Below are 113,320 nucleotides of genomic sequence, written 5' to 3'. Positions count from 1 at the left end.
TCCCAAACCTACGGAATGCATTAATTGATTGGCTTTTGCAACAGATGGTACATTCACAATATTGGTCTTTGTTGTAACATTTGTAAGTAACCGCATTGATGTGTCAACTAAATCTTCAAAGCTATCTGATTCAACTGCTGCATGAATATCAATCGACCCTAAATTACATGACACATCTAACCCATATTCGTTAGGCTGATCTTGATCAGTGATAATACTTTTTTGTTGTAATTGTAGGATTTCCGTACAGAGGTTAGACATTTGTACTCGTCCAATACCTTTGAGTGGATGTACTTCATTGACATTATCATCAAATATTTCAAAAGGATATCCTGATTCAAATTGTGCTTTTTTTACTTCAGTGTATAAATTACGTGCATTTAAACGTTTAATTTTTCGAATTCTAGGGTTATCTAATAACTCATAGTACATATCAGTAATACTGATTTCAGACATACGCTTACCATATTCCTTATGGATGTCATATGGGCTAAATAGAACAATATCCTTATCCTTTTTCATTAACTCAAAGAAAATGCTTGGTATAATGATTCCTGTTGATAATGTCGCTAGGCGAATTTTATCATCTGCATTAGGTTTCTTTGATGAAATAAAGTTTTCAATGTCTGCATGGAAAATATTCAGATAAACTACTCCTGAGCCATTTCGTTGTCCCATTTGGTTGGAATAACTAAATGAGTTTTCTAAAAGTTTAGCTACTGGAATAACACCACTTGCTCTATTCAGAATCTCCTTGATAGGATCACCTAATGGTCGAAGGTCAGTTAGATTAACTCCAACCCCACCACCTAATCGTGATAGTTCTAAACAATAACCAATATTTTCAGCAATGCTATTCATAGAATCATCCATAGATAATTTAAAGCAGCTTACTAATTCACCACGTGCTTTCTTACCACTATTTAAAGCAGTTGGTGTTGCAGGCTGATAGGCTTCCATCATCACCCTTACCGACTTCTCTGCAAGTTGCTCATCACCTTGAGAAAGATATAATGCAATTATAGAAATTCTATCCTCATATTTTTCTAAGATTTCTTCTCCATCACGACTCTTCATTGCATAACTCTCATAGAATTTGCTTGCACTCATAAATGAAGGAAAACGGAAATTATATGAATATGCAATCTTATAGATTTTCTTAATGAAATCAAATGAATACATGTCTAAGAATTCTTTTTCATAATAACCTTCTGATACAAGGTATTTAAGTTTTTCTTCTAGATCAATAAAGTATCGTAACTTAACATTCACATACTCTAAGAAGTACTTCTTAGTTGCTTCTTTATCTTTTTCTGATACTAATCTTCCAGTTCGTTCATATGTATTTAAAACCTCATTATTCAACTTTAGGTACTCTTTCAAATTATCACTCACCTTGTATTAATTTTTTATATTTCTCAACAATCAAATCGTAATCATGTTGAAATCCTCTTAATTCGACCTTATGTATTATTGGAACATTATATTGATCACTAATTTTTTGTGCTGATTCACAGAACATTTTCTTTCCAAAGTTACTGTTTCCACTTGCTATTACACCTTTGCAAAATTCGTGATTCAGTTGAAGGAAGGTATCTACCTTTTCAGGAACTTCCCCCAACTTATCTGTGTATGTGAATATTATGTATGGTTCCTTAACTATTAAACTTTCGTTGATTTCGAATGATGGTATATTCAGTTTACTTACTATGTATCTGACATTACCTGTTCTACTTGCGTAAATAATCATTGTTCAATAATTTCTTGAATTTCTTTAATATCAGTGTAAAAAACATCATTCACTTCTAAGATAGGCATTGAAGAAAAACCTTTTGTCACTAGTTCATTACGTACCTCTTCATGTTCATCTAAATTAACAATATCTACTTTCTTTCCAGATTCATTAATCCATACTTTTGCCAACATGCATTTTGGGCAAATATTTTTTGTATACAATTTCATTACAAAACCTCTTTCATTAAATTTAATTTATGTATTTATTAATAATTAAGTAATATCTGCTCCACAATTTCTTTTGTAGTCATCTTACCTGTATCAAATTTTACTACTTCTAAATGTTCAACCTTATGTAATGCTTCTTCATATTTACCTTTAGCATATTTCAATTTCTCTAATGATACATAATCATCACCACGAGAATTAAATCGATTCTCTAATACTTCATCGTCTGCATATAAGTAAATAATTGTTGCTTCATCTTTCATTTCTCGTTCAATAAATCTGCGCTGCTCATCAGATAGCATTGCAAAGTCATCATACATCTCTGCATACACTTCATTACAATAAGAAAACCTATCAAATATTACATTATCCATCTTAGTAAACTCTAAAAACTTATTAAACAATTCATCTTGTGTACATTTTGAATCTTGGAAACTTGATCCTTTCACTACTTTAAGCTCTGTAATGTCAGAAAGCATTTCAACTAGGCTTGTCTTGCCACTACAATCAGTTCCTACAACAATATAATTTATTTTAATCACCACAATCCTTATGTATTTGTATATGTATTATTTCCGTATGTTATCTCAGTTAGTTCTCTAGGCTTGTATTTCCTATTCTTCTGTTTATTAATAATTCCTCTTACTTCACCTAATGTATTATTAAAAATACTTATGTTTGGAAGCTTAGGTTTTAACTTGTCATTCGCACTTTTCATGACATCCAACATATCCTTAGCTTTCCTACGTTCATTCCTAACGATATGTAATTTACGATATGCTTCATAGCCTTTATTGGCAGGTAATGTTTCAAACTCAATATGGTGTAATAAGTCTTCTTGTTCACGTTGTTTCTGATCAACCAATTGTGATAAATATTCAACCTCTTTAGGTAGATTATCTAAGAAGTCTCTAACAAATGCTAAATCTTTTTCAAACTGAATGACTTCTTTTAGAGTATCTTTGGTCAAATTAATCACCTAACTCTCGTTTAAGGTATTCTTCAAAAGTAATTCCTTTCTCTTCACGAATCTTGCAATTTACGAATTTATATCCGTAGTATTCTAATACTGAATCGTTGATTTTCAACTTCTCATCTCCCTTACTTGTTGTATGATCTTATTATATCATCTGGTTCAATAATTACAAGTAATATTTATGTATTTATTTAATTAATTTTAGTAACCGTCCATATATGCTACTTCAAAATATAATCCATATTCATCTTCACCATAAATAAATTGGAGATCAGAGTATTTACTAATCTTTTCACTAATGTAATTCTTTGTGAACATGAAAATTGTTTCTAAATATCTTGAATCAAATGGAGAACAATATACTTTATGATATAGTTCAATTTCAAATTTAAACGATTCATCACGCATTGTATTTGCGTCCATATAATATCTAATGGCAGTTTTATTGTTGTAAGCAAATTCATCTTTAATGTGCTGATATAAATGTTTGTAAAATGGTTTCTTAAAGCATAAATCCTTTAATTTAACTTTTAATTTCCTCATCTTCTTAATCCACTTGATTCGTTTTCTAAACTTCAATAATTATTCACCTTCCTTAATAGTTAGTAGGGGGCAGAATAACTACCCACCCACTCATTATTTTATGTATTAATTTGGTTCTTTTAAAACTCTGATTTGAATATTATGTCTTCCTAAATTAATAGCTTCTTGTGTAGAGGATACCAATATATCTGCTTTGTAATTTTTTATAGCCCCTCCTGTATCAAGTGAAATAGCCTTGAACGTTTCATACGGAGTTTTGACTTCTACAATTGTCCCCAACTTAATTACCTTTGGATCGGTTGCAATAATTCTTAATCCATTGTAATAAATCGTATTAGACACATCGTATCCTGTTGCAGTTACGCCCGTACAGCCTTCTGAACAATAAGCTGTGTAATAGCTTGCATTAAACGTCATCCAATTTCCTGTAGAGTTAGTATCTCCTCTACTTATTACTTCTTCTTGTTGTTGCTTCTTTAACTCTTCAATTCGTTTCTGTTCAGCTATCTTTTTTGCTTCTTCAATTTTTGCTAACCTAATTTTCTCTAACCTTTCCAAACGTTGACGCTCTAATTCTTCTAACCTTTTTCTTTCCTCTTCTTTCAAGCGTTCATATTCTTTTTTAATATTGTCATAAGGTGGTATAAATCGGTAAGCAGCTAACCTTTTCTCAACTTCATCAGAAGTGTATTTATGTACATTACTACTCTCTTCCTTATGATTCTCTTGTATAGCTTTAGATGCAAATACTCCCCAACCAAGGGTGCATACGATAATAGTTGGAACTGTCACAGACTTTTTAAACTTTTTCATTTATTCGCTTATTCTCTACAAACACTTCTCATTCGAATCTCATATGACAATTATATAATTGTGCGATTCTCTTGCAGAAATAAACTTCCCTACTTTCTAATTTTATGTATTTTCACTTATAACTAATTTAATTTTTCATGGATTGTAATAAATGTATTATCATTAGTAATTTTAGATGAAATGACATACCCACTCTTCAATAGTAAATTTTGTATAGTTTCAGCATCATACTCATCAATAATTTCTAGTGTGAATTGTCCTAGCATATTTTCAACTTCTTTTTCTAAAGTAGCATAACAAATGTCATCATTATTAATAACAAGAACATCTCCATTTTCCGATAATTCATATCCATTATCATATAGTATCTTTGTAAATGACTTTGTATATACATTTTCTGAACCAAAGATAATCTTAGAAGGTAAATCTGATTTAAAACGTGAATAGAGTTCTTCTGGAATATTTTCATGATAATTATAATACTTTACTGAAACATTCTTGATTTCTACTTTTACATTGGACAAGTCATCTGCTGTTAAAATTGTCATTACTGTCATACGATCATTCCTTTCTTGTATATCCATTTCTTAAAATATGGTTTTTATTAAATCGTACATCCGATTGGTTTAAAAGGTTTATAATTCTCTTTTATTTTCTTTAATAATCGAACATTAATTTCTAAGGTTTTATATTCATTGACTTTTAGATTTTCCTCAATTCTATTCTCCAAAATTCCTTCTAGACGAGTTAACTCTGTATATTCTTTACTGAATTTGATAATACCAGAAGGTTCAATGCTCTTAATAGTATTTAAAATGTGTTCAATTTCTTTACTGGATGTATCTTTGTTCACTTTTGTTAGAAGTTGTAAAGGGATTGATTTAATATTAAAGTCTTTCTTAAGTTCTACAGGGTTTTCACTTTCAACTTTAGCAATGCAATTTGACCAGTGTTTATTTAAAATATCAGCTACCTTATTTGACGAATTCAAAAATTTATCCGCATCAGCTTTGTTTAAAATATATTCGCCTTTGACCAAAATTGCTTTATCCCATTTGTATTTATTTGGATCAATACTAACTTTAAATTCCTTTGCTTCATCGCTAGTCCATTCTTTGATTAATTTACGAGCAACTTGTCCATTCACATCTAATGCTGATTTAACGATTTCTACTAACTCCATCTCTTGCTTGATTTCGCTTACTGTTTTCATAATTAATTACCATCCTTTTTTATTTTTTATGTATTTTTATAAAAGCAAACTATTATTTAGTCTTCTAATAACTCTTTCAAATAATACACTAGTCTCAATGCTTCTAAAATTAGATTAACTAAATCCAGATACAAATTTAAAGCTGTGATTGGTACTTCATTATCTTCTACTCCTCGTTGAGCAATCTGGTTGAAATCATAAATTGTAAACCCTAAGAAGATCATTACTCCTAATCCTGATACAATTACCATAATTAAATTGCTGAATCCAATAAAAATTGCAATGAATGAGAAAATAACTAATCCTATTAAGGCTACAAATAAAATCATTCCCCATCCTTTTAAATCCTTTTGCAACTTGTATCCAAACAAACCTAGCAGCGCAAATGTAACAGTACATGTACCAATAACCAAAACTACAATTTCTAAACCTAATTCACCAACATAAAATCCTATCGAACTGTACAGTGTAATACCAATCAAGAATGAAACCAGATAAGCTAGAATACTACTCGCCATTTTACTTTTAGCTGTGAACCACATTCCAATTACCAATAAGATCGTAATAATAGCTATTGGTAAGATGTATTGTACTGGAATGAACTGACCTAGAAACATCCCTACTCCAGTTAGCACCCACATTACTCCAAACATTTTTAAAACTTTATCTAGATTTTTATTCAAATAACCCACTCCTATGTATTTACTTTTATAAAATCAAAATATTATTTAATTATTTTCAAACTTTAAATACCCTAATGCATCCGAATATTCATCCATACACTTGATTGAGCAAAACACTTCTTCGTTTTCGCTTTCATATGTACTACTACAGTTCAAACATTGACATAAACACATGCGATCACCCCTTTTCGATAATATTGTCATTTTATCTAAATTTCATATTAGGAATATGATAATAAAGTAATATTTTCACCATATTCCTAATATATTTACTAATTATTTTTCAATCAATTCTAATTCAAAGCTATTTCCGTCCTTATCCACATGAATGCTAAATACATGAGTGTATTCGTTAATATCAACGTTACTAAATTCAAATTCTAAACCAGATGTTAATACTGAATTATTGATTACTACTTTAAAATCATGAGATGGATCTCCAAGGTTATTGTATAAGATACCTTCAGCAATCAACTTAAACTGCTTCGCATTTTCATGGTTATATAGTGGTTTAAATTTAATTTTAGTTGATTTAGGAGTTAATTCTTTTTCGAAGTCAGTTAAGGTTTCAGTATTGTTAACTTCTCCAATAGCTTTTATCATATCGATATTAAAGTCTGTAATATTAATTGCGAAATACGATGCTTGATCACTATGTACTAATATACCTTTTGTAGCAGTGTCTAACTTTGTGATAAATTTACCTTTATCATCAAACACTTTTAAATCCATTACATCCATTAAGAAATTCTTCATATTAATTGTTCTCCTCTAGCGTAAGTCGCCACCTATTTTATTTTTCAACAATAACCATAACGCCAATGAATTGATTATCAGGCAGTAATTTACTCACATCTTCATCTACCAATTCAAGATATTGATTCATATTTACCTCATCACGATTGAAAATCCCTGTCTCACATTTAATATTAACTTTTACGCTTTCCATCCACTTTTCCTCCTACTTTCTTCTAATTGTATTTTTGTACTTAGGCTTACGATTTTCGGTAAGCTTTTCAAACTTACCTTTCCATGTACTGATCACACGTTTAAGATGTTTAATTTGCTTGTTTTTGTTAACGAGTTGTTTCTTGAGGTGAAAGTTTTCTGCTTCCACCTTTTTATAATGTTCCCATACATTCTGTTCGGTTAATGTTTTCCCATCTTGCATAAGACTCAACTCCAATTATGTATTTGAATTACAATAGTGAACCATCAATTAATAATAATCCTTCTGTTTCTTCTTCAAAATATTTAACAGTTTCCTCAAAGTTTTCATCTACTTCTTTTGGAGCTAGTCCATATTTAACAAATGCGTCATACTTGTTTAAAAGGTCTGGTGTTCCTTCATTTTTTATTTGCTCTACACTTTCTCCTGCTACATTTTCAACATATATCTCCATTGATTTTTGGGCAGTTTTAGCCTTGATTAATGCGTAATACTCATGTTTATTGAATTCGTAATATTTCATCTCTGTCATTTTAATTCTCCTTTTTATGTATTTAATAATACTAATCTTTTATTGATAGAAACAAATCATCAAATGACTTCTTCATTAGATCAATTTGATTTTTTAACGTTACATAACGTGCTTCAATCGTACAATCTCTATCTTGATGAGAACAACTATATCCTGCACCCTTGCTATAATAAATAAGTTCTACCATTTCATCATAAATATCAGATGCTGAATCCTTCATTGTTTTTAGATAATTTAGTAAGTCTTCATCGTCTGTATAACTTAAATAAACATTGTCCATTATAATCTCTCCTTTTAATAATAGTGTGATTTTATTGAAAAAAGTTTGTGAAATTAATTTAGGAATGTTATTATCTCAACGTTTGTATGGTGTCAAATTTCACAAACTTTCTCATTTGTCTATCTATGTAAAATTAGATTAAAATATTTCAAACTCTTTATCTGACGATGCAAATTTCATAGCTAATTCAAATTTTTGACTACTCATATCTTTGTCGATGTACAATTTACTAAATCTCATACCTCGATCTCTCTCATTAAAATCGCATACTACATAATAGTTATGTTTATCAGTCCTAATGATTTCACTGTGTAATTTAGAGGATTGATATATGATCTCTTCATCATTAGATTTGATTAATTCATACAATAACTCTTCACCTTTTCGACTATCAGTAAGTATCATAATTTTAGGGTTATGAGTTTCATATATCTTATTTAACAAGGTATTTAACTGTGGAATAATTGAATTTACTCGTGAGACAGTAGTTGTTAAATGATTTACTTCTAAATATAGTTTGCTAGATAGTAATTGAGGTATAGAATTCGTTTCTAAAATGTCTAAAATATTCTCAATAAACTTCTTCTGCTTTAATATGTTTTTAATTACATCTTCGTTTTTAAAGTCATCATGCGTATACTGTAGCTGATTTAATAATGTTTCATATGAATGAGATAATGCTTTTACTCCTTTAAAATCCATTCGACTATTTAACTGATCATTCATTTCCTTAATAATTAAATCCATGTTATTTAATGTTTTCATACTCATTTATTATTCTCCTCTGATGTTTGGTCATCACCCAATATTTTTCACATGGCTGTTGCTACGAAATAATATGTATTTTAATCAAATGTGTGTTTTATTTAACACCTGTTTTAGCAAATTCCTGAACAGTATCCACATACTCATTCATTTTTTCGCTCAGATTCATCTCGTTTAGGTTTACATTTAAGTAAGTAAGTTCTTTCTTAATTTTATTCTTTGAGGTTGTTTTATTAGTGTACTTTAATGCAGTCTCTAAGAAGTTGATTCGATTAATAATATGATGCTTAATAGCTTTTTTGACACTTTTTAACGATATACCAATTAATTCTCCACTTTTACTTGTTAATTCTCCGATTGACTTAGCTTCTTTTAACATAGTTAACTCCTCCATTTTCAATAATATTTAATTTTTATCAAACTTTTATGTATTTTGTTATTTATCATCTTTCTTCTTACGGTTACTAATACCTAAGAAATGATTCACTCGTTTTTGAGCCAAATCAATGTAGAATTGACGATCTAAATAATCAGGAACAGTTTTCCCTTCCATAGATTCATTATCAATGAAACATTTCTCAGATGTGTTAGGGAATTTAGCAGGATTTTCTCCTTTTTTCTGTTTAAATAGTCCACCATCTTCTTCTCTTAATGAAGCAAATACTCGGAAAGTTTTATCTTGTAATAGATAACCTTCATCTACTAACATTACCTTCTTATTCATTTTACCTGTAACTTCGTTTAATACTTTAACAGCTTCGAACTTACAATTCTTCCTTGCGTAATCATAAGCGTTTGTCATCTTAACTACTCGTTGGAAGTCGTGCAATTTATTACATTCATTTATTGTTTCTTCAACTGGTTTATTTTTTAAGAAATAATTAGTTACTGCGAAATTAACGATAGGTAAGTCATAATCAATTTCTGATAATTGTTTTACATAAGCACCCTTAGCTTTCCATCTAGGTTTACCTTTTTCGGTGTATAATTCACCTTCAGGTACTACGATATAATTGTTAACGTCCTTTTGTACTACTCTCACATACTCTTCTAACTCTAAAATTAATCTAGTGCGCTGCTCCCATTCTTTTTGAGCTTCAATAATTTTAGCTAAATCATCTTCTGATTCACATACAAAGAATACACCATCTGTATTTAAATTGAACAATGTACAATAAGGTTCTATACGCTCAATAAAATCAGTTAATAGAATTTGACCTGCTACACATACAGAACGCATCATACGTTTATCGTATAAATTGTTATATTGATCTCCAAACGTTCCGTACACTGTATTTATTGCCAATTTCAAAGCTTCTTGTAATGGATTTCCTGCTTTCTTTAATATAATTCGTTCATCACGAATATATCTAAATTTAGCATCTGATTCACAAGCTCTACTCATTAGTCCATATTCTAATATTAAAGCAGGATAGAGTGACGCTACATCCAGTGAATAAATTTTTCCTTCATACATATAGTTTTTAATCGCACCGTGTAATCCACCTAAAGCATACACAGTAGGTACACCTGCAATCTCAAATTCAACCTCAATTTTAGGTTTTCCTTTTTCAAACTTAGTCGGAACAAATGTACCATTTTTAATTGAGTCGAAGAACTCCTTTACTTGGGGATATTTTTCTAATCTATATGTATCTGGATAAATGAAATCAAATTCATCATCTTTATAATCTTGCTTCTCTGCTTCTAAAATATGAGCTGTTAATTGAGCTGAAGTTTTGGAAATATGTTCTATTGATAAATCAAACATATCCAATAATCCAACATGAGCGTTAAATGCGGATATACGTTTGTGGTATACTTTGATTGTTTCCAACACATCGTGAGTACAGTATTCTTCTACTTCATCTTCTTCCTCTTGAGTCAAAGGTCTATCAATATCAAATGGTACGTCTGATTCTTTAATTCGACTACCCATAAAAGCTTCTAATTGTTTCAATCCATGGAAACCAGTAGCTATATCGAAAATATTCATAGATATAGACTTATGATTCCTGATAACATAACTACCTTTCTTATCCTCCTCGATGATTTGTTTAGTAATATATCCTGCATCCTGTCCTAAAAGAAGACCTTTCATAATCCACTGATCGTAACCTCGAATATTATATCCAACAAATACATCATCTTTATAAGCATTGTAGAACCATTTTAACTTAGCATAATCATTTTTGATGGTAAACTTCTTCATAGAACTTAATTCTATAAATACAACCATCCAATAAGGTTGTCCTGTTTTTGGATGAATACTATTTGAGAATACTTCGAAGTCCATGAATATTAACTTCTTTCCTTCTAGTACTTTACTCAACCATTCACTCCTCCCTTAAACTCCTTTTATTAAAATTCCAATTCATCCGATTCTTCAAATTTTCGATTAACTTTAAATGTCTTATTGTCAGGTGTCCATAAGCTATAGTAATTACATAATTCTTGTGAATAAAAGGGTGCATTAGGATTTGTAATAGAATAGTCACACCAATGACACAACGGAGTTGCTTTAGGTACATATATACCTGTTTTTTCTGCTTCAAAAATTGAATCTAAAATCTTGTTTAACTTTTTCAATCCTCTTTTATGATAACCTTTTGTACACGCTAACTGTTTTTCTCCAAGAAGAATCATATCGTACATAAATTCAACTGGTGTTTTTCCGTAGATGTTTTCACATGCTAAAGCGTAAATAAACATTTGCAAAGGAGTGGTTAAGTCCTTGTCTTCATACAACTTATTAGAAGACTTGTAATCTACTACTCGTAATTCTCCTTTATCATTAATGTCAATGCGATCAATAAACCCATTAAGAATCACTCTTCCTTCGAACTCAAAATTAAAGTTAACCTCTACAGCTAAAGGTTTCCATCCTTCACCTATTGAATCGTTTTCAAGGTAATGTAAAAATGTTTCCATCTTGTCTTCATAACTTAGGTTACTCTTCGCATTGACTTCAAAAAATGATTGTTGTCCAAACTTTTCTTTGATTAAATTTAAGCCAATAATGAACTTACCTTTATCCTTATCTGTATCTTCAGCGATACCTTCTAGATAAATCTCCTTTAAGTATGTATAATCATTCACCTTATTCTCGATTATATTTCTATATTTAATTTCTAATATTTTATGTAATAAGTTCCCTAAATCTAAATGGATAGCATCAGATTGTGCATAATTGCCATCTTCATATTTATGTTTATATTTCATTGGACATTGAACAAAGGTGTCCAATTTACTGTAACTAAATTTTGGTAGGGTACTCAAATAACCTCTCCTATCTATATTTTGTATTTATTATTTTTATATAAGTTGTCCCATACTTCTTTCCCTTTATCTGTAGGAGAATCTTTATGTTCTAAATTGTTTTCAAGATCAATAATTCCATATTTCATTCTTCCTGTTAATTTTGATGCTTCTTTTTTTACGTACTCAGCATTCTTATCTTTATCATATGCAAATATGTATTTTATATCTAACCCTAAATCTTTAAGTAACTTAATCTGCATAGGAGACAATGAATCTCCTTCAATTGATACTACGTTGGGATAGTTCCATTGCGTTAAAAACATTGTAGTTTTCCCACCCTCAACAATTATTACTTCTTTTAAGCGTAATATATGTGGTAATGCTCTATGTAAGTTGAATAACTCTATCGATTTGTTACATGGTATTAAATAAAGATATTTGTATTTATCTTCGATTTCTTTGTTTTTACCACAATACCGACCCTTTATTCCTATCATTTCTCCATGTTTATTATGTACAGGGAATGTAATACGCTCTGTATTCACATCAATCCCTATTTGAAAACATTTTTGAGTACTTATACTTAATCCTTCTTTATACCAACCATAATAAGGTACTGTCTGATAGTCATTTATGTATTCGTTTGATAGTAATACGTTTGAACCATTATCTTCTCTATCTTTTTTTGAAGCTTTTTTAAGCCAGTCATTATACCCTTTAACAGGTGTTTGTATATCAGAAGTAACTTTATAAAACTCATCAATAAATTCTGGATAATTTAATTTATTACAAATCCAAAATTTACTTTTTGATAAAGTTTCCTTCCTCTCTTGTTCAGTTTCAGAACCAAAAATAATGTAACTTACTAAGTCGAATATACTTCCTGTTATACCCTTGGATCTTATATTTACTGACAATGACTCAATGTTCTTAATCTGAACACTTCTAGGATTATCTCCTTCAGGAAGACCAGCTACATATAGTATGCCGTGTTGCTCTGTCATTATATTCCAACAGTCTAGATGTTCTAAAAGTTCTTCTATTCGATCTTCGTTGTATATCCTCGCTTCTATTTGTCGTAATTCAGACATCCCTCCACCTACTTATATCCCAATTAATTTCCGTATCGAGGAACTTTAACTAAAGCCACTTCTTTGAATGAGTTTATTTCATAGTTTACTTCATAAATAATCTGTTCTTCTTCGCTGCCAAATCTGTTCTTAGCTAAAAATAATACAAGATATTTTTTGTCTTTATTTAATTTATACGGTTCTCTATACCATTCTCCAGTTAGCTCGTCTTTCTTATAGGTATATGGCTTAAGAGCAAATTTTCCTTTTCCATCTTCATCGCCGTATTCATCATCAAATAGTAAGCGTCCCATCATAACAACAGCTGCTACTTCATTAATCTCCATACTCTTACCTGTACTATCTAAGTCAAGGAATCGTGTTTCTTTACCTAGCTTCAATTGTACTGTAGCTAAAGTACCCACATTGTAATTATCTTCTTTAATCAATTCGTGTAGCTCTTGTGCGGAGTTAGAAAAAGCTTCCCAACGTGCCATATCATTTTGTGAACGATCAGGCTTAAATGTATCTATTATTAATTTTGAATATCCTTTAGGACGATACAATTCAACCCTATTATGTATGTCTTGCATACGGAATTTCTTTAACTCTAATGTTTTAATTAGTCCTTGACCATTATCTCTAGCCCACTTAGATGCATTGCGTAGCTTTTCAAACATTTCTGGTGAGAAATTACCACTGTTCATTTTCTCACGATTAATAGGTTTCTTTAAAACTTTAGTTGAAATAGTTGCTAATAGTAACTGTCTCCATTTTTTAACACTCTCCTCATTGATTGCTAGTATAGCTTTCTCTTTATTTTCAAATAAACTAAGAATAAACTTCTCCATAGCAATGGAACTTTTACCAACTCCAGAGGACAATACTAAGTAGTAAAGTGAACCGTTCTTCCATCCTTTAATTTTCCTGTTTAATATAGGGGCATCATGCAAAGGAATACCCATAGCTTCACCTTTATCTAGATCTTCAATAGTTTCTTCTAAATTATCTACAAGATCATGTTCGATTACATCACCAGAATTGACTTGTGCAAATACTTCTTTAGTTTTTACTTGTATGTATAATTGAACTTGTTTTAATGTAATTTTACATAGCTTATTTATCAAAGCTTTATCATTAACATTAATTAATGCTTCATCTTGTAACTTCCTTAAACTTTCATATTTTTGTATTTCACTGAAATGATACTCGTCATTTTGTGAATCATCTTTGCAAGCGTTCATAAGTTCTGAAATGGTTTCGTAACCACCAAATATATTGTATGAATCAATATAACTTTTTTTCCCTACTTCTTTTGGCTGCGAAACAATATATGTATAAACTGTTTTATCATCAAAATTCCTGATCCCGTTATTGTACATTTCAAATCCTAATGTAAAGTAAAAATACCATACACTCTCAGTAAATGTTTCTCTTGTTATCTTATGCGTCTTGTACTTTTGATACAGATTTGGATTACTCCATAAATATCCACAAAGTAAAGATTCATGTAAAAATGAAGGTTCTACAAATTCTTTAGCATAATTCAATTATTCTCAACTCCTACAGAATATCTGATATATCCATTTCATCTACTCTCTTTACTTCTTTCTTTTTAACATCAATCTCAATTGATTCTGTTGATACTTTACTCTTGAAAGTATCTGTCTTTTCTTTTTGTATATTCATAGTATTGATATCATTAACACTTTTGGTGACTATTCCAAATATGTATGAAAATTCGTTCCATTTTTCTTTAAAGTGCATCTTACGTATTACATCATCAATTGTATTTGCGTTATATCGATAGGTTTGTAGCATCAATTCATAAGGCACACCTGACTTGTATTTCTTTACTTTTTTGTTGGCGATCTTAATCGTCCCATTTCGTAAGTCCTGTATTTTCTCCATCATTCTTTCATCTAAAGATATAAGACCGTGTAAATCTCGTATATAAATGTATAAATCGTTCAATTTAGTTGCTTCAATCTTCTTATACTCTTTGTCATTTAGAAACAATTCATGGCACTTTGAATGAAAATACTTTCTAAACATTTTTGGTGATCCGTTCTTATTAAATTTACCTGTTGGCTTCTCATCACAATGCATTCGTTCTTTCTCACCAATATCTTTACACCAGTGACATTTCGGCATTTATTTCACCTCTTTTTATAATAAAAGGGTAGAAAATTAATCCTACCCTTAATTATCGTTAATTACTTACTGACAATTTTTGTTACAATACCTAACGCAATCTTTAAGTTTTCTAGATTACCTTTCTCTTGCATATAGTTTTTAACCTTAAAGACTTTCTCAAACTCTACACTTGCCTCTACCTTCTGGTCTTTGCTCATAGTCGAAATGACTTCTTCAATTTGAGAAAATACTTCGTCTGGATCATTTTCTAATTTTTCAGCCATTTCTTTAACTTTTTCTTCACGTTCTTCTTGTTCTTCTTTCTTTAATTCAGCAACCGTTTGAGTTGTCTTTTTTAACTGTCCTTTAACTGCTTCTTCAAATACGTTCAAGAATGTTTCAGCACCATACTCCACTTTTTCAGGAAGATTTGTGAATCGTCCACCTGCAATTTCGATATATTCGGATGGTCGGAAATACATCATTGTTTTTGTTTCATGGAAGTTTGAAGCTTTTTCACGATTCTTTTTATCAGTTAAATTCTCCTCTAACTCATTACCATGTTTATCTAATACGGATGTCTCATTATGTAAGCAGCAAATTAAACTTGCTTGAGACTCAAACACTTTACGTCCAGTGTTGTTCATCATTAGTTGGATTGAATTGTATTTCATTCCATCGTATAAAGTGGTTTCTTTCTCTTTAGCCCACGCTAAATGGAATAAGCCATATCCTGCATTTTTTAATGTATCAAAGGGTTTCTTTAATTCCTCATATAAAACAGTCCATCCATTTTCTTTAGTGTTATCTGAGATGTCTTGAAGAGATACAAAGGTTTTAGCATATTTTTTCCCTCGATCATACAGAATCCAAGCTGTACATGCATCTATTGCTCGGTCAGCAGTGTCAGTACCGATTAGCTTTGTAATACGTCCTTCTTTGGCTTCTTTTACTAAGTCTGGTACGACAGACTTTTTAAAGAACTCCCAAACTTTCCATAGAGTATCATCAGTACCCTCTTTATGTAACGGTACAATATTGTCAATTTCCCATGTTTCATATCCGTCTTCAAATGCCATCAATAGGACATCATCTGGTGTAAGATAGTGAAGCTCAGTAACTTCTTTCCATAAACGTGTTTTACCTGCCTTATATGTACCTGCTACTAATGTTGTAATGCTTTGTAATTCTACCTTTGGTTTGTTGTTTTTTACTTTGTTACGGAATCCTGCCATAAAAATAAACCTCTCCATTTCAATTATGTATTTTTACATTTAATCTAAATTACTTTATAAAAATCACTATATTTATCTATGTATTCGAATTTTTTATTATACACGTCATATTTACTACTTTTACCTATACATAAAGTAACCACTCTCAGATGGTGTGACGGAATGATTAAGAACTTTTCTATGTTATCTTGCTCATCTAATGCGACTGTGATGTAGATGTCACATGAACCATACTTTTTATTGATTCCAAAAGTATGCACTCTGTCTTTTCCTCTTAACATATGAGGTCTTGCGACTTTAACATCTACTTTCACGACATTGTTTATCAACAAATCAAATGGATGTCCAGTACTCATCTTTTCTATTTTAAAACCTTTATCTTTTAAAATAGATATTGCTATTTGCTCATAATCTTGACCTAATTGAGTTTCGCTTTCTTTAATACTTAGGTTCAATTCCTCAGCAAATTGACGAAATCCTCCGTGCCTAGAAATATAATTATGTAACACGTAATCATTAAACACACTTCTAATTTCATTGCCACTTGGCATTCTATTTAGTTTTAATTCATTTACTACCTCAATTATAAGAGACTTTGCTTCATCTCGACTTAACTTGACTATGTTCTTTTTACTTTGGAGTCCTAATTTATTCGCCCAATGAGGATATCCTCCGTTTTTACTGATTAAACTGTCTAATTTAGGTATTTTTAATGATCGAATCTCATAAGATGTCGGCATCCTATCAAGCATCAAAGATTCCATTACTTTCTTAATTCCTTCTTTAATTTTAAATTCTTCATTATTAATTTTTTCTATAAACGCCACCTCCCTTCCGTAATTGAATTTTTACAACTTCTTAGAAAGGTAACATATCCTCTTCTACTTCAACTGTATTATTAGCAAATGGATCTTCATTATTAGTTACATTTAAAGTAATCTCATCTTCAGTTAGTAATTCACGAGCGAAAGTACCTTGAATATAGCGCAGCACCTCTAATCCTTTTTTCGTACCAGATGAAGCTTGTTCATAACTAGTAACTTTTTCACTTACATCCTCGAACGGATTATCTTCTTCAACTTTTTCAGCTACTTCTACCATAGTGAATTCTGCACGATTATTATCAATACCTTCTACTACTAAGAAATCTAGTTTATTTAGTCGTCCAAATGCTGTTGCAAAAGGAGTTTTACCTTCTTCTGCTTCTTTATAGTAAACTACTAATTCAACATCTCGTGGAACTGATTTATCTTTACCATAATCTAAGTAAACACCATTAATTTTTGTGTCGAGCGTTGTTTCATCTTGATATGTAGATTTAATTCCTAGTTGCATTTCAAAAGAATTAATTTCTTTGAAGTTCTCATCTTTAAAATCACGCACATACGGTACATAGTTATAACCTCGACTACCATCAGCTTTAGGCAATCCAACTTGACTGTCTACATTATTTTTAATTGTAATACGTTCACCTTCTACTGTAGTTGAAGTATAGACTTGCTCTACTCGTTGACCTTCTGCATCGTCAGTGACTTTAGTTAAGTACAATTTTCCACCTTCAGGATTCAACCATCCTACACGAACAGTAGCTATTCCTTCTTTATTGGCTTTACCCATCCCTAAATAATTTCCACCTTCAGCAGAATCATATGCTCGGAAAGTATCGCCCTCTGTTAAACCTTTGATTGTAACTTCACCGTTTTTAAGAGGAACAACATGTTCAATAGTTCGTTTAATATTATTGATGACTTGTCCTTCGTCGTTAGTAAATGAGCTAAATTCATATTTCCCCTTTACTTCTACCCACATATCTTTTTCGACTATTTTTCCAAGGCGCTCTGTTTTATCCCAATCAGTTTCAATCAAGTGATATGTTTCATTTGGATATTTAGATTTATCTAGACGATCATTCCAATCAAGTTTAGCTGTTTTCTTATCAGATGAACTATATGCATATGCATATCCCATTTCCATCCCTGCTAACTCAACTTTAAGTTCATTTTTGAACGCTGTCTCCACAATGAACTGTAACACTCGACGGTCTTTATTAGTTTGAGTTTTATTTGTGTCGAAGATTTCAACATCATACCAACTATCCGTATCTTTATCTTTCTTTTGTACAGGTTTGACTTTTCCTACGAAATGGAAGTTATTTGAGAATTCTTTACCTCCGTGGGTTTTGTTAATTTTGATTTCGCCTTTGTTCTTTTTAGCCATTAAATAAATCTCTCCATTTCAAATTATGTATTTTTATATTTAATTTATCGACCCAATCACAATATACCTAACCAAAATCTAAATAATATTAGGAATTTATTGAGAACATTTTAGATTTGAGAACATGTGTTATTTTATATAGTACCTAACTTCAGGTAAATTTTAATTATTTACATCCTTCATGGCTCGATAGTTTAACTAGCTTATGTATCATATCTTACTTATCTTCAATAAGACAATCCTTTTCTTCTAAACCTTCACGTTTAAAATAATACTTACTCCTTTTATTCATCCAAGGAGGAGGTTTAACTTCTTTCCATTGCTCTTTATTCAAGATGCTATTTTTAACTACTTTCACTACTTGTTTTTCATACTCTCTTAATCCAACATATTCATTACCTTGATCAATGGCTTTAGCAATCTCTGACAATATAAATGCATCAGTAACATTATCGCTTGGATGTTTATATCCCCATCTTCTTTCTATTGGTACTACCATTGTCTTTTTAGAAGAGTTGCCATTTCCAGTTGCAAATTTCTTTAATCCTTTTGGGGCTACATCATAATAAGCGAATCCTGATTTATGAAGATTTTCTCTTATTACCCAACCTACTCCAAATTGATAATCAATTCCTTGACCTAGTGAGTTATAACTAAAGTTTTCGATACAAATAATATCAGTTTTTATGTTTAACTTTTTAATTATTTCCTCGGCAATGTAAATCATTCTTTCAGGATCTTTCTTATATGTATAGAATAAATCAGTTTCAACTATAATCTTACCTGTTTCATCTTGTATGAAGAATCCTGTCATTGATGATGGGTCAATTCCAACATAACGCTTCGTCAATCAGCATCACCGTCATTAACTTCATCTTCGTAAATTTCAATACCTTTTATCTTTTTGCGTCCTCGACCACTTGTTGATTCACCTAAATCAATAACAATTTTATCTATTATGTATTCATACATTTCATTTGCAACCTTATCAATATGGTCACATGCTTTATCTAACGCTGTGATAAATTTATCAACATTCGATATATCCTCGGCAGTTAACCCTTCTCTAAATTCTTCATCTAATAAACGATGCGTCAATGTCTTAAAGTTTCCGAAGTGTTTCTCGTTACCGTATGCGTACTCCTCAATCAAAGGAGCATTTTTACCTTTTCCACCACGCTTCTGATACTTAAAGCTAAGTGTTTTATTATAACGATCAAAGCTGATTCTATGCTGCAATGTTAACTGTACTTGATTGGACTCTAATGGAGGTTCAATCATTATATCACCTTGCTTTCTATGTATTTTCTTTACTAACATTATCATTCCTCATAAAATGCATTTCTAGTAGTAACTTTTTGATTGTCTTACTACACCATACCAAATTCTCACGTTTAAGTTCTTGTTGTTCATTTAGATAATCTAGCTCATCTAAGATTCTTTGTTCATCCTCATACGTTAGTCGCTTAACCAATTTATCACCTCTTTATCTATGTTATGTATTTATTATATCATTACTATTTTAAATTTCAAGTATAATTTATGTATTTATTTATATAAATTTTATAATTCAGATTTAGCTAATTCTAATTCCTTTTGTAATTGCTCAATTTGTGTCTCTAGGTTATTAACTTTTTCTACATTCTTCTTATGTAACAATTCCTTCTCGTATTCAGTCATCCATTTTTCTTCTAATACCCATAAATCACGTTCATAACCTTGAAACTCATGATTAATAACATTGGATTCTTTAATTATTGAGATTCTCGGTGCATAGAAGTCACATCCATTTCCACAACAATCATGTTCTGTATTGTAGAGTTCATCAGTTGGACTGCATTCACAATAACTACCTGACATGTTACCCAACTCTAAATGGATTTTGTAAACTATTCCTAATGAATTATTATGTATTTCAAACGTTCCAATTAACCAACCATTATCACTTTCCACAAATTCAACATCGTCTAAGCAGGTATAATGATTTAACAGTTCTTTCATTTCTGAATATGATTCTAGCTGCAACAACGTTTCATAGTATGGAATCAGCAATCCCTTAGTGTCCTGATCTTGGTTTAAAATGAATTCCTTTAAATCATTATAAAATTTATGCATTTATCTTCCTCCAATTTTTATAAAATGTGATTATTATTTAGAAATAAATTAATGTAGGTTCAGTATCTTCTTCATATCGACTATATCCAACAAAACCACTTGTTTTGGAATAGCCTTTAATCCAATCTAGGAATAGCTCAATTTCATTTTCATAATTTTTTAGATTACATTTTATAACTAAGAAATATGAATTGATAATTGAGTCATATTGTAAAGCACTATTACTAAATCCATCAAAATAATAACTCCATGAATTTAACATATACCTCCATCGATTTGAAACTTTAAATAATTTATGATCTGGAGGAGTTACGTGATCTTCGTCACGGTATCGATTCATCATAAACTTTAATGTATTGATAACCTCACTTGGCACATCTTCGTTCAATTCAATTGATAAAACTAACTCAGTATACATTCCCATTCTTCATTTCTCCATTCTTTTTATGTATTTTTATAAAACTGAAATTTTATTTAAACTTTAACCCACTTCAATACTTTAACTTCTTTTAACTCAACCTCATCACATTCCACCTCATCTTCATATTCCCAAGGACGTTCATCTTGCATTTCAGTAGCTCCTTCACTGTAATAAGTTTCATAAAACTTGTTGTCATGTTTGAAGACAATTCGATGATGAATACTCCATCGTGACATATCTGTAACTTCATCAAGTAAGGCATTACTTGGTAAGTCTAATTCATTTTTAAGATAATCCTTATGTAATTTAATTGTTGTCATCAAGAATCACTCCAGTTCCTTTGCAGCATTCACACTCAGTTAATGGTTCATTAATTTTTGTAATAAGTTCATTTAAATATGTATCAATATTAACGAGTAAGTCTTCGTAACTAGCACCTTCAAATGGTGTAACTACTGTATAACTTTGATATGATGAAGGAGCTACTTCAAATACTGTAACTTCTCTACTACGTTGGTAACGAGTTTCATATTTAGGCTTTCTACGTTTATACATTGAATTAATATCTACTTGATATTGTCGTGGCTCATACAATTCAATTTTCTTCTTTACTGTAAAACAGAAATCATAGTCACTTGTAATAGCTGCATATTTAGAATTAATGTTGTTCTTCACAAAGTCACGTATGATTTTATATGATTGTTCATGTGTAAGCTTACATGGCTTTAATGGCAATAATTTCGGATGAGTTTGAATTTGATCTAATAAGTTGTATTTAAGAGTAAATTGAGGTTGCTTCATTTCAAATTCTCCATCTACTTCTTCAATAACATTAATTTCAAATTCAACAATTTCTAAACCTTCTTCTACTTCATCATACTTATATGTATATAGCCCACGTACTTCATCAAAATTATCATCAAAATCAGAACAATTAACTACTTTTGGTGTAAGCTCACTTTCTGGATAACCTTCTTTTAATTCATATCGTTGGTTAATTTTTGTTTTTGGTTTAACCTTTTCTATTTTCGTAGGAATTGAATTAATCTTAAACCAATTTTTATCATATGTATTTTCTAGTTTATTACCATCAAATAATAAATCTGAAATCTTTGTATAAAAGTATCCTTCATTGTTGATGTTGTCAGAGATGTAGCTGTTACTATTACTTTTAATCATAATTAACTTTAATTTATTAACTGGACTTTGCAACCATTACCACTCCTTACTTTATGTATGTTTATATTTAATTTCATAAAAGCAGAATATTACTTAAAAAATCTCTAATTCTTTAAGGACTTTCTTGAGTAAGTCAGATTCTCCATCGGCAATCAATAATACGGATTCAATCATTTCCATGTCACAGGTAATCCCTAATGAGTCTAATTGATCTGAAATAGCTTGTAACTGATTATGATCGATCACCCAACCCCCACTACTTAATGATTTATCTTCATTTTCATAATTTAATTCAATCACTATCATCTCTCCTTTATTTATCTAATTATCATTCAAAATGTCCATTTCGTTTCATAACATCTACAATCTCATCAATATAAGGTTCATCTGTATTGATTACTATGTATGAGTTAAACGGTTTCTTACCATCCTTTTCACGTCCATGTTCAATATTTCCTAACATTCTATCTAACATAATTGCTAAATCTTGCTTCTCACCAATACTTAAATACTTTTCAACATCACGCTCATTAATTACTGTATAACGTCTTTCTTTTCCTTCTAAAACTGTTCCCTTAAATGCTTGTTCAACCATACTATTTACTCCTCCTTATTTTTCAATAATACGTGTATTTTATTAATATTTAATTGGATATTGTTCAAGTGTATTGTCAATAATATTTTTCATTGCTTTGATATTTAATAGTAGTCTATTGTCAATATCATCATTATTAATTTTAGTGGCTACATTTGCATTAACTTCATCTTCAAACACAGATAAGTTTAAATTTGTTTCATCTTCTTTTAAATCAAACGTTACTCCTACAACCTTTATTTCAGAAGCTCCGTCATACTCGTCATATAAAGAATTAATATGCTCTTTAGATAATTTATGCAAAAGCCCTTTTAAGTTATTAAATCCGCTATATTCAAAAATTACATCGTCTTCATATTCACAATCATAAATTACTTCATATTCAATTTTTCCTTTTAAAGATTTAAAATGTTTATTTACTATCATTTTTATTCTCCCTTTTATGTAATTTTTTAAGTAATATCGTATACTATTATTTAATTTTATTTAATTATTGCAGAGAAAAGTTGTATTCATTACTTCCATCTTTATAATAAACAATCACCTTATTATGATTTAAAAGAATGTTATCTGCTTCTGCTCTGCTTAAATTATCATTCTCTATTTCAGCATTACGATCTTTTACTACGATAAATTTATCTCCTCCTGAAACCTCTGTAATTGCAATATGCGCCTGTCTGTATGTTTGTGTTAACATTTCAACCATTTTAACTCCTCCATTTTTTTTAATTTTTTATAAAAGTGAATTATTATTTAAGCTGCATTCCTACTGAAATCAGCACTTCTTTTACATTATGTTCATTAAGTGAATTTTCATAGAACGATAATACTGACTTGATATTCTCTACTGTATTTTTATATTTCTTTAATTTTTCCAGTTCATCATAATCGACAATAACTGTATATTGTTTTGGTAACTGCTCTGTGAATAATCCGACTTCATTTCCTAATTCATAGATTGATAAACAATCCTCTCTGAACCCTGACCTTAGTGCGATATAGTTTTTATTTTTATTTATGTATGTAATTGTATCTACGTTATCGAAACCTTTCTTTGCTTCTTCTAAAAATTCTAATGCTTCTGGTGTTATTTGATTCATATTATTGACACTCCTTTTCATAATACTTATTTTTTATTCAACTACCTTTATGACTCCCAAGTTCCTTCCACCAAATCCGAGCGAATTCACTCCTCCACATTCTGATAGTATATAATCCAATCCACCATCTACAATAATGGATGCCCAAGAAATTTTATAATAACCTTTTTCATCTAATCGTACTCTAATTGGCAACTCTTCTAAATTAATGACACCAAAATCTTCTACCTCGACTAAATTTGAAGTTACTTGTGACTTGTAATAAGGTTTTATCATTATTTTATTACTCCCTAATCGTATTATTTGAAAATGCTCAATGCGAAATGCTAACATAACTGTGATATAAGTTGTAAAGGATTGATTATGTATGACTGAAAAACTTAATACAAATACAGTTAATTGTGATGAACACCTTGCATTGAAAAACCTATTCAATGAGATTTCCGATGATGAATTAGAAATTGCTAAGAAATATATTGAAGCATTAGAACATCTTAATAAGAAGTCTGAGAATAAACCTAAAGGATGATCTCATCCTTTTTTTATTTCTTATAATATAATTCTTTTATTAAATCCCCTAAGAAACAATTTCCCCACTACTGTAATGGTATATGTATTCACGAACATGTTCTCTAAACATCGTAACCGTGTAATGTACTGTTCTTGCGCTAACCCCAATCAATGGCGCTACTTCATTTGTTGTAGTCTCTCTAATCATTAATGGGATCAAGTATGGATGATATTTATCAATAACCCATGTTTTTGCGTATTCAATTGCATTATGTAAGTATATGTAATCTTTTTTATGTAAAACATCTTTATTTGTTACGTCTAAAATATCTATTAACCTACTACCTTCATTATCTAGAACATTCGCATCCAGATATGAAAATGTATAATTTGAAGTATCTCTTTTCTTTCTTGTTGCTGCGTTTATACTTTTAATTACTTCATTTCTCATTATTGCATAACAGTATGTAGAAAATTTACAATTCTTTGTTGTAGCGTATGTTTGTGCAGCCTTTGAGAAGGCGTAATTACAATCACTCTCTATATCTTCTTTGGTGATTACTTTTGAACTCTTAAAAAGCTTTTTGACCTCAAATATTAATCCACTATTTCGTATGTAAAGTTCATCAAATGCTAACTCATCATTATCATTTATATATAATTCAACTAATTCCTCATTTGTTAGTTTTTCCATTTAATTTCCCTCTATGTATAATATCTCTCTTTATTATTAAGCAATCTACCTTCACTTGGTGATCTTACACTCAATACACCATCAACTTTCAACAAATCATATTTTTCTTTATATGTATCGATAAACAAAACATTAAGTACAGGTGATTTATATGTAATCGAACCTAATTCATTTAACTTTTCAAGAACTCTATTATCTCTATATGTAACTATAAATTGTTGAGTTGATTTCCTGTTGAAGTGCTTTTTCTTACTCCAATCTTTCGCCATTTAATTCACTCCTTTATATTGTATATAACTAAGTCTCTCTTACAAGAGTACCTATTCAGAATAAGCACTCTTGCTAAAAAATTGACTTTTTATTTCTGTTTCCAAATACCTTCATTGATCACTTCAGCTTCATTTTCAATATGAAATGACTCATTTGCTATACTAAGATTTATTTCAGCCATCTCCTGATACCCTATTTCCATTTGCTTGAGCCATGCTTCTTTTAGCTTGTCCTGTATTCTGGAATCTTCACTTAGCTGTTTTATTTCTTCAATCATTCCACCCATCTCCATTCATTATTATGTATTTATTAAATTAATCACCGACAATTTGCTACATAACAACTTCACTACTGATTGAGAATGGATTTACATTCCTTTATTTCTACTAGAATATGTATATCTTACTATATTAAGTTTAAATAATCAATAGTTTTATGTATTTATTTAATTAATAATTATAAAAACTTTTTCTTCATTGGTTTCACACTTCAATACAACTGTATCAAAGTTACCCTGATCAATATATGGTTTTAATTTTTCCAACATACTCGTCCATTGCAATTCATCATCTGGATTAAAGTTATTAGGAAGTCCAATATTCATAAGATCAGCCATTTCACCGTTTCTAGCTATGTCTTCTGCTCGTGATAATTCTATCGAATAAGTAATAGATCTATTCACTTTATCGATATACTCTAATTTCACCCATTTCATCCCCTCTCTCTTAAATAATATTCCACTATTATTCAATCTTCTTTGTACTCTGGATGTTCTTCTAACCATTCAAGATATCTTGGTAAATCATAAGAATTATAACCTTCTATGCTTGCTTCCATAAATGACTCTGCAACTTTTTTCAATTTTAATAAATCATTCTTAGTCATACATATTTTAATAGAAGTTTTTACATTCTCTGATTTATCTCTCCATCTATTCATTATCATCTTTGGTTCAGAGATAGTCATATAGTAGTAATCAAATGTTTGATATTCTGTTTCAAAATGTTGTTTGACTATACATCTTTCTACTTCAAATACATACCCATACTCCATCTCGAAATGATCTTCATGTTTAACTCTTTTATAATAATCCTTAGCATGGAATCCAAATTCTACACCTCTTTCATTCTCTAACATGAATCCTTTATCTGATAATAAATAATCAATTGTATTAGCCAATGAATTAATTTTAGGGAAATCGTGAGTGTGACTATGCATTACTAGATTCCCTTTATATAGAATATCTATGTTGTAATAAAAATACATTATTTCATTATCTTTATTTACTAATCTTCCCTCTCTAAATGGTTGGATTGATGGCTTTGAGTATGTAATTATTAAATCATCTTTAATAAATGTACTTCTTATTGTTTTTTCTCTCATCATAATTACTCATCTCCTTTTTTAATAATAGAGTGGTTTTATTGAAGTATTATTATGTTATGCTTTAATTACTTTACCTTTGTAATAATTAAAGTCCTTAAAAGTATCTCGATATTTTCTAGATAACTCACGATCACCATTGGTTAATAAAGTTTCTAATTTTTGAGCATTACCTTCAACTGTGAAGTTAGCAAATTCTTCAAATGTCATTGTTGTAGACGCTAATACCTCATCTTTTTTATCAATAATTGTATATACACATCCACAATCTGATCCTACGAATACATATCGTAATCCAACATGGCGTACTACATAATCAAATTCATCATTTGGAAATCGAATAATATCTCCTAGTTTTAAATCGTGTAGTTTGTGTTTATTGTTTCTCATAATAATATCTCCTTTTTTTATAGGTGTTTATTTTATTTAAATTTAATAGCAGTATTATAATCAAACCAATTAATTGAGTTTAATCTACTTAGATTATGCGCCTTGTTTCTTCTACCATGCTTGAAACTTATGATCTTCCTGTATTTTCTTATTATCTTTTCTTTTATCAATAGATTAAATTGTGTATACACCTTTGAAGTCTTTTTGCTTAATTGATGCGGAATTCCTTTACAATCAGTAAATATTGTAATTTCATCTTGTTCTATTCCTAATTCATTTACCCTTTTAACCAATAAACATAAAGCTAATTTTTCCAAAGCATAATTACAGTTGAGGTTCACTCTTGCTGTGAATTGATCCTTTATAGTATCACCTTCTAAGATAATGTATGATATATAACCAACATCACCCCTAACTGATGCATCTGACCAAGCTTCATACATCTTATCGCCTCTTTATGTATGTATTATTTTACTCCTTCTTTTGAGCAGCCTTACCACGTTTAACTTTACTTGCTGATTTCATGTCTCTACTTTTACTTCCGTATGGAGTACGATCTGGATTACCTAAATAACCAAATCTCTTCCGTTTAAAATCTAACTTTTCTGCAACACCTATTATTTTGTCAAATTTAAGCTTGTCCTTCGCATATTGTAAAGCAGCTTCTTTGCTTTCTGTCTTTACATTCATGTTATATTCATTCCCATTTAAAATTAACGTAACTATGTATTGATTCATTATGTATAATCTCCATTTTTAATTTAATAATATCTATATATTATGTTATTATGTATTTATTTAATATCTAACTTCTTTTACTACACATTCACTTATCATGTACTTGGTATAACAAATTGAATCACAATATAAATTAGCATCATCTATGAGGTATTCATCTTCTCTGGTTAACTCATTTGAACAATCCTTATTCGCACAACAACCAATCACATTAATATCGTGATGTTTATTCAGTTTCTTCACCCTCTCCAACAATTCTGTTTTCTTTTAGAGGATTATACTCTCTCTGCATTTCGAAATACTTAAAACCTGCACCAACTTTTAGGTCAACTAACTGCTTAACTAACCAATCACATTCAGCAACCCATGTAAGCATGTTATCATTATTACTAAACATTGATCCCTCGTCATAGTTGTTGATAATCTTATCAAAAGTATTTCGTAAATTTACAATATCCTTATTCATTTTAATCTCACCTTTATGTATATGTATTTTTAGATTACTACTCTTCTAAGTTTTGTTTCCATCATCTTTCTACATTCTGTATCAGCAATTTTAATTCTATAATGCTTTCTGTTCTTCCACATAATATTTGATTTTGTTACCTTAAGTAAATGTGCTATGTATCGATAATCCTCATTACTAAACTTTCCATGTTTTACTCCAAATACTGTAACTAATGAATCAGTATAGATTGTCACCCCTTCCCAATCTTTCTTTAAAACCATTTGTAACGCCTTAATAATGGTTGTTGCTTCAGCTTTTGTAGAAGAATCAAAACCTATAAAAGTTCTTCGCTTGATTTTATTATTTCCTTTCATTACAAAATAGTGATGAGTTGATACACCGTCTTTGTAACTACTGTCTGTATAAATTTTTAACATATGATTACTCACCTTCCTTATTTAAAATTTTAATCCATTAACACTCAATATATGTATTTTGATCTAACTTCGAATTACTTAATAAATCATTTATGTATAATATCCAATCGTTTGCAGCCTTTATTGAATTGTATGTTTTTTCATAAACATAACCACTTTCATCTCTAATTTTGTATCCCTCTCCACAAATATTGGAGATAACGAAGAGATTATTTTTAACAGATGTACATAACATTTTAAAACCACCTTTATGTATTTATTTTAATTATATATTTATTGATGTGATATTGGCGCTCTGTACCATTACCACATCAGTTTTTCACAAAGACAACATAATAAGTCTCACCCCTTGATTTTCCTTAACACCTCATAACTTGGATAGTTAACATTTAAGTATTTTTTTATCTCATCTATGTTAGATGCACCATCAGTTTCAATTGTAGTTAAATCTTCTGTATTATACAAAAAAATATTACTATGCATCAATATTAAAGTATAATCTCCTTTTCCATCAATTCTTATCATATCTGTCATGTCAAACAACTTATTATTAGATAGATAGTATTTTACTTCTGGTGTCCGTTTAAGAATACTAATTACATCTCCATCTTCAGTTATTTCTGCGATTTCAACAAAATGAAAATCTGTACAGTCAGAGATTAACTTATTCCCTTTTACATTTGTCACGCTTAGTCCATTAGTAGGTATTAAACCATCATAAAGTGCTAATAACTCTTCTGGGCTATTGTTCTGAATTACTACATCAGATTGAATCTTTGCTACTATTGTCATAATCATATACTCCCCCTTTTGGCTTATACATAGTATAAATAGTTACTTTATTAATACAATTTTACCAATTGTCTAAAATAATGTCAATCTAAAAATGAAAACATTTGTTCGTATTTTTGTTCGATATTTTTTAAGAACATTTAAATAGTTATTTTCTTTCTCATAATTTATATCCTCTTAAAAAGCATCGAATACCATTAATATATTTATATATTTATATGTATAAGAGAGCTGAATGATAATTTCATTCAGTCTTTCTATTCTTTATATCTTAACCTCAAAATGCCCATATTCATCTTGCATGAAATCAAAATCCATTGTTTCTCTGATTCGTTGAAGCTGAGGATATTCTTTATTATTAGAAATTATAGTACTCAAATTATATTTTTTTACTAACTCTTCTACAATGTTTAAATCAAAAACACGTTCACCTTTTCTATTCATCCATTCATTTGCATAATACATCATTCCAGAAATTTCAATAGTTGTTGCAGTTACGTTACTGTCCTCGAATGTATCCTTAATTCGCTGCATAATGATTGTACTGATCATAGATGCTGTAATACGAACATCATTGTCTTTCCCTAGTCTATTCTTCCTGAAAATATATTCGCCATCAACTAATCTTGCCATTTTCCCACTAGGACTTTTTATTTCTGTAGTATTATAAGTTTTAATTAATAAATCATAAAGTTCTTTAGATACTTCAATTTGTCTACTATCTAAGTTTATTTCATCTGAAAGTACATTTAAAAAATATTTATCATCTTTTGTAGTAATGTCATCCATTCTCAAGTTTCTTATTTCAGAGAATGATGATCCTACAATACCTTCAAACAGTAAAAGCACAATAGCCTTATCCCTGTTGTTATCCAGTAACTCAATTTTATTAAGGAGTTCTTCTCTTGTGTAATAATGCTTACCTGCATTCCAAACATAAGTAGAAACATACTCATCATTAATTACATCAACAATTGGATGTGTTGGAGAAGCACTATGACCATTATCAATAGCCCATGTTATATAGTTCTTTATAGTATTAATAAATATAATTGCTGATCTTTTTGTTTGTCTTTTAGCCTGTCTAAATAATAAATCTAACATGGAATTATCCATATCATATAAATCTGTTTCATGTTTTCTTTCAAATGATTCAGTACGATTAAAAATTGAGTAATAAGTTTTCTTAGATGAATCAGATAAATTTAATGTTTCAAGAAATGATTTCTTGTATTCCTCGTTATACATAATCACTTCACACCTTTCTTATACATATCTGTAAATATCTTTATCAATGCTTTTCGATCTTTAGCATTCAATTTCATTTTTCCAATAATTATTTTACTTAATTTAGATTCTGATTTATGGAATTCATTTATATCTATAATATCTTCTATTTTTTCAAATGGAATTTCATTATCTTTCATTAATTTAATTAAATATAGATGCCCTTCAAATACATCCGCATCAAAAAGTAGACTATAGTCACTTACTATATAGTTTTTATAAATACCAAATAGATACACTAAATATTCATTTATAGCCTTTGCAAGCCTTCTTGCATCCAAAATACTATCTAATTTAAAAATACTGTTTATCTGTGTGTTAATTATCTTATAAGTCGTAAAGTCACTACCTTTTATAGATGACTTAGCATCACTTGCAGATGTTATTCTATTCTTTAGTTGTCCTTCTGCTTTTAAAATATTCACTACTTCATTTGAATATGATTTATTATCTAATTCTTCTACTCGACTTCTTGATAAAGGAGTATGTTTATCTAGATCAACTTGATATCTTTTAACTTCTGCATCTGATTTATTAGAGATTGTTATTGGGAAAGAACCTTTAATATTAGAGTCTTTATTATAAGCACTGTAATTACCTAATAATCTATGCATCCCATCTACAATATCTAAAACCGTACCTTCATTTATTTTTAGAGTATGATTTTTATCATCGTAAACAAGTTCTACCCCTTCTAGAGCAGTCATTTGATGTGCATTAAGTGTAATTGTAGTTGGTCTTAACACACCTTTTAAAATCTCATTTCTAATCTGTGTAATTTTACTTTGATAAATAATAGGCTTCTCTATTTCTACCCCAAAACGAACAACTTTCTTCATACCACGTTGAACATTGGCGTTGTAATCTAATTTTCCTGATTTATATAATCTAGCTAATTCTTTTCTTGTTAGGGTTGCATTATAATAACCGTCACCTAAGTCAGTTACATTATGAATTGTCATTGGGAAATCGATAATATCTGTTGATGAAGATCCTACAAATTGATATCCGCCAATTTCTTTTTGTTCACGATCAGTAAACCATTCATTCATCCATTCACTCTGGTTCATTCCTAATTTAACGACTAATTGCTGCCCAAATAATGCAATCTCTTCAAATTCTAATTTACTTACATTATTAACATTATTAAATAAGGAATAAATCTTAGCACTTTCAATACCATGTTTGCTATTTAGGTGTTCGACAATTAAATCTACTTCATCTTTATCTACATTGGATGAGAAAGCATTTATTAAACTTTTAACTTCGATCTCTAATTGTTCATTATCTTTACCTAATTTCATTAATTTCCCTCCCTTAATTACAAGAGATATTTTATCATCTAGTAATTAATTTTTCATTAAATATTACATATTATTTTTCTTATTTTTTATTTTATTATTTAAAAGTAAAAGCATTTCTGGTCTCATTTCACTTAATGCTTCTAAGAGGAGTTCATGTGATACTGTTTTATAAATATCTTCATCGGTACTCATTTTTGCTGAAATAATACCTGTAACATTTAAATTAGTTAATCTTAAATACCTCATTGTTGTATTAACATTACTGTGTCTAGCTTTCTTTTTTGCTGAATCTATGCAGTTTCCATTATTAAGATAGCACATTGTTACAGCTAGTTTTTTAAATGAGTGGAAACTGTAGTCTATCCCTGTTTTATTTAATAATTTATTTCCTCTTTCCATCATACCTACTAATTGTTTATATGTTAGAGTAAATAATTTTTTATCATTTCCAATTGTTTTTAATTGTAAGAGTTCATTGTATAACTCTTTACTTATCTTATCAATCCATTCTTGATTACCTTTACCCTTGTTAAAACCATAGGATTTTAGAATAACTCCATCTTCAACCTCTATAAAATTTGACCATTCAACTGACAACAACTCACTTGCTCTCATACCTGTTTCAGCAGCTAAGTTTATTATTAATGATTTTTCTAATCCTTGATCTTCTTTTCCAAAGTAATCTGCATATTCCATTGCTAAATCAAAAGGAATCATTTCTATTTCTTCACTTGTATCAGGTAATGATTTTATCACTGTTAAATCATTTAAATCGTATTTAATTACTTTCCTACCTCTTAAGTGCTCAATAAGAGATTTGATTGCTGACTGACGATTATTTATAGTTTGATTTGAATATTTTCTTTTTCCCTCCTCTTTTTCAAGGTAAAACAGATCATCAAAATATTCAAATAAAACATCTGAGTTTAATCCATTTTCAATATCACTTACTGTTATATATTTATAATCACTTTTAAACAATATATCCTTAAATATCCTATTCAATGCTGAACGATAAGTTTTTTCTGTATTTATTGATTTTTTACCCTTAAATTTTAAAAAATCTTCAATGTGAGAACCTATATAATTATCTATATATGTTGTCGTTGCATAATCACTCATTGTCATTAATTACAACTCCTTCTCATGTTATATGTATTAATATAATTATACATAATTAATTCTACAATATCAACTATTTTATGTATTTATTTTATTTATAACATGAGAAGGATATTTTCATTTAAAGCTCATTATTAATCCTCATTTGGATATACAATTACTGTCTAAAAAGTCTTGAATTTCTTTTGCTTGTTGTAAATACATCACTGCGACATCTTTAGGTTGAATTATCGCTTCACATTCTAGCCAATTTTTCAAATCAATAAGCCACATTTCCACTTTAAATATATCCTTCTCGTTATTTATGGGTTTCAGGAATAATGTCTCCTTTCGTAAAAGTTAAATATTATGTAATTATTAATAATGATTTTCTGGATTCATTCCTTTGTACTTAAGACGAAGGTAGTTCAGATTAGCAATACATAGATTAATACTTTGATCAATTTTATTTAGCTCATTATCTGTCAACAAGACATCCTTAACCATGCAGTAAAGCTCATGGAGTTTTTCGGACTCTCTTTTAAATTCGAAAGCGTAATAAACCGATTCATAAACAAATGCCTCCATAGGAATTTCTTCATTAGTAGAGATATTTAATTTGTAATCCTTGCTAACAGTCCTTATCGTTCCGTCACTAGTGACAATTTTAGGAATGCTGTTTTCAACAATGAACTTAGCATTCCATTCACCATTTCTACATCTGAATTCAGTACCATTTTTTAATTTTGATACATAAACCTCTACACCACTATAACTGTTCTTGCCCATATCATCACACTCCTTTTACTTTTCATAATACTTACCTTTTATCTAATCATTGATTGATAATTTAATTTCGTATGCTTTTGCAAATTCAGTAATACCTGCGACAAATCCACTTGAATATCGTTCTTGTTCTATTTCACAAATATCTAACGTTCCTTTCTTTTTAGCGTTATAGCATTTAGAAATTTCAATATGACTTTTGAAATGATCAATAACTTTTTCTTTTTTTGTTTTCTCCACTTCGTATCCAAAATAAACTGCTCTTATTAAAGTGTCCAAATCCAAATATCGTTTATTTAAACATCCATTATTCTTGATCCCACGCTCTTCCCATCCGTTTCTTGCTGAAGTAGCAACTATATCAGCAGGATTATCATAGACTAATCTGTTCTCCAGAGCCTCAGCAACTTCTTTGGTTACTTTCACTTTCTCCTTCATATAAATTCTCCTTATGTATTTAATATTTAGTTTTTATTTAATTCCTATGAAACTATCTATTGATTTATTTTTATTACATACACTACATCCTAAAACAATACCTTCTTTCATAACTTCTACATTATAGCTGTTTCCACAATATTCTCCGCAAAGTTTTGGAGATACTCGCTCTTCTTGTACCTCAAAGCTGTATAGACTGTACCCACATTTCAAATACATTTCTCGTGACTTAATGCCAGGTTCATCAAATTTACTAGCTTCAAACCAGTTATTAGTTGAACTTCCACTCATTGATAAATAATTTCCTTCTTCATTTTTTAATACATACCCAATCATGATGCCATAACCTCCATTATGTATATTTTAACAATAATTTAACGCTTCACTTTCAAGATCAAAATTACGTTCCTTATCGCACTTTTTACATCTAATTCTATACTGTTTTACTATGTCAACATCGACTCCTGTATAAACATCTATATAAAATCTACCTAAATAAGTCCATTCATGAACACATTCAGCTTGTTTTATTTCTTTTTCACGCTGGATTTCTCTTAACTCTCGTCTATGTGAAAATTCACCTATCCATTTAAACAAAACTTAATCACCTACAATCAAAGATTCCTATTATAAAATTCTATTCTCTAACATGTATTTAGCAGCTTCTTTACAGTCATCAGTTATGAATTCAATTTCAAATGATTCTGGTAAGAAAGGAGCTGTTTGTGGAGAATCAACTTCATATGCAAATTCACCTTCAATATGCATGTGTAAGTATGGGCTGTCGTACCATTCTTCATCTTCTTCATCATAGTAAAGTTCTAAGCTGTCATCGCTATATTTATACTTTCTTAAATCATTAGGTGCTTCTAAATACCAATTTGAACCGTCCTCATTAAATCTTTCATATAACGTAACCCAAATAAACTCAGTATCGCCATTATGATACGTTACGTTAAAATAAGCTCCGTGTTTCTTAATTGTTGATGCAAAATACTCTTCTTTTTCTTTTATTGAGTTAATTTTAATCAAAATAAATTACCTCCGTTTATTTGTACTCCTTATAAATACATTAAGTTATTGTGGATACTATGTATTATGCAAATTAAATATAATTGTCTTACATAAAAACACATCAACTTTTAATAATATATCTCTTTCATTTAAATCTAATATCTCGTTCTACATCACTTTTACCATATAAAGTACCATATGATGTTCTGAACCAAAGACCATCTTCATTCTCCTCCTCTAATTCATAACGGAAGAAATGTCCCATATCTTCAATTTCACTTACACGTACAGGTAACCACCAATCACTCCAACCTCCACCCATACTTCGTCTTAAAAATACTTCTTGATGTAGTTGTAATAACGGTTCTTCTTTACCTTTGCTTTCACATTTCTCAGCTTTTCTAAGATCATTATATTTTTCATTACAAATCTCACATTCATAACTAGTGACTGTTTTTACCATCGATTGATCTCCTTTCTTAAGTAATGCTATTTACTCCACTCTATTTCTTCATAACTGTGATATTCCCTAAAAACTTCATCAAAAGCTAAAAAACTAACAGTTACTACCTCGTTATCTACTTCATATGGTGCTGATTCTAAGAATACTTTTTGTTCACCAAAATCAACATCGGTCACTAAGTACTCTGTTCCGTAATATTGGACAGAAAGTGTATGTTTTTCTGAAGGTATTGAATACAATTGATAAAACTTATTCATCAATTCTACTTCTTTCTGCTCAATCTCATACTTTTTCTCTTGAAGATCTTTAAGTTCTTTGTTAATTACATCTATTGTAACCATCACAACCATCTCTCCTTTAAATAATACATCTGTTTTAAGTAATTTTTATTTTCCTATTATTCACTTCTTCCATTTCATTTCTTATTTTTTTAATTTCATTATTATATGAATAGATAATCTCTTCAATCTGTTCATTATACTTTTGAACGGCTTCTTCATATGTATAAAAGATATTTACACTAACTCCTGTATAGCTTCTGTATCCTGTATTATCATATGGAGCATGAATTTCTTTCATCACTTTGCCATTCTTAACTTTTCTAAAATGATAATTCGAATAATAAACACGTTTATTCTTAGGTAATTCTGAGTTACATGTAACTTCTACCAATGTAGGCGGTACATGTCTTACATATCCTCCTGATTTACCTCTACGATAATCTGTGATCCATATTTGCTTTCCAATAACCGTTTCGTTCTCTAATAAAAATTGATTAAAATTCATTGTCCATCACCTCGTGTTTTTTCATCCATTCAATATATTCACAATCACATGAAGGCGTATCTTCTGAGACTTGAACATAACCTATCCCAATATCAACCATATCACCTTGACAGTATTCTTTATTGCAATGAGGACACTTTTTAATAATGATCTCTCCTATTCTGTATTTTTATAATAGACGGCTATTATTGAACTCTTATGTATTAAATAAATCCTTTATTGCATCTAAATTTTTATCATCTAAATATCTATCAATTAAATTGTATTTATGGAACTCCATGATTTCCTCTAAAATTAAATTTGTTTCTTTTGAAATAGGAATCTTTTCATCTTCAGTCATATATCCAGTCACCAGAAAATTTAATGCTTCTGGGATTCCTTTGAATGCTGCAACCTGATAAAGATGATATTTAAAAATACCACCATTTGCAGATTCAAATGTTATTTCTTCATGACTATTTAATATTTTCTTGTTTAATAAGTCGTATTCGATAACAACGGCATCATTAGTTAATAAAGTATGTATAACGTTTCTAACCTTGGTTTGTATATCTCCATTTTGGAAGTGAATATATAGAATACGGTTTAAATCATCTAATTCCTGTTTATCAGCATTAAATCTGAAATCCGTCATAATAAATCATCTCCTCTTATTTGATAAATTGTGTTGCCAAATTCAAAATAAATAAATTTATCTCATCCTTATCTTTAAAAGTACTTCCTAATAATTTTCTTGTTTTTGCTCCATTATGTTCAATGTTGATCCATAAGGACATTCCATGCTTATATTCTTTAGTGTCGAAAGAGACATTTTTAATCATTATTCATTCTCCTTTTCTAATAAAATGCGACTATTATTTAATCCTTCCAAGTCTCTCTAGCACGTTTTAAATTATCTATCACCAATGAGTGTCCATATTCATCCGTCATTATTAATCTCCGTAAATAATTTAACTCTGAATAAGATAACAGAACTTCAATCTTTTCTACTTTTTCACTTTCACAAAATTCAATTGCATCATTCAGTCTACCTAATGCTGTATCCATTGATTTCATCTCCTGTTTTTATGTATTTTATAAAATGAAATTATTATTTAAATCACCATATCGATTTTGTACTTTTATAATTATTTAAGATGAACTGTCTAACTGACTCATCGATATCTTTAAAATAATACACTTCATCAAATTCAATTGCCGTTCCTAATATTCTACCGTTTTCCATTGGAATGATTACAATACCGTTTATATCTCTATTCATACTTCTACAGTAATTTTCTAGTGAAATTATTGCAGATAACTCTCCTTTATTTCCGTTATTATACGTATCTTTATACACAATTGCAGCGACAATATGATTCTTTTTATTATCTGATTTAACAACTTTCCGATTAAATAGGTTCTTAATTACATCCACACAAATTTCATCCTTTCATAAAAGCGTTCTTTTAGAGAAATTTACTTTTCACACCATACACATTATATGAAAACGTATACTCTCCAGAGTTCAACTTCTCTTCATTACTCATCTTAGTTGTCAATTTTGGTTTTTCTCCGAATGCATCTTCGTAACGTTGAATGAATTCATTTATTCTTTTCTCCTGAATACCTTCCAAATTAACCTCTTCAATGACTATTTTCACAAATTTACCTTTTAACTCATCATTAATTTCATGTAGAAGCTCTTTATTCAAATAACCTCGTATCAGTTGTTTATTCATAATAAATCATTTCCTCTCATAAAATCGTTATATTATTTAAGCACCGTCATTTCAATTTTCACTACTTCTACGATTTCAAATTCAGAATGATATTGATGTACATTTCCATTCTCTTTAAATAATCCTTCTACGCCAAACTTTTTAAACTTTAAATAATCTTCGTACCACCAATCCACGTCTTCTTTATCCGTAGTAAAGGCTAAATCAATTCGTTTAGTTGGATAAATCGTAACATGACTGCCTTGACCGAAATCTAAATTCGCTAACTGTCCATTATCTAATAAGAAACCATATACAATTGTTTTCATAAATAAATCATCTCCTTTTTCGGTAATATCAACTTTTCATTTAATTAACTAAATTCTCCTTCATACCATTCATATCCATCAATTATTGAATAACCTCTAGAATGAAGATAATTATTGTTCATAAATTCAATATGGCTCTTTTCACCGTTCCATTTAATTAATTCATTCTCTAAGTCATCCCAAGTGAACTGCTCACCGTATTCATTGACAATATTCCATTCTTTTTTATTTTGTTCATACCACTTCTTCATTCCAGAAACTCCGTGGTATTCTTCTTGAATTTCAAATAAAGGTTTCCATCCTGCTGACCGTTTCCCAATATGTATTTCTTTAGACTTTTTACCATTTGAGTAGCGAATATCCTCTAGTTTATCTAAGAGTTGATCTTCGTCACATCCATATTCGATTAATTTTGTTTTAAACGTACTTATAAGCTCATCTAATCCTTCGTTATACTGTCTTGAATATTGTATACTTTTCTTGTTTTCAAAATAATAATTTGTCCCCATCTTCCAATAACTCCTTTTATAAAATCGAATTATTATTTAATACCACAGAACTTATAACATGCCATAACTTGATCTAAATTTAAATCAAAATCCTCCATAGCATCTTCAACAGTTCCGTAGTATACAATGTCCTCTGGTCGAATTCTAGTACCCTTAACTACGTAACTACCTCCATGAATATTTTCTTTATATTCAATATATTCCACGCATTCATCTCTCCTCTAAAATTTAAACGATAAGTACACTATCATCATATTCATTAACTTCAGTAACAACTTCAGAACCTGTAAACACTCTGTCGCTAGGTACTTCTACGACCTTACTTTTATCCTCTATTTTCTCTAAAATTTCAATCAAATCTTTTACTGTCATAGCCTTCTTAGCCATTTTTAATTCCCTCCATTTTTTATATAAAATACGAATATTATTCAATTAATCTTATTACAGTTAATGGTTTACTTTTCAAATCAAAAGCCTCAGTCATTGTTAATATAAATGATTCACCTTCAGTTTGAGTAATTACTTCACTCCATTTTATTTAATACCATCTACCTTTTCGCCTACCTTCAATTGGAAGATCGTCTAATATAATTATTCCATATTCTTCAGTATCAACAACTTTAGCTACATGTTCATGTTTATAAAAAGAATTTATCAAATTATACACCTCCTATCTTTACTTTTTCATACTAGCATAGCGATCAAATAGCCCATTATCTGTATTCTTAGAGGGGATAAGTTCTTATTTCCAAGGTGGAGAAGTGATGCGTGACAACACCTCTTCATAAAGAGTAATGAACACCTTCACTTTATTTGGAAACTTTTGCTAAAAAGTGGTTTATAGTGGTGGGCTACTGGACTACCATGGAATAGCGAGACAGGCAAAACTTTAAACGGAGCAGTAGCGGAGGAAGCGATTCGGCGCTCGCCTACAGGAAAGCAAGTAGCCTGCAACGGAAATTCATTTTCATCTTTTATATAAATGCTATTGATTGCTTTGTTTATCAACACTATGTAGAGATGTCGTTTTATTACTCAAAAAGCAGGTCACAATCAGTGTGACCTGCTTAGCTAGGCGTATAGGTTAATGTGTAATAGATGGTTTTCTCCATTTACTAAATGTCGAATCCATATTAAAGGATATGGTGTTCTCATTAATGGACAAGCCTGAGATACTTGTATTACAAAGTTCATCCAAACTATCTGAATGATTGTTTTTATTTGATGCATTGGCCGCCATTGCCAGCCCTCTCGCATTAATAATTGTGTCATGTGGCGTTACATACACTATAGGGGAATCTATATTTAATCCAAAAGTGAAAGGATTGACTAATGACATAGTAGAAATACTTTCGTTTGATATTCTAATAATGCCATATTGCTCAATATAATAATCTCGTTTTTGTTGAAATGTATCCTCAAATCCAGGAATATCACTAATATATTTTGAATAGAGTGAAATATTTTTATAGGCAGATAGTGTATCTTGATAGGCTTTTACTTCAGATTGAATAATGATTTGTTCAATTCGTTGTTGATCCTTGCTAGGCTGTTTAATTGTAATTTCTTCAGCTGAGACAGAGATATTACATGAAAAAGTAGCCGTAAGTATGAAAACAGTTTCATTCAATTTTAAGTCACTCCCAGTACAAAAAGATTTCATGTTCATCAATCTATCCTGACTTTATAAATATATTTTATTGCTAATCTAAGCGTAACATCTGTTAGAGCGCCATTTCAATGGTAAGTTTACGCCACTTTAATGGCGGTACTTGGTTCTCTACCGCCATTTTTTTAGTAATAATTAGCAAAAATCTGGCGTGGTTTGCATGAATAACGCCATTTTTTGGCGGTCTTTCTCTTTATAAAGGAATTAATGGTATTTAATGTATTATATAATGGCGTGACTAGTATTAATTCCCACTAATCTATATAATATCTAGTAATACACTAGATAGGAGAGAGGACTATTGAAGGATTTAGATATGCGTATCAATGAATCATTAGACATCCTTATAGAAAATGAGCTATTACTTGGACCTGAGCTAAAATTAATGCTAAAAAGCTTTAAAGAAGAAAAAACAACAGTAGGTTTTTCCTTTGGTAAAATGTGTTTTTGGCATTATGAAGCATTTTCAAGTAGTATAAATCAAGATATCTACAAGGTAGCTGCTGCAATTGAACTTTTAATACTGTCTTTTGATATTATTGATGATCTGCAGGATAAGGATTCAGACTATAGTTGGAACAAAACACCTGAATTATCATTAAACGTTGCTTTAGCTATGCTGATCATGGCATCTAAAACAATAGATGAAACCTCTTTTGAACATAAAAGAGCGGCTATAAAGCTAGTTGATGAATACGCATTAAAAAGTATAAATGGACAGCAATTAGACTTACTAAATAGTTGTCGCGATGAAGATTCCTATGTAAAAATGATTACCTTGAAATCCGGATCATTAACAGCAATGGGTTGCTTGGTTGGCGAAGTACTTGCAAAAGGAGAAATATCTCAAGAAGTAGAGGAATATGGGAAATACATAGGGATCATCCAACAAATTAAAAATGATATTCAAAGCTTAAAGGTATGGGGTCCTAAAAATGATCTGCTAAATAAAAGGTATTCTCTGCCTATTATTTATCTTTTATCACAGAAAAATGATGTTTCAAAATCTGTTTCTAGCTATTATAATGATGATATAGTTACAGATTTGGATAATAATGCAACAGAAGATGCGTTGACAAATGGTGGGGCGATACGTTATGCCATTACCATAAAAAACGTCTATAAATTTAAAGCATTAAATTACCTAGAAAATGTAGCTATAAATCAGGTAGGTAGAGAATACCTACAAAAACTATTGAAATGAGGAGAGATAAAAATGATTAATGTAATCCAATATTTAGAGCAAAATCCAAGCCTAGTTACACTATTAAAAGAGCAAAAAGCATCATTAGTTGGAGTTTCATCTGTAGAGCAATCAGCAATTTTAGAAGCATTTAACGGTGAAATGAATACAGAAAGTGATATTTGGAACTAAGAAAGTTGCGAAGTAAGTTGTTTTGGCCCGCTATAATTCTCTATTTAATTATTGGTTTTTATTTAAATTATGTGAATTATAGCGAGCCTTATATACAAATTGGGGTAGAAGAAGAGAATGACAAATGGGTTATTTCTCAACTTTATTATAAAGACTGGGCAGAGGATCAAAATATTTCTGTTGGTGATGCAATTTTAAGTGTAGATCATGAACCCATCAATGAATTAAATCAACTGAGATATAAATCTAAAATTTTATCTGCTAATGAAATAACAGTACTGAAGCCCGATGGAGATCTAATCAATATACATATTAAGCATTTGGATATCCCTCAACAATTTATCTATGTATTAATCATTCCAGCTTGTTATTATTTATTAACATTATTTGTTGCATTTTATTTACATTTCAAACAAAGGAATACAAAATTAGCTGACTTACTAATTCTTTTTATGTTAACCGTTTCATTGGCTTATGTAAGTAGTGGTGTCTCTGGTAGGATGGATACGATTGGCATTATCGTAAATCGAAGTAGTATGCTGTTATGTTTAGTTATACTATTACATTTTTTGAGAAATTATTATTCATTTGTGAAAACAAATTGGGTGTTTACAAATAATATCAAGCTCTTTTATATAATTCCTTTTATAGCTTTTGTATTAGGATGTATGGGTACTATTTATCCTGCTTCAAATGATATTCTTTCCAATGTTATATTGGCTATTTTCTTTATTCTCCTAGTGATCATCCTTAGTATTTTATTAATAAGCTATTTTAAGTACAGCTCACCTCAGTTGAAAATTTTATTAAATAGTATATTAATACCGTTTCTACCATTTCTTTTTTTATATGCACTCCCTAAAATTTTTTTCCATACGTATATACTTTCTTCTGAGATAAGCTCATTATTTTTATTGTTTATACCATTTAGCTTTATTTTTACGCAATTAGCAGAGCGATTATTTGATATTGAGTACCATATTACAAGACTACGTTATTATGTTATATTTTCTTTAATCTTTACTGTATGGTTTACAGTGGGACTATATTTTATTGCCGGGCGTTATTTAACCATGACTGTTGTGTCGGGTGTATCTTTCTTTACATTTTCTTCATTAATCATACTTTTTTACGTAAAAGAGAAGGTCGATTATCGCAAGCGGAAAATATTATTTTCCACAAAGGGTGACTATATTCATCAGCTATATACAGCTGTAGATAAAATTGGGAAAACAATTAAAATTAACGAACTTTTAGAAAAGTTTGCTTATGAGGTTTCCGTGCATCTGGAGTTAGAGGATGTTTTTGTCTTAACATATAACTATGACAAAAACGAATTCTTACCAATAGCTGGTGAAAGTATTAGGATCGATCCTGACACAATGGAAGAAATCAGATTAGGTGAAATACGCAAAATTGACAAAGTTTATATAGCATTCCTCCATCAGGATGCACATTTTAAAAGAGCTTTAGTGCTAGGGCATAATAATACGATTCATTTAAAAGATGAGGAGCTTTTATGGCTTGAACTACTCTTATTATATGTAAATAATTTTATTGAAAATACCAAGATGGTAGAAGAACTGCTAGAGGAACTGAAGCATATGAAGCAAGCTGATGATGGTCAGTTACCATGGCTGAATAAGCTATTATGGCTAAGATTTGAAGAAGAAAAATACCAGTTAGCTCAAGAGTTACATGACACCAATTTACAGGAGCAACTTCATATAGCTCGCGAGGTGGATGTCCTAGTAAATGCAAAAAATACCACGGATATTCAAGAAAAGCTTGCGAAAATTCATAAACAAATGGTTGCATCCTTACATGAATTACGTACTTATTGTGAAAACCTAAAACCGCCGTTACTAGATACATTAGGTTTAAATGCTGCTTTAGAAAAACTGATTCGGAAAGTTCAAGAAAGAGCTAACTTCATGCTTATTTACACCATTGATCGTCTTTATTTAGAGGATGAGCGCATGAATTTGATGATTTATCGTTTATTCCAAGAGCTACTTAATAATGCATTGAAGCATTCTTATGCAGTATCAGTTGAAATTCATTTAAAAGAAATGAACGATGGTTTTGAAATCATTTATAAAGATGATGGTGTAGGCTGTAATGTAGAGGACATTATAGTAGCAGAATCTATGGGCATTCAAGGTATGCAGGAGCGCGTAAAAGCGTTTAACGGACAATTTACTATTGACTCAAATATCAATAAAGGGATGTTTATTAGAATCATGGTGAAAGAAGGGAGTGAAACACTTGATTACGATGCTCATAGTGGATGATCACCCTATAGTGTTAGAGGGAACTAAAAATTTATTTCAAGAGAATGAAGATATTATCATCGATACGGAAAGTGATGCAACTTGTGTCATTCAAAGGATAAAGAATAAACCGTACGATATCTATCTAATAGATATCAATATGCCATTAGAAAATGGAATTAACCTAGCCCGTAATATCAAGGCTATTCAGTCAAATGCTTCAGTTATTCTTTACACAGGTGATGACATTACGGATTATTATCCACTCATTTTAGAAAGAAAAATAGAAGGTATTTTAGCTAAAACAGCTTCGAAAGAGCAAATATTAAGAACAGTAAGGGCAATTGCAAACGGTGAAATTGTTTTACCTAAAAATTTCTTAGATTTTCTGGATGATAAATTTAAACTGCAAGGCGCTAAAGATATTCACTTAAATGAAAAGGAAAAGAAAATTCTAAGACTCATTGCAGAGGGCCATACAAATAAAGCCATCGCTATTGAATTAAATATTCCTCAACGTACAACGGAGAGATATTTAACGCAACTCTTTTCTTTGTTGAATGTAGATTCACGAACAGAAGCTGTAAATCTTGCTGAGAGAATGAATTTACTCTAAAATATTTCTATGTTATACTGTTGGTATATTTTTCAATTAATAGGGGGCATTATGGGAATTGAATATCCTATATATTTCCTTAGTAAAATAAAACCATATTCCTATACTGAATTGCCTATAAAATATGATAGACACCGCCAAAAAAGTGGCGGTGTTTTTTGTTTCCGCCAAATCACGCCAAAAATTTGTCTGAATCACGCCAGAAAATTGGCGTAAACCCGAAGTTGAAATAACGGTATAACTACTGGTACGCTTAAATTAACAATGGTTAAGTAGATTTGCTTTAGTGAGTAATATATAAATCATTTTATTAAATAAGCAGCCTGACTATCTATGAATAAAGTAGCGTTAGTAGAATGTTACTAGCTAGTCAATATACTTCACCATAAAACTTTATAAAGGTAGGCGTGTATTGTGAAAGTAGAACTTGAAAATTTGTTTTCCATAGATGAAACTAGTCAAGATCAAGTTATTAACGTTTATAATCGTCATGGTATTGCTATTGGTGCGCCTGAATTGAGAAAAAGAAACTTAAAAACAAAATTTAATCCTATTTTTACATTAAATGAAGATGTAACATACGAGCAGGTAACAGCTTTATATGAGTCATTAGAGCGTGAATTTGGAATTGTTTCAATCGGAGAACGTTTTTACTTTGAATTTTCAGATACAGAGTATGAACGAGCACCATTATTTACTTTAAATTCAACAGGTAATTCACCGGAAATGTTCTTAGAAGATAAAGGGACACTATTTTCTTTGAGTACACATTGTAAGTGTTGTGGGCTCATGGATAAAGAGCAGTTATCACCAATAGTCATTGATACTACGCAGATGAAAGATCGTCATCTAGTGCATGTAAATGGTTATTGGGTAGCTTCTGAGGAACTAGTATCTTTAATGAAAAGAGAAAAACTAGAAGGCTATGAGCTTTTAGAGGTGATCCATCAAGGCCCGGAAGAAGGAAAACAGCCAGCCTATCAAATTATTCCTATACAAATACTCCCTGAGTGTAGTAAGGACAGAGTTAAATTATACTTTGCAACTGAGCAACCTCCGTGTAGTTGTGGTTTAAATGGTGTCATTAATGGTCCTGATATTTATCATCATGAAGATTTGGAAAACTTAAAAGGTGATGTTTTCTACTCAGCCGAGTGTAGTCATGATGGAAGATATCTATATAGAAAGACTTTGTTTAGTAAAAGATTTAGAGAAACTATTATAAAATATGGTATTTCACGTGAGGTTAGAGGAGAAAAGGATGTAAACTTTGGTTCAAAAGATTGGCTTTTTGATCCAGTGCTAATTAAGTAGACAAATTTGGTCTAGTAAAAGAATAAGGGAGTGTTTAGGATGTTTAGAAGAATACTACCTATAGTAGCCATTTTATTCATTGTTGCATTGGCCGTTTCCAATTACTTTCACAAACCAGAAGAAGAATCTGTCACTATTTATCAAGAGGTCAATGGTGTAAACCTTTCATAAAATGAAGGCCTATATTTCATTCAGAAAAGATTTATTTGTGTTATGATGTGAAGGACATAGCATGAATGTTTTTTGAGGTGAAAAAATGAAAAAATGGGCATATCCATTAGCAGTTTTAACGTTAATTGTCTTTATTGTATTAAGAGCCACTTATCATAGTCAGCTGATGAATACATTTGATGCAAAGATGGCAGAGCTTCTTTTTGGTAATCGTTTTATTGAGATCTTTCATTATATAGGTGAGCCGAAATTTGTTGTTGCTGTTGCAATAGTTTTAATGGTGTATTTAGCTTGGAAGGTAAAAAATTATCGAGGTATGCTATTTGTTGTACTAACTTTTGCAGTAGGCAATGTTCTGAATCAATTACTAAAGAAATGGGTGCAACGTCCACGACCTGAAATTGAGGATCAACTGACATCCTTTAGCTTTCCGTCTGGACATTCGATGACAGGTATACTTTATTTATTTACACTTGCTTATATTTTAGCGGAGAATAGTAGTAAAGAACGTAAAAACCTTCTGTGGCTTGGGGCTACAATTTTAATGGTGCTTATTGGTTTATCACGTATTGCAGGAGCTCGACATTTTGCTACAGATGTACTTGGTGGTTGGAGCATCGGCTATACTTGGTTTATCATCTGTGTCATTTGGTACGAACGGCGTAAACGTTTATTTCAATCTAATCATAAATAAAAAGACAGGCAGTATCTATTTCACATGATAGATACTGCTTTTTTACATTTTACCGAGACACTGTAAAGAATGATATTTGCCTTATAAAAAAGAATTGCGTATAGGAAACTTCTACGTTAAGATGAGTACAATAAGAAAAAGAGCAAAGGAAGAAGGGCATGGACGGAAATGTTTTACTGGCATTAGGATTAACCCTGTTTGCTGGACTTGCAACAGGTGTAGGTAGTTTAATAGCATTTTTTACATCAAGAACAAATACAAAATTTTTATCATTAGCATTGGGTTTTTCAGCAGGGGTGATGATTTATGTATCCCTTGTAGAAATATTTGTGAAAGCTAAAGATGCTTTAACCAATGCATTAGGTACAACAAATGGCTATTGGATGACAATCCTAGGATTTTTCGGTGGGATGTTGTTTATTGCCTTAATTGATAAATTCATTCCGAAGGCAACTAATCCTCATGAAGTAAAGCTGGTAGAGGATGTTAATGCCATCAAACCACAGGTTAATGAAGAACATTTGATGAAGATGGGCGTTTTTACAGCTCTGGCGATTGGCATTCATAATTTTCCTGAGGGGATCGCTACATTTATGTCAGCTATTAATGATCCGAATGTAGGGATTGCTATTGCCATTGCAGTTGCTATTCATAATATTCCAGAAGGCATTGCTGTATCTGTTCCTATTTTCTTTGCAACAGGTAATCGAAGGAAAGCCTTTAAATTATCCTTTTTATCAGGATTGGCAGAGCCTGTAGGTGCATTAGTAGCTTTTTTGCTCCTTATGCCCTTTTTAACAGATGTCATGTTTGGAATCGTTTTCGCTGGGGTTGCAGGGATAATGGTCTTTATTTCACTAGATGAATTGCTACCGGCTGCACAAAGATATGATGAAACACATTTGTCGATGTACGGTCTAGTAGGGGGGATGGCGGTCATGGCCATTAGCTTAGTATTATTAGCATAAGTAAGTAGGAAAAGGGAGACATCTTTGTAAAAGTGGCTCCTTTTTCTTTTTTCTATTAGCGTGTAACAACAGCTTCTTTTGACTCCACTAGCTCTTGTACTATTTTGAGACAATCATGAAATGTGGTAAAAGGTCTATATGGAACATGGAGCTCTTTACAGCGTTGGATAAGATGATCTCTAGCTAAAACAATATCTGCTAGTTTAGCTGCCTCAAAATCTGATAGAGAATCACCAATTACAATTTTAAAATGATCTTCCTTAGCAACCTTCCGCATTACGCTTGGTTTACAGCAGCCACATCCTTGTGTGCTGTATTTAGCGCACTCCTCATCACAGCTATTTGGGTAGATCAATTCTATTTGTTTACCAGAAAAATCGGCCTTATTACAGTAAATGCCTGAAAAGGGACCAAATTTATCAACTAAAGGCTCGATAAAAAAATCAACTCCGCCACTTACAATATAAAATGGTATATTGTTATTTTGAGCATAGCGGGCAAAATCACCAAATCCCTCACGTATAACTGCCGACTCCATTAGGTATTGAATGACTTCATCTTTTTGATGAGTAGAAAGTAGATGAAACATTGCTGATAGCCCATCTTTAAATGAAATGGTTTGCTCCATCATCGCTTGAGCAATTTTCTCAGATTCTTCTGGTACAAATTCAGTCATAAGTGAAAAAATGTTATCTGTTTCTGTTATCGTGCCATCGAAATCACAGAATATAATGGGTTTCAAGATAATTCCTCCTTAGAAAAGCGCGTATAAAAGGTCTAATTCTATACTTCTATAATATTAGTTTTATCCAAACTTGCTTTCAAGAAAAAACGCCTACTATTAAAGTAGACGTTTCACACATTCATTGACTTGTACACCATGTTCATCAGCATTTGTTAAAATAATTTGATGCTCTGGGAATTGCTTTTTCATTAATTCAACGAAGTCAGAGGCAATAGCAGAAGGAATAATAGAAATCATTGTTGGTCCAGCGCCACTTAGAGCAGTACCATATGCACCGTTCGATTTTGCAGCCATACGAATTTCTTCGTAAGCAGGAATTAGCTTTGCACGAAACGGTTCATGGAATAAATCTGCCTCCATATAACGTCCAGCACGTTCAAAATCTCGTACCATTAAAGAAGCGGCTAACATATTTGCATTTGCTGAGGCGTGAACAGCATAGGAACGGTTAAATTGCTCTGGTAAAACAGAACGTGATTCACTTGTTTTTAATTCAACATCTGGTACATATACCACAAAGGAGGCATCGATATCATTGATGTGGAATGTATCGACTATGCCATTGTCATCCATCGAAGAAATCGTTAATCCTCCTAAAACTGAAGCAGTTGCGTTATCTGGATGTCCTTCAATTTGTGAAGAGAGGTTGAGTTTATCTTGAAGTGTTAACTCCAGCTTGCAGACTTGGTTAGCAAGCTCAATACCTGCAACAATAACTGCTGCACTGCTGCCAAGTCCACGTGCCAATGGAAGTTCACTAGTCATCTCCACACGACAGGCAGGTAGCTGTTGACCATATAGATCTGCAGTTTTTTTTGCAATGATGTATAGTAAGTGATCTTCAAGCTCAAACTCTTTAGGACCATTATCATCAAGATGAATAATTTCCCATTGTTCTTGCAAGGTAACAGAAAGCTGTAAGTAAAGAGACAAGCCAAGTCCTATTGAATCAAAGCCTGGACCTAAGTTGGCTGTGCTTCCAGGAACTGAGATTTGCCACATTTTACTCATAGTACACCCTCAATATATGCACGAATTTCTTCTTCATCGTTTTTAAGGGATACGACCTCTACAGTGGACACATTCATGGCTGTATCAGGATCTTTTAGGCCATTCCCTGTAAAGATTGTTACAACCTTAGCGCCTTGAGGGATTTTTCCATTTTCAACAGATTTCATAACACCTGCTAAAGAAGCAGCAGAGCCAGGCTCAACAAAAATGCCTTCTGTACTTGCGATTAATTTATAGGCTGCTACAATTTCTTCATCTGTAACAGAATCAATGATACCACCAGATTCATCTCGAGCAGCTTCTGCCAATGTCCAACTCGCAGGATTGCCAATTCGAATGGCAGTTGCCACTGTTTCAGGATTAGCAATTGGCTCACCCTTAACGATTGCTGCAGCACCTTCAGCTTCAAAGCCATACATTTTTGGTAGCCCACTATTTTTTGCAGCGTGATATTCTTTAAACCCTTTCCAATATGCAGTGATATTACCTGCGTTCCCAACTGGAATACACAAATAATCAGGGGCTGAACCTAAGGCATCAACAATTTCGAACGAAGCCGTTTTTTGACCTTCGATACGGTATGGATTTACAGAGTTAACAAGTGCAACTGGTGTCGTTTCACTTACTTGGCGAACGATATTGAGTGCATCATCAAAGTTTCCGTCAATTTCGATAATCTTTGCCCCGTACATTGTTGCCTGTGCTAACTTTCCGAGAGCAACTTTACCTTTTGGAATAACAACGATTGATTGGATGCCTGCACGAGTTGCATAAGCAGCCGCAGCAGCGGAAGTGTTTCCTGTAGAAGCGCAAATAACGCATTGACTTCCATCCTCGATTGCTTTTGCAACAGCAAATACCATTCCTCGGTCTTTAAATGAGCCAGTTGGGTTTGCACCCTCAATTTTTCCGTAAAGCTCAATGCCTAGTTTCTTAGATAAATTCACTAAATGTATAAGAGGCGTATTGCCTTCATTTAAAGTTAAAGCAGGTGTATTTTCAGTTACGGGTAAAAATTGTTTATATTCTTCGATAAGGCCTTTCCACATAACGTAACGATCTCCTTTTGTTCTTATAGAAAGAACAGTTGTTTTTGTATAAAAGACATTTTAACGCAAATAGCACTATTATTTCAATACCATTTCATTAATTGTCGAAACAATTCGGTAATTTGAATAGTACTTGTCACTTTCTTGAAACAACTGTATAGTAATCTTGTAATGTAAAGTCAAGTGTAAAGACAGGTGGTTGGGATGACAATAAATACAGCAGTAACAAAGAAACCTCAGCAATCCATTTCCAGAAATAAATTATTGGGTGTAGCGGGGGTTGGGTGGCTCTTTGATGCGATGGACGTTGGTATATTATCCTTTGTCATTGCAGCATTGGCCGCTGAGTGGGGACTATCACCAAGTCAGTCTGGTTGGATTGGTAGTATAAATTCTATCGGCATGGCTGTAGGAGCACTCTTTTTTGGTGTGTTTGCTGATAAAGTAGGTCGCAAGCAAATATTTATGTGGACACTTGTCCTTTTTTCTATTGCAAGTGGATTATCCGCTTTTACAACAACATTAACTGCATTTTTAATTTTACGCTTTTTAGTAGGGATGGGGCTAGGAGGAGAATTGCCTGTAGCTTCAACACTTGTATCTGAAAGTGTGGCTGCCAAAGAAAGAGGGCGCGTGGTTGTATTACTTGAAAGCTTTTGGGCAGCAGGCTGGTTAATTGCAGCACTTATTTCGTATTTTGTTATTCCCACATGGGGATGGCGAGTAGCCCTTATACTAACAGCACTTCCAGCGTTTTATGCTATTTATCTTCGTTGGCATTTGCCAGATTCACCACAATTTACTGTGAAGGAAGAAGCAAAAAAACGGAGCATTGGCCAAAATATGAAAGAGGTTTGGTCAAAAAAGTATGCTCGTTCTACATTTATGCTGTGGCTATTATGGTTTACAGTTGTATTTTCGTATTATGGCATGTTTTTATGGCTGCCAAGTGTGATGGTAGGGAAAGGCTTTGACATGATCACAAGCTTTAAATATGTTTTGATCATGACTTTAGCTCAATTACCAGGTTACTTTACAGCCGCTTGGTTTATAGAAAAGTTTGGACGTAAGTTTGTCCTTGTTTCCTATCTAATTGGTACTGCAGCGAGTGCTTATATTTTTGGTAATGCAGATACTTTAGCCGTATTGTTAACTTCAGGGATGCTTTTATCTTTCTTTAACTTAGGAGCTTGGGGAGCATTATATGCTTATACACCCGAGCAATATCCATCAGTTATTCGTGGAACAGGTGCTGGTATGGCAGCAGCAGTTGGACGAATTGGTGGTATTTTTGGTCCGTTGCTCGTTGGCTTTTTATTAACGGCAGGCTATGATATAGGCTTTATCTTTGCCATTTTCTGTGGAGCGATTATTATCGGTGTTATAGGGGTCATCTTCCTTGGGAAGGAAACGAAGCAGCTTGAACTAGAATAATATGAAATAGAATGTCCTGGATCAAAGGAATTGGTCCAGGACATTTTTGTCTGATTTCGCTTAAATAATACATAAAAATAAGATTTTATTAATTTTTATTCGATTTGACTGATTTATTTGTTAAAATGACAAATCAATATAAAATGGTTAAAGCGTAAATCAAATTGTTTTATTAGCAGGTTAATGCGATGAAGATTTTTCAGAAAAGTCATTGTATTCAAATTGTAATCGTGATACTGTATTTTTAATCGAATTTTGAGCCAGTAGGAAACAATCTCCCGTTCGTGATAAGGTCATTGAAAGAAAGGTTGTTAGGAATGAGTATTCATGAAGATATAAAGAAAAGGTTTGTAAGGCTGTCAAAGGGCCAGCGTAAAGTAGCTCAATTTGTAATGGATAATCCCACAACAGTGATTGCTAATGGAGCAGCAGAGGTTGGCAGATTGGCTAATGTAAGTGAATCAACCGTGATTCGATTTTGTTATGCTATGGATTTGTCAGGGTATGTAGAACTGCAAGAGGAAGTTAGAGCCTATATTATGTCTCAAGATGTAGGTGCAAATCTACAGCCTACATATACTGCTAAGAAGCTAACTAATTCTAGCTTTGGTAAGGTGATGCAACGAGATAGCCAAAATATTCAAGAAATAATTCAATTGATTAACGATCAGCAGATCCAAAAATGTTCAAAATGGATGCATGAAGGAGATAATATCTATATTTTAGGTACTCGTCACAATGCATCTGTAGCAAATTGGCTATCTAATACACTGCAAACACTCCGTGCTAATATTAAGCAGCTTCGTTTAGACTCAGATGATTTAGTGAATCAAATAAACAGTATGGGCGAACATACGACTTTAATTGTACTTTCTTTTGATAAACAAATTGTGGATATTAAAACGATTCTTGAAATTGCAAAGGTAAAGAAAGTGAAAATTATTGCCATTACAGGTTCTGCGTTTTCGCCTATTCGAGAATATGCTAGTGCATTATTTACCCTCGGCACCAAGAATCATTCTTCTCTAGATATTGCACCAGTCTTGATTTCATTTTTGCATGCGTTAATAGAGGAAATGATAAGCCAGGATAAAGACCACTATGAAAAATATCAACAATCGTACGAGCAAGTAGAAAGTAATGTATTATTCTTAGATGCTATTAGAGAAAAGCAGGTTTTTTAATGTAAATACGCATAGATAGTTTGTTTCAACAAACTATCTATGCGTATTTTTTTGAAATTTTCTATATAAAAAGATGTCCAAATAGTATTTAGACATCTAGGGAAAGTGAATTATAGAATTTTACTCAAGCTATATTCATTAATATAAGTATCATTTAATTTAATGGCATTTTTTCGAATGCCCTCCTGATGAAATCCTAGCTTTGTAAAGAGACGTAAAGCTACATTGTTATGCTCCATAACAGATAACTCTAAACGGGAAATATCATGTTGTTTAGACCAACTTTCTACAGCTTTCATTAGTGCGGAGCCAATACCTTTTTGTTGATGCTCTTCTTTCACAGCTAAACGAATAGAGGCAACGTGTCTAGCTTTTGATTGTTTATATCCATGAATAACTGCATAACCTGCAAAGATTCCGTTTAGTACACAAAGTAGTATAGTACGGTTTTTTAGTTGCTTCCAATAGGTTAAATTTTTACGAAGTTGTTGGACAGTGAGATCTAGCTCATTTTGAACATTATACATAAAGTCAGTTTCTTGAAAAATCTCCTCTTGTAAATGAATGAATGATCTAGCATCAGATGCTTCAATTCCTCGTATTATGTATGCAGATGAATTCTCCTCACTATTAGAAGTGTTGTTTTCGGTAGACTTCATTTGCGTACGTGAGAAAGATACACTAGAACCTAGCTTAACATCAATGACATAATAGCCTGCATTTGTCCATGATAAATAATGTGAGAGAGGGGGCTTAGTTTTTTTCCACCAGCTTTTATTTAAGTAGGCAGCGTTCGGTAATGCTTGTCCCATAATGTTTTCTAATTCACTAAAGGATAAAGTAATTTCTTGTTGTAAAGCTACATCAAAATAGTTAGCTAAAGGAATGTACTTTTTTTCTATCTTCTTCGTCATCGTAATCCCCATTTCCTGAATATCCAAAAATATAGACTACCTGATGATAGCATAAAATTATGATGACTTAAATATGAAAACCCAACTAAATATCTATATAAACTAATTATTTTATAAAAAAGAGGCATTTTTACTATTGAATGTTAAAAATAGGTTGGTAAAAATAGAGAGTTTTATAGAAGTAATTAGACCTATTAAAAGTATACATAGCAACTTAAGCTAGTTATAATATAGATATCTTATTTGAAAAGTATGTATTTAGAGCACTGCCATTCTATTTGCATAATATAGTTTGGACACAATTAAGCACTGTATGTTATATCGAGAGTGAGGGTCAGTGGTATATACGCTGAGGCGAAATTGTTCCAAAGTTTCACTTTATCACTTGTCAGGCTATAAGGTATGATAAAATAAAATATAAATGTAAGTGCCATTTTAGGAGGAATTAATTCTATGAGTAAAGTATTAGTTTTTGGACATAAAAACCCAGATACAGACACAATCACGTCTGCTATTGTATATGCCTATTTAAAACAGCAAATTGGTGAAGAAGCTGAGGCAGTACGTCTTGGAGATGTTAATAATGAAACTCAATTTGCATTAGATAAATTCGGCTTTGAAGCGCCACGTTTAATCTCTTCTGTAGTTGGTGAAGCGGACAAAGTTATTCTAGTAGACCACAATGAATTCCAACAATCGGCTGACGGTATTGAGGAAGTGCAAATTGCAGAGGTAATTGATCACCACCGCATCGCCAACTTCCAAACAGCTGATCCACTATATTATCGTGCAGAACCAGTAGGCTGTACGGCTACTATTCTTAAGAAAATTTTTAACGAAAACGGTTTAGACATACCTGCGAACATTGCTGGTTTAATGTTATCTGCAATTGTTTCAGATACATTATTATTCAAATCACCGACTTGCACAGAGCAAGATGTAAAAGCTGGTGAAGAGCTAGCAAAAATTGCCGGTGTGGAGATTGCAGAGTATGGTTTAGCAATGCTAAAAGCAGGTGCTGATTTATCTGATAAATCATTAGAAGATTTATTATCATTAGATGCAAAGGAATTCCAATTTGGTGAGTACAAATCTGTTGTAGCTCAAGTTAATGCAGTTGATGTTAATGATGTGCTTAATCGTCAAGAAGAGTTAGAAATCCTACTCAATAAAAATGTTGCAGAAAATGGCTTAGATCTATTCTTCTTCGTTGTGACTGACATTTTAAATAATGATTCAACAGCTGTTGCAATTGGGCAAGTAGCAGAAGCAGCAGCAAAAGGATTCGGTGCTGATCTTATCAATAACCGTGTTGTATTACCAGGTGTTGTTTCTCGTAAGAAACAAATTGTGCCAGTATTAACAGAAGCTCTAAAATAAAAAATAAAAAAGAGGCTGTCTATTAAGACAGCCTCTCAGACTGTAGACAAACTCAATGAATTTTGAGTTTGCCTACAGTCTTTTTTCTTTTACAATAAAATAAAGTAAAGCCGTTGATTTCCACTACGGGCGGACGCTTTCCGCGGGCGGGGTCGAGCTGCTTCCCTCGCTTCGCGTATCTCCTTCTGGATCAATAAATATTGGTTCCCAAAATTGATTACTTGTATTTATAGGAAATGACATGCCACCATTTGCGATCTCTGAATTATCCTGATATTGAACATTAATTACTGGCGCTTGATTTACGCTATTCTCGCCTTATACACAACTGTGTTTTATAACGAGCCTTCACCGCACGAGCGACTTTCATCGCATACGGCGATCCGTCAGCGTTAGATCTTTATACTTATTTCCCCTATCGTCATCATAATTACAAATTTAAAGTTAATCAATAGAATCATGACAAGGTAAAGAAATCTTAACCCTTTTGCTCAGCACAGTGCATCACTTAGGTCTTGTTGTATCAAAATAGCCCTCCATAATTATCTGTGGAAGACAATGATTAATAAAGTTTCTTAGTAAGAAAAAACCCCACCTAATTAAATGTGGGGTTTATCTTATACGGAGCTAAATAAAACCCCTATGTCTTAACATGTTAATTTAAATCTTTAGGACCAGTTGTTGAATTAGAGTTCATAGGAATACCATGTACATTAAATATAGTATTTTCCCCAGCCACACTAATTATTATTTGATCATTCTCATCAGGCGTTCCTGTCAGAGTGAAGAAAACACGAACTTCTGATTCGCCACCTGTTAGTGGAGTACCTTCATTTGGCTTCTCTACATGGGTAATAGTAATTCCTGTAATACTTCCATCACCACCATTATTATACGTAGCTACTAAATCATTACTATCTATCGGTGTAAGTCCATCACTGGCACCGTAGACTCCTTCGCTAAAGTAAAGGCGTAAATTACCAGTAGACTGTCCAGTCCCATGAAATACAATTGCATAAGTGATTTCAACATTGCTATTCTCGTCTTATACCATAAGGCTTTATAACGAGCCTTCACCGTACAGGCGACTTTCATCGCATACGGCGATCCGTCAGCGTTAGATCTTTATACTTATTTCCCCTATCGTCATCATAATTACAAATTTAAAGTTAATCAATAGAATCACGACAAGGTAAAGAAATCTTAACGAAATTTCAATTTGACATAAAAAATAACGCTAAGCTATGCTTGCTTTTCACCCTCGTCTAACTTTTTATATACAACTTCACGTAAATTAGATAGATTAGGTACCTGTTCGCGCTTGTCTGGATTCGTTTTAACAAAATTGCACCAAATTCCTACTAAGCCACTGTTTTCATTAAACATCACTCTCACCTCCTGGTAGTGACATTGCAATTAATGTGGAAAGCTCCATAATGGCATTCTCTTGTCCTTCTAGACGTTGTTCTTGCATTGCCATATAAGATGACATTTCCATCATGCTACCAAGCAATAGTTTATTTTCTTGCTCTAAACGAGCAGCCTTTTCCTCTGCCGTTTCTTCAATCCTGATTTTTTTTATTCCACCAATAGTTCCGTCTGGATTACGTACTTTGTACTCAAATGGCATTTAGTCCACCGCCCCCGAAATAAGATGAATTTTATGATTGAACGATAAATCTGTACGTGATGGTGTGATTTTTAGAATAATGTTTTGCTTCTCTTCTGAAACTGTGTGTTCGAAAGTATCTTCTATAGTGCCACTATTTGTTGGTGCAGTATTAACTGGTGTGAGGGTGATGTATTGCTCCTGTTCTCCTGTCAAAGTCATTGATAACTCGACTTTTACTGCCAACCCTGCGTCACGTTCAATAAATAATAAAACACCCTTCACTGATCCCCTCGGAGGCTCAATTTTATATCGAGCGACAAATTGCAAAATAGGCGTTTTCACTGTGTTTTTATTAAGTTTTATCGTCTTACTTGTTTTAGCATTATAATTATCAATTACCTCAACAACAATCGTATTCTCACCTACCGCAAGTTGACTAAGTGCTATCTCAAGTTCCCATGTTCCACCTGGACCATTGTAAATTTGAACAGGATTTCCATTATTAATACGGTACGATACTTTTACACTCGCATTCGCATCTGGATCGCCTGCCAAACCTTTAATTTTAAAATTATCAGAATCAATGATTCCATTAGGTGTAATAGGGTCTACAGTTAACAAAGGCGCTCTGTTTGAAACAACATAAAAAGTGCGTTCAATGATTGATGATGAAGCTTTTTCTCCGTCCTCTGCCCAAACTTTTAATGTATGGGCTACCCCATCAGCAAGCGCTCCTGTGATAACAGTAATGCCATCAAACATTTTGCCACCTTTAAAAGTTAATGCTTTGGATAATGCGATTTGTATTTGACTTAGATTAGCAGCTAAAACCTTCTTGGGGTTGTCATCAATTTGATAGTATACCGTGACCGATTGGTTAGGATCTGTATCTATTGCAGTTCCTGCGATATTAAATGAATCATTTTCATATAAAGTCAAATTATTTGTTGGAGATGATAGTGTAACCGTAGGAGCACTGTTTACAACACTAAAAGTAAATGTCGTTGACTTAGTACCGCCTTTGCCGTCATGTGCTGTGACAGTTATAATAGTTGAGCCAATTGCCACTGGTTGTAATGTGAGTGTTGATCCATTTGTTGATACGGTAGCGACGGTTGTTGCACTTGATGATGATGTGTAAGTTAATACATCGTTATCCGGATCGTTGAAATAAAGGGCTAAATCTACTGTTTTAGGTACCCCTAGCTTGGACGATTGTGTAGGAATAACAGTATTTGTTGGTGGAGTATTAGCTTTTTGTAAGAAATAAAGTTTGTTACCCGAATAAACAAGTACTACATCATTATTTTCTCCAACATACTGAACATCGTTATTTGTGCTGTATTCCAGGGCAACGCCTGCGCTAGTCAACGTTTTAGTTGTTGATGCATAATCGTGTAACAGGTATTTGTTAGATGATGCCTGTAATGTAATAAGACCCTTTGGTCCTCCATAATACATTGTGTCTCCTGTTGCAATAGAATGATTTGTTAAATCTATAGACGAAAAATTTGTCCCGACCCATGTTAATGATTTTAAAATACTTCCTACCCTAACGATAATCGACTTAGAATCACTCAATAAATATGCGCGTGCACTAGTACCTGAACCTAAGTTGATGCTATTTAATTGTGTGCCAGAGGAATTAAATAAAAGCGCAACCACTGTTGAGCTGCTCACCCTTAAGATAATGATATTGCTGTTATCTGTTAAAAAAGGCTCCCCGACATATACATAAGCATAATCAAGATATTTCCTATTAATTACACGATAATCGCTTGTTACTTCAACAAGATTCATGAATTGATCGTACCCACCGATTAATACGTGAGTTGTATTAGCTTGTAATTTGGTGATAGTCGTAGTTAACCCTGTGAAATCATCTTTAGCAAAAGAAGATGTTGCAAAACATGTTAGTGTATTTCCAACCACCTGATAAAAATGCGTTTTTGCATAAGTTGTTGTAACTGCGATAACATCCCTGTTTACCATCTTTGTAGCAAGTAAAGCTGGCATATTGATAATAACACCAGCTTCATCCTTTAAATCCGCGGTAAAGATAACTGTTTTACTAATAATTGAAATGACATGATATTTTTTGTCCTCGAATGCAAAAATGTAATCACCATAAACAACAGTACGATCTTTTCTTAGAGTTATCCCCGCAAATGATTTTGTGTCTGCCAAAATCAAATCTTTATAATCTATCAATTAAACCACCTCCACCACTTGCACATTATAAGTTTCCCAGTTGCCTACACCCATTTCAGCATTTACCGTATCAATCTCGATGTTGCTACGAGCCACCTTTGCCCCTTTTGTATATGCGTTTTTGAGAGCTTGTATTGTGATAGTACTTGTACCAACTGCTGTAATAATGACATCTTCATTTGTGACATCATCAAAAATAGTGACTTGCGTAAATGGTGTAAAACCATCAACACTAGCCACTTTTAAAATTGTTGTACCAAATGCACAGCCTCAATAATATCTGTTAAAGCTGTGTCTAATTTAATTTTATTTGAGCTGCCATCTAATGTATCAGCAAATGTTCCGCTGTTTCCAGGTACACGGCCGTCTAGCTCCAATTGAACTTGTATTCGTTGCATTTGACGAGCATGTTCTATCAAAACACGATATGCATTGTAAATCCCCCACTCAAAATTATTCGCATATTCTGACATAAAAGGAGTTCCCTCATCGATAATTTCACCTGTCACAGGGTCTGTAGCATCATCATCCCATTGAGTACGCTCATACGGATTCTCTTTAAAATCTAGAGGTATCTCGCCATTCATTAGATTATTCAATTACTTTCACTTCCTTTGCTTCCAGTTGTAGAGGAAATGCGATAACATACCCCTGTGAACCCTTTTGATAATTCATTGTTTTAACGTACAATTCACGGCCGTAACTATCGACTAAAGCAGCACGTGTAACTAAGCCTTGTTCTAGCGACAATTTCACATACTTTCTTAGTCCATACTTTGTGCTAGTATGATAGATTTCTTTGTCATACACTACTCCATCAATAGTCACCTTGGCTCTTGCTACAAGGTTACTTAAAAATTGCTGAGTTAAATCTATCATCAATGGTTGTATTTCATTCAATTCCTCACACCTCCTGCTCTAAATCTGCCACAAATCCGATTGTTCATTATGAATTCGTAAGCATTGTTTGAAACGCTTAATATTTCATTGCCTAATGCGCCGTGGGTTTTAGTTGTTTTAAAACGACCACAAATTTTATGATTAATTTGCCATGCATAAGTGCCAGCGTGTAGTATCAAGAATTCATTTAACTCATTTAAAAAAATATAAATGCCAACACCTGCAGTCTTAATTCTTTTAACTAATTCATCTGGGATGCTTTTAGCTGATGAACGGACATTAAGTAACAATGTTGCTGGATCAAACTCTCGCCAACCTTCCTCAAAACCAATAAAATCATGGCCCATATAAGCATCCATGATTTGGTTCATTGTTTCAATGTCCCCCTCCGAAAGATTAAGGATGCATTGAATTTTAATCATCTTACGATACTCCTCATCATCCCAACTACCGCGAGAAATGCCCTCGTCCTTACCTAAACGGTCTAATCCATATCCCTCTGAACGGTCCACATCCCAATACTTTAAAATTGTTTGTTGAATAGACAGGTTTTCTACACTATTCTCAGCAATTATTTTAAGCAGTTTATAGTTATTACTATCCTCCTTTCTCGAGAATTGCTGAGGCATACGATCTAATAACGTTTGTAATCGTTGATTAATCAAGAGGCAACACCTCAATTTTCGATTCATCTGTTTCGGCCACTTCTGGAAAAGCAATAAGAACGTTCTGAGGTTCATAAATACCACCATCAATAGAAAACTCCACACGAACATCATCAATACCATCAATCGATAAAACACGAGCCTCTGCTTTTGTACAAACGACATCTTTACTCATACCAACACCAGGATAAAGTACATCGTTATATGTACCTCCAATGTATTTAACAATTTGACCAATGACCAAATCGTCACCGTTAAGTGGGAATTGATTGCCCTTTTTGATATACACTTTTACATACACACTGACCGTTGTAGCTCGTGTAAAGCCTATTTCATGCACAATACCTCTATGATCTGTATAAGTGAAGACTGTAGAGCCATAAGCACGAATACCGCCACCTTTTTTTCTGAAGATAGCCATTGCAATGTCTTCATCTAGTCCACCTAATACCACCGTTTCGAACGAATTCGGAGGGCGTCCTTCGGCATCAACTTCGTTTGTGTCGTTTTCAATCGCAATGGCAGCACGTACTCCTTCTACTTCATCAAGAACATTTGCTTCAATTGACTCAATACGCCTAGAACCTAACTTTCCTAATGATTCATAATAACGGTCCTGCAATTTTTCATCCGTTTCCTCATCTTGACCATTAAAAAAAGCATCTGGATTCGTAACCGAATTGATGCCACTCTGTGGGTTTACTATGATTGATATATCTCCAGGCTCTACATTGCCGATAGCTCCATACTCAAGAGCTTCGACAGGTACACCATAATTTCCATCTTCTACAGCATCAACAGCCTCTAGAGCTTTAAAATATACGTTGTATCGTGTTCTAAATAAATCATCTATATTTATTTTGGCACCTTTGTCTAAATTGACTACGACCTCGCCAGAGGCTTTAATCCAACGTTTGCGTGTAATTACGCGTATAACATTTGCTTCTAAAGATGCTCCCTCGCTTGTATCAACAAAACGAGAATTATAGACATTTTCGAGTTCCTCATTGTCCTCAGCTCGTTGTTGGGCTTGTAAGTGGATGAATTTACCTAATGGTGTGAGATCTGATAAATCTGCATCTTCTCCAAACAACTCTCTGGCCTGTTCTTCGATGATTGGTAAATAATCAACTGTCCTCATTCTTTTAAACCCAAATCTGGTTAACAACTACTTCACCCCCTACCTCCGTTCCAAGTGTCGTACGTGCTCTGAAATTTATGGATAAATGCCTTTTTATCCGATTAAAGTCATATTCTACACTTAGGACCTCTGCTGTACGTGGTTCTTGATACAGACAATCATGCATTGCTTGCACAATTTCCTTTTTATTTGGCAGCTTTTTTTCGATTACATCTCGCCTGAAACCGTGATAATCGTTAAACATCCATTCTTTTACTCGCGTACGTAATAGATGCTTATAATTTTGGATTAGTTGATCGTCACCATGCACAAGCTCATTTAGCACCCAATCACCATCATCGTCATATTTAAGTGTGTGCATAACCTACCTCCTACACTGAAGCTGCAGTTAAATCCTTACCATTTGCAGTAATATTGCCAGCTGTTAATTCTATATCATCGGCTTCAACTTTAAACTTGGATGATTTCACCGTGATTTCTCCATCATCTTTTAATACGATTTTTGTCTGAAAATCCTTAGTCCCTATAACCACATCATCAGGATGTTCATTTTGAATTGGAGACGTAAAAAGGTTAATACCACCAACTATTTGGGCATCATTAGCACTAAATGAACGGCTAGCAGCCTCACCATCACCAAACAATAGTGGGTCTATATCAACTTGGGAACAAACTACAATTACTAGATCGCCCTTCTTGTAAGGTATTTGGATTACAAATTGATCTGTTTGATGGAATGCTATCGGTACATCCAATATAGGCGTAGCTTCTGGATCATTCTTTGGAAGAACATCCGCCCTAAAAAGATTCATATCAATTTCAAGTATTTCACAGATCAAACAAGTATTCATGTTCATCAAACTTTCTTCAATAGAATTCCCTACAAACTGACCAATAGATGTTGTCATAATGGCACCACCTCACATTCTGTGTAGTATTCTGTTCCTGACGTATCCCCTTTATGCTCACCTTTTGATACCCGAAACAGTCCGCTAACATTTCTGGACGTTAGTTTAATAATGACATCTGTTGTGACTTTATGATTTAACAACATCTTAATTTTGTAGCCTTTAAGCTTTTTCTTAGCAGGCTTAGATATGGACTTTTTTTCCTCGCTTTTTTTTCTGTTTTTCCATTCTTTCTATCACTTTTTTTCTCAACTTTTTTCTCGGTCTTTACTTCCTTTACTTCTTCTTCGATTTCTTCTGGATCATCGATTAGTCCTGTTTCTTTCGATATATCAAGCCCGATATTGTTACTTTTAGCTTGGTCACGTACATAAAGCCGATTTTTATTTACATACTGTTTTGCTTTGCAATCCTTCGCGATTTCAGCAATTTGGAATTTAATTTTGCCATTGAGTACTTTACCTGAGCGATACACAAAATCGACTGGTAAATCTATATCCCCGATAGCAAGTCCTGCATCACGGGCTAATTCGCGTAATATGAGTGATGCATGAGTATTTCGTCCATACGTTCGTTTCACAACACCATTTGTATAATCCAAACTACAATAGACACACTTAAATGTTGTAATTTTATCTAACCCTTCCCACTTCGTTTCTTTTTTCTTTAGTGAACCGCTAAAAATTACTCCGTTATCATCAATATAGCCAGCACTTAAAATAGCAGCTTGATTTATAGAAATTGAATTAATAGTTTCATCCTTGAGGTTATAAACTTGAATATCAATCGTATCTACTTTTTCATTGTCTCCGAATGGCACGCTAAATTTAATTGTGAGTGGATCCGTAATCTCTCGGCCACTCACTAAAAAGTAGTTTTTCGTATGAATAAATTACTCATCTGATTCACCTACCACATATAAAAAGACCGTTTCGTTCAGGTTTTCGTAGGTAATACGAGTAGCTGAATTAGCTCGGTCTTTAGGAATTATTTGTACTTTTGGCAAGTCAATGTTTACACGGTTTCTGAATAAAGGGCGGTTAAGGATTAGTTTTTCTCCAATAACTAAAACACCACCGTCTTTGAATAAATCTACAGTGAAAAAGTCATGAGCTTGATTGTAATTAACTTCAATTTCAAACACTTCTCCTGCAAGCTCTATTTCAAAGGAATATGGTATCTCATTTTTATCAATGTCAATATATTCATCCATTACTTACGCCCCTCCATTCCTGCCCAACCACCGGATGATGAACTTTTAGGTGGCGTTGTGTATTTTTCTTTAGTGGTTTTTGCTGTTGTAGTAGGTGTCTTTTTCGTTTGTTGTCGACCCTTTTTAGTAACAGCCTTTGTCTGCTTTTTAACTGGAATAGATACACTAACAAACTTAGCAACCTTACCTACTTTTATTTGTTTCAAGGTCATCGTGAAGGCGTAGCCGTCTTTTACTCTAGCTTCGTAATCACGGCTGAAGTCAGTTATAACCATGTGATTTAACTTTGTCATGTAATCAAAATCAATTATTGTACCTTTTTCTCGGTATTCTCGAAGTTTCAGCACTTTTGCCTCAGTCTCATCAAGAATTACACCTGTTAAGGAAATGGTGATAGGATTACTTTTCACATGATCAGTTATCTGCTCGCCATCTTCAAGAGCATGATCAGTTGTAGTAGAGGACTCAGGCATTGACACCTTTGTTATGACATCGATTAATACATCTTTAATGTACGGCATTCCAATCACCACCTAAATAGCCTGAAATTCTGTATCTATGATATCTGAAATGACTTCTCGTACAATAGGAGGCACTTTTTCTTTAATTAATCGAGCAATTTCATTAATTTTATCTGTAGATGCATTTATATGAATCGGCATATCAATATTGATTTGATGATTATCAGAAGAAGGTGCCATTGAAAATACAGGCGCCTTTTGTTCTGGTGTTGATAAGGATATTTCACCTCTTTGATCTTCAATGTTAGGTGCAATATTATTCATTTCGTTTGCTTGCTTATTGTTTGACGTTAAACCAGCCTGTGTCTGATTATTCTCTGTCATTATTCCTGATGAAAACGGCATTTCTTCTTTGTGAAATTTATCAGAATTTGAACTATCACTTTGAATATCACTCGATTGATTGATATTAGAGTTCATCCCAGCTGTCATATCAATGGATGGAGTTCCGTCGCTATTGGAGGAAAGTATCCCCATCGAACGAAGTGTATTGGATTGTTGAGCAGTTAAAACAGCCTCGTTTTTATGCAGCTCGGCCACATATCCATCGTAAGGTACACTTTCTAGACCTGTAGCATGGGAACCACTAATGAAGTTACCAACTGCACCTGCTGCTTTACCAATCGTACTCCCGATGGATGTAACCCATCCTGGCAATTTAAAGTTAGTGATTGCATTTTTAAATCTATTGAAGTTATTGGTGATAGTATCCCAATTTTGATAAATCGTAACACCTGCCTTAATTAACATTCCTATTGGTCCAGTTAAAAAAGAGAGGATAGGGTTATTATCAATAACTTGCCATAGTTGTATAGCCTTTGTTTTAACGGTTTCCCAATTTTGATATAATGCTACTCCACCTGCAATAAGTAAACCAACTCCAGTAACGACCATACCAATCGGATTTGCCCTAAGAGCTGCATTAAAGCCTTGTGTTGCTACTGTAGACGCGAATGTACTAGCTTGATATGCTGTCATTAGAGTATTGACTGTAGAAATTACTTTAAATGTTGCGGATGCACCTGCAATACCTGCTGTTGTAGCTATAACTAACTCTTTATTATCAATCATCCAGCTGATACCGTTTTTAAATCCTCCAAAAGCTGTACTTGCTGCACCAATTCCTACTACAACAGTGCTACGCATTGTATTAGCAAATGAAGCAATCTCATCACTCGCATCTTTTGGAATACCGAAGTTTTGCCACAAGTTAGATACATTTCCTGTATCATTCACTAAAGACATGAAGGTATCCTTAGCCGTCCCTGCGAAAGAAACTACACGATCGATTTTATTGACCAACTTGTCAGTATCTAAGTTTTCCATCCATTGTGATGCCGATTTCATTGACAGTACGAACGGTTCTAATAATGGACCACCAATTTTCCCTTTGATATTAGTCCATGACTGTTTTAAGTTACCTAGCTGATTTTCATATGCATCGGCTTCACGAGATGCTTGCCCTAGTGCTCCAGACAACTTGTTTCCATCTTCAACCATTGCCATTAAGGTTAATTGCTTTTGAGATTCATTCAATTTAATGAACGATTTACCATAGAGTTCATTAGCTTTAGCATTACGTGTTGTTTCTGTAGCTGAAATACCTAGCGCTGCATCATTTTCGAAGTTACCTTTTAAAAAGGACTGCATGTTTTCAATTACTTCTTCAATTGATCGATCATAAAATGCGGCGCCATCTGCAGCAGCTAAAGTAGCTCGTTCCGTCAAAGACAAAGCATCTGCAGTATCTGCTCCAGTTGTTTTAGCAAATGCGGCTATTTGCGTGAAGCTACCTTTTAACCGTTCTGGCAACATACCTGTTTATTTTGCAATTTTGTTTAAATTTTCATCTGCTGTAGATTGCATGCCTGTAAATACCTGTTCAAATTGCTCATTCATAGCTTGGAATCCGGCTGCTGACTCAATAGCACTTAAACCAAACTCTTTAACCTCATTAGCAGCAAATACACCTGCAACTATCCCTGCTAGACCACGCATCATTGATTTAAAACCATTTAATGTCTTACTAACGTGTTGAACTTCTTGATTTAATTGTCCTGCCTCGGTTTCAGCATTATTTAATCCGTGTGCAACGTTTTGTGAAGCTGATATACCTGCATGACCAAAATGGTTAAAGCCCTGTGTTGTATGATTTAATCCTTTTCCAACACTAATTATTTCATCTTCTATGTTATTCATTACTTGATCTAAGTGTTGTAGCGTTGTTGTTTCTTCGTCCCTGAAATAGATACCTACATACATGTCACGCATGCTAGCACTGGTCATTTAATCACCCCTAACATCTTTAAGGATGCAAGTGTTTCTAGAATGGTATCGTTATCCCACTGTTCCACTGAATGTGGATTAATTTTGTAGTGATATCCGATAGCATATTTCCACCACTTTTCACCTGCTGCTTTTTCGTAAAAAGAAGGGATGCTCTGCACCCCTGATATGTTTTTTATTTTATTATTTTCCTGTTCGAAGAAAGCGAAAGGCTGCGTTTGTAACCTCTTCTAGCTCTGTCCATGTATCAAAATCATCCATTTTCAAACCATTTGGTACCACTACAACATGTTCCAACATTAACGGCATCATTTTAGTATTTAAAATTTTACCGTTGTAATCAGAACCTATATCACTAATTTCAGCTAATTTTGAATTAGGTACACTTTGGAAAGTGTATTCATTACCTTCTGTAGACTTAAAATCTTTTGTTTTTGGCGTAAATGTCATTTGAATTAATCCTCCTTATATTGTGCTGCTAGAATTGTGTATTCAACACCTTCGACTTCGGCTCCACGTGAAAAGTTTGGATTCTTAGAAAAACGACAATCCAAACCACTCACACGTTTCTTTCGTTTTGCATCATTGAGTGAAACGTTAAATGATTCCTTTGATTTCAACAACGCATCTAACATTGGTACAACACTTGAATCTTGTTTTAATGTAAATGTAAACGTACCTGTTTCGTCTGCCGATTCGTTGTAAGTAACAGAACCATCAGCACCTACATGTTGACTAAATGTATCTTCGTTCTTCTCAGCCTCGATTGGCGTACCATCCATAAATCCAGTAAGGATTATGCCACCAACAATCGCAACTGTGTCTTTAAAATTAAAAGTTTCTGCCATTTAAACCCCTCCTTAAACCGTTAGTACGCCACGAATTTGCACCTTTTCGAATGCGCCTGCAATAGTTGCAGTCCATTGGATATTTGGCAAAATACGTTGTGCTAGGGTGTTTTTTGGAATATCTTTTCTCCTAGGGAATGTAATTGTGTACATTGGGTTACCTGCATCATCACGAGCGATAATACCTTCACCATTTGTTGTATTTTCTACTGTAGAAGCCAATACACCCTCCACCTCTGCAACAACTAAACCAATACCAGTATCAGTACCAGGCACTTTATCTCTTAACGCAAGCAATCGGAATACACTTTCGGCAATACGTGCTTTTAAATAGTGCGTGGCTTGAATTACATCAATGTACTCCCCACTTGTCGCAACACCTTTGGAATTTATTAAGATGCCTGCCTCATTGATGTAGGTAGATGCATTTGCCTCATGAATACGATTAATCATTGTATTGTCATACTTTGCAGCTGGAACACCTTGTACATTTTTGAAGGTCCATGTATAAGCACCGATTTTCTTTGGTGCACATACACCAATTAGCCCCTCAGCTACATATGTTTCAGGTTGATCGTGAACCACTATGAAAGCATTGTCGTATAATCCTCTCAACGTTTCTGCCAACTCTACATTTCCTGTTGTGGCCCCATAGATTTTATCTTGTGTGTTAGTCCATTCTGCTAGCGCTGTTATTGCTTCATCACCTTGTTCAGTACATACAACATAATAAAAATCATTATGCGTTTTAATTAAATCATTCATTGTTGATGTTAGCTTGGTTGCATCGTTTGTATAAGCAAAACCATGTACTGCTATTTCTGCTGGTCTTAACGTTTGACCAAACATCCGAGAGAGCAATTTATATTCTTTTGTACTTTCATCAAAATCAGCTGCTACATCCTCAATGCCTGTATATTCTTTGTATTCTAGTTCTTTACTTGTTGCTAGTAACAAAGGTAAGCCAAATCCCTTTTCAGAAATTGGCTTTGTCTCTCTTGATATTTGCACGTCAACATAACGCATTTAATCACCTTCCTAATTTCATTTCTACTTCCACTTTGTCGAAGTAATCTATTTCGTGTTCATCAATTTCTTGGTATCGAATAATTGCATCAAAGCCCCATTTCTCATCATAGGATTCTAATAAAAACGTTGTACGGTTGGTTACATCAGTAAGATTTACAACAGCAACATTGATCTCATCTAAAAATAAAGAACCTCGCCACTCAAACCACTTACGAAGCTGTGTAGCTACTTCATAAGCGTTATCATGCGAAGTTCCATAAGTGTTAAAAGAAATAGTTGAATTACGTTCTTGTATTCGTGTTTCTGATAAGGCATCAGGCTTATTAACATGGGATACATCATCTTGCCCTATACCTTTTCGATCACCTATTACTTTATAAGTGGCGTAAGGTAATTTTGGTATATCACCTGCTTGATCAGCCCTAATTACCGTTAATGCGGTATCTGCTACGAGTTGTTTACGAATCAATTTAATTAAATTCATTTCTCACGCCACCTCATGATGTAGATGTTTACGTCTGTATACTCCGAAAAGTCTTTGAAGGCTTGTACAGTGTATTTTTGATCATTGTACTCAACCTTTGTGCCTTCAGGTATTTGATCTACAACTAGTAGTTTCTTTTCTTTCACAGTATAAGTGCCGTTTTCATCATATTTTAAATCATCATTACTAAGAGGTAGGATGATGCCAGTCAATTCAGTTGGAATTACTACGCCATTTACCCATTCACCATCAATATAACTACCATTGCCCATTAAATGAGCAATAAACGGTACTCCTTGATCATGAATAACGGATGCAAATAACATTTTTTCTGGCATTATCGAGTCACCACCTTATACGTAATTCTTTGACGTAAGCCACCTTTGTCAATCAATGGATTACTAGACCCTTTTTGAGCAATTGTTGACGGAGCGTTAGGCGGATCATCTAATTGTGTGAGTTTCCTTTGAATATCCCCTACCATCTTTGCCCCTAACCGTTCGCAAATCGTTCTAGCGTTCATTTGTCCATCCAATAGTTTAGGTAGTTGTTTCTTCACGAATTTGGCCCATTCACCATTCTTTTCATCAAATGTAGACCTCAAAAAAGAACGTTCAGGAATCACTATGGACCCTCTTTCTTTACGTGTGGTGATACCAAATTCATGAACAGCTGCAATCATGGCATAAAAAGAGTCATCACTTCCAAAAATACCGACTTCTATTTCAAAGTCCCTGAGCTCTTGTATAGATTGTACTAATTGTGGGATACGATTAGTACCACTTATCCTTATTCGCACACCCATTACAACACCACCAAATTAATTGATTTCTTTGGTTTTAATTGTTCAGCCAACTCATCCATAATTCGTTGATATTCTTGACCATATTTGGTCCCTAACAATCCAATGTTTTTGTTCGGATCGCTGTATTGACGCTCAATAACATCAACCTTCTCCCGTATTACCGATTGGTCCTTGGCTACACTTAAAATAGCTAAATGAGCAGCCAAATAACGTGCTAATCGCTCTTGATATAACTCTGGGACAGGCAAAGAGGACACTTCTAAGGAAGCATCCTCAATGTACATTGTTAATCGGTCATCTGAAATAGAAGTAAATTCATCACTAAGCATACGAATGCGCTCTAATGACGTTAATAACATGTGAATCCCTCCTATTTTTCGGGATTTTTCAATTCTTCAATGCGTTTATTGATGGCATCCAGTACTGTTTTACGATCTTCTTCAGCTTTCAGGGACTCTAACATATCAATATCGAAAGCATCTTCTATCATTCCGATTGCATCCTTTGCTGATGGTCTCGCTTTGTCACTGTCATAGACAAATTCACCTTTTTCATTAAGGTGTTTCATCAGTGGATGAGTTAGAAAACGTTCAAAGTCCTTCTCATCCACTTTATTTGTACCTGGATTAAGAGTTAAATCATTGGCTGTGTACGAATGATTTCCTTTGTTCTGCACTAACATCAATCATTCCCCCTTAAATTCCATCCGCACGGCAAATAGCCATCGGATAACGAATAATTAAGCCTGTTGTACGTTCTTCAAATGGCACTTTTGTATTTGGGAATGCGTGTTCTTGCGGATGACGTGTAACATCCATAGGAATACCAAGCTCCACTACTGATGGTGACGAATCAAGGACCACAAAACATTCAGAACCTGCTAAACCTTTTTTCGCAAGATCATTCACTGTTTCAATTCGCTTAAACCAGTTTTGAGATTTAATGTACTCCAACACTGACTGTTGTGTGAACTCGTTGAATGTTTTTTCAAGCTCCTCAAATGAGTCAGGTGTCAATAACAGCGTATCAGCTTCATGACCGTTCAATTTATTGATCATATTTTTAGCTTTACGAATGTCAGCAACGATTTCTTTACCTGACTTGTCTTTCCATTTTGTAGAAGTACCAGCCTCATTATTTGGCGTAGCATACACTTGAATACCAACTGCATCAGTTAAGCCTTTGATTTTGTATTTCGCTTCACCAGAGAATGCAATTTGGTTTTCCTTTTCAGCAATGGCTTTTCGTACTGTATCAGCTTTTGTTACATCAATCCCTTTGCCAGACATCTGCGCTTGTCGTACTTCTTGTACAGAAATATTGAATGCTGCAGCAATTGAATACACATTTACTGTATGACGTTCTAAGTCAGCATCAACTAGTGGCACATCTGTTGCTCCTGGAGCTAGGGTTTTTGCTACACCCGAACGAGTCATTACATCATAACTGTAAGTTTCTGCTCCTGCTTGAATATCGGTTTTTAATGCAAAAATTGAGCGTGCTTTTAATTCCGAAGCGTGTGGCTCATAAATGCGTTTGTCAATAGCATTTAAGTCTTGTGGGCGGATTAAAGCATCTCCGCGATAAGCTTGAATTGTCATGTATAGTTTCCTCCTTATGGTAAGTTAATTTCGATTTCTACTAATTGATCAGCTGTTGCGTTACCTTTGAATACAGCATTTGCTACATCGATAACTGATGCACCAGAAGCAACAAATTTTTGTGTTGCCGGGTCCACCTTAACAGCTTGGCCGTTAATGATATCGCCACCAGCAACTACAAAAATACGACCGCGTTTAACGATTGCTGCCGGTTCACCAACTTGATAGTTTTGGTCATCTTTCTTTTCCACACAATCATGGATATTTTGAGCTAACGCGATACCAATTACAGTACCATCTGTGGCTATGGGCTTAATCGCTGTACCTGTAGCATTTAATTGAACTGCTGCACCGTATGGAACTGTTTGCTCCACCGCGTATGTGTCTGCTAAATAATCTTGATAACTAGATAATTGACCGGCTTTACCTGCGGGTTGCATATAATCCGGATAATTTGTAATAGGCATATAAATTCCTCCTTTTTGTATAAATAATTATTCGTTTGCTTCTTGCTCTAATATTTCTGCATTTTCTTTGATATATTTTGCGAGTCTCTTATGACCATGGGTTGTAGATTCTTCACTAAACCCTCGATATTTCACACGGGCAGGATATGCTCGTACAAGATCTTTTGTTTCCTCATCAATCTCAACAACAATAGCCCAACCAAAAACATGTAATATGCTATTCGTTAACCAAAGTAAACCCGAATCTCTAAACTCTTGCCACGCTTTTTCTTTAACCATAAAAATTCTCCTTTGTGGATATTACTAAGAGCGCATGTTTAAACGTTGATTTTTCATAGCTTCTAAATCTTTGTTTGTACCAGCATCACCTGTGTATGCACTATTAGCACCTACACTAGAAAAGCCATTGGATTGTACTTGCTCTACCGTTGCATCAAAAAAGGCGTTGATATAATCGTCTGATTTGCCATCGCCTTTAAAGTCCTGTTTAGTTGTTGAAATGACAGCTTCTTTGATTTCACGCTCTGATTTACCTGTAAAATCAAATGAGTCACCTAGAATCGCTTGTGAAGTATTAATTAAAGCTACTCGTTTTTCTACTTGTTTATCTAATTCATCTGCAGATAGCACTTGTTCTTTTAAAGTAGCAATCTCTCGATCTTTTGCTTTTAACGTTAAATCCAATGCATCAAGGCGACCTTGAAATGTATCAGCACTATCACCTTTCATATTTTTTGTGAATTCATCGATATAGGCTTTTACTGCTGGGTCTACCTCGTATTCTGTACCCTCAATTTTGATTTTTACCATTTCGGTGTTTCCTCCTTCTTTTTCATCGATTTGCCATGCGTCTGAATCGGAGCGTATAGCAACTTCTGGACCTGCACGACCTTTTTCTACAATCGCAATATGATTAATTTCTACATTTCGTTGTACAAACTCGTACTGGTCTCCGTTATATGTCCCACTTTCTGCAACCACATCTGATAAGAAACCAATACTAATTTCGTTATAACCCTCATGAATCTTTTCAATCAGAGCCTTATCCGTAACAGTTAATGAAATATAGAGTTTGAAGTCCTCTACACGAGAATCTGTATGGCTCATACCTTTTGCATAGGCTTGATAGTTATCAATTGTTACTGGCTCATTAGGATGTCCATCTGTAACAGGCTTAGAACGTGCTGAATAAATAGTACGGTCACTGAAAATATCTTCAGGTAATTTTGCCTCCATTTGCACCGTACCATCTTGTCGTTGATACGGAAAAACACCAGGACGAGTAATCGGTACATTGACCGTTAAATACCCTTCTGGTGTTTCCATGTAGTCTTTTATATAAGATGTATCGTAACGTTGCAGTTTCAATGTTTCACCCCCTTTCAAAAATAAAAAGAGAGTTGTTAACACAACTCTTTACAAATGTTGAGATGCAATGGCATGCGCCATTTCTTCTTGAACATTTTTTAAATTGTAATGTGAATTTATTATAAAGTTCGTCATTTCATAAGTATCACTATTAAAATCACAAGTAAAATACATTTCTAACTCTACTTCATTTATTTCTGTTTTAGTTTGATTATCTTGTAAGAATATTACGTCTTCTGTAGAGGATTTTAATTCAATTTCTCCATTGAAAGTTAAATTTCCACTAATAATACTAAAATTCCCTTGCTCCAAAGTCACTTGTTCTATGTTTAATAATTTTGATTTTCCTTCTCCTTTACCAAAGAAATATAGTTCTCTGAAAGTACTTTTTTCTATATATTCTGTAATGTAATTCCTTATCTCATTTTGAACTTCTTCTTTTTCTAACACCTTACTTAAGATATCGTGTCTAACTAAACTGTCCATTTCATTCCATTTCTTCACAAATTCTTTAAATTGTTCATTTGTTTCAACATAAGGTTCTAAAAGTTTTGAATAAAGAACTCCGTATGGTTGTTGGAAAATACTTATTCTAGTTGTATCTTTCTGTAAATCCTTGTGTAATTCTTGTTTATTTAGATAGTCTGTAGAATTATTAGTAATAAATATGCAATTTTCTAAACAATTTTCCTCAGTGTAACGCGCATAGGTAAGCCAAATTATTCCATCCCTAAATTCTTGTTTTTTTTCAGTGAACGGCTTTATCCTATAAATAGATCTATTGACCAATTCAGGTAATAAATTATTATCATATTCCAACACAATAATCTGTTCAGAATTAGTGTAATATCTATCAAACCTATCTCTGCAATATTCAACTTCTTTTTCCACATCTTGGTATATATCTCTAAAGTAACCACGATGCTTATCTTGTAAATATTTAGCAGATTTATTAAAAGAATTAATGTTTTCTCTTACTTTCTCCTCATAATGATGTCTAGTTTCCATTAATACAACACTCGAAACATAAACTTTAAAATCATGTTGCTTAAAGATATTCAAAAGATTTTTCATGTGCGGCTTTTGTAAAAAAGGATCATCATAAAAGACAGTAGTATCTAAAAATAAATGCATAATTAATCCCCCCTAAATTCATTAAAATTAATTTTAACTTCATTAGGTTATATTAGTCAAAGTTAATCAAAAACAGGAATAGCAACACACCTGCAACGATAATCCTCACCAGGCAAAACAACACGTCCGTTAACAGTAGGTGGATCATCATATGAAAATACCTTTCCGCTAAGTCTTCTGTGAGAATCACGTACCCGTTCATCAGCCGAATCATACCATTCGAATTTTTCAATACCTATACTCCGATGCCTTTCGGCCGTCATCTGACCAAGTATTGATCCTGCTTGGTCAACAGCTAAGAATTGCGCTCTACTTTCAGCAACATCTACTTGTTCTAGTATGGACTGCCGTATCTGTTTGATAGATTGCCCTTCCTGAACGCCTTTTCGAACGACATTCTCAACCTCTCTCCGATAATCATCCTCAATATTCTTGATGTAGGTCACATTATCTTTGATTTTATTGACTAGGAATGTCTCTAACCATGGTTCTCGTTGCGCTAGATCAATCCCTCTTACAGCAAGTTGATTAGCAATGTTATGCCTATTAAACCGATTAACACTATTCACGAACCGTTTAGCTGCTGAAAGTCTTCTTCGCTCACTGAATGACTTAGAAGCTTTATTCGCTAATGCTTTAAACATTCGTTTAATGTTGTCGAATATCCCATCAACTAAGTATTCTGTAGAGTCCTGCCTTTGATCGTTTAACAATGGCACTACATACTTTTCAAACTGTTTTAAGGTTTCATCTCCTAACTCAAGAATCATTTTTCGTATGTCATGACTGTACGTAACTGCTGCTGCATCTGGGAAACGTGTTATCGGAACCTTTTTACTCATGGCGGTCACGATACCCTTTGTATACTTTATCAGCAAGGTTCTTCAAATCAGCTTCATCTCCACTGAATTTAAGAGTATCTGATAACCCAAACTGACCAAAGCGTGCCTCACGGATTTCATCAGCAGTAATTATATTATTGAGTAAGTAAATCTGATCTGTTTCTGCAACGAGCTTGCGTGTTTCAGCATCCGTCTTAGCATCAACGTTCCAAAGAGGGTTAAATTGTATTTCCCACTCTAATGATTCAGGGTTAATACGTCCTCCTAACTCCTTTTCGGCCATTAATAACATACGAATCAGCTTTTCTAGATGGGGTTTCATATCATTCTCTTGATCTGCTACGATGCGTGAATAATAGTTCATCACATCATATTGAGCACCAGTAATGGTCCCTGATTCTTGCCCTTTGATGACTGTTTTCGGCATACGAGCAGCACCAGCGAGTAGGTCCCATACGAAATCCAACAGATAGTTAATGCCACCTACTGACGTTACCTCTTTTTTCAGTTCCTCATCATTTGCTATCATCGCCAAAGCTTCAGTTCTAAACATATAATCCATAATCATAGACAATTGTTGCTTATCTTGTGATGTTAAATTATCAATATCCTTAGATTTGTATACTTTAAAAGTAAAATCATGAAGAATTTGACCAACTGACCATACAGATGTATCAAAAACCGTGAGAATGTCGTATAACGGCTCTAAAAGTAAGCGTCCTTGTGCTTCCCCTTCCATTCGCCTTGTTTGGCTGTGAAGTAAGCGAGAGATGTGTACAGACTCTTCTGATGTTTGAGTCTGAATACCATGACTTGATGCTCGATTAATACGCAATTGCTCCAACTGACCGTATTTAATATCGAATACGTCCTCATTAATTAAGAATTCGTTTACCTTTAAAGAGCTGAATGCGTGCAAATAATCGACTGTGTTTAATTTGTCCATTTGTAGCTCTTCGCTTATTTTAAATTTATTAGCCTGATTCACTCCTAACGAAATAAAACCATCTCCACGGAGACGGTCATAAGTGAACATTTCTTTAAATGCTTTCTTAGCTTTAAGGTAGCAAGCTTACTCATAATGTTACGAGCTAATTTTTCATCCTCCATCTTCAAAGTGAACCAGTTTCGCGTCATGTCCTCGGCTGGTATATCGATGATATTTTGTACAATGCGGCTATCACCATATAAGTTCGTGATTTCATCATGAGATAATTTGCGGCCAACACCAGCAATCTGTCTGGTCAGCTTATCTTTTTGATTCGCCTTGCCGTTGCCTTGCATGAAGTCATTTCGCATCTCTTTTGCTTGGTCTAGGGATTTCATATTCTCACCTACCTTCCTAGTAAATTTTTATAGCGATCAATTGGATTAGAATTGTTTGTATACAACTGATTTAATGCTTGCGTTGTCATATCTACTAAATCGTCATGCGCTGCGTTAGGGAAGGATACAAGTTCCTCTATTAGGTCCTCAACCCACGGACACATATTTGGATGAGGTAGATATACATTTCCAGCCTCGAATAAAGGAGACACCGCATTAGCGCGGGCCTCCTTACCACCTTCAGGATCAACTGGAACGACTCCACTTATTTCATCTTTCAACATTTCGATGATAGCTGAACCATTTGCCTTATCCTCAATATATTTACTTCGTGCATTAGCCATCAAGGCAAAAGAAAAAGCCTTCCTAAGATGGCTTCATAAATTTTGATTCTTTTTTTCTTTATCTATAAACGCAATTAACCAAAAGCAGTCCAAGCTATAAACAATCCAAAAGTCACACTAATAATTACAATAATCGGCACCAAAAGAAGACCTACATATTTTAATCTCTTATCCCCTACATTCTTCCTAAAACCAAATAACCCTAACATAAAGCTCAGAATGAAACAAAGTATCCCTGTAGCAAAAAATACATAAAAAAGTGTTAACTGCATAACCGAATAGTTTTCCATTCCCCTTTGTATCGCGGCGATGCCTGATGCGATAAAGAATAGTATACCGATAACCCCAAGAATTATTGAATACATAGAAAATTTATTCATAAGAACACTCCTTCAGTATTATTAGCAAGAACGAACTTACAGTCACATAATCCCCTTACACACTATAATAATCAGGAAGGGAATAATTTGGAACCATATACTACAAACCCCACTTTCAAAACCACACCTAACTCCACCCCATCGGTTACTAGTACATGCCAGCGCTCCTTGGTATCTAATCTTCCTGAGATACTTGGTCACCCGTAAACCAGTCCATTTTATTTGAATGGCTGTTTGATGCAGTTTTCAAAGCAAAATAAAAAGCCTCAACTCATATTGAGTGCGACTTTTGTATCTATGTATTATTCATTCTTTAACTTTGTTGAAATATAAATTTCAATTCATTCCCCATCCTCCACTTACCTTTATCTGTTAAGGTTAGATTGATAAATCCAAATTTGTCTTCATCAGAATAATCATCTCCTTGTATATACCCGAAGCTTATTAACATGTATATCCCTTGTAGTTCTTCTCTTGGTACATCATTAATTTTGTTACTAAAAAGAATTTCAGTTCTTCCATTTTTAACTTCTTCTAACATTTTCATTTCCACATCATTCATCTCAAATATTCTAAGCACCTTTAACACCCCCAATATACCTATATATATTATAAGGCAAATGGAATGTATTGTAATTACAAGAAATATAAAACACAATAAAAAGCCTCGATCCGAAGATGAAAACTTTGATATTATGGTAGTGCTCTTTTCCTACTCGTGGTAGAGCGCACCACGTTATTCTGTAACGAATTGTGTTTAGTGCATTTTCTTGCACTTGTAGTAAGTTTGACTGACATTATGAAAAATGGACGAAGTTCACATATAAACCACTCCTTTCAAATTTCAAAACCAATCTATAATATAAAAAGCCACACCTTATTAGATGTGACTCACAATAAAACCTTTAGGCTAATCTTAAAATAACAATAGAAGCGCTGATAACCTGTGTGCCCAAAACAATGCTATTTAATAAAGTAACTGGGTTAACATTAATATTTCTTAATGTAAGAACGTCTAATGCATTTAAAGTCGTTATTACTTGACCATTTTTCGTTGAGTTACCAGTAGAGTCTCCATAATTGGAACCAGCTATTTGGTTGTCGCCATTGAAAAGAGCAAATGCATTAGGACCACCTCCAACATTCAACTCATAGTTGATAAGGTAAGTACCCGTTTGATTTATTATGATAGGTGCTGTTCCTGGTTCATGTGTTACAAACCCTGCAGGTGTAATATTGCCATTTGTACTGAAAGTAACTTGACCATTATTCGGAATATTTAATTGTTGTGTTGTATCATAAATATAAGCAAACCCCGGAAGCCCCGTACCAATAGGTTGTTGTGGTACCTGTACTCCTTGATGGACATTATTGTTATTATAACTTTCTTCACAATCTTCATGAATTCTGCTAATTCTTTTATCAGTTAAACCCTTTTCACTTCTATTGACACTTTCAAAACTCATTTTGTCATCCTCCTTGTTATTACATTATTCAATGAAGGGAGACAATTATGATGAAGAGAATAATTTTAACATCTTATTTTTATATAAAACATTTACACTAAGTTAATCCCTAATCTCTTAAAAATTATGGGTCGGCCATGCTTGTCATGCTCCGAATTAATTTTCGAAGCGCAGGTCGGTCGTCGGTCTGTCTTCCCCTAATATTTAGGTATTTGTAAATACCAATATAGGAGAAACCTTTACCGCATCGATCTCCCTCACATGGTACATTACTGTTATTAACTAAATCAAACTTTCAACTAATTCGACATAAAGGACATAACAGACTTTTAAAATCAGTTTCTTCTAAGTATTTATACGATTAATTACCACCTCTGTACGGATCTTTTATTTATTTCCATTTTTTCATTTATTTAATCCTCATTAAAGGTCGTTCATAATTTAGAGAATATGAAAGAGCTTTTGAATTTTCTTGATTAGTAGTTAAATTATTTTTTAGTTTATCAAACTCTTGTTTTAACTCAACAATATATTTATTATCATCCCCACTTGGCATATCATTAAATTTATTTGCGATATTATTCACCTGACTGAGAACCTCATCGTTTTTGGTAGCCATATTTTCAATAAACACTTTTATTTCGGTGTTCGATTCTTTGTTTTGAATATTAAATCTACTCACCATTGTTTCAATTTCACCACTAACCCTTTTTTTTACATCAAAAATATTACTTCTCTGTCCAAACAACATCTATTAAAGTAATTACTATAGCAATAACCGCTAATAGAATTGACATTAATGTTGCAGCAAAATTCAGATGAGGACCAGCATTTTATGAATCATTAAAAATATAAGCACCTAACCACACAAAACATCCAACAGCAATAATCCCAAGATATATTAAATGTAATCTGTCTACCTGCTTTCTTCCTTTAACTTTACTTACTTCTAATTTGCCCACAGTCTATTACCTCCAAAAATCATTTGATTTCCAGCATTATACAATTAAGGAAACTATTTTCCTACGAAAGTAAAAGGCATCCTTGTTAGGGATGCCTCAGACTGTAGACAAAAGCCATCGAGAGGTTCACTCTCGATGGCTTTTGTCATTTTTCTTCCTATTTTTTTAGATTTGGTTATATACAACCAAATATAGCATACTCTTCTAGCATAGTTGCTCTCTTAAGCTACTTGCCACGTCCAAGTAGCCAATTTCTTTAAATTCATGGCAGCAAAAGTAAGCATCGCCTGCATGGACAATTTTTTTAGACCTCTTAAGGTTGTCCATCGCATACCATGCTTTTCCTTTGCATCTGCAAAGATACGCTCAATCGTTTCTTTGCGCTTTGCATAGATTTGTTTGATGTCATTGGAATGGCGTAAATGTTCTGCTTCCTCCACATACGATTCCCAAATATGACGTTGAATGAGTTTTTGATGTTGCTTACTTTCTGTACATTGGGATAGGCTTGGACACTTCGCACAAATCAAAGGATTCGATTTATATTGACGATACCCTTCTTTAGTCGTTGTCGTATACTTCAATATCTGTCCTTGTGGACAAAGATAACAATTATAGTGCTCTTCATATATATACTCATGGGTGTGTAAGGAAGAACAGGCAACATTTGATTCTCTAATAAAAAATTTGTAATTGCGGGTGTTTTATAGGCTGCATCTGCCGCAACGGCGATTGGTTTTTGAACGTTTTGAATGACCCTTTCCACAAGTAGCTGTAATACATGGCTATCGTGCACATTTCCCGGAGTCACAATGGCACCTAAGACAAAGCCCTTTTCATCTGTCGCTGCATGAAAGGAATACGCAAACTGTTTCGTACGTTCATCCTTCACGTAATACCCACTTTCAGGATCTGTCGTGCTTTCCTTTATTTCTTTCCATTCTTCCTTTTCAAACTTCTCCGGGGGAAAGGGCTTTTTTCCGTGTTCTTCACGATCCATGTTTAACTCTAATTGAAGTTTTTCTTCATAAGCCCGTGTTTCTTTTCGTACAACCTTTTTATCATACTTCCGTTTATTCGCACTCGCTTTCACATGCGTAGAATCGATAAATAAATGGTCTGCATGGAGGAGTCCTTGATGCATAATCTCTTTTAATATACGATAGAATATCTGCTCAAATATATCAGTGTCTTGAAAGCGACGGACATAAAAACCAAACAACAGATTGCTGGGATAAAAACAACGCTTATTATTAAAAACGGTTAAACAAATTAAATTTTAATGTTATGCAAATCTGCCAGATCACCATAATATCTCATTTGAAAACCGCTGAAATAACAACCCTATCAGGGTTAATCATATTAAGGTGAGTAAATATGGAAAACAACAAATCTGCACATTACGTTCCTTTTTTATCTGTAATACTTTTTGTTTTATGCTGTGCGTGGGCATTATTTTTATAAAAATATTTACAGATGAAGTAAACCCGCCAATCAGGTTAACTGTGGCTGCGTTGAGAATGCATAATACATCAGAGGTTGCGGGGATTTCTCCCCGCTGGTCCTCTTACTCCCCAAGTTCGTAAGCTGTGAAGACAGCGGCCTCCGTCTGGTCGGTTCGGATTCGTACCTCGCAGAGGTCTTTCCTCGTTACCAGTACCGTCACTATAACGATTAAACAGATGACGATCAGGGTGATTAACATCGCCTTTTGCTGCTTCATAGCCCGCTTCTTCTTGCCTTTCAGCACGTAAGAGACTAACCTACGTTTGTAAGGCATAGATTGGGCCCCAGATTAATGTTAAGCCTCTTGCCGGATGCGTAATATCAACTGGGGTTTTTTCTATCTGCCTTTGATTTTCATGCCCAAGGCAGATAGCCTCAAGCCCCCGCAGCCATACTATTTAACCCCCGTTACCTCGCCAATATGAAATCAATCAGAAAGGCGATCCATAAGAACAATAGCAAGACAATAAATTGCCACCACAGCCGCAATAGCCAACGCACACTTGAGAACCAGCACGACAACCTCCTGTATTGGACGTGCACCTGCCCTGATAAATATGAGGCTGTCTCGTCAGTGATTCAAAACAACTATTGGGTATAGTTTCTGTGATTTTGTTCTGTAGAAATGGAACACAACAACCAGTCACCACCAGCACTTCTTTAAATACGCTAAGTCCGACGCAAGCTAACCTTCTAGTCCGCTTTGAGCGAGGAGCGGACCTGACATTGGGGTATGTCAATTTATGGGAGCAGGTCAGGGGCATTAATGCCCCCATATGGAATAAGTTTCACCTTGACATTAATAATGCTCTTGGGACAATCAAAAACTTTGCTTTAGTGGTACTTCTCTTGACATGTGGATACCATCTTTTGAACGCCTGCGCTCTTCAAAATAGATAGCTAATGATAAATAGATTATTGAGTTTCTAGCTAATCCAATGAGTTGCATGAGCCTTGATTCAAATTGGCTTATTGGTATTAATAGAGAGTGGGAAGATAGTTTTTCTTTTTCATAGATCTTTGATTTTAGATCTGTAAGTCTTAAACTCATCTTATTAACACCATCTTCGAGTTGTTGCGCTAAACAATTATCCCCATCTTTTTTTGCTTGCTTCATTTTTAATTTTTCATCCCGGATTTTATCTGGTAGTACATTAACTTCTTCTTGGATCTTTCTAAATTCACCATCATTATAAGTATTATATGATGTTGCAAGTTCATAGCCAAAATCATCAACTATTTTTAATGAACGATGTTCCATGGCATTTCTAATCTCTGCAAATGCCACTGCATTTGGATCTAACCACTTTGTTGCTGAATCAGAGTCACCAACTTTACGGATATCTTTTAATATATAGAATAAAGCGTGAATGAAATGATTGTCGCTATCTTTCAGCTTTTTATGTGGTTTCCATTTAGTATTATTACTTGTAAAGTCACGGAATAAATTATCTATACTGATTATTTTGTCATGTTTCAGATCGTTCAAATCAAAGAAGCGACTAATTAAATATGCTACTTTATCAAAAATTGAATATACTATTCTGAATGCTGACTTATACTGAGCAATCTTCAAGTTATTAATTGAGTAAGTCATATCCTCAACGTGTTGATATGTCGAGTTGAATATATGAGGGTTATCATCAGGTATATCTTTTGAAGAAAAAATCAAGTACCGAGCATAACAGTAATCATTTTTTAATTCATCATAATTACCGTGATAAGATAATTCTTCAGACATGGTGAGAGAACTATTAAGCGATTGAACGAATGAGGGGAATTCGAAAACATCATGATAAGTAATCGGGTACTCGCAAGCATCATTCAAATCATTAAGAAAGAGTCTTTTACTAGCGCACCATTCTAAATAGTTTTTCTGTTTTCTACATGTGGTTTTTTCAGTGTATTCTTTAAAGTAATCGAAGTCCGATGTTTCGAATAACTCCTCGAACCATTTTTTAAAGTTGAATAATTTGCCGCCTTTCTCAAGTGGCACTCTTTGTTCAGGATATAGTTGATCAATATTCTCAAAACCTTTTTTCACAAGTTCATAAGCGATATAGTAATGATATTCTGAATGTCCATTATCATAAAGTGAAAGCCCAAGAAAAATTTCATTATTGGCTTTTGCTATAATTGCAACGAGATTATTATCTATAGAAATAGCTTTATCATAGTGGGGAATGCAACATAACGTTCTACCTTGTGATGAAAGGCGATTAGCTAAATTTGTCTCAATCATAGACCTAAGACTATTATATGCATGAGTATTATTATCATGTTCTCTTCAGTCTACTTTAGGTAGCGCATGTAAAGCTTTCCTGTAAAAGATGACCGATTTCATCAAATCATCTGAATACCACTCAGTTTTACGTGTTTCATAAAGTACAGAGTAACAATTTCCTAAGCAGTAAAGATAATGAGCCTCGTCTAATTGGTGAGTAAAGGTGAAATCCCGTTCTGTAAAACTCTCTATTAATGAAGATAAAGAAACGTGATCACCTTTGATGATGTATTCATCCGCACGTTTACTAAACTCATCAAGTTTATCTTTTTCCAATAACAAAGTGACTCCTTAACTGTTCATACGAACTGAATGACAAGCTTCGATTTAAAACTAAACATATAAATGTACTATTTAATTATTTATTATATGTGGATTTGGTCGATAATGCTGATCTAGTATTTAAGTTTAGGAGCATAAAAAGTGATCTACTCCTCACAATTTAACATAGCGCATGGGTTCAACTTCCGCTTCTGGCACAGGGCTGCTGTTGCAGCACTGACAACCTTAGACTTCAATCGATTCAGAGATCTCTAACGCATCATCGACTTCAATGCCCAGATAACGGACTGTGCTTTCCAGTTTCCTATGGCCCAACAGAAGTTGGATCACCCAAAGATTCTTGGTTTTCTTGTAGATCAGGTAAGGTTTTGTTCTTCTCATGGAGTGTGTGCTGTAAAGCGAAGCTTCGAGACCAAGCTTTTCTACCCACCCATGAAAAATTCGGCTGTATTGCCGGGTTGATATGTGCCGGTTCGTTCCGATCCGAGACCGAAACAAGAAGTCTTTACTGTGCAAATTGCCAAGCTTTATCAATGCAGCAACAGCTTCTCTTGTCCCTTTGGTTATCTCAAATTGCACAGGGCTACCGATTTTCTGTTGCAGCACCATTACTCTGCTTGAAGCCGAGCTGCCATATGCAACATCAGATACTTTGAGGTTCACCAGATCACAGCCTCGTAGCTTACTGTCTAAGACCATGTTGAACTGAGCTAAATCACGCGTTTTACCTTCCAGTTCAAGCCGGATTCGGCTCCCTCAGATATGAGATATCTGGAGTTGTCTTTTTTGGCCTATGATACGGTCTTTGTTCCACTGTTACATGTTCATAATCAAATCTCCTGCAATGCTGGAGATTTGAGTACGGTTGTCCCTTATGAGCGAGTATTGGACATTGAGTTACTTGTATCAGGGGTGGTCAAAATATTGGCACTTAGCCATAAAGGTATTTACATCAATGATTTATGATCTTTCCTTAGCAAGATTGCTACTTTTTTGTGAAGTATGTTCATGTCAATAGTAGGTAATTAAATTTACAAAATCGCGAATTAATGGTTATATATCCCCTATGGCTTGTTTTTTTAATACGAGGAATCAAACGGATATGGATAATAATATTCTATTTATTTCATCAATTGAGCGGTTTAATGATTTCGAAGAGGTTGTTAGACGCTTTTTACAGCGAATGTTTAATGCAGATGCTTATATTACAAATGGCCCTTATGACGGAGGCAAGGACGTCGTTTACTCAGTAAGAGGTCGTGAAATAAGAGAGGTAATACAGGTATCTATTATAAAAAAAGGTTTAGAAGATAAACTTGAAGAAGACTTAATCAAAACAGATGATTTAATTAAAAAATATAATTACCCTCCTGTATTGAATTTTTTTTGGAGCCACAAAATATCTGAAAGCAAGCTTGAAGTTTTAAAAAGCAATGCCAGAAAAAATTATGGGATAACCCTCGAGTTTTATGACGCAAATAGAATATCTCAAAAAATCACCAATGATTATCCGGAGATATTAACCTTTCTTCTTGAGGAAGTTCACAATTATCAATCCTCTAAAAAGGATGAGTTGGACATAAAAGAAATAGCATTTTACGAATATCTGGTGTTAAGTAAAGATGCTGCCAATTTAAAGAATGTAATTATTGATTCATACATAGTTTCATTACTTACAGGTCAAGGGAAGTCAGAGCATGATTTAATCAATGAAACCCAAATTCTTGGGGTACACAATGAAACTCTTAAAAATAGATTGTATCTTTTAAAGCGAGATAATCGAATTATCCTTGATGGAGATTTATACAGTCTGTCTGAGGTTGAAAGTAAGAGAATCAGGAATCTTGAGTTAAAAGAAATAGCCAAAAGGAATGAGGTTTTAACAATAATTGGTAATGCGACCTCAAAATACTTTAGTGAAAATATATCCACCGAGGTTCTTGACCTAATTAAGGAGGCTTATGCTGAGTCGGTCAATCTACAGCTTAATGAATTAAACTTCGAATCCCCAAGAAATCAAATTGTTAAAGGAATTATTAAACAACTGGAAAAATTGATAACTGAAAAAGGAAAAATAAACAACTCATTGTCTTCAAAATTAGCTAATGAGCTTGTTGAGTTATCTGGGAGAAATGAATATCTTTCAGACTATTGCTCATCAAGGCTATGCATAACTCTATTAAATCAAAAGAAACTTGAAAGATATATTGACAATAAAACGTTTTTTTTATACCTAGATGCCCCAGTATTGATTCCATATCTTGTTGCATTAAGATACGATAAAATTTCTAACAGTGAAAAATCGATAAGCACTGTTAAAACGTTAAAGAAAATAGTATTTAACCTTAAAAACAGACACATTCGTGTAACCCAAGAACATCTTGAAGAAACAGTACGACATTTATTAAATGGAATGAAAATTAGTTCTTTTGCCAATGATGAATTAGTTAGGAAGATAGGTAATTCTAAAAACGTATTTTTTAATACATATATAAATATTAAAAAAAGCAAACCTAGTAGTTACAATTTCGAAAATTTTTTAGAAGATTTTATTGGCTATGAAGATACATCTGGCTCTATCGATGCAAAGTTTTATAAACTAATTCGTTCAGTCTCTCAGTATTTAAATCTAAATAGAATTGAAGTTATTTCAACCTCAGTTTATCAGGAAGATAGAATCATTGAGGAAGTTGCCAGGAAGTTTTCTAGGCAAATATCTGGTCCAAAAAAAAGAAATCCACGAACTATTAATAATGATATTTATGCTGCATTAACCTTATCTGATGACAGCATACACTGCGATGAAAAGGGAGTCGGTCAAATCCCTATGCTAATTACATGGGATGCAACTCAGCACACACTCAGGAATATAGTAAGACAAAAAGATAAATATAAAGAATGGTTGGTTTACACTCCCCAAAGAGCAATTGAAAGACTTTCAATGTTAGAAATGAAAATTGAGAGCTCCGCAATTAAAGATGGTGTTTTAGCAATTATTGATGAGGATTATTTCTTCAAGGAAAACGATTCAAATTTAATCGATACTCTGGCATTGCTAGTGAAAGATGATTCCCCTGACGCCGGCGCATTAACAACTTTGATAAATAAACTATCGCAAAGGGTAACCGAGGAGTCTTTAGATTCTCAAGATATTGAAAAAGAAGCATTCAATACTTTAAACGAGATTTTAGTATTTACTTACACTGAGTTTAAAGATAATTTTAGCCAGGTAAAAATTGTTTTCAGTGATGAAAAATATACCGACTCAATCTTTGAGATACTAACCTCAACACTTAAGCGACCTTTCGATGATTCTTCTAGAATAGAGTATAAAAATAAAATAGACGAAATAATTTCAGTTCACTTTGGTTGACTGTTTGGGGAGAGGGTTCTCCCCAATTAAAGAACTTATTAACAATATCGATAAAGTTGTGAACTGTTCCCCATGGATTGATGCAGATAGGTGCTATCAACATCCGCCTTTGGCACAAAGCGGACAACCACGCTAGCTCTACCGACATGGCTTTTCCCATTGCTTTAAGTGCGTCAAAAAACAGTCTCCATTAAAATTTCCTCCCGGTAAAAATCACTTCGCAATTCCTGGCTGGACGACATTCGGACGCCAGCTCTCCCAGTTAAAATTCACCCATCGCCCGCCGTTCATGGTCATGCGATCCATAATCCCCATAAAAGAAATTTGATTAGCTCAAATTGTTTTGCTGGCATCATGTTTGATGTCCAAAATTGTGTTTCGTTCACTAGCAAAACTAGCTACTTAAAACTTTATTGATTACGTTTTGCTTGTTCAGTTTTCAAGGTTCATTTCGTTCACCGCTGTTTCAGCAGCAACTATTATATAATATCATGCACTACACACCGTGTCAACAATAATTTTGAAATTATTTTTTTGTTTCAATCAGTTGTATTAGCGACTTTTATAACTATACCATAATCTTTTTATATTGCAAGCCTTTTATAAAATAAATATTAAAGCCGTTATTCCTAAGACACCAGGAATACCTAAAACAGCGATTGTTAAGACAGAAAACAGATTGATTGGCACATTATATCCTATATAACCTATACCTAAATGGATTACGAATAATAGTAGAAAAGCAAATGCAAATCTAAACCAAAACACCGATAATCCTTCTAAGATTTTACCCAATTTAGCATGTCTTATTATTACATAAAGAAAAAGAAGCCCGACAGGAATACAAATACTCATAATTACTAACCCAGACATATAGTTGCCTCCTCAATTAAATAATTATGAAAGTTTATGTTTCCTGTTTTGCTTCTATGATTATTTTACAAAGAACTATTTTATTAGTACCTTACGAATTCTAGCTTCCTTAAACAAATAGAAATGAATACTTTCTGCTGTTTTGCGTTGAGCAATTACACCTAGGTCATAATCATCCATTAATTCTTCTATTATCTTTGCCTGCTGTAAATCTTCTTTTGTTTCTTTAATCAGATTCACAAGCTTATCATCAAATTCTTTTTTTAATTTCCCTTTACTACGGAAGAACATACTAATCCCTCACTCATAACTCGCGTCTTCCTTCCATTGCCTTAGATAGCGTAACCTCATCTGCGTATTCTAGATCTCCACCTACTGGCAATCCATGAGCAATACGGGTTGTACGGATACCTGACGGTTTGACAAGGCGAGAAATGTACATAGCGGTTGCCTCACCCTCGATTGTTGAATTTGTAGCTAAAATAAGTTCTTGGACACTTTCATCTTGCAAGCGCACTAGCAAAGAAGCAACATTAATGTCTTCTGGACCAATACCATCCATTGGTGAAATAGCACCTTGAAGTACATGGTACATACCGTTGTAGTCACGCATTTTTTCCATTGCAATCACATCTTTTGTATCTTGTACAACACAAATAATAGAATGATCTCGCTGCTTATCTGTACATATGTGACATGGATCGACATCCGTTATATTGCCACAAACAGAACAGTAGCTTAGGTTTCGTTTAGCATCAATCAGTGCTTTAGAGAAAGATAATACATCATCTTCCTTCATTGTTAACACAAAAAACGCCAGACGAGCCGCAGTTTTCGGCCCGATACCTGGCAATTTCATAAAACTATCGATCAATTTAGATATTGGTTCTGGGTAGTACATATGAATACCTCCTAGAACGGAAGGTTTAAGCCTTGCGTGAATTTACCCATAGTCGAGTTTGTTTTTTCTTCTACTTTTTTCAGCGCTTCATTTGTTGCAATAACAATTAGGTCTTGTAGCATTTCGATGTCTTCTGGGTCTACTACAGATTCATCTAGATTTACTGAAACTACTTCACGCTGACCTGAAACTGTTACTTTCACCATACCGCCGCCTGCAACACCTTCGAATTGCTCAGCATTTAAAGCTTCTTGAGCCTCCATCATTTCCTTTTGCATTTTTTGCATTTTTTTCATCATACCTTGCATATTTCCCATTCCACGCATAAATGTTTCCTCCTAAAAATTTAATCTTCAATAATTTCAACAAAATCTTTACCGAAGAGCTTTTCAGCCTCTGTCACAAGTGGATCTTGTGAAGCAAGAGGTTGAGCATCATCGATAAATGGTTCTTCTGGCATTTCTGCCGGTGGTGGCTCTAATAATTCTTCTCCATGCTCTGCTTCAGTCTGTGATTTCTTTTGCTGCAGACCATGATCACGAATAAACTCTTCACGCATTTTTAACCATGATTCTTCTGGTATACATAGCATCTCGTACATTGTACCAGTTTGCCCTGCAATTAATTGTGTAAAGTGAGCCTTTAAAGACTGGTTGTCGGCAACCATCTGACAATGAATATCATACTTGAATTTTAACACAAAAGCACTTGAAGATGCCGCAACAGGTTCGGCTTCTGCTAAAAGAGCAGATTGTGATTTTTGCATTTGACTTAGGGCTTGCGCCCAAATGGACTTAATACGTTGTACATCTTGCTTTGTGGCATCTTTCAGCACTTCCTGAATACGACCTGTAGGTGCTTTATAACCATTCGGACTTTTAGCTCGGGGCCGTTGCTCTTTTTGTGCTGTCGGCGTTTGCACTGGAGTCCCCGTTTGCAGTTGTAAGGAAAGTTGCTGAACCAGCTGTTCAAGAGCTACAATTTTTTGAGTGAGATCAGGGTTTTCTCCCATTTCATTTGTAGTCACCGTTTGATGGGCTATCCCTCCTGAAAACTGTACCATTTTAAGCAAAGCCGTCTCTAAATAAATTTTGGTATGGTGAGAGAAACGCATCTCTTGCTGTGTCTTTGCAAGTATATCAATATACCCATAAAGCATATTTGGTGCAAATTCGTGTGCTAAAGTGAATACACGTTCCTCAGGAGATACAAGCTCTAAAAGTTCAGCTAAATCATCACTTGTTTGAAGTAATAATAAATCGCGGAAAAATGTAATTAAATCCTCTGAGAGCCGCAAAGGGTCCTTACCGTCAGCTATCAGTTGCTCTAAAAGGGCAAGCATTTGCGCAACATCTTTTACTTTGAGTGCCTCTGCTAGATCATAAAAAACATCCTGACTAATAGAACCTGTCACTAATAACGTATCCTCAAGTTTTAATTTTTCGCCGCTAAAAGACACAACTTGGTCCAATAAGCTTAAAGCATCACGCATTCCCCCTGCGGCTGATTGTGCAATTACCTTTAAACCTTGTTCTTCATATGGTAAGTCAATATCTTCTAAAACAACCTTCATACGTTCAATAATATCATTAGTAGAAAGTCGTTTAAAATCAAAGCGCTGACAACGAGAAATGATCGTAGCAGGCAATTTATGAGGCTCTGTAGTTGCTAAAATAAACACAGCATGAGGAGGTGGTTCTTCCAACGTTTTTAAAAGAGCGTTAAAAGCGCTTGTAGAAAGCATATGCACTTCGTCTATGATGTACACCTTATATCTACTGCTTGCGGGAGCAAAACGAACCTTTTCTATGATATCCCTAATCTCTTCAACACGTGAATTTGAGGCTGCATCAAATTCAATGACATCTGGATGTGAACCATCTGTAATACTTATGCATGTAGCACATTCATTACACGGCTCTTTCGACGGTGCATGTTCACAATTCAAGGCCTTCGCAAAGATTTTAGCAGTACTTGTTTTCCCTGTACCACGGGGCCCAGAAAACAAGTAAGCATGTGTTGTTTTATTTGCTAGGAGAGCATTTTGTAGCGTTCTTTTGACATGTGTTTGACCAGACATTTCTCGAAAAGATTGCGGTCGATACACACGGTAAAATGCTTGATACGTCACTGATTTCCTCTCTCCTTCTCCATTTAATTGAATACTTTTATTATAGCATTTGCTGCATTATATAGAAAATGAAGTTGCTAAATTTAAAATAAAAAAGCATCCGCCTATAATAGACGGATGCTTTGAATTGGCAATTTAATGCCGTGCACCTTTCCTTGACAGCCGCACATAAGCGTTACTCTTGTCGTTAGCTCAGATTAGGCAACCCCGCGGCACATGAATAAGACCACTTAATGCTGCTTCCTTCCGGACCTGACATGGTTCATGGGTATCCATTGCGCAGGACCCAATCGTCAACACTACGTGCAAAAGGCAGACCAAACAATACGGACAGCCTCGAAAAAGGAATTCAGTCTCGCTAGAGCGGATTGCGAGTTACAGGACACCGCTACCTTCCCACCTAGCACGGCAATAACTAGTATACTGACTGTTTGTATAAAATGCAACTTAATGCACAAATTATTTATTTCTAAGTGACGATTTAAACAATATATATTTTTTCAAAAATTATCTTGACGTTCGTTTCTAGTTATGATAAATTTATTTTTGTCGATAAGACAGTAAAGCAATATAACATGGAGGTATACCCAAGTCTGGCTGAAGGGATCGGTCTTGAAAACCGACAGGCGGGTAACACCGCGCGGGGGTTCGAATCCCTCTACCTCCTCCAGTTTTAAATTTCCGACTACGAATGTAGCCGTTTTTTTTTGCCTAAATTGTATGTATTACTTGTTAGATACCACTTCCGCCTCGGTTGTGGTATTTTTTATTATATCAATGATGGGAGGTTGTTAAATTGCAATCGAAATTACTTATGACACGTGCTTCCCTTACTTGGATTTTCATTATTGCTGTTATGACTGCAATAGGTAGTGAAATTAAAATTATGCCTTTTGCTAATACAACTTTCCGTTTTGGTTTAGGAACAATTGTCTTCTTTTTATGCACATTAATTAAACCTACACCAATTATTTTAGCTGGTGTAGCTACCAGTATTGTGACAACTATTTTTCGGGTTATTAATTCGACATTACATGATGTTCCGATTGCCGAGAGTATATTTAACCATTTACCAGCCGGTTTATTTTATGTATTGTTTGCAGTATGCCTGCAAGTTTTAGATATTCAACAATACAGAGAAAAACCACTAAAACTTGGTTTACTCGTTGCTTTTAGTGAGGTCATCAGTAATTTAGCTGAACAAATTTTCCGCTTTTTTGTCCAAACATATACTTTTTTATTTCTCCATGATCTCTTGATCCTATTAGCAGTAGCATTATTACGAAGCTTTTTTGTAGTAGGGATTTATAGCTCTATTTTGGTAGCGGAACAAAAAAAACGGGTACAAGAAATGCTGAATATTGGATCTGACCTCTATGTGGAGACACTATATTTAAAAAAATCAATGAATCATATTGAAACAATTACAGGTAGTGGTTATGAATTATATCGTCAGTTAAAGACGCAAGGTTTTCGATCCGAGAGTTTACAAGCACTTCATATTGCCCAGGAAATCCATGAAGTGAAAAAGGATTCTCAACGAATATATGCTGGGATTTCAAAGATTGTCGGTGAAAAGAGCTTTGGCCCTTTCGTATTATCTGAATTATTGCATTATATTGAAGAAGGTAATAGGAAATATGCAGAATTACTCGGTAAGGAAATACAATTTAATACATGTATAGACTTCGATTTTCAAACGAAAGATCATATTGCACTGCTTGCTCTATTAAATAATTTATCAGCCAATGCTGTTGAGGCTATTGAAAAGCAAGGGATCATTTCTATTGCTATTAAGCGCCAAGAGGATAATACTGTAATAACAGTATGTGATAATGGACAAGGGATTTCACAAGCAGACATTTCTGTTATTTTTGAACCTGGATACACCACTAAATTCAATGTTGATGGTGTTGCAGCAACTGGCATTGGGCTTTCACATGTTGCTGAACTAGTAGAAAAATTAAAAGGCTCAATAACCGTTGAATCAAACAATCAATACACAACGTTTAAAATCATAATTCCTACGCAAACTATTCAAACGGGAGAGACTTAAATGAGGTATTTTATTGTAGATGATGATCGTGCAAGTCGTGTTATGTTAAAGCAAATTATTGAAGATAGCGGGTTAGGAACAGTTATTGGTGAGGCTCGCAATGGTGAGGATGCCATTCCACAAATTTTAATGACACAGCCAGAGTTTGTGCTTATTGATTTACTGATGCCTAAGCTTGATGGCATAGCAACTGTGGAACAACTTATGCAAAATCGTTTCGAGGGACAATTTATTATGATTTCACAGGTAGTGAATAAGGAAATGGTTGGCGAAGCATATGAGCAAGGAATTGATTTCTTCATTCATAAACCAATCAATCGTATTGAAGTCGAAAATGTTTTGAAAAAAACAACTGAACAATTTCGACTTAAAAATTCACTATTAGTGATACGTCAATCACTTACAAATATTGAGTTAAGTGAACAAAAGACTCATAAAGCTACATCACGAGACCATATTCAGTCTATTTTGAATGATATGGGGATTGTCGGGGAAATTGGTAGTGAGGATATCATTGCCATTATAGAAACATTACTTGCTCACCAGCACAAGATTGCCCCCCTTCCTCCATTAAAAGAGCTTTATGAAGAAATTGCAGCTGTGACCAAGGCTACGCCAGATGAAATTTTAAAAGAGAGTAAAGCCATCGAGCAGCGTGTGCGTCGTACAATATTAGCTGCCATGATTAATCTCGCTAATTTAGGGGTTGTTGATTACACAAACTCAGAATTCGAGTACTATGCCCCTCGCTACTTTGATTTTAAAGAAATTCGTCAGCTCATGACACAGATTGAAGATCACGATAATCGTAAAGCAAAGGTAAATATTAAAAAGTTTATTCAAGTGTTATATTCAGACATTTTAACAAAAGTAAATTAATTTTATCGGATTTTGTCGGATTCCATAAGTCCTCCGTATTATTAAAGTAAGGCGTGTCCTAAAAATTTAATATTAGGGGAGGTACAAAGGATTTGAAAAAGAAATTTAAAGTCAGTTTAGCCGCTCAGATTTTAATCGGTTTGATTTTAGGGATCATTGTTGGTGGTATCTTTTACGGAAACCCCAAAATTGAGACATATCTACAACCATTAGGGGATATATTTTTACATCTTATTAAGATGATTGTTGTACCGATTATTATTTCGACATTAATCGTTGGTGTTGCTGGTACTGGAGATATGAAGCAACTTGGACGATTAGGCGGGAAATCTATAATTTACTTTGAGATTATTACTACAGTTGCAATCGTAGTTGGATTACTTTCCGCAAACATTTTCCAACCTGGTGCAGGTCTTAACATGAATGAATTATCTCAAGGGGATATTTCGAAGTATGTATCAACAACTGAGGAAGTACAGCACGAGGGACCATTTGATATCATTGTAGGCATTGTCCCAACAAATATTATTCAGTCAATGGCTGAAGGTAATATGCTAGCAATTATCTTCTTCTCAGTTATTTTCGGTTTAGGGGTTGCTGCAGTAGGAGATCGAGGGAAACCAGTCTTAGACTTCTTCCAAGGGGTAGCAGATGCTATGTTCTGGGTAACAAACCTCGTAATGAAATTCGCGCCACTAGGGGTATTTGGTTTAATTGGTGTAACCGTTTCCAAATATGGGTTTGCTTCACTGGTTCCACTTGCCAAATTAGCAATTCTTGTTTATGCAACAATGCTATTCTTTATCTTTGTCGTTCTTGGACTTGTGGCAAAATTCGCAGGAATCAGCATCTTCTATTTAATTAAAGTATTAAAAGATGAGCTAATTTTAGCCTTCTCCACAGCAAGTTCTGAAGCTGTATTACCACGTATTATGATGAAAATGGAGAAATTAGGGGCGCCAAAGGATATTGTATCTTTTGTTATACCTACCGGTTACTCCTTTAACTTAGATGGGTCAACACTATATCAAGCCATTGCAGCATTATTTATTGCACAAATGTACGGTATTCACCTAAGCATTGGTGAACAAATTACGTTAATGCTTGTATTAATGGTTACATCAAAAGGTATTGCAGGTGTACCAGGGGTATCATTCGTTGTACTTCTAGCAACTTTAGGTACTGTAGGTATTCCACTTGAGGGACTAGCCTTCATTGCTGGTATTGACCGTATTCTTGACATGGGACGTACAGTTGTTAACGTAATTGGTAACTCATTAGCGTCATTAGTAATGGCTAAGTGGGAAGGCCGTTTCGATCGAGAAAAGATGAAAAATTACTTTAATGATAATGAAAATCTAGCGTAATTTAAAAAAATCCTCACGATGTTGGATGGCATCGTGAGGGTTTTTTTATTTTGCTAACACTTTATCTAAATAAGCGATAATTGATTCTTTTCCATTGGCATGTGCTTCTTGAGCGCGTTTTTCATCTTTTTCAAGCTTAGTCTCTGCTGCTACAGCAATTTTTTCAGCATCTTGTTGTGGCACAACAATTACACCATCCACATCCCCAATAATATAATCACCAGGATGAACCGTAACTCCTCCAATGGCGATCGGTACATTTACTTGACCTCCGCCGTTTTTATTGCCTGCTGCTACAGTAGTGCCTAACGAAAATACAGGGAAATTTAATTCACGTATTGCTGCAATATCGCGGATTACACCATCCACAACAAAACCTTGTACACCTATCCCTTTTGCTAAGGAGATCACAAAATCTCCAGCAACAGCTCGGTTTGTATTACCTTTTGCATCAATGACTAAAATATCTCCTTCATTTGCAGCCCTAATCGCTTCCAAAACTGCCCCATTTTCACCATCTGGTAAACGTACAGTTACAGCTCGCCCAGCAACTTTAAAATGGTCTGCTAACGGCTTAATATCACTTCGCACATTGGTATGTCCGCCTGTTGCATCTGAAATAGCTGTTGTTGGTAAATGCTGAAAGCTTACTTCCACTTTTGTCATACATAACACCCCTATTATGATTAATGACTTACTCTATTATTGTAAATAAAAAATACAACCTATTTCAATATATCTCGAAAATAGTAGTCACTAGTAGAATTAAATACTTTCAATAAATTGCTTTGATTGCTCGTCTAAGGCTTCAGCAGCAGATGCTATTTCACTAAAGTCATTTGCTGTGACAGTAATTTGTTCATTTGTTTTCTCTATTTTTTCTGCTATTTTTGTAATACTATCAGTCACCTGACCAATTTCTCGCTCAATGCCCTCCACATTATCCTTCACTTCTGAAATAGATTGTTCAACTCTTACAGAAAGCTTACGTACCTCTTTCGCCACTACATCAAAACCTCTTCCATATTCTCCAGCCCTAGCGGCTTCAATAGCTGCATTTAATGCCAATAAATTAGTTTGTGAGGCAATTTCTTGTATAGTTTTGACAATCCCTTTAATAGAATCTGCTTGTTTCTGAAGCTGCACAAGATTACTTACATTTTCATTTGATTCCTTTGAAACTACTTTAATGGTTTCTAGTAGATCTTGGCTATTTTGAATGCCCGCCTCTGAACGCTGGTAAAGCTTATTAGACATGCCCTTCAACTTGTCAGCAACACTAACTATCTCATGTTGTCGTTCAGTGATATTGGCAGCTATTTTGGATACACCTATTACTTTTCTTGTATCATTTGCGAAGACAGGCATATATGTCGCTTCCAGCCAAATTATATTACCTCTAGCATCAATTCTTTTTATTTTGTCCTGATAGCTGTTTCCTGCCGTTAGGTTGCGCCAAAAATTATCGTACTCCATACTATTAACGAAATCAGGCAAACAAAAGTCTTTATGATGTTTTCCTAGCATTTCCTGCACTGTATAGCCTAATGTTTGAGCAAATAGTTCATTGACATACGCCACTCTTCTATCCATATCGAAGCGGATAATGGCAATATTGCGTTCAATAGCCTGTACTACTAAATCATCGGTTACTTGAGCCTCTACACTATGCATTAAGAACACCCCATCCTAATTTTTTACTTAAAATTTAATTATTTTACTTTTATATTACATTAATTATGCCTCAGTGTAATTGCAGGGGATGTTAGTGCACCTGCTGCATCAAGATAAAAAACATGGAGAATGTTCATCCATGTTTTTTTAATAAACGTAAAATCCCTTCAGAGGTAGCCGCTACACGTAAGAACTTCTTTTGCTCTGCACGTATAAAGCCTTCCTCTAGCATTGTTTTAAAATGCTGTAGAAGTGCATCATAGAATCCATGGACATTATATAAAATGACAGGTTTTGTATGAAGTCCAATCTGAGCCCAAGTAAATACCTCAAAATATTCATCTAAAGTCCCTGCGCCTCCTGGTAGAGCAATAAAGGCATCTGCTAACTCGGCCATTTTAGCTTTACGAATATGCATAGAGTCTACAATATGAATTTCTGTTAATGAGGCATGGGCCAATTCACGCTTTTGTAAATGTGTTGGCATCACACCAATCACTTCTCCTCCAGCTGCTAAAACAGCATCGGCAACCTTCCCCATTAGGCCTGTTTTTGAACCACCATAGACAACCCCGTGACCGTTTTTTGCCAGTGCTGTACCAAGCTCAGCCGCTTTCTCTGCATAAATAGAGCTTTTACCCAGACCGGATCCGCAATACACTGCGATTCTTATAATAATCCCTCCTATTCAAAAAACGTGAAACAATCGGCTATATATTGTCTCACGTTTTTTGGTCATTTATTTTACTTTTATTTTCGTAAATGGCTTGTTTGTTTTAGCATATGACTGATACGGCTTACAATTGATTCAATGGCATCAGGATTTTTTAATAAATCATAATCATTAATATCTAAACGTAGAACTGGGCAAGAATTAAAATTATTTATCCAATTTTCATAGCGTTCATGCATTTCTATCCAATAATCATTTGGTGTTTGTTGCTCCATTGTACGTCCACGCTCTTGAATACGTCCAATAACCGCATCAATAGGTCCTTCAAGATAGACAAGCAAATCTGGATGTGGGAAATAAGGTGTCATCACCATTGCATCAAACAAATTTGTATAAGTCTCATAATCTGTTGGGCTCATTGTTCCTTTATCATAATGCATCTTAGCAAAAATGCCAGTATCCTCATAAATAGAGCGATCTTGTACAAATCCTCCACCATATTCAAAAATACGCTTCTGTTCTTTAAAACGCTCTGCTAAAAAGTAGACCTGTAAATGAAAGCTCCATTTTTCAAAGTCCTCATAAAATTTATCAAGGTATGGATTTGTGTCTACTTTCTCGAACGAGGTACGAAAGTTCAGTGCCTCTGCTAAAGCCTTTGTCATCGTCGATTTTCCTACCCCAACAGTACCAGCAATCGTAATAACCGTTTGTGGTGGAATATCGTACTTCTTTCTTAAATTCATTATTGCAAACTCCTTTGTTGTAACGTATCTTTAATTATTTTTAAAACATGATTTAAATCATTGGGATTTTTTACAAAATCAAGCTGATCTCCATTAAATCGAATAACTGGAATTTCGGGATGCATGCTTTCAAAATGCTCGATAAAAGAATGATAGTCAGCCACAAGCTGCTCCATGTAATCACGTGAAATCATCTTTTCAAACTCTCGCCCTCGCATGGCGATACGCTTCATTAATGTCTCAACACTGGCATGTAAATAAACCACTACATTTGGAACAGGCATGTCTTTCGTTAAAATTCTATAGATCTCTTCATACTTCTCGTATTCAGTTGGTGCCAATGTACGCTTCGCAAATATTAAATTTTTAAAAATATGATAGTCTGCTACAACAGGTTTGGCATGTGCTAAACGAAATTTTTTAATATCGGTTAGTTGCTTATAGCGATTACAAAGGAAGAACATTTCCGTTTGGAAACTCCACTCCTCAATGTTTTCATAAAACTTATTTAAAAAAGGGTTTTCGTCTACAATTTCTTTTAATAGATGGTAATTAAATGTCGCTGCTATCTCTTTCGATAAAGAGGTTTTACCAACACCAATCGGACCTTCTACCGTAACAAATGGAACCGTCACCAGAAGCTCCTCCTTTTGTTCTATGGATTCGATCATTGTGTCCTACATAAAATGAATCAGTACCTTTCATTTTATCATAGTAGGAAAATGAAAAACAGAATCAACCTATTGTTCTAGTAAATTTACCTGGGATATTCTTCTCATGATGACATAGAAAAAAGACATCGAGAATCTACTTCCCGATGCCTTTATACTTATTTATAATTTCACTCGTTGTAAACGAAGTGCATTTAATACGACCGAAACTGAACTAAAGGCCATCGCTGCGCCTGCTACCCATGGAGCAAGCAGACCGAGTGCAGCAATTGGAATACCTAATGTATTATAAGCAAATGCCCAAAATAAATTTTGTTTAATATTACGCATTGTTTTTCTACTCATTAGAATGGCATCCGCGATACTATTTAAATCTCCACGAATAAGCGTAATATCTGCAGCTTCCATTGCCACATCTGTCCCTGTACCAATTGCCATCCCAATATTCGCTGTTGCTAAGGCAGGTGCGTCATTAATACCATCACCAACCATCGCTACTTTTTTCCCTTGGACTTGAAGTTTTTTCACTTCATCAGCTTTACCTTCTGGTAAGACTTCTGCAATAACATGATTCACGCCTACCTCTGTTCCAATTGCTTGAGCAGTACGCTCGTTATCACCAGTCATCATGATGACCGTAATCCCCATATCCTGTAAACGACGAATAGCTTCTTTTGATGTATCTTTCACGGTATCAGCCACAGCTACTAAACCTGCATATTGCCCATTGATGGCTGCTAACATGGCTGTCTTACCATTTCGTTCTAGTTGCTCCATTGTTGGTAAAATATCATTAATATGAATACCATATTGTTGCATTAATTTACGTGTGCCAATGATAACACCTTGACCTGAGACAGTTGCCTGCACACCATAACCCGGTATTGCTTCAAAGAATTGAACGTCACCTAAAGCTATGCCGCGTTTTTCTATGCCTTGAACAATGGCTTCTGCTAGTGGATGCTCTGACTGCTTCTCTGCTGCCCCGATTAAGGATAAAAAGCGTACTTCATCTTGCTCTGGCGCTAACAGAACATCTGTAAGCTCAGGTTTACCATGTGTCACTGTTCCTGTTTTATCTACAACAACTGTATCTATGCCTTGTGTTTGCTCTAAATGTTCTCCCCCTTTAAATAAAATACCAAACTCAGCTGCACGTCCAGAGCCTGCCATTATTGAAGTTGGTGTTGCTAACCCAAGTGCACATGGACAAGCAATGACAAGAACTGCGATTAATACCTCTAAAGCAGGTGTAAATTCCCCTGGACGGACCCAAATAATCCAAATTAAAAAGGTTACAATGGCTATGCCCACAACAATAGGTACGAAAATCCCTGAAATCTGATCTGCTAAACGTTGAATAGGTGCTTTCGATCCTTGAGCATCTTCGACCACTTTAATAATTTGTGCTAATGCTGTATCACGGCCAACCTTTGTTGCAGTCATTTTAATAAAACCATTTTTATTAATAGTTGAGCCAAATAATAGATCACCTTGCTTTTTATCAACTGGTAGACTTTCTCCTGTTAGCATTGATTCGTCAACAGCTGTTGTCCCCTCTATTACCTCACCATCTACAGGAATTTTTTCACCTGGTTTCACTAAAATAACATCGCCAATGATAACTTCTTCTAATGGGACCTCCTTTTCTATACCGTCACGTACAACGATCGCTGTCTTTGCTTGAAGTCCCATTAGTTTTTTTATGGCTTCAGATGAACGTCCTTTTGCCTTTGCCTCAAATAATTTACCTAATAAAATTAGTGTAATTAATACAGCACTCGTTTCAAAATAAAGATGTGGACCGTGATGTGATCCTATCGTTACAATCGCTTGATAGACACTATAGAAATAGGCTGCTGATGTCCCCATCACAACAAGCACATCCATATTTGCACTACCATTGCGTAATGCTTTATATGCCCCTACATAAAATTGTTTACCAATAATAAATTGCACTGGCGTAGCCAATACCATTTGGACCCATGGATTCATTAGAAATTCTGGAACATATAAAAATGACGTAAAGGAAAAATGACCAACCATCGTCCAAAGCAGTGGTAAAGAAAGTATAGCCGATAAAATAAATTTATGTTGTTGCTGTTTGATAGCTTTTTCACGATGATCCACTGTTTCCTGCTCATCTGCCTTTTGATGTGCCCCATAGCCTAGCTTCTCAACTTTTGTAATAATATCTGCGATGGATACTTCCGAAGGATTAAACTCGATCATCGCTTTTTCCAGTGCTAAGTTGACATTAGCAGAGGAAATACCAATTAGTTTATTTAACCCTTTTTCAATGCGAGTCGCACAGGCTGCACATGTCATACCTGTAATATCAAGTTCAGCTTTTTGTTTAACAACACCATAGCCAAGTGCTTCTATTTTCTTTTCAAAATCTGCTTCACTTAGTTTAGTGGGGTCATATTTAATAGATGATTTTTCAAGTGCTAAATTTACTGTTGCATGTTCTACACCATCCATTTTATTTAACCCTTTTTCTATTCGAGTGGCACAGGCCGCACATGTCATCCCTGTAATTTGCAAATTAGCTTCCTTATGATCAGAACTCATTTACCTTTCACCTCTCCTTATACCAACAGGGGGTATATAATTTTGAAAATAAGAGAGTGCTACTTGAGCACTCTACAATTATTATTTTACGTCATATCCTTGGTCATCAATTGTTTCTTTAATTTGGTCAAGTGATACTTGTGCATCATCAAAGGCAATATCCACTAAGCCATCTGCTAAATTAACTTTTACTTGTTCAACACCAGCTAGAGCACCAACACTTTTTTCCACTGCATTTACACAATGACCGCATGACATTCCTTGTACGTTTAATGTTACGTTTTGCATAATAAAATCTCTCCTTTTGTATGTTTTCAATCTATTTTTTCATTAACTTTTGAATCGTTATTACTAACTCATCTAATACTGCTTCATCGCCTTCTGATAGACGATCCACAACACAGCCCTTTAAATGACCTTCTAATAATATTTTTGCCACACTATTTAATGCAGATTGTGTAGCAGATAGTTGCGTAATAATATCATCACAGTAAACGTCTTTATCAATCATTCCCTTAATACCACGAATCTGACCTTCAATTCGATTTAAGCGAGTTGTTAGATCCTTTTTCACACGCTCAGGGTGATGACTTTTTCGGCAAGACGTAGCTTCCTCTGTATGACAAGCATCCTCTTTTACTGTCTCCTCCATTCACTACACCTCCTATTTGTAATTATCATACTATACCCACGAAGGGTATGCAAGTCATAAAAAATTTTATTTATCATCGTGATGATGTTCATGGTCATTTTCTAATTTACATAAAATAGAATTATCATGTCGATGTAAGGATGTTTCTAATTGAATTGTTATATGCTTAATGCCCTTATGTTGAAGATTATGTTCAATTTTCCGCAAGATATGCTCACTCTCAGCTATTTTCAATTGATCATTTACAACTGCATGACAGGATAATGCATTCGTTCCACTAGTTATTGTCCAGATGTGTAAATCGTGGATACTTTCTATTCCATCAGTCTGCTCTATTAGCTGAATAATCTCCTGAACATCTATATTTGAAGGTGTCCCCTCCATTAATACATGAATCGAGGCTTTTGTGACATGGTAGCCACTTCGTACGACCAATAATGCAACAACAACGCTTGCAAGAGGATCTGCCCAGCCCCAGCCAAAAAACATAATTAATAGTGCCGCAACAATAGCGCCTACAGATCCTAGCATATCACTTAGTACATGTAAAAATGCTCCGCGCATATTTAAATTATCCTTTGTATCACTTCCACGCATCATAATCCAGGCAACTAAAATGTTAACGAACAAACCAATTGTACTGATTATAAGCATTCCAGTTGTAGCTACTTCTGGTGGGTTTGTAAATCGTTCAATCGCTTCATAGAAAATAAATAATGCGATTCCTATTAATGTAATGCCATTCAATACTGCAGCTAAAATCTCAAATCGTTTATAGCCGTATGTTTTACTATAGCTTGCAGCTTTTTCCCCAAACATAAAAGCTAACATGGCTATACCTAAAGAGATAGAGTCACTTAACATATGCCCTGCATCTGATAAAAGAGCCAAACTATTTGTTAAAAAGCCACCAATGGCTTCCACTACCATATACCCTGTAATAATAATAAACGACAGTAATAATACCTTTTTATTTGCACCATGTGTATGATCATGGCCATGGTCGTGTTGATGTCCCATTGTTATTCCCTCATTTCATTTTAGTTATGAGCCGCATGCTCAATAGCCTGCTTCAATAAATTCATAATGTGATCATCGTCCTTAGAATAATATAAGGTTGTTCCTTCCCTTCTAAATTTCACCAATCTTAAATTTTTAAGAAAGCGTAATTGGTGGGAAACCGTTGATTGGCCTAAATCTAAAATTTCTGCAATATCATTAACAGAATGTTCATCTGAACAAAGTAAGTTTAAAATACGAATTCGTGTTGGATCACTCAAGGCTTTAAAAGTCTGAGATACTACAAATAATGTCTCTTCATCTAAATGCTGATCAATATTTTTTTGCATTTCTGAACTGTTTAATTTTTCATCCATAGAAGTTTACCCCATTCTTCAATATTTATATATGAGCATGTGTTCATATATAAATATATATGGATATATAAGGAATGTCAACAAGTATTTATGCTTCGACATATTACAGGTCAATCGTTGATTTTAAATGAATATATCATCCGAAAAGAAGTAAAAGTAGCAATTACCACTTCAGCACGCTACACTACTGTTAAGGAGAGATATGAGTGGATATTTTTGACGCAGATCGTTTATTTATGAAACAAGCATTAGAGGAAGCTCAACAGGCTGCAGTACTTGGGGAAGTACCAATTGGTGCAGTACTTGTTTATGAAGGGAAAATCATTGCACGTGCGCATAATTTAAGAGAAACAACGCAAAATGCAACAACACATGCGGAGCTGTTAGTGATTCAAGAAGCCTGCAAAAAAATAGGGAGTTGGCGACTGGAGGATACTACTCTTTATGTTACATTGGAGCCTTGTCCAATGTGTGCAGGAGCCATTCTCCAATCACGTGTACCCCGAGTTGTTTATGGGGCAAGAGATCAAAAAGCTGGCTGTGTAGATTCTCTTTACCATTTATTAAATGATGAACGCTTTAATCATGAATGTGATGTAACAGAAGGGATTTTAGCCGAGGAATGTGGTCAAATTTTAACAGACTTTTTTAAGGCATTACGAGACCGTAAAAAAGCTGAGAAAAAAGCACGATTAGCTTCCAACGATGTAAATGGTCTTTAAAGAAGGTGCCTCCTAATGAGACACCTTCTTTAATATTTAAGGGAATGGCGATATATATGAAATATGTCGTAGCAGCGACCATCTTCATAACTAATTTATTGAGCTTGAATAGTGGATTGTGTAAAAACACATTCTCCTTCGATATATGTAGCGAATGGTTTTACATGCATAAGCTGGTTATGTGAAAGCGTCAGCAAATCGTCTGTTAGTACAACAAAATTAGCTTCATAGCCCTCTTTTAACTGACCAACGTTCTCCATACGAATCATCGTCTTGGCATCAACTGTGTATAGCTGTAATGCCTCCTCTACAGAGATTTTTTCTGCGGCGCCTAAATCTGTGCCATCATAAGCTGTTCGTGTAACGGCTGCTTGTATCGTCACAAAGGGATTAGCTGCTTCTGCCCATGATGTAGCAGGTGCATCTGAAGAGAGCGCTGTCGCAATCCCCCTCTTGAGAAATGTTTGTACACCATATAATGTCTGTGTTTTTTCTAGCCCTAGATTCTCTAAATAACTCTCAATTTCACAAAATAAGAAGATGGGTTGTGGCACAAAGCCTATCCCCCATTCAGCAGCTTTTTGCAAGGCACTTTTAGATGGCATGGCTGCATGCTCAATACGAACAGACGGTGCATCTGTTAACCAAGCCTTTTCCTCATAAAATGTGTCGACAATTAGATCAATGGCTCTGTCCCCCATTGCATGAACCACTAATTGAATACCATATTCTTTTGCTACCGCAGCAGCCGCTAGCAGCTCCTCTTTCGAAGTCATCGCTATGCCTTTTTCATCACTTCCCAAAAATGGCTCAGAAACAAGTGCTGTACGGCCTGAAACACTGCCATCCGAAAATAGCTTAATGCCTCCGATATAGGCTCCTGCAGAACGATCAATAGTATTTGCTGTCAACAGCTCATATCGTTGAATATCCTCCCAGATATAATAAACTGCTACGCGTTGCTTAAAACCTTTTTCTCGGGCTTTACGATACAGGCCTAAATAATCAATAGGTGCTACCGTGGCCATTAATTCTGTAATACTTGTTACACCATAGGATGCCAAAGTTTGTGATAGCTTTAGAAGCCTTTTGACAATCTCTTCTTCAGATGGTGTAGGTAAATGCTGTAGTACTAGATTACGTGCATTTTCACGCAGTACGCCTGTAGGTTCTCCATTTTCATCCCGATCGATTTGTCCACCCTGTGGATCAAGCGTATCCTTCGTAATACCTGCGATTGCTAATGCTTTACTATTAACCGATATAATATGACCACATGTACGCATAACAATGACAGGTAACTCTGTAGAGGCACGGTCTAAGTCCTCTTTTAAAGGCGCTCTTCTTTCCTTTAGTTTCCCTTCATCATAGCCCCAGCCTAATAGCCATCCCCGCTGACTTGCATCATAGTTTGCTAATGCATTAATTATATCCTCAATAGAATAAATATATGGAGGTAAACAAGCCACTTGTTCCATAACATCCGCTAACATAATGGGATGCATATGAGCGTCAATAATCCCAGGAATAATGAGCTTTCCTTGTACATCTATTACTTCTCCCTGATAGGGAGGTAAATCTTCCTGTTGTCCAATCCAAAGTACCTTTCCTTCTTCAATTACCATAGCCGTTGCAGATGGCTGATTAGTATCTGCCGTATAAATCTTTGCGTTACAAATAATTTTCATCATTTTTCAACTCCTATTTCTTCCATACCAAAAGTAGATTTTTCAGGATCTTCTGCTTTCAGTACCCTATGCAAAATAGTACCGATAATAAAGCCAATAATAGATGGCACGATCCAAGCAAACCCACTAGACTGTAATGGTAAATGCATGACCAACTGTGTCACACCAGGTATCGTAATTTCATAGCTAGCAAATGTTTCAACGACGCTTACTAGAAATGCAAATAGGACAGTTCCTTTATAGGCTCCTGCATTTGGTACAAAACGATCAAAGGCTCCCAGTAGCACAAGTACAATAATGACTGGATAAATTACCAAGAAAATCGGCAATGTAATTTCAACGATGGCACCTACACCTAAGGAGCCAATAGTTGCGCCTACTACACACATAATAAAGACCCACGTTCTATAGCCAAGCTTCTCTTTTGTTAGTTCATTTAAAAACTGTGAGGATATGACCATGACGCCAATCGCTGATGTTAAGCAGGCAAAAACAACACATATAGCTAGTAACGCTTTACCCAAATTACCAATGACACTAAAGGCAATGCCCGCTAATAGTTCTGTATCACTGCCCGGATTTGTGATGATGCCACTACTTGTAGCCCCTAAATAGAGCAGGCCACCATATACTGCAATTAACCCTATTGCAGCAATAGCCATTCCACCAAGCGCGACCTTTTTAGATTGTTTCCCTTTATAGCCATAGCCTACTATTGCTGCTAAAAAGATTGGCGCACAAAGAATACCTGTTCCCACATCCCCTGTTTGATAGGCTGCTATTATGGAGTTGGCAAAAACCCTTTCTGCTCCTGTATTAATTGCTGCTCCTATTGGGTCTAATACCCCTTTACCAATGAGGATAATAAGTATAAGAACAAGAACAGGCGTCAACCATTTGCCAATCTTATCGATCACATTTGATTGGTCCATCGCAAAGTAAAAGCAAATCGCGAAAAATGCTAATACTGACACAATTAAAGGTACGTTCGGAATAATTTGTGATACTCCTAATTCATGAGTTGTTGCTGACATCCTCGGTATTGTGACAACCATCCCAATACAAACCATCATGACCGTATTAAAGGCTTTATAAAACCAATTTCCGATTGGTCTTGTGAGCGCTTCCACAGTTCCCCCAGTATTATAAATTGCATACACCGCAAGCACAGGTAAAATAACACCCGTTAAGCTAAAGCCCATCAGAGCGGAAATCCATGATTCCCCTGCACTATTTCCTATGGATGGCGGAAATATTAAATTCCCAGCACCAAAAAATATAGCAAATAAGGCTAGCCCCACGATTATCGTATGCTGCACAACTTTAGACATATCCTCAACCCCTTTATAATCGTTTACAGAAGATTTATCTAAATAATAAAAAATTTAATAACACGAAAAAAGGAGATAAATTTTTATCCCCTTTTTGTAAAATTTTTTTTACAACAATTCATATTTTAAACACTTATATTTTAGTAATTGACGAGATATACCTAAACGTCTAGCTGTTTCCGCTAATCGTCCATCAGTTTCACGCAACTTTTCCGCTATAATTAGACGCTCGTAGGCTTCCGTTAAATCTCGTAAATGTCCAGATTGGTTGTTTTGCATGATCGATTGAATTGAATGTTGAACATTTTTTTTAATCCTCTCTGGAACATGTTCAACAAGTATTTCATCCCCAAGCAAATTATTATATGCCGATTCAAGGGCATTTTTTAGTTCACGCACATTCCCCGGCCAATGATAGGCATAAAATAACTGAATTACTTCATTACAATAGCTTACATTTTTCTGTAGTGTATGTTCATTGTAAAATTGTATATAAAAATCAAGGATAAATGGAATATCTTCCTTCCTTAATCTTAGCGGTGGCAAATCAATTTGAAGAACATTTAAGCGATAAAATAAGTCCTCGCGTAGCCTTTTTTCAGCTAATAGTTTGTCCACATCTTCATTGACAGTAGTAATATACCTTATATCCAAGGGCTCACCATTTAACACTTTTATATCTACCGCATGTAAAAGTTTCGCCTGCAAAGATATATCCAATAAATTAAGGTGATCGATGAGTAGCGTCCCACCATTAGCCTCCTGTAATTTTCCACTTTTTGCTTCATTGTCCGAGCCGTATAGCTGCGTAAATATATTATCCTCTGTCAATGTTGGGCAGTTCAAAATAATAAACGGCTTTGTATAGCGTTCACTTTCATTGTGTATGCCTTGTGCGATAATATCTTTCCCAGTTCCAGTTTCCCCAGTTAGTAAAACGGGTGCACTTTTTTGAGCACTACGACGTGCCTTTTCAAGTTGAGTTTTCATTTCGGCGTTTGTTGTAATGTAATCCTCCAAACGGTAGGTTGTATGATTATCTCGATATAATTTATGTCCCAGGAAATTATCTAAGTATTTAATTTGCTTAGTTTCATAAAAATGTTTTGAAAATTCAATGGCACCAATGGCTTTTCCATGCTCCATAATGGGATAGGTCGAACTCAGTGATAAATAACTAAAACCGTTCAATGTTGTCAGTTGTTGTTCATAGTATAAAACTGGCTGCCCTGTTTGTATGACTTGAAAGACAGTACTTGTCTCAGGTGATAAATTTTGATAATTATCAGTCACAGTGCTGTGAAAAAATTCATCTGGTGTTAAGCCGATTTCCAATAATATATTTAAATCTGCTAAATCATAAAAGATTGCACAGCCTTTATCATCTGTAATTAAAACATTATCAAATTCACTGAAAGCCTGTGCAAATTGTTGCAATTCCATGAATTTCTCCCCCTTGTCCCCATGAATATTACCCATTATAACGAATTTTCAAAAATTATGAGAGAATTCAATTTTTGCAACACAAAAAAGCTATTTTAGAACATCCATAAAGGAATTGTCTAAAATAGCTTTATCTGTCGTTTATTTTGGTGCGATTACTTCTTTACCGCCCATATAAGGTCTTAAAACTTCAGGAATTACTACGCTGCCATCAGCTTGTTGGTAGTTTTCTAGAAGAGCAGCAACTGTACGGCCAATGGCAAGACCTGAGCCGTTTAATGTATGCACATATTCTGGTTTTGCATTTGGCTCACGACGGAAGCGGATATTTGCTCGTCGTGCCTGGAAATCCTCAAAGTTAGAGCAAGAAGAAATTTCACGGTACATGTTTTGTGCAGGAATCCAAACTTCTAAATCATATTTTTTCGCTGCAGTAAAACCTAAATCAGCTGTACACATTTTTAACTTACGATATGGTAAGCCTAGTAATTGTAATACTTTTTCTGCATGACTTGTTAGTAGCTCTAATTGTTCGTATGACTCCTCTGGTTTTACAAAACGTACTAATTCTACTTTATTGAACTGGTGTTGACGAATTAAACCACGTGTATCACGACCTGCAGATCCCGCTTCTGAACGGAAGCAAGCACTATACGCTGCAAAGCCTTGTGGTAAAGCTTCAGCCGGTAAAATCTCATCTCGATAGAAGTTCGTTACTGGTACTTCTGCAGTTGGAATCATAAAATAATCTGTTTCCTCTAATTTGAATACATCTTCCTCAAATTTCGGAAGTTGCCCTGTACCTGTTAGGCTATCTCGATTAACAATGACAGGTGGTAGCATTTCCTCGTAACCATGCTCCTCTGCATGTAAATCCATCATGAATGTCATTAATGCTCGTTCTAAACGAGCACCAAGACCACGATAGAATAAGAAACGGCTACCTGTTACTTTCGCGCCACGTTCAAAGTCTACAATTTTTAAATCCGTTGCAAGGTCCCAGTGTGCTTTAATATCAAAATCAAATGTCGGAATTTCACCCCACGTATATTCTTCAACATTGTCATCCTCTGTTGTGCCTACTGGTACAGATTCATGTGGGATATTTGGTAAACGCATCATCATATCTTTAAAGCGTTCTTCAACATCATTTAATTGTACATCTAATTCTTTAATTTCATCGCCAACCTGACGCATACGAGCAATGACTTCATCAGCATTTTCTTTGTTGCGTTTCATAACTGAGATTTGTTCAGATACTTTATTGCGTTCTGCTTTTAATTCTTCTGTTTTGGCAATTAATTCACGACGTTTTGCATCTAAGCCTTCAAAGTCATCTAAATTTCCTAAATCTTCATTACGTGTTAATAACATCTCTTTAATTTCCGCGAAATTATCGCGTACGCGTTTAATATCTAACATCTTCATACCTCCAATAGTTTCTTCATGATGGAAAATCGTTGCAGCGAAATGAACACAAAAAAGCCCTCATCCCTAAAAAGGGACGAGAGCTACCCGCGTTGCCACCCTAATTGACTAGACCTATTTCTGCCTAATCCACTTATTTCATAACGGCATTTCAGCCGGCTACAGCCTACTTCATTCACTTCGACTGTGCAACTCCAGGACGGATTCACAAGTGCTTTTATCAGCTTCCACCAGCCGCTGACTCTCTAAAAAAAACGTGCTTGCTACTACTTCCCATCATCGTGTTCAGTTATTTAAAATTTAACCATACTGTACTATATGAAAACAAATTTTGCAAGTCATACCATAGAGGTTACAAAATATTCAAGAATTCGTGTATCCTCTGTTAATTCGGGATGAAACGAACAACCCAATAAATGGCCATCTTGTGCCAAGATTATTTTCCCATCATGTTTTGCAAGAATTTCAACACCTTTACCTACCGCTTCAATATGAGGTGCACGAATAAATACTGCTGGAATCCCTACACCGACTTTAGGAATATCTAGTTGTACTTCGAAGCTATCCACCTGACGTCCATATGAGTTTCTTGCTACAGTCACGTCCATCACAGCCAAATGTGGTTCATCTTCAATTAGATCCTTGGCTAATAAAATTAATCCCGCACATGTACCAAGCATCGGTAATCCTTTCTGTGCAAGTCCACGAATTGGCTCTAGCAGATCAAATCGATCCAGCAATTTTCTCATTGTTGTGCTTTCTCCACCTGGTAACACAAGTCCATCTAGGCTTCCTAAATCCTTTCTTTGTTTTACTTGAATTGCTTCACAACCAAGAGCTTCTAACATTTGTATATGCTCACGAACTGCTCCTTGTAATGCTAATACACCAATTCGCTTCATGCTACCAACCTCGCTCTTGCATACGCTCGTTGTGTCCAAGCTGTGCAATATCAATCCCCTTCATTGGCAAGCCGAGCTCTTTTGATATATCTGCAATAAGCTTGTAGTCTTTATAATGAGTAGTCGCCTCTACAATGGCACGTGCAAATTTTTCAGGGTTCTCAGATTTGAAAATACCTGAGCCAACGAAAACGCCATCAGCTCCAAGTTCCATCATTAAGGCTGCATCGGCAGGCGTCGCCACTCCTCCTGCTGCGAAGTTTACTACTGGTAAACGACCAAGACGTTTAATTTCTCTTAATAACTCGAAAGGAGCTCCTAGTAATTTCGCCTCTGTCATTAATTCATCCTCTGTCATTCCTACGACTTTACGAACCTGTGCATTTACTTTACGAATATGGCGAACGGCCTCCACAATATTCCCTGTACCTGGTTCACCTTTAGTTCGTAACATCGAGGCACCTTCCCCGATACGACGGGCTGCTTCCCCTAAATCGCGACAGCCACACACAAACGGTACTGTGTATTCACTTTTTAATAAATGGTACTCTTCATCTGCTGGTGTTAAAACTTCACTTTCATCAATATAATCAACACCCATTGCTTCTAAGACACGTGCTTCAACAATATGACCAATACGTGCTTTGGCCATCACAGGAATAGTTACTGCCCCCATCACTTCCTCAACAATACGAGGATCAGCCATGCGTGCAACGCCACCTGCTTTCCGAATATCTGAAGGTACTCTTTCTAATGCCATAACTGCTACAGCACCTGCAGCTTCTGCAATTTTTGCTTGCTCTGCATTAATGACATCCATAATGACGCCGCCTTTTTGCATTTCTGCCATTCCACGCTTTACTAGCTCTGTACCTGTTTGTTTCATTTTCTAACCTCCACCTTTATGATGAAGTTTAGTATAATAGAAATTGACCATATAAAAATATCCAGTTTTCAAAATATTTATAGGGTCAGGAGGTTTCAGATTATGGATATGCTTTTATTCCAGCTTGAAAGAGATAGTGATAAACCGCTTTATGATCAGCTTTATAAC

General features: G+C 34.1%; 155 protein-coding genes, 1 tRNA gene, 1 other RNA gene, 2 pseudogenes and 1 other annotated feature (2 of these 160 cut by a window edge). Of the genes and pseudogenes, 21 read left to right on the top strand and 138 right to left on the bottom strand.

The genetic code is table 11. The features are described from left to right. The 38 genes from nrdE to QH639_RS18180 form a co-directional block, all read right to left on the bottom strand. A protein-coding gene (gene nrdE, locus QH639_RS18365; protein ID WP_281114969.1) for a class 1b ribonucleoside-diphosphate reductase subunit alpha crosses the window boundary here: on the bottom strand, nt 1-1,383 show its 5' portion. The gene continues 711 nt to the left of window position 1, outside the view; only the first 1,383 of its 2,094 coding nucleotides appear in the window; the start codon lies at nt 1,381-1,383; the stop codon falls past the left edge of the window. A 4-nt stretch (nt 1,384-1,387) separates the two neighbouring features. Further along, nucleotides 1,388-1,750, bottom strand: a complete 363-nt coding sequence (nrdI, locus tag QH639_RS18360; RefSeq protein ID WP_281114968.1) for a class Ib ribonucleoside-diphosphate reductase assembly flavoprotein NrdI — start codon at nt 1,748-1,750, stop codon at nt 1,388-1,390. Continuing rightward, complete coding sequence (locus QH639_RS18355) at nt 1,747-1,962, bottom strand: glutaredoxin (RefSeq protein ID WP_281114967.1); 216 nt, start codon at nt 1,960-1,962, stop codon at nt 1,747-1,749. Before QH639_RS18355 ends, nrdI begins: the two co-directional genes overlap by 4 nt. Nucleotides 1,963-2,000: 38 nt before the next feature. Continuing rightward, a complete protein-coding gene (locus tag QH639_RS18350) occupies nt 2,001-2,336 on the bottom strand; it encodes a hypothetical protein (protein WP_340815402.1) in 336 nt (111 codons plus the stop codon). Between the two features lie 176 nt (nt 2,337-2,512). Beyond that, nucleotides 2,513-2,932, bottom strand: coding sequence for a hypothetical protein (locus tag QH639_RS18345; RefSeq protein ID WP_281114966.1), 420 nt, complete (start codon nt 2,930-2,932; stop codon nt 2,513-2,515). Between the two features lie 207 nt (nt 2,933-3,139). Beyond that, nucleotides 3,140-3,481, bottom strand: coding sequence for a hypothetical protein (locus QH639_RS18340; protein WP_281114965.1), 342 nt, complete (start codon nt 3,479-3,481; stop codon nt 3,140-3,142). 105 nt (nt 3,482-3,586) lie between these two features. Then, the gene (locus tag QH639_RS18335; RefSeq protein ID WP_281114964.1) at nt 3,587-4,294 is read right to left on the bottom strand and encodes a 3D domain-containing protein; all 708 of its coding nucleotides are present in this window, start codon (nt 4,292-4,294) and stop codon (nt 3,587-3,589) included. A gap of 122 nt (nt 4,295-4,416) precedes the next feature. Next, entirely contained in the window at nt 4,417-4,851 is a 435-nt protein-coding gene (locus tag QH639_RS18330) for a hypothetical protein (protein ID WP_257521615.1), read from the bottom strand. Between the two features lie 47 nt (nt 4,852-4,898). Further along, complete coding sequence (locus QH639_RS18325) at nt 4,899-5,507, bottom strand: hypothetical protein (RefSeq protein WP_281114963.1); 609 nt, start codon at nt 5,505-5,507, stop codon at nt 4,899-4,901. A gap of 56 nt (nt 5,508-5,563) precedes the next feature. After that, nucleotides 5,564-6,190 carry a Bax inhibitor-1/YccA family protein gene (locus QH639_RS18320; RefSeq protein WP_281114962.1) on the bottom strand — a complete coding sequence of 209 codons (627 nt, stop codon included), beginning with the start codon at nt 6,188-6,190 and terminating at the stop codon, nt 5,564-5,566. A 276-nt stretch (nt 6,191-6,466) separates the two neighbouring features. Beyond that, nucleotides 6,467-6,946 carry a hypothetical protein gene (locus QH639_RS18315; protein ID WP_281114961.1) on the bottom strand — a complete coding sequence of 160 codons (480 nt, stop codon included), beginning with the start codon at nt 6,944-6,946 and terminating at the stop codon, nt 6,467-6,469. Nucleotides 6,947-6,983: 37 nt separating this feature from the next. Next, nucleotides 6,984-7,139, bottom strand: coding sequence for a hypothetical protein (locus QH639_RS18310; RefSeq protein ID WP_281114960.1), 156 nt, complete (start codon nt 7,137-7,139; stop codon nt 6,984-6,986). Between the two features lie 12 nt (nt 7,140-7,151). Beyond that, entirely contained in the window at nt 7,152-7,361 is a 210-nt protein-coding gene (locus QH639_RS18305; protein ID WP_281114959.1) for a hypothetical protein, read from the bottom strand. A 28-nt stretch (nt 7,362-7,389) separates the two neighbouring features. Then, complete coding sequence (locus tag QH639_RS18300) at nt 7,390-7,671, bottom strand: hypothetical protein (protein ID WP_281114958.1); 282 nt, start codon at nt 7,669-7,671, stop codon at nt 7,390-7,392. A 31-nt stretch (nt 7,672-7,702) separates the two neighbouring features. Next, entirely contained in the window at nt 7,703-7,951 is a 249-nt protein-coding gene (locus QH639_RS18295) for a hypothetical protein (protein ID WP_281114957.1), read from the bottom strand. A 138-nt stretch (nt 7,952-8,089) separates the two neighbouring features. Then, nucleotides 8,090-8,722, bottom strand: a complete 633-nt coding sequence (locus QH639_RS18290) for a hypothetical protein (protein WP_281114956.1) — start codon at nt 8,720-8,722, stop codon at nt 8,090-8,092. A 91-nt stretch (nt 8,723-8,813) separates the two neighbouring features. After that, nucleotides 8,814-9,095 carry a hypothetical protein gene (locus tag QH639_RS18285; RefSeq protein WP_281114955.1) on the bottom strand — a complete coding sequence of 94 codons (282 nt, stop codon included), beginning with the start codon at nt 9,093-9,095 and terminating at the stop codon, nt 8,814-8,816. Nucleotides 9,096-9,152: 57 nt separating this feature from the next. Then, nucleotides 9,153-11,048, bottom strand: a complete 1,896-nt coding sequence (locus QH639_RS18280; protein WP_281114954.1) for a hypothetical protein — start codon at nt 11,046-11,048, stop codon at nt 9,153-9,155. 29 nt (nt 11,049-11,077) lie between these two features. Continuing rightward, the gene (locus QH639_RS18275; protein WP_281114953.1) at nt 11,078-11,995 is read right to left on the bottom strand and encodes a RecB family exonuclease; all 918 of its coding nucleotides are present in this window, start codon (nt 11,993-11,995) and stop codon (nt 11,078-11,080) included. 14 nt (nt 11,996-12,009) lie between these two features. Next, the gene (locus tag QH639_RS18270; protein ID WP_281114952.1) at nt 12,010-13,068 is read right to left on the bottom strand and encodes a DNA primase; all 1,059 of its coding nucleotides are present in this window, start codon (nt 13,066-13,068) and stop codon (nt 12,010-12,012) included. A gap of 23 nt (nt 13,069-13,091) precedes the next feature. After that, a complete protein-coding gene (locus QH639_RS18265; protein WP_281114951.1) occupies nt 13,092-14,597 on the bottom strand; it encodes a DnaB-like helicase C-terminal domain-containing protein in 1,506 nt (501 codons plus the stop codon). Between the two features lie 13 nt (nt 14,598-14,610). After that, entirely contained in the window at nt 14,611-15,201 is a 591-nt protein-coding gene (locus QH639_RS18260; protein ID WP_281114950.1) for a hypothetical protein, read from the bottom strand. Between the two features lie 62 nt (nt 15,202-15,263). Continuing rightward, nucleotides 15,264-16,418 (bottom strand): AAA family ATPase, encoded by a 1,155-nt coding sequence (locus QH639_RS18255; protein ID WP_281114949.1) that lies wholly within the window; start codon nt 16,416-16,418, stop codon nt 15,264-15,266. Nucleotides 16,419-16,462: 44 nt separating this feature from the next. Continuing rightward, entirely contained in the window at nt 16,463-17,245 is a 783-nt protein-coding gene (locus QH639_RS18250) for a hypothetical protein (protein WP_281114948.1), read from the bottom strand. Between the two features lie 31 nt (nt 17,246-17,276). Beyond that, on the bottom strand, nt 17,277-18,635 hold the full coding sequence (locus tag QH639_RS18245; RefSeq protein WP_281114947.1) for a hypothetical protein: 1,359 nt from the start codon (nt 18,633-18,635) through the stop codon (nt 17,277-17,279). Between the two features lie 217 nt (nt 18,636-18,852). Further along, complete coding sequence (locus tag QH639_RS18240) at nt 18,853-19,485, bottom strand: hypothetical protein (protein ID WP_281114946.1); 633 nt, start codon at nt 19,483-19,485, stop codon at nt 18,853-18,855. Further along, on the bottom strand, nt 19,482-19,916 hold the full coding sequence (locus QH639_RS18235) for a hypothetical protein (RefSeq protein WP_281114945.1): 435 nt from the start codon (nt 19,914-19,916) through the stop codon (nt 19,482-19,484). Before QH639_RS18235 ends, QH639_RS18240 begins: the two co-directional genes overlap by 4 nt. A 16-nt stretch (nt 19,917-19,932) precedes the next feature. After that, on the bottom strand, nt 19,933-20,109 hold the full coding sequence (locus QH639_RS18230) for a hypothetical protein (protein WP_281114944.1): 177 nt from the start codon (nt 20,107-20,109) through the stop codon (nt 19,933-19,935). An 89-nt stretch (nt 20,110-20,198) separates the two neighbouring features. Then, a complete protein-coding gene (locus QH639_RS18225) occupies nt 20,199-20,750 on the bottom strand; it encodes a hypothetical protein (RefSeq protein ID WP_281114943.1) in 552 nt (183 codons plus the stop codon). A gap of 37 nt (nt 20,751-20,787) precedes the next feature. Next, nucleotides 20,788-21,174: a hypothetical protein gene (locus tag QH639_RS18220; protein ID WP_281114942.1), complete on the bottom strand. Its 387-nt coding sequence runs from the start codon at nt 21,172-21,174 to the stop codon at nt 20,788-20,790. Nucleotides 21,175-21,224: 50 nt separating this feature from the next. Then, nucleotides 21,225-21,491 (bottom strand): hypothetical protein, encoded by a 267-nt coding sequence (locus QH639_RS18215; RefSeq protein WP_281114941.1) that lies wholly within the window; start codon nt 21,489-21,491, stop codon nt 21,225-21,227. Then, nucleotides 21,478-22,383, bottom strand: a complete 906-nt coding sequence (locus QH639_RS18210; protein WP_281114940.1) for a hypothetical protein — start codon at nt 22,381-22,383, stop codon at nt 21,478-21,480. Before QH639_RS18210 ends, QH639_RS18215 begins: the two co-directional genes overlap by 14 nt. 60 nt (nt 22,384-22,443) lie before the next feature. After that, complete coding sequence (locus tag QH639_RS18205; protein WP_281114939.1) at nt 22,444-22,650, bottom strand: hypothetical protein; 207 nt, start codon at nt 22,648-22,650, stop codon at nt 22,444-22,446. A 28-nt stretch (nt 22,651-22,678) separates the two neighbouring features. Next, nucleotides 22,679-22,945, bottom strand: a complete 267-nt coding sequence (locus QH639_RS18200; protein WP_281114938.1) for a hypothetical protein — start codon at nt 22,943-22,945, stop codon at nt 22,679-22,681. Nucleotides 22,946-22,987: 42 nt separating this feature from the next. After that, nucleotides 22,988-23,371 (bottom strand): hypothetical protein, encoded by a 384-nt coding sequence (locus QH639_RS18195; RefSeq protein WP_281114937.1) that lies wholly within the window; start codon nt 23,369-23,371, stop codon nt 22,988-22,990. 64 nt (nt 23,372-23,435) lie between these two features. Continuing rightward, nucleotides 23,436-23,651, bottom strand: a complete 216-nt coding sequence (locus QH639_RS18190) for a hypothetical protein (RefSeq protein ID WP_281114936.1) — start codon at nt 23,649-23,651, stop codon at nt 23,436-23,438. 43 nt (nt 23,652-23,694) lie between these two features. After that, nucleotides 23,695-24,045 carry a hypothetical protein gene (locus tag QH639_RS18185; RefSeq protein WP_281114935.1) on the bottom strand — a complete coding sequence of 117 codons (351 nt, stop codon included), beginning with the start codon at nt 24,043-24,045 and terminating at the stop codon, nt 23,695-23,697. Nucleotides 24,046-24,078: 33 nt separating this feature from the next. After that, nucleotides 24,079-24,321: a hypothetical protein gene (locus QH639_RS18180; RefSeq protein WP_281114934.1), complete on the bottom strand. Its 243-nt coding sequence runs from the start codon at nt 24,319-24,321 to the stop codon at nt 24,079-24,081. Nucleotides 24,322-24,412: 91 nt separating this feature from the next. On the opposite strand from QH639_RS18180, the gene QH639_RS18175 reads away from it, so the two are divergent. Next, complete coding sequence (locus QH639_RS18175; protein WP_281114933.1) at nt 24,413-24,574, top strand: hypothetical protein; 162 nt, start codon at nt 24,413-24,415, stop codon at nt 24,572-24,574. Nucleotides 24,575-24,622: 48 nt separating this feature from the next. Here the strand turns inward: QH639_RS18175 and QH639_RS18170 are convergent, their stop codons facing one another. The 33 genes from QH639_RS18170 to QH639_RS18010 form a co-directional block, all read right to left on the bottom strand. Next, a complete protein-coding gene (locus QH639_RS18170) occupies nt 24,623-25,249 on the bottom strand; it encodes a sigma factor (protein WP_281114932.1) in 627 nt (208 codons plus the stop codon). An 11-nt stretch (nt 25,250-25,260) separates the two neighbouring features. Next, nucleotides 25,261-25,518: a hypothetical protein gene (locus QH639_RS18165; RefSeq protein ID WP_281114931.1), complete on the bottom strand. Its 258-nt coding sequence runs from the start codon at nt 25,516-25,518 to the stop codon at nt 25,261-25,263. A gap of 89 nt (nt 25,519-25,607) precedes the next feature. After that, nucleotides 25,608-25,796, bottom strand: coding sequence for a hypothetical protein (locus QH639_RS18160; protein ID WP_281114930.1), 189 nt, complete (start codon nt 25,794-25,796; stop codon nt 25,608-25,610). A gap of 168 nt (nt 25,797-25,964) precedes the next feature. Next, on the bottom strand, nt 25,965-26,225 hold the full coding sequence (locus QH639_RS18155; RefSeq protein ID WP_281114929.1) for a hypothetical protein: 261 nt from the start codon (nt 26,223-26,225) through the stop codon (nt 25,965-25,967). A gap of 41 nt (nt 26,226-26,266) precedes the next feature. Further along, entirely contained in the window at nt 26,267-26,905 is a 639-nt protein-coding gene (locus tag QH639_RS18150; protein WP_257521578.1) for a hypothetical protein, read from the bottom strand. Nucleotides 26,906-26,959: 54 nt separating this feature from the next. Then, nucleotides 26,960-27,292: a hypothetical protein gene (locus QH639_RS18145; protein ID WP_281114928.1), complete on the bottom strand. Its 333-nt coding sequence runs from the start codon at nt 27,290-27,292 to the stop codon at nt 26,960-26,962. Between the two features lie 32 nt (nt 27,293-27,324). Then, on the bottom strand, nt 27,325-27,735 hold the full coding sequence (locus tag QH639_RS18140) for a hypothetical protein (RefSeq protein WP_281114927.1): 411 nt from the start codon (nt 27,733-27,735) through the stop codon (nt 27,325-27,327). A 28-nt stretch (nt 27,736-27,763) separates the two neighbouring features. Continuing rightward, entirely contained in the window at nt 27,764-28,030 is a 267-nt protein-coding gene (locus tag QH639_RS18135) for a hypothetical protein (RefSeq protein ID WP_281114926.1), read from the bottom strand. Nucleotides 28,031-28,256: 226 nt separating this feature from the next. Continuing rightward, nucleotides 28,257-28,496: a hypothetical protein gene (locus QH639_RS18130; RefSeq protein ID WP_281114925.1), complete on the bottom strand. Its 240-nt coding sequence runs from the start codon at nt 28,494-28,496 to the stop codon at nt 28,257-28,259. Nucleotides 28,497-28,525: 29 nt separating this feature from the next. Continuing rightward, nucleotides 28,526-28,915 carry an RNase H family protein gene (locus tag QH639_RS18125; protein WP_281114924.1) on the bottom strand — a complete coding sequence of 130 codons (390 nt, stop codon included), beginning with the start codon at nt 28,913-28,915 and terminating at the stop codon, nt 28,526-28,528. A 342-nt stretch (nt 28,916-29,257) separates the two neighbouring features. After that, complete coding sequence (locus QH639_RS18120; protein ID WP_257521572.1) at nt 29,258-29,707, bottom strand: hypothetical protein; 450 nt, start codon at nt 29,705-29,707, stop codon at nt 29,258-29,260. 264 nt (nt 29,708-29,971) lie between these two features. Next, a complete protein-coding gene (locus QH639_RS18115) occupies nt 29,972-30,955 on the bottom strand; it encodes a phage lytic cycle repressor MrpR family protein (protein ID WP_281114923.1) in 984 nt (327 codons plus the stop codon). A gap of 2 nt (nt 30,956-30,957) precedes the next feature. Further along, complete coding sequence (locus QH639_RS18110; protein ID WP_281114922.1) at nt 30,958-32,298, bottom strand: hypothetical protein; 1,341 nt, start codon at nt 32,296-32,298, stop codon at nt 30,958-30,960. Between the two features lie 63 nt (nt 32,299-32,361). Next, nucleotides 32,362-33,426: a tyrosine-type recombinase/integrase gene (locus QH639_RS18105; protein ID WP_281114921.1), complete on the bottom strand. Its 1,065-nt coding sequence runs from the start codon at nt 33,424-33,426 to the stop codon at nt 32,362-32,364. 135 nt (nt 33,427-33,561) lie between these two features. Beyond that, nucleotides 33,562-33,699, bottom strand: a complete 138-nt coding sequence (locus tag QH639_RS18100; RefSeq protein ID WP_281114920.1) for a hypothetical protein — start codon at nt 33,697-33,699, stop codon at nt 33,562-33,564. Nucleotides 33,700-33,777: 78 nt separating this feature from the next. Continuing rightward, nucleotides 33,778-34,188: a hypothetical protein gene (locus QH639_RS18095; RefSeq protein WP_281114919.1), complete on the bottom strand. Its 411-nt coding sequence runs from the start codon at nt 34,186-34,188 to the stop codon at nt 33,778-33,780. Nucleotides 34,189-34,230: 42 nt separating this feature from the next. After that, entirely contained in the window at nt 34,231-34,623 is a 393-nt protein-coding gene (locus QH639_RS18090; RefSeq protein ID WP_281114918.1) for a hypothetical protein, read from the bottom strand. Between the two features lie 33 nt (nt 34,624-34,656). Then, on the bottom strand, nt 34,657-34,959 hold the full coding sequence (locus tag QH639_RS18085) for a hypothetical protein (RefSeq protein WP_281114917.1): 303 nt from the start codon (nt 34,957-34,959) through the stop codon (nt 34,657-34,659). Between the two features lie 27 nt (nt 34,960-34,986). Further along, entirely contained in the window at nt 34,987-35,220 is a 234-nt protein-coding gene (locus tag QH639_RS18080) for a hypothetical protein (RefSeq protein WP_281114916.1), read from the bottom strand. Between the two features lie 30 nt (nt 35,221-35,250). Next, entirely contained in the window at nt 35,251-35,655 is a 405-nt protein-coding gene (locus tag QH639_RS18075) for a hypothetical protein (protein ID WP_281114915.1), read from the bottom strand. 127 nt (nt 35,656-35,782) lie between these two features. Next, entirely contained in the window at nt 35,783-36,100 is a 318-nt protein-coding gene (locus QH639_RS18070) for a hypothetical protein (RefSeq protein ID WP_281114914.1), read from the bottom strand. Nucleotides 36,101-36,126: 26 nt separating this feature from the next. Next, complete coding sequence (locus tag QH639_RS18065) at nt 36,127-36,444, bottom strand: hypothetical protein (protein ID WP_281114913.1); 318 nt, start codon at nt 36,442-36,444, stop codon at nt 36,127-36,129. 31 nt (nt 36,445-36,475) lie between these two features. Beyond that, nucleotides 36,476-36,886 carry a hypothetical protein gene (locus tag QH639_RS18060; RefSeq protein ID WP_281114912.1) on the bottom strand — a complete coding sequence of 137 codons (411 nt, stop codon included), beginning with the start codon at nt 36,884-36,886 and terminating at the stop codon, nt 36,476-36,478. Nucleotides 36,887-37,082: 196 nt separating this feature from the next. Next, nucleotides 37,083-37,520 (bottom strand): hypothetical protein, encoded by a 438-nt coding sequence (locus tag QH639_RS18055; protein WP_281114911.1) that lies wholly within the window; start codon nt 37,518-37,520, stop codon nt 37,083-37,085. Nucleotides 37,521-37,536: 16 nt separating this feature from the next. Continuing rightward, nucleotides 37,537-37,707 (bottom strand): hypothetical protein, encoded by a 171-nt coding sequence (locus QH639_RS18050; RefSeq protein ID WP_281114910.1) that lies wholly within the window; start codon nt 37,705-37,707, stop codon nt 37,537-37,539. A gap of 37 nt (nt 37,708-37,744) precedes the next feature. After that, nucleotides 37,745-37,933, bottom strand: coding sequence for a hypothetical protein (locus QH639_RS18045; protein WP_281114909.1), 189 nt, complete (start codon nt 37,931-37,933; stop codon nt 37,745-37,747). A gap of 52 nt (nt 37,934-37,985) precedes the next feature. Next, the gene (locus tag QH639_RS18040; RefSeq protein WP_281114908.1) at nt 37,986-38,303 is read right to left on the bottom strand and encodes a hypothetical protein; all 318 of its coding nucleotides are present in this window, start codon (nt 38,301-38,303) and stop codon (nt 37,986-37,988) included. 31 nt (nt 38,304-38,334) lie between these two features. Continuing rightward, nucleotides 38,335-38,607, bottom strand: coding sequence for a hypothetical protein (locus QH639_RS18035; RefSeq protein ID WP_281114907.1), 273 nt, complete (start codon nt 38,605-38,607; stop codon nt 38,335-38,337). A gap of 32 nt (nt 38,608-38,639) precedes the next feature. Beyond that, nucleotides 38,640-38,915, bottom strand: a complete 276-nt coding sequence (locus QH639_RS18030; protein ID WP_281114906.1) for a hypothetical protein — start codon at nt 38,913-38,915, stop codon at nt 38,640-38,642. Between the two features lie 44 nt (nt 38,916-38,959). Continuing rightward, on the bottom strand, nt 38,960-39,424 hold the full coding sequence (locus tag QH639_RS18025) for a hypothetical protein (RefSeq protein ID WP_281114905.1): 465 nt from the start codon (nt 39,422-39,424) through the stop codon (nt 38,960-38,962). A gap of 32 nt (nt 39,425-39,456) precedes the next feature. Continuing rightward, entirely contained in the window at nt 39,457-39,630 is a 174-nt protein-coding gene (locus QH639_RS18020) for a DUF433 domain-containing protein (RefSeq protein ID WP_281114904.1), read from the bottom strand. A 22-nt stretch (nt 39,631-39,652) separates the two neighbouring features. Then, nucleotides 39,653-39,811, bottom strand: coding sequence for a hypothetical protein (locus QH639_RS18015; RefSeq protein ID WP_281114903.1), 159 nt, complete (start codon nt 39,809-39,811; stop codon nt 39,653-39,655). Between the two features lie 697 nt (nt 39,812-40,508). Continuing rightward, nucleotides 40,509-41,054 carry a hypothetical protein gene (locus QH639_RS18010; RefSeq protein WP_131520879.1) on the bottom strand — a complete coding sequence of 182 codons (546 nt, stop codon included), beginning with the start codon at nt 41,052-41,054 and terminating at the stop codon, nt 40,509-40,511. Between the two features lie 340 nt (nt 41,055-41,394). Between QH639_RS18010 and QH639_RS18005 the strand changes: the two genes are divergently transcribed. From QH639_RS18005 to zupT, 8 genes are all read left to right on the top strand, one after another. Then, complete coding sequence (locus QH639_RS18005) at nt 41,395-42,297, top strand: polyprenyl synthetase family protein (RefSeq protein ID WP_131520878.1); 903 nt, start codon at nt 41,395-41,397, stop codon at nt 42,295-42,297. 12 nt (nt 42,298-42,309) lie between these two features. Further along, the gene (gene comX, locus QH639_RS18000) at nt 42,310-42,468 is read left to right on the top strand and encodes a competence pheromone ComX (protein ID WP_131520877.1); all 159 of its coding nucleotides are present in this window, start codon (nt 42,310-42,312) and stop codon (nt 42,466-42,468) included. A gap of 5 nt (nt 42,469-42,473) precedes the next feature. Beyond that, on the top strand, nt 42,474-44,762 hold the full coding sequence (locus QH639_RS17995) for a sensor histidine kinase (RefSeq protein WP_227744932.1): 2,289 nt from the start codon (nt 42,474-42,476) through the stop codon (nt 44,760-44,762). Then, complete coding sequence (locus QH639_RS17990) at nt 44,746-45,357, top strand: response regulator transcription factor (protein ID WP_225341057.1); 612 nt, start codon at nt 44,746-44,748, stop codon at nt 45,355-45,357. Before QH639_RS17995 ends, QH639_RS17990 begins: the two co-directional genes overlap by 17 nt. Nucleotides 45,358-45,771: 414 nt before the next feature. Continuing rightward, on the top strand, nt 45,772-46,671 hold the full coding sequence (locus QH639_RS17985; protein ID WP_237898800.1) for a hypothetical protein: 900 nt from the start codon (nt 45,772-45,774) through the stop codon (nt 46,669-46,671). 39 nt (nt 46,672-46,710) lie between these two features. Next, nucleotides 46,711-46,842, top strand: coding sequence for a hypothetical protein (locus QH639_RS17980; protein WP_255501606.1), 132 nt, complete (start codon nt 46,711-46,713; stop codon nt 46,840-46,842). An 85-nt stretch (nt 46,843-46,927) separates the two neighbouring features. Continuing rightward, nucleotides 46,928-47,536, top strand: a complete 609-nt coding sequence (locus QH639_RS17975; protein ID WP_281114902.1) for a phosphatase PAP2 family protein — start codon at nt 46,928-46,930, stop codon at nt 47,534-47,536. Nucleotides 47,537-47,694: 158 nt separating this feature from the next. Next, nucleotides 47,695-48,504 (top strand): zinc transporter ZupT, encoded by an 810-nt coding sequence (gene zupT / locus QH639_RS17970; protein WP_016992734.1) that lies wholly within the window; start codon nt 47,695-47,697, stop codon nt 48,502-48,504. Between the two features lie 55 nt (nt 48,505-48,559). Here zupT and QH639_RS17965 read toward each other — a convergent pair whose 3' ends face one another. From QH639_RS17965 to thrC, 3 genes are all read right to left on the bottom strand, one after another. Beyond that, the gene (locus QH639_RS17965; protein WP_281114901.1) at nt 48,560-49,246 is read right to left on the bottom strand and encodes an MtnX-like HAD-IB family phosphatase; all 687 of its coding nucleotides are present in this window, start codon (nt 49,244-49,246) and stop codon (nt 48,560-48,562) included. 99 nt (nt 49,247-49,345) lie between these two features. Continuing rightward, a complete protein-coding gene (gene thrB / locus QH639_RS17960; RefSeq protein ID WP_259419922.1) occupies nt 49,346-50,260 on the bottom strand; it encodes a homoserine kinase in 915 nt (304 codons plus the stop codon). After that, nucleotides 50,257-51,309 carry a threonine synthase gene (thrC, locus tag QH639_RS17955; RefSeq protein ID WP_131520872.1) on the bottom strand — a complete coding sequence of 351 codons (1,053 nt, stop codon included), beginning with the start codon at nt 51,307-51,309 and terminating at the stop codon, nt 50,257-50,259. Before thrC ends, thrB begins: the two co-directional genes overlap by 4 nt. A gap of 204 nt (nt 51,310-51,513) precedes the next feature. Between thrC and QH639_RS17950 the strand changes: the two genes are divergently transcribed. Both QH639_RS17950 and QH639_RS17945 read left to right on the top strand, forming a co-directional pair. Next, the gene (locus tag QH639_RS17950; RefSeq protein WP_131520871.1) at nt 51,514-52,743 is read left to right on the top strand and encodes an MFS transporter; all 1,230 of its coding nucleotides are present in this window, start codon (nt 51,514-51,516) and stop codon (nt 52,741-52,743) included. Between the two features lie 317 nt (nt 52,744-53,060). Further along, nucleotides 53,061-53,927, top strand: coding sequence for a MurR/RpiR family transcriptional regulator (locus QH639_RS17945; protein WP_237898797.1), 867 nt, complete (start codon nt 53,061-53,063; stop codon nt 53,925-53,927). 110 nt (nt 53,928-54,037) lie between these two features. Here QH639_RS17945 and QH639_RS17940 read toward each other — a convergent pair whose 3' ends face one another. Beyond that, nucleotides 54,038-54,841: a GNAT family N-acetyltransferase gene (locus QH639_RS17940; RefSeq protein ID WP_250783511.1), complete on the bottom strand. Its 804-nt coding sequence runs from the start codon at nt 54,839-54,841 to the stop codon at nt 54,038-54,040. 453 nt (nt 54,842-55,294) lie between these two features. Here QH639_RS17940 and QH639_RS17935 point away from each other — a divergent pair, with 453 nt between their 5' ends. Continuing rightward, nucleotides 55,295-56,221 carry a manganese-dependent inorganic pyrophosphatase gene (locus tag QH639_RS17935; protein ID WP_131520869.1) on the top strand — a complete coding sequence of 309 codons (927 nt, stop codon included), beginning with the start codon at nt 55,295-55,297 and terminating at the stop codon, nt 56,219-56,221. A 782-nt stretch (nt 56,222-57,003) separates the two neighbouring features. Then, nucleotides 57,004-57,171: a hypothetical protein gene (locus QH639_RS17930; RefSeq protein ID WP_281114900.1), complete on the top strand. Its 168-nt coding sequence runs from the start codon at nt 57,004-57,006 to the stop codon at nt 57,169-57,171. A 292-nt stretch (nt 57,172-57,463) separates the two neighbouring features. Here the strand turns inward: QH639_RS17930 and QH639_RS17925 are convergent, their stop codons facing one another. The 41 genes and pseudogenes from QH639_RS17925 to QH639_RS17725 all read right to left on the bottom strand — a co-directional run bounded on the left by QH639_RS17925 (nt 57,464) and on the right by QH639_RS17725 (nt 85,541). Further along, nucleotides 57,464-57,607, bottom strand: a complete 144-nt coding sequence (locus tag QH639_RS17925) for a hypothetical protein (protein ID WP_281114899.1) — start codon at nt 57,605-57,607, stop codon at nt 57,464-57,466. Further along, a complete protein-coding gene (locus QH639_RS17920; RefSeq protein WP_281114898.1) occupies nt 57,600-57,851 on the bottom strand; it encodes a hypothetical protein in 252 nt (83 codons plus the stop codon). The genes QH639_RS17925 and QH639_RS17920 overlap by 8 nt, the downstream gene beginning before the upstream one ends. After that, nucleotides 57,852-60,044 (bottom strand): hypothetical protein, encoded by a 2,193-nt coding sequence (locus QH639_RS17915; protein WP_281114897.1) that lies wholly within the window; start codon nt 60,042-60,044, stop codon nt 57,852-57,854. Beyond that, entirely contained in the window at nt 60,045-60,284 is a 240-nt protein-coding gene (locus QH639_RS17910; RefSeq protein ID WP_281114896.1) for a hypothetical protein, read from the bottom strand. Between the two features lie 2 nt (nt 60,285-60,286). Further along, nucleotides 60,287-60,643, bottom strand: coding sequence for a hypothetical protein (locus QH639_RS17905; protein WP_281114895.1), 357 nt, complete (start codon nt 60,641-60,643; stop codon nt 60,287-60,289). Then, nucleotides 60,636-60,944 (bottom strand): hypothetical protein, encoded by a 309-nt coding sequence (locus tag QH639_RS17900; RefSeq protein WP_281114894.1) that lies wholly within the window; start codon nt 60,942-60,944, stop codon nt 60,636-60,638. The genes QH639_RS17905 and QH639_RS17900 overlap by 8 nt, the downstream gene beginning before the upstream one ends. Beyond that, nucleotides 60,941-61,609 carry a hypothetical protein gene (locus QH639_RS17895; RefSeq protein WP_281114893.1) on the bottom strand — a complete coding sequence of 223 codons (669 nt, stop codon included), beginning with the start codon at nt 61,607-61,609 and terminating at the stop codon, nt 60,941-60,943. The genes QH639_RS17900 and QH639_RS17895 overlap by 4 nt, the downstream gene beginning before the upstream one ends. Beyond that, complete coding sequence (locus tag QH639_RS17890; protein WP_281114892.1) at nt 61,602-62,777, bottom strand: baseplate J/gp47 family protein; 1,176 nt, start codon at nt 62,775-62,777, stop codon at nt 61,602-61,604. The genes QH639_RS17895 and QH639_RS17890 overlap by 8 nt, the downstream gene beginning before the upstream one ends. After that, nucleotides 62,755-63,111, bottom strand: a complete 357-nt coding sequence (locus QH639_RS17885) for a contractile injection system sheath initiator (protein WP_281114891.1) — start codon at nt 63,109-63,111, stop codon at nt 62,755-62,757. Before QH639_RS17885 ends, QH639_RS17890 begins: the two co-directional genes overlap by 23 nt. Nucleotides 63,112-63,121: 10 nt before the next feature. Then, complete coding sequence (locus QH639_RS17880; RefSeq protein ID WP_281114890.1) at nt 63,122-63,658, bottom strand: Gp138 family membrane-puncturing spike protein; 537 nt, start codon at nt 63,656-63,658, stop codon at nt 63,122-63,124. A 136-nt stretch (nt 63,659-63,794) separates the two neighbouring features. Next, complete coding sequence (locus QH639_RS17875; protein ID WP_281114889.1) at nt 63,795-64,523, bottom strand: phage protein; 729 nt, start codon at nt 64,521-64,523, stop codon at nt 63,795-63,797. Between the two features lie 27 nt (nt 64,524-64,550). Then, entirely contained in the window at nt 64,551-64,871 is a 321-nt protein-coding gene (locus QH639_RS17870) for a phage baseplate plug family protein (protein WP_281114888.1), read from the bottom strand. Further along, complete coding sequence (locus tag QH639_RS17865) at nt 64,871-65,392, bottom strand: phage baseplate protein (protein WP_281114887.1); 522 nt, start codon at nt 65,390-65,392, stop codon at nt 64,871-64,873. Before QH639_RS17865 ends, QH639_RS17870 begins: the two co-directional genes overlap by 1 nt. A gap of 12 nt (nt 65,393-65,404) precedes the next feature. Beyond that, nucleotides 65,405-67,207, bottom strand: a complete 1,803-nt coding sequence (locus QH639_RS17860; protein ID WP_281114886.1) for a phage tail tape measure protein — start codon at nt 67,205-67,207, stop codon at nt 65,405-65,407. Nucleotides 67,208-67,213: 6 nt separating this feature from the next. Continuing rightward, nucleotides 67,214-67,678 carry a hypothetical protein gene (locus QH639_RS17855; protein ID WP_281114885.1) on the bottom strand — a complete coding sequence of 155 codons (465 nt, stop codon included), beginning with the start codon at nt 67,676-67,678 and terminating at the stop codon, nt 67,214-67,216. A gap of 183 nt (nt 67,679-67,861) precedes the next feature. After that, nucleotides 67,862-68,128, bottom strand: a complete 267-nt coding sequence (locus QH639_RS17850) for a hypothetical protein (RefSeq protein ID WP_281114884.1) — start codon at nt 68,126-68,128, stop codon at nt 67,862-67,864. Nucleotides 68,129-68,133: 5 nt separating this feature from the next. Further along, nucleotides 68,134-68,526 carry a phage structural protein gene (locus QH639_RS17845; RefSeq protein WP_281114883.1) on the bottom strand — a complete coding sequence of 131 codons (393 nt, stop codon included), beginning with the start codon at nt 68,524-68,526 and terminating at the stop codon, nt 68,134-68,136. A gap of 12 nt (nt 68,527-68,538) precedes the next feature. After that, nucleotides 68,539-69,552 carry a DUF3383 family protein gene (locus tag QH639_RS17840; protein WP_281114882.1) on the bottom strand — a complete coding sequence of 338 codons (1,014 nt, stop codon included), beginning with the start codon at nt 69,550-69,552 and terminating at the stop codon, nt 68,539-68,541. A 4-nt stretch (nt 69,553-69,556) separates the two neighbouring features. After that, on the bottom strand, nt 69,557-70,039 hold the full coding sequence (locus QH639_RS17835) for a phage neck terminator protein (protein ID WP_281114881.1): 483 nt from the start codon (nt 70,037-70,039) through the stop codon (nt 69,557-69,559). Continuing rightward, nucleotides 70,036-70,377 carry a hypothetical protein gene (locus QH639_RS17830; protein ID WP_281114880.1) on the bottom strand — a complete coding sequence of 114 codons (342 nt, stop codon included), beginning with the start codon at nt 70,375-70,377 and terminating at the stop codon, nt 70,036-70,038. Before QH639_RS17830 ends, QH639_RS17835 begins: the two co-directional genes overlap by 4 nt. After that, a complete protein-coding gene (locus QH639_RS17825; RefSeq protein ID WP_281114879.1) occupies nt 70,377-70,844 on the bottom strand; it encodes a hypothetical protein in 468 nt (155 codons plus the stop codon). The genes QH639_RS17830 and QH639_RS17825 overlap by 1 nt, the downstream gene beginning before the upstream one ends. Beyond that, entirely contained in the window at nt 70,844-71,203 is a 360-nt protein-coding gene (locus tag QH639_RS17820) for a DUF4054 domain-containing protein (protein WP_281114878.1), read from the bottom strand. The genes QH639_RS17825 and QH639_RS17820 overlap by 1 nt, the downstream gene beginning before the upstream one ends. Before the next feature lie 11 nt (nt 71,204-71,214). Beyond that, complete coding sequence (locus tag QH639_RS17815) at nt 71,215-71,526, bottom strand: hypothetical protein (RefSeq protein ID WP_281114877.1); 312 nt, start codon at nt 71,524-71,526, stop codon at nt 71,215-71,217. A 13-nt stretch (nt 71,527-71,539) separates the two neighbouring features. Beyond that, entirely contained in the window at nt 71,540-72,445 is a 906-nt protein-coding gene (locus tag QH639_RS17810; RefSeq protein ID WP_281114876.1) for a DUF2184 domain-containing protein, read from the bottom strand. A 14-nt stretch (nt 72,446-72,459) separates the two neighbouring features. Continuing rightward, nucleotides 72,460-72,912, bottom strand: a complete 453-nt coding sequence (locus QH639_RS17805; RefSeq protein WP_281114875.1) for a structural cement protein Gp24 — start codon at nt 72,910-72,912, stop codon at nt 72,460-72,462. 27 nt (nt 72,913-72,939) lie between these two features. Further along, entirely contained in the window at nt 72,940-73,191 is a 252-nt protein-coding gene (locus QH639_RS17800) for a hypothetical protein (RefSeq protein ID WP_281114874.1), read from the bottom strand. 24 nt (nt 73,192-73,215) lie between these two features. Further along, a complete protein-coding gene (locus QH639_RS17795) occupies nt 73,216-74,280 on the bottom strand; it encodes a DUF2213 domain-containing protein (protein WP_281114873.1) in 1,065 nt (354 codons plus the stop codon). Between the two features lie 48 nt (nt 74,281-74,328). Next, nucleotides 74,329-75,414: a PIN domain-containing protein gene (locus QH639_RS17790; RefSeq protein ID WP_281114872.1), complete on the bottom strand. Its 1,086-nt coding sequence runs from the start codon at nt 75,412-75,414 to the stop codon at nt 74,329-74,331. A gap of 62 nt (nt 75,415-75,476) precedes the next feature. Continuing rightward, a complete protein-coding gene (locus tag QH639_RS17785) occupies nt 75,477-76,256 on the bottom strand; it encodes a minor capsid protein (protein ID WP_281114871.1) in 780 nt (259 codons plus the stop codon). Next, nucleotides 76,249-77,540, bottom strand: a pseudogene (locus tag QH639_RS17780) (anti-CBASS protein Acb1 family protein). Before QH639_RS17780 ends, QH639_RS17785 begins: the two are co-directional and overlap by 8 nt. Nucleotides 77,541-77,590: 50 nt before the next feature. Next, a complete protein-coding gene (gene terL, locus QH639_RS17775) occupies nt 77,591-77,926 on the bottom strand; it encodes a phage terminase large subunit (RefSeq protein ID WP_348638182.1) in 336 nt (111 codons plus the stop codon). 74 nt (nt 77,927-78,000) lie between these two features. Then, the gene (locus tag QH639_RS17770; protein ID WP_281114870.1) at nt 78,001-78,306 is read right to left on the bottom strand and encodes a hypothetical protein; all 306 of its coding nucleotides are present in this window, start codon (nt 78,304-78,306) and stop codon (nt 78,001-78,003) included. A 313-nt stretch (nt 78,307-78,619) separates the two neighbouring features. Beyond that, on the bottom strand, nt 78,620-78,886 hold the full coding sequence (locus tag QH639_RS17765) for a hypothetical protein (RefSeq protein ID WP_281114869.1): 267 nt from the start codon (nt 78,884-78,886) through the stop codon (nt 78,620-78,622). A gap of 325 nt (nt 78,887-79,211) precedes the next feature. Further along, the gene (locus tag QH639_RS17760) at nt 79,212-79,772 is read right to left on the bottom strand and encodes a hypothetical protein (protein WP_281114868.1); all 561 of its coding nucleotides are present in this window, start codon (nt 79,770-79,772) and stop codon (nt 79,212-79,214) included. A 409-nt stretch (nt 79,773-80,181) separates the two neighbouring features. Next, nucleotides 80,182-80,523, bottom strand: coding sequence for a hypothetical protein (locus QH639_RS17755; RefSeq protein WP_281114867.1), 342 nt, complete (start codon nt 80,521-80,523; stop codon nt 80,182-80,184). Nucleotides 80,524-80,605: 82 nt separating this feature from the next. Next, nucleotides 80,606-80,734 (bottom strand): hypothetical protein, encoded by a 129-nt coding sequence (locus QH639_RS17750; protein WP_281114866.1) that lies wholly within the window; start codon nt 80,732-80,734, stop codon nt 80,606-80,608. A gap of 221 nt (nt 80,735-80,955) precedes the next feature. Then, nucleotides 80,956-81,944 (bottom strand): annotated as a pseudogene (locus QH639_RS17745) (IS1182 family transposase); the annotation flags it as partial. Between the two features lie 357 nt (nt 81,945-82,301). Then, complete coding sequence (locus QH639_RS17740; protein WP_175527019.1) at nt 82,302-82,457, bottom strand: Hok/Gef family protein; 156 nt, start codon at nt 82,455-82,457, stop codon at nt 82,302-82,304. A 603-nt stretch (nt 82,458-83,060) separates the two neighbouring features. After that, nucleotides 83,061-84,482 (bottom strand): LA2681 family HEPN domain-containing protein, encoded by a 1,422-nt coding sequence (locus QH639_RS17735; RefSeq protein ID WP_231316994.1) that lies wholly within the window; start codon nt 84,480-84,482, stop codon nt 83,061-83,063. A 45-nt stretch (nt 84,483-84,527) separates the two neighbouring features. Next, complete coding sequence (locus QH639_RS17730) at nt 84,528-84,800, bottom strand: hypothetical protein (RefSeq protein ID WP_231316995.1); 273 nt, start codon at nt 84,798-84,800, stop codon at nt 84,528-84,530. A gap of 231 nt (nt 84,801-85,031) precedes the next feature. Beyond that, nucleotides 85,032-85,541, bottom strand: coding sequence for a tyrosine-type recombinase/integrase (locus QH639_RS17725; RefSeq protein ID WP_281116210.1), 510 nt, complete (start codon nt 85,539-85,541; stop codon nt 85,032-85,034). A 51-nt stretch (nt 85,542-85,592) separates the two neighbouring features. Here QH639_RS17725 and QH639_RS17720 point away from each other — a divergent pair, with 51 nt between their 5' ends. Beyond that, nucleotides 85,593-85,772, top strand: a complete 180-nt coding sequence (locus tag QH639_RS17720) for a hypothetical protein (protein ID WP_281114865.1) — start codon at nt 85,593-85,595, stop codon at nt 85,770-85,772. A gap of 136 nt (nt 85,773-85,908) precedes the next feature. After that, nucleotides 85,909-88,179: a hypothetical protein gene (locus tag QH639_RS17715; protein ID WP_047674170.1), complete on the top strand. Its 2,271-nt coding sequence runs from the start codon at nt 85,909-85,911 to the stop codon at nt 88,177-88,179. Nucleotides 88,180-88,779: 600 nt separating this feature from the next. Here the strand turns inward: QH639_RS17715 and QH639_RS17710 are convergent. The 6 genes from QH639_RS17710 to ffs all read right to left on the bottom strand — a co-directional run bounded on the left by QH639_RS17710 (nt 88,780) and on the right by ffs (nt 92,493). Beyond that, nucleotides 88,780-89,052 carry a pro-sigmaK processing inhibitor BofA family protein gene (locus QH639_RS17710; RefSeq protein ID WP_048391019.1) on the bottom strand — a complete coding sequence of 91 codons (273 nt, stop codon included), beginning with the start codon at nt 89,050-89,052 and terminating at the stop codon, nt 88,780-88,782. 75 nt (nt 89,053-89,127) lie between these two features. After that, entirely contained in the window at nt 89,128-89,343 is a 216-nt protein-coding gene (locus tag QH639_RS17705; RefSeq protein WP_004233954.1) for a YaaL family protein, read from the bottom strand. A 13-nt stretch (nt 89,344-89,356) separates the two neighbouring features. After that, a complete protein-coding gene (recR, locus tag QH639_RS17700) occupies nt 89,357-89,953 on the bottom strand; it encodes a recombination mediator RecR (RefSeq protein WP_048391017.1) in 597 nt (198 codons plus the stop codon). An 11-nt stretch (nt 89,954-89,964) separates the two neighbouring features. Then, the gene (locus QH639_RS17695) at nt 89,965-90,279 is read right to left on the bottom strand and encodes a YbaB/EbfC family nucleoid-associated protein (RefSeq protein WP_004233957.1); all 315 of its coding nucleotides are present in this window, start codon (nt 90,277-90,279) and stop codon (nt 89,965-89,967) included. A 20-nt stretch (nt 90,280-90,299) separates the two neighbouring features. Continuing rightward, nucleotides 90,300-92,084, bottom strand: a complete 1,785-nt coding sequence (gene dnaX, locus QH639_RS17690; protein WP_237898984.1) for a DNA polymerase III subunit gamma/tau — start codon at nt 92,082-92,084, stop codon at nt 90,300-90,302. 141 nt (nt 92,085-92,225) lie between these two features. Further along, an RNA gene (gene ffs / locus QH639_RS17685) (signal recognition particle sRNA large type) lies at nt 92,226-92,493 on the bottom strand. A gap of 168 nt (nt 92,494-92,661) precedes the next feature. Between ffs and QH639_RS17680 the strand changes: the two genes are divergently transcribed. From QH639_RS17680 to QH639_RS17665, 4 genes are all read left to right on the top strand, one after another. Then, nucleotides 92,662-92,754 (top strand) — tRNA-Ser (locus QH639_RS17680). A 126-nt stretch (nt 92,755-92,880) separates the two neighbouring features. After that, nucleotides 92,881-94,140: a sensor histidine kinase gene (locus QH639_RS17675; RefSeq protein ID WP_131522641.1), complete on the top strand. Its 1,260-nt coding sequence runs from the start codon at nt 92,881-92,883 to the stop codon at nt 94,138-94,140. Continuing rightward, nucleotides 94,141-95,019: a response regulator gene (locus QH639_RS17670; protein ID WP_048391012.1), complete on the top strand. Its 879-nt coding sequence runs from the start codon at nt 94,141-94,143 to the stop codon at nt 95,017-95,019. A 92-nt stretch (nt 95,020-95,111) separates the two neighbouring features. Further along, the gene (locus tag QH639_RS17665) at nt 95,112-96,386 is read left to right on the top strand and encodes a cation:dicarboxylate symporter family transporter (RefSeq protein WP_016995246.1); all 1,275 of its coding nucleotides are present in this window, start codon (nt 95,112-95,114) and stop codon (nt 96,384-96,386) included. A 45-nt stretch (nt 96,387-96,431) separates the two neighbouring features. Here QH639_RS17665 and QH639_RS17660 read toward each other — a convergent pair whose 3' ends face one another. The 10 genes from QH639_RS17660 to QH639_RS17615 form a co-directional block, all read right to left on the bottom strand. After that, nucleotides 96,432-97,052, bottom strand: coding sequence for an RraA family protein (locus tag QH639_RS17660; protein WP_131522640.1), 621 nt, complete (start codon nt 97,050-97,052; stop codon nt 96,432-96,434). A 99-nt stretch (nt 97,053-97,151) separates the two neighbouring features. Then, a complete protein-coding gene (locus QH639_RS17655) occupies nt 97,152-98,060 on the bottom strand; it encodes a methyl-accepting chemotaxis protein (RefSeq protein WP_131522639.1) in 909 nt (302 codons plus the stop codon). A 133-nt stretch (nt 98,061-98,193) separates the two neighbouring features. Beyond that, the gene (locus QH639_RS17650) at nt 98,194-98,721 is read right to left on the bottom strand and encodes an LOG family protein (protein WP_131522638.1); all 528 of its coding nucleotides are present in this window, start codon (nt 98,719-98,721) and stop codon (nt 98,194-98,196) included. An 89-nt stretch (nt 98,722-98,810) separates the two neighbouring features. Continuing rightward, nucleotides 98,811-99,479, bottom strand: coding sequence for a deoxynucleoside kinase (locus QH639_RS17645; RefSeq protein ID WP_281114864.1), 669 nt, complete (start codon nt 99,477-99,479; stop codon nt 98,811-98,813). Next, nucleotides 99,479-100,114 carry a deoxynucleoside kinase gene (locus tag QH639_RS17640; RefSeq protein WP_004233969.1) on the bottom strand — a complete coding sequence of 212 codons (636 nt, stop codon included), beginning with the start codon at nt 100,112-100,114 and terminating at the stop codon, nt 99,479-99,481. Before QH639_RS17640 ends, QH639_RS17645 begins: the two co-directional genes overlap by 1 nt. 198 nt (nt 100,115-100,312) lie before the next feature. After that, nucleotides 100,313-102,724, bottom strand: a complete 2,412-nt coding sequence (locus tag QH639_RS17635) for a heavy metal translocating P-type ATPase (protein ID WP_281114863.1) — start codon at nt 102,722-102,724, stop codon at nt 100,313-100,315. A gap of 81 nt (nt 102,725-102,805) precedes the next feature. Then, on the bottom strand, nt 102,806-103,012 hold the full coding sequence (gene copZ, locus QH639_RS17630; protein ID WP_004233974.1) for a copper chaperone CopZ: 207 nt from the start codon (nt 103,010-103,012) through the stop codon (nt 102,806-102,808). A 31-nt stretch (nt 103,013-103,043) separates the two neighbouring features. After that, nucleotides 103,044-103,376, bottom strand: coding sequence for a metal-sensing transcriptional repressor (locus QH639_RS17625; RefSeq protein WP_004233976.1), 333 nt, complete (start codon nt 103,374-103,376; stop codon nt 103,044-103,046). A 66-nt stretch (nt 103,377-103,442) separates the two neighbouring features. Next, on the bottom strand, nt 103,443-104,396 hold the full coding sequence (locus QH639_RS17620; protein WP_131522636.1) for a cation diffusion facilitator family transporter: 954 nt from the start codon (nt 104,394-104,396) through the stop codon (nt 103,443-103,445). A gap of 20 nt (nt 104,397-104,416) precedes the next feature. Then, a complete protein-coding gene (locus QH639_RS17615; protein WP_016995255.1) occupies nt 104,417-104,752 on the bottom strand; it encodes an ArsR/SmtB family transcription factor in 336 nt (111 codons plus the stop codon). Between the two features lie 206 nt (nt 104,753-104,958). Between QH639_RS17615 and tadA the strand changes: the two genes are divergently transcribed. Next, nucleotides 104,959-105,474 (top strand): tRNA adenosine(34) deaminase TadA, encoded by a 516-nt coding sequence (gene tadA, locus QH639_RS17610; protein ID WP_131522635.1) that lies wholly within the window; start codon nt 104,959-104,961, stop codon nt 105,472-105,474. 95 nt (nt 105,475-105,569) lie between these two features. Here tadA and QH639_RS17605 read toward each other — a convergent pair whose 3' ends face one another. The 6 genes from QH639_RS17605 to pdxS all read right to left on the bottom strand — a co-directional run bounded on the left by QH639_RS17605 (nt 105,570) and on the right by pdxS (nt 113,152). Then, entirely contained in the window at nt 105,570-107,165 is a 1,596-nt protein-coding gene (locus QH639_RS17605; RefSeq protein ID WP_281114862.1) for an amidohydrolase, read from the bottom strand. Beyond that, the gene (brnQ, locus tag QH639_RS17600; RefSeq protein ID WP_281114861.1) at nt 107,162-108,493 is read right to left on the bottom strand and encodes a branched-chain amino acid transport system II carrier protein; all 1,332 of its coding nucleotides are present in this window, start codon (nt 108,491-108,493) and stop codon (nt 107,162-107,164) included. Before brnQ ends, QH639_RS17605 begins: the two co-directional genes overlap by 4 nt. 108 nt (nt 108,494-108,601) lie before the next feature. Further along, the gene (locus tag QH639_RS17595; protein WP_281114860.1) at nt 108,602-109,936 is read right to left on the bottom strand and encodes a sigma 54-interacting transcriptional regulator; all 1,335 of its coding nucleotides are present in this window, start codon (nt 109,934-109,936) and stop codon (nt 108,602-108,604) included. 141 nt (nt 109,937-110,077) lie between these two features. After that, nucleotides 110,078-111,358 (bottom strand): serine--tRNA ligase, encoded by a 1,281-nt coding sequence (gene serS / locus QH639_RS17590; RefSeq protein ID WP_131522631.1) that lies wholly within the window; start codon nt 111,356-111,358, stop codon nt 110,078-110,080. 75 nt (nt 111,359-111,433) lie between these two features. After that, nucleotides 111,434-111,653 (bottom strand) — a binding site (T-box leader). A gap of 49 nt (nt 111,654-111,702) precedes the next feature. Beyond that, nucleotides 111,703-112,266, bottom strand: coding sequence for a pyridoxal 5'-phosphate synthase glutaminase subunit PdxT (gene pdxT / locus QH639_RS17585; protein ID WP_237898975.1), 564 nt, complete (start codon nt 112,264-112,266; stop codon nt 111,703-111,705). Between the two features lies 1 nt (nt 112,267). Beyond that, complete coding sequence (pdxS, locus tag QH639_RS17580) at nt 112,268-113,152, bottom strand: pyridoxal 5'-phosphate synthase lyase subunit PdxS (protein WP_131522629.1); 885 nt, start codon at nt 113,150-113,152, stop codon at nt 112,268-112,270. Nucleotides 113,153-113,254: 102 nt separating this feature from the next. Here pdxS and pdxR point away from each other — a divergent pair, with 102 nt between their 5' ends. Further along, a protein-coding gene (gene pdxR / locus QH639_RS17575) for a MocR-like pyridoxine biosynthesis transcription factor PdxR (RefSeq protein WP_082148118.1) crosses the window boundary here: on the top strand, nt 113,255-113,320 show its start. The gene runs 1,353 nt beyond the window's last position; 66 of the gene's 1,419 nt are visible here — the first part of the coding sequence; its start codon is at nt 113,255-113,257; its stop codon lies off the right edge, out of view.

The organism is Lysinibacillus sp. 1 U-2021 (assembly GCF_029916965.1).
GTDB classification, from domain to species: domain Bacteria; phylum Bacillota; class Bacilli; order Bacillales_A; family Planococcaceae; genus Lysinibacillus; species Lysinibacillus capsici.
The sequence above is the reverse complement of the archived record's forward strand: the minus strand, read 5'-3'. Positions and strand labels throughout refer to the sequence as shown.

What these genes read in the sequence shown, in the direction of transcription:
- QH639_RS17940 (WP_250783511.1), bottom strand. Translation starts at nt 54,841, where the DNA reads ATGACGAAGAAGATAGAAAAAAAGTACATTCCTTTAGCTAACTATTTT.
- QH639_RS18195 (WP_281114937.1), bottom strand. Translation starts at nt 23,371, where the DNA reads ATGATAGTAAATAAACATTTTAAATCTTTAAAAGGAAAAATTGAATAT.
- QH639_RS17860 (WP_281114886.1), bottom strand. Translation starts at nt 67,207, where the DNA reads ATGTTGCCAGAACGGTTAAAAGGTAGCTTCACGCAAATAGCCGCATTT.
- QH639_RS18335 (WP_281114964.1), bottom strand. Translation starts at nt 4,294, where the DNA reads ATGAAAAAGTTTAAAAAGTCTGTGACAGTTCCAACTATTATCGTATGC.
- QH639_RS17800 (WP_281114874.1), bottom strand. Translation starts at nt 73,191, where the DNA reads ATGGTTAAAGAAAAAGCGTGGCAAGAGTTTAGAGATTCGGGTTTACTT.
- QH639_RS17825 (WP_281114879.1), bottom strand. Translation starts at nt 70,844, where the DNA reads ATGGGTGTGCGAATAAGGATAAGTGGTACTAATCGTATCCCACAATTA.
- QH639_RS18315 (WP_281114961.1), bottom strand. Translation starts at nt 6,946, where the DNA reads ATGAAGAATTTCTTAATGGATGTAATGGATTTAAAAGTGTTTGATGAT.
- QH639_RS18055 (WP_281114911.1), bottom strand. Translation starts at nt 37,520, where the DNA reads ATGACGGATTTCAGATTTAATGCTGATAAACAGGAATTAGATGATTTA.
- QH639_RS17830 (WP_281114880.1), bottom strand. Translation starts at nt 70,377, where the DNA reads ATGCCAGAAAAAATGTTATTTGCATCCGTTATTCATGATCAAGGAGTA.
- QH639_RS17760 (WP_281114868.1), bottom strand. Translation starts at nt 79,772, where the DNA reads ATGAGTTTTGAAAGTGTCAATAGAAGTGAAAAGGGTTTAACTGATAAA.
- QH639_RS18030 (WP_281114906.1), bottom strand. Translation starts at nt 38,915, where the DNA reads ATGAAAACAATTGTATATGGTTTCTTATTAGATAATGGACAGTTAGCG.
- QH639_RS18290 (WP_281114956.1), bottom strand. Translation starts at nt 8,722, where the DNA reads ATGAGTATGAAAACATTAAATAACATGGATTTAATTATTAAGGAAATG.
- QH639_RS18015 (WP_281114903.1), bottom strand. Translation starts at nt 39,811, where the DNA reads ATGGCTAAGAAGGCTATGACAGTAAAAGATTTGATTGAAATTTTAGAG.
- QH639_RS17870 (WP_281114888.1), bottom strand. Translation starts at nt 64,871, where the DNA reads ATGGATGAATATATTGACATTGATAAAAATGAGATACCATATTCCTTT.
- QH639_RS18165 (WP_281114931.1), bottom strand. Translation starts at nt 25,518, where the DNA reads ATGGCGAAAGATTGGAGTAAGAAAAAGCACTTCAACAGGAAATCAACT.
- comX (WP_131520877.1), top strand. Translation starts at nt 42,310, where the DNA reads ATGATTAATGTAATCCAATATTTAGAGCAAAATCCAAGCCTAGTTACA.
- QH639_RS18185 (WP_281114935.1), bottom strand. Translation starts at nt 24,045, where the DNA reads ATGAATCAAATAACACCAGAAGCATTAGAATTTTTAGAAGAAGCAAAG.
- QH639_RS17885 (WP_281114891.1), bottom strand. Translation starts at nt 63,111, where the DNA reads ATGCACACACTTAAATATGACGATGATGGTGATTGGGTGCTAAATGAG.
- QH639_RS17880 (WP_281114890.1), bottom strand. Translation starts at nt 63,658, where the DNA reads ATGACAACATCTATTGGTCAGTTTGTAGGGAATTCTATTGAAGAAAGT.
- QH639_RS17810 (WP_281114876.1), bottom strand. Translation starts at nt 72,445, where the DNA reads ATGACAATTCAAGCTTATCGCGGAGATGCTTTAATCCGCCCACAAGAC.
- terL (WP_348638182.1), bottom strand. Translation starts at nt 77,926, where the DNA reads ATGGCTAATGCACGAAGTAAATATATTGAGGATAAGGCAAATGGTTCA.
- QH639_RS17740 (WP_175527019.1), bottom strand. Translation starts at nt 82,457, where the DNA reads ATGAAGCAGCAAAAGGCGATGTTAATCACCCTGATCGTCATCTGTTTA.
- QH639_RS18190 (WP_281114936.1), bottom strand. Translation starts at nt 23,651, where the DNA reads ATGGTTGAAATGTTAACACAAACATACAGACAGGCGCATATTGCAATT.
- QH639_RS18200 (WP_281114938.1), bottom strand. Translation starts at nt 22,945, where the DNA reads ATGGTTGAACAAGCATTTAAGGGAACAGTTTTAGAAGGAAAAGAAAGA.
- QH639_RS18350 (WP_340815402.1), bottom strand. Translation starts at nt 2,336, where the DNA reads ATGGATAATGTAATATTTGATAGGTTTTCTTATTGTAATGAAGTGTAT.
- QH639_RS17925 (WP_281114899.1), bottom strand. Translation starts at nt 57,607, where the DNA reads ATGTTTAATGAAAACAGTGGCTTAGTAGGAATTTGGTGCAATTTTGTT.
- QH639_RS17755 (WP_281114867.1), bottom strand. Translation starts at nt 80,523, where the DNA reads ATGTTGTTTGGACAGAGAAGTAATATTTTTGATGTAAAAAAAAGGGTT.
- QH639_RS17935 (WP_131520869.1), top strand. Translation starts at nt 55,295, where the DNA reads ATGAGTAAAGTATTAGTTTTTGGACATAAAAACCCAGATACAGACACA.
- QH639_RS18340 (WP_281114965.1), bottom strand. Translation starts at nt 3,481, where the DNA reads ATGAGGAAATTAAAAGTTAAATTAAAGGATTTATGCTTTAAGAAACCA.
- QH639_RS17605 (WP_281114862.1), bottom strand. Translation starts at nt 107,165, where the DNA reads ATGATGAAAATTATTTGTAACGCAAAGATTTATACGGCAGATACTAAT.
- QH639_RS17840 (WP_281114882.1), bottom strand. Translation starts at nt 69,552, where the DNA reads ATGCGTTATGTTGACGTGCAAATATCAAGAGAGACAAAGCCAATTTCT.
- QH639_RS17975 (WP_281114902.1), top strand. Translation starts at nt 46,928, where the DNA reads ATGAAAAAATGGGCATATCCATTAGCAGTTTTAACGTTAATTGTCTTT.
- QH639_RS17950 (WP_131520871.1), top strand. Translation starts at nt 51,514, where the DNA reads ATGACAATAAATACAGCAGTAACAAAGAAACCTCAGCAATCCATTTCC.
- QH639_RS17855 (WP_281114885.1), bottom strand. Translation starts at nt 67,678, where the DNA reads ATGACCAGTGCTAGCATGCGTGACATGTATGTAGGTATCTATTTCAGG.
- QH639_RS18295 (WP_281114957.1), bottom strand. Translation starts at nt 7,951, where the DNA reads ATGGACAATGTTTATTTAAGTTATACAGACGATGAAGACTTACTAAAT.
- QH639_RS17625 (WP_004233976.1), bottom strand. Translation starts at nt 103,376, where the DNA reads ATGGAGGAGACAGTAAAAGAGGATGCTTGTCATACAGAGGAAGCTACG.
- QH639_RS17815 (WP_281114877.1), bottom strand. Translation starts at nt 71,526, where the DNA reads ATGTTAGTGCAGAACAAAGGAAATCATTCGTACACAGCCAATGATTTA.
- QH639_RS18215 (WP_281114941.1), bottom strand. Translation starts at nt 21,491, where the DNA reads ATGACAACAATTAAATTACATAAGGATTATCTTAAAAATGAATTAGAC.
- QH639_RS17670 (WP_048391012.1), top strand. Translation starts at nt 94,141, where the DNA reads ATGAGGTATTTTATTGTAGATGATGATCGTGCAAGTCGTGTTATGTTA.
- QH639_RS18085 (WP_281114917.1), bottom strand. Translation starts at nt 34,959, where the DNA reads ATGATTGGGTATGTATTAAAAAATGAAGAAGGAAATTATTTATCAATG.
- QH639_RS17820 (WP_281114878.1), bottom strand. Translation starts at nt 71,203, where the DNA reads ATGTTATTAACGTCATTAGAGCGCATTCGTATGCTTAGTGATGAATTT.
- QH639_RS17990 (WP_225341057.1), top strand. Translation starts at nt 44,746, where the DNA reads ATGCTCATAGTGGATGATCACCCTATAGTGTTAGAGGGAACTAAAAAT.
- QH639_RS18300 (WP_281114958.1), bottom strand. Translation starts at nt 7,671, where the DNA reads ATGACAGAGATGAAATATTACGAATTCAATAAACATGAGTATTACGCA.
- QH639_RS17865 (WP_281114887.1), bottom strand. Translation starts at nt 65,392, where the DNA reads ATGCCGTACATTAAAGATGTATTAATCGATGTCATAACAAAGGTGTCA.
- QH639_RS18025 (WP_281114905.1), bottom strand. Translation starts at nt 39,424, where the DNA reads ATGGGGACAAATTATTATTTTGAAAACAAGAAAAGTATACAATATTCA.
- QH639_RS17645 (WP_281114864.1), bottom strand. Translation starts at nt 99,479, where the DNA reads ATGAATTTAAGAAAGAAGTACGATATTCCACCACAAACGGTTATTACG.
- QH639_RS17790 (WP_281114872.1), bottom strand. Translation starts at nt 75,414, where the DNA reads ATGCATTTATTTTTAGATACTACTGTCTTTTATGATGATCCTTTTTTA.
- QH639_RS17980 (WP_255501606.1), top strand. Translation starts at nt 46,711, where the DNA reads ATGTTTAGAAGAATACTACCTATAGTAGCCATTTTATTCATTGTTGCA.
- QH639_RS17615 (WP_016995255.1), bottom strand. Translation starts at nt 104,752, where the DNA reads ATGGATGAAAAATTAAACAGTTCAGAAATGCAAAAAAATATTGATCAG.
- QH639_RS18090 (WP_281114918.1), bottom strand. Translation starts at nt 34,623, where the DNA reads ATGAAGGAGAAAGTGAAAGTAACCAAAGAAGTTGCTGAGGCTCTGGAG.
- pdxS (WP_131522629.1), bottom strand. Translation starts at nt 113,152, where the DNA reads ATGAAACAAACAGGTACAGAGCTAGTAAAGCGTGGAATGGCAGAAATG.
- QH639_RS17785 (WP_281114871.1), bottom strand. Translation starts at nt 76,256, where the DNA reads ATGAGTAAAAAGGTTCCGATAACACGTTTCCCAGATGCAGCAGCAGTT.
- thrB (WP_259419922.1), bottom strand. Translation starts at nt 50,260, where the DNA reads ATGAGTAAAATGTGGCAAATCTCAGTTCCTGGAAGCACAGCCAACTTA.
- QH639_RS18060 (WP_281114912.1), bottom strand. Translation starts at nt 36,886, where the DNA reads ATGAATTTTAATCAATTTTTATTAGAGAACGAAACGGTTATTGGAAAG.
- QH639_RS18225 (WP_281114943.1), bottom strand. Translation starts at nt 20,750, where the DNA reads ATGCATAAATTTTATAATGATTTAAAGGAATTCATTTTAAACCAAGAT.
- QH639_RS18180 (WP_281114934.1), bottom strand. Translation starts at nt 24,321, where the DNA reads ATGATAAAACCTTATTACAAGTCACAAGTAACTTCAAATTTAGTCGAG.
- QH639_RS18115 (WP_281114923.1), bottom strand. Translation starts at nt 30,955, where the DNA reads ATGTATAACGAGGAATACAAGAAATCATTTCTTGAAACATTAAATTTA.
- QH639_RS18105 (WP_281114921.1), bottom strand. Translation starts at nt 33,426, where the DNA reads ATGACAATGAGTGATTATGCAACGACAACATATATAGATAATTATATA.
- brnQ (WP_281114861.1), bottom strand. Translation starts at nt 108,493, where the DNA reads ATGTCTAAAGTTGTGCAGCATACGATAATCGTGGGGCTAGCCTTATTT.
- QH639_RS17620 (WP_131522636.1), bottom strand. Translation starts at nt 104,396, where the DNA reads ATGGGACATCAACACGACCATGGCCATGATCATACACATGGTGCAAAT.
- QH639_RS17710 (WP_048391019.1), bottom strand. Translation starts at nt 89,052, where the DNA reads ATGTCTGGGTTAGTAATTATGAGTATTTGTATTCCTGTCGGGCTTCTT.
- QH639_RS18245 (WP_281114947.1), bottom strand. Translation starts at nt 18,635, where the DNA reads ATGGCTAAAAAGAACAAAGGCGAAATCAAAATTAACAAAACCCACGGA.
- QH639_RS18150 (WP_257521578.1), bottom strand. Translation starts at nt 26,905, where the DNA reads ATGATGAGAGAAAAAACAATAAGAAGTACATTTATTAAAGATGATTTA.
- QH639_RS17920 (WP_281114898.1), bottom strand. Translation starts at nt 57,851, where the DNA reads ATGCCATTTGAGTACAAAGTACGTAATCCAGACGGAACTATTGGTGGA.
- QH639_RS17595 (WP_281114860.1), bottom strand. Translation starts at nt 109,936, where the DNA reads ATGGAATTGCAACAATTTGCACAGGCTTTCAGTGAATTTGATAATGTT.
- QH639_RS18125 (WP_281114924.1), bottom strand. Translation starts at nt 28,915, where the DNA reads ATGTTAAAAATTTATACAGACAGTAGTTACAAAGACGGTGTATCAACT.
- QH639_RS18140 (WP_281114927.1), bottom strand. Translation starts at nt 27,735, where the DNA reads ATGTATGAAGCTTGGTCAGATGCATCAGTTAGGGGTGATGTTGGTTAT.
- QH639_RS17850 (WP_281114884.1), bottom strand. Translation starts at nt 68,128, where the DNA reads ATGACATTTACGCCAAAAACAAAAGATTTTAAGTCTACAGAAGGTAAT.
- QH639_RS17715 (WP_047674170.1), top strand. Translation starts at nt 85,909, where the DNA reads ATGGATAATAATATTCTATTTATTTCATCAATTGAGCGGTTTAATGAT.
- QH639_RS18175 (WP_281114933.1), top strand. Translation starts at nt 24,413, where the DNA reads ATGACTGAAAAACTTAATACAAATACAGTTAATTGTGATGAACACCTT.
- QH639_RS18130 (WP_281114925.1), bottom strand. Translation starts at nt 28,496, where the DNA reads ATGAATAAGGATATTGTAAATTTACGAAATACTTTTGATAAGATTATC.
- QH639_RS17770 (WP_281114870.1), bottom strand. Translation starts at nt 78,306, where the DNA reads ATGAATAAATTTTCTATGTATTCAATAATTCTTGGGGTTATCGGTATA.
- QH639_RS17735 (WP_231316994.1), bottom strand. Translation starts at nt 84,482, where the DNA reads ATGATTGAGACAAATTTAGCTAATCGCCTTTCATCACAAGGTAGAACG.
- QH639_RS17635 (WP_281114863.1), bottom strand. Translation starts at nt 102,724, where the DNA reads ATGAGTTCTGATCATAAGGAAGCTAATTTGCAAATTACAGGGATGACA.
- QH639_RS17705 (WP_004233954.1), bottom strand. Translation starts at nt 89,343, where the DNA reads ATGTTCTTCCGTAGTAAAGGGAAATTAAAAAAAGAATTTGATGATAAG.
- QH639_RS18305 (WP_281114959.1), bottom strand. Translation starts at nt 7,361, where the DNA reads ATGCAAGATGGGAAAACATTAACCGAACAGAATGTATGGGAACATTAT.
- QH639_RS18270 (WP_281114952.1), bottom strand. Translation starts at nt 13,068, where the DNA reads ATGTCTGAATTACGACAAATAGAAGCGAGGATATACAACGAAGATCGA.
- QH639_RS17945 (WP_237898797.1), top strand. Translation starts at nt 53,061, where the DNA reads ATGAGTATTCATGAAGATATAAAGAAAAGGTTTGTAAGGCTGTCAAAG.
- recR (WP_048391017.1), bottom strand. Translation starts at nt 89,953, where the DNA reads ATGTACTACCCAGAACCAATATCTAAATTGATCGATAGTTTTATGAAA.
- QH639_RS17845 (WP_281114883.1), bottom strand. Translation starts at nt 68,526, where the DNA reads ATGGCAGAAACTTTTAATTTTAAAGACACAGTTGCGATTGTTGGTGGC.
- QH639_RS18260 (WP_281114950.1), bottom strand. Translation starts at nt 15,201, where the DNA reads ATGCCGAAATGTCACTGGTGTAAAGATATTGGTGAGAAAGAACGAATG.
- copZ (WP_004233974.1), bottom strand. Translation starts at nt 103,012, where the DNA reads ATGCAAAACGTAACATTAAACGTACAAGGAATGTCATGCGGTCATTGT.
- QH639_RS18160 (WP_281114930.1), bottom strand. Translation starts at nt 25,796, where the DNA reads ATGATTGAAGAAATAAAACAGCTAAGTGAAGATTCCAGAATACAGGAC.
- QH639_RS18050 (WP_281114910.1), bottom strand. Translation starts at nt 37,707, where the DNA reads ATGATTAAAAATGTCTCTTTCGACACTAAAGAATATAAGCATGGAATG.
- QH639_RS17660 (WP_131522640.1), bottom strand. Translation starts at nt 97,052, where the DNA reads ATGACAAAAGTGGAAGTAAGCTTTCAGCATTTACCAACAACAGCTATT.
- QH639_RS18310 (WP_281114960.1), bottom strand. Translation starts at nt 7,139, where the DNA reads ATGGAAAGCGTAAAAGTTAATATTAAATGTGAGACAGGGATTTTCAAT.
- QH639_RS17805 (WP_281114875.1), bottom strand. Translation starts at nt 72,912, where the DNA reads ATGCCTATTACAAATTATCCGGATTATATGCAACCCGCAGGTAAAGCC.
- QH639_RS18325 (WP_281114963.1), bottom strand. Translation starts at nt 5,507, where the DNA reads ATGAAAACAGTAAGCGAAATCAAGCAAGAGATGGAGTTAGTAGAAATC.
- nrdI (WP_281114968.1), bottom strand. Translation starts at nt 1,750, where the DNA reads ATGATTATTTACGCAAGTAGAACAGGTAATGTCAGATACATAGTAAGT.
- QH639_RS18235 (WP_281114945.1), bottom strand. Translation starts at nt 19,916, where the DNA reads ATGATTGAACCTCCATTAGAGTCCAATCAAGTACAGTTAACATTGCAG.
- QH639_RS18120 (WP_257521572.1), bottom strand. Translation starts at nt 29,707, where the DNA reads ATGACAATAGTAGCAAAGATTCAATCTGATGTAGTAATTCAGAACAAT.
- QH639_RS18045 (WP_281114909.1), bottom strand. Translation starts at nt 37,933, where the DNA reads ATGGATACAGCATTAGGTAGACTGAATGATGCAATTGAATTTTGTGAA.
- QH639_RS17655 (WP_131522639.1), bottom strand. Translation starts at nt 98,060, where the DNA reads ATGCATAGTGTAGAGGCTCAAGTAACCGATGATTTAGTAGTACAGGCT.
- serS (WP_131522631.1), bottom strand. Translation starts at nt 111,358, where the DNA reads ATGTTAGATATTAAACGCGTACGCGATAATTTCGCGGAAATTAAAGAG.
- thrC (WP_131520872.1), bottom strand. Translation starts at nt 51,309, where the DNA reads ATGTGGAAAGGCCTTATCGAAGAATATAAACAATTTTTACCCGTAACT.
- QH639_RS18170 (WP_281114932.1), bottom strand. Translation starts at nt 25,249, where the DNA reads ATGGAAAAACTAACAAATGAGGAATTAGTTGAATTATATATAAATGAT.
- QH639_RS18110 (WP_281114922.1), bottom strand. Translation starts at nt 32,298, where the DNA reads ATGAAATTAGGTAAAGATAATGAACAATTAGAGATCGAAGTTAAAAGT.
- QH639_RS18220 (WP_281114942.1), bottom strand. Translation starts at nt 21,174, where the DNA reads ATGGGAATGTATACTGAGTTAGTTTTATCAATTGAATTGAACGAAGAT.
- QH639_RS18095 (WP_281114919.1), bottom strand. Translation starts at nt 34,188, where the DNA reads ATGGGCAAGAACAGTTATAGTGGTGTAGAGGTTTATGTATCAAAATTA.
- pdxT (WP_237898975.1), bottom strand. Translation starts at nt 112,266, where the DNA reads ATGAAGCGAATTGGTGTATTAGCATTACAAGGAGCAGTTCGTGAGCAT.
- QH639_RS17695 (WP_004233957.1), bottom strand. Translation starts at nt 90,279, where the DNA reads ATGCGTGGAATGGGAAATATGCAAGGTATGATGAAAAAAATGCAAAAA.
- QH639_RS18035 (WP_281114907.1), bottom strand. Translation starts at nt 38,607, where the DNA reads ATGAATAAACAACTGATACGAGGTTATTTGAATAAAGAGCTTCTACAT.
- QH639_RS18255 (WP_281114949.1), bottom strand. Translation starts at nt 16,418, where the DNA reads ATGGCAGGATTCCGTAACAAAGTAAAAAACAACAAACCAAAGGTAGAA.
- zupT (WP_016992734.1), top strand. Translation starts at nt 47,695, where the DNA reads ATGGACGGAAATGTTTTACTGGCATTAGGATTAACCCTGTTTGCTGGA.
- QH639_RS17835 (WP_281114881.1), bottom strand. Translation starts at nt 70,039, where the DNA reads ATGAATTTAATTAAATTGATTCGTAAACAACTCGTAGCAGATACCGCA.
- QH639_RS18145 (WP_281114928.1), bottom strand. Translation starts at nt 27,292, where the DNA reads ATGAGAAACAATAAACACAAACTACACGATTTAAAACTAGGAGATATT.
- QH639_RS18135 (WP_281114926.1), bottom strand. Translation starts at nt 28,030, where the DNA reads ATGAATCAATACATAGTTACGTTAATTTTAAATGGGAATGAATATAAC.
- QH639_RS18330 (WP_257521615.1), bottom strand. Translation starts at nt 4,851, where the DNA reads ATGACAGTAATGACAATTTTAACAGCAGATGACTTGTCCAATGTAAAA.
- QH639_RS18285 (WP_281114955.1), bottom strand. Translation starts at nt 9,095, where the DNA reads ATGTTAAAAGAAGCTAAGTCAATCGGAGAATTAACAAGTAAAAGTGGA.
- QH639_RS18070 (WP_281114914.1), bottom strand. Translation starts at nt 36,100, where the DNA reads ATGGTAAAAACAGTCACTAGTTATGAATGTGAGATTTGTAATGAAAAA.
- QH639_RS18355 (WP_281114967.1), bottom strand. Translation starts at nt 1,962, where the DNA reads ATGAAATTGTATACAAAAAATATTTGCCCAAAATGCATGTTGGCAAAA.